This window comes from Vibrio gallicus (genome assembly GCF_024346875.1).
Classification (GTDB): Bacteria; Pseudomonadota; Gammaproteobacteria; order Enterobacterales; family Vibrionaceae; genus Vibrio; species Vibrio gallicus.
In genome coordinates this window covers 230,685-346,027 of the sequence record NZ_AP024872.1, presented here as the reverse complement: position 1 = coordinate 346,027, position 115,343 = coordinate 230,685, and the positions used below count along the sequence as shown (strand labels likewise).

Sequence of the window (115,343 nt, the reverse complement as noted above, 5' to 3'; positions counted from 1 at the left end):
TTAGCTTTCATCATCAACACAGAGCGATAGTCGGTCACTTCAAAAATCACAGGGTATGGGTTGCTATGCTCATTGGCGGCATCAATTTCTCGCTGTTTGTGAACCTATATTCTGTCATGGGGTTTCGCCTAGTTGGCGCCCCGCACAATGTTCCTGTTGGTTTGGCCTCACTGATTTTCGTCTGCTATCTGGCTGGCACCTTTAGTTCCAAATGTGCAGGTCATTTGACACGCCACTTCTCCCCGATTCAAGGCATGTTTTTAGGCTCGCTACTAAGCATGCTTGGAATGTGGGTTGCCCTATTGGAGCACCTTGCCGCCATGATGATAGGGCTTCTTCTGATCAGCTTTGGCGCTTTTTTCACCCATACCCTTGCCTATGGGTGGGTAGGCCGAAACGCCAAACACGCAAAAGCGACAGCAACGGCGTTATACCTTGTTCATTACTACATTGGCGGCAGTCTAGGTGGGTTCTTGCTACTGTATTGCTGGCAGCATGGCGGTTGGTCTGCTGTGGTGTTTGGCGGTACAACGCTCTTTATCGCGATGTTTGTTGCTATAGGGCTACTCAAACGTATCGACAAGCGAGACTCATCCGCTGAGAACTGTATTTTCGTTTCCAAGAAGGCGTAAATTCGCCCATATAACGTTCAACTAACGTGAGCGCTGTTACGGCCTGTTGCAAAATTGACAAACAAACAGTGAACTAATGCTTATAATGGCGCCTTATCGCTTTGTTTTTATTAATTTTAACTGGGTGTACTCACAATCAAGCTAAGCACCTCAATGCCAACAAGTCTGCGGTCAACCTCTACCCTCAGTACATGTCCAATATCCAGCTTTGCGATACCTTGTACTACGGCCGTCGCACTAATCAAACCCAAGCGGCGATCGGTAGCGAATTCAATCGAAGAGGCCTTTCTAGAAGTTGGTGTCAGCGAGAAACCAATAAGCTCTACCTAGTCCATGCTTATGAGTATCTCTCTAAGAAGCTAGATAGCAGCTCTAGCGACGAAGCCTCGGCAGTTGTGTTGCCAGCCAATTGAGTTAAAACTCAAAATACCTTCAATCTAAAAACCACCGTTTATTATATAAAACATTATCATTAGTACAGATTATAAAAGTGATAACCTCACCTAATTGCTATAAGAGTGAGTGATATTTAAACTTCTAGCCAGTTAATTACTATTCTATTAAAAGGCTTGAATATGAAGAAATCTCTTCTCTCTATCGCAGTAGCTGCTGTTTCATTTAGTTCTTTATCTGTGTCTGCACAAGTAGCAGAACTTCCTACTGGCCAAGTGGGCAACGTTGCTTCTGTAATGAAAGTTCAACCTGTTCTTCGAATGGGATACGGTCTTGAACATGAGAGCCCATTGAACAACGTTCACATGCTTTCTGGTGCACCGTATGCTCCAGTAGTGATTGAATTAGACAGAGGCTTAATTGTATTCAGTACTGGTGATGATGCAGATGAAGGCGCGCAATACCGCGAGTACATTCGCGAGAATATCAGTAACAAGCCGATCATTGCCGTTTTCTATGATCACAACCACTACACTAAAGGCACTAAAACCCTTATTGATGGTGATGATGCTGAGATCTATGCTCATCCAGATCTACACAGCATTGTTAGCGCACGTACTGGCGATAGTCAGTCGAACACAGACATTCCTGAAATGGCGCCACACCTGCTAGCTCGTGCCGCTATTCATTATGGAAATCACGCTGAAAAATCAGGTAAAGATGCCTCTATCATCCCGAGCAACATTAAGTTTGGTGCACCAAACGCATACTTAGAACCCACTCAAACCATCGCTCACGGTGAATCTGTAACTGTTGCAGGTTTAGAAATTCAAGCATTTATTCATGATACTGACACGAAAGATACACTGACTTTCTGGATCCCAGAATATGAATTGGTGATTGATAACGTAGTATGGCCTTTCCATAACATGTATACATTACGTGGTGATGCATATCGTGCACCTCACACATGGATGGGTGGTCTACGTGATATTCGAGATCTAGAACCAGAAATCGTTTTAACAGTAGGTGGCGGTTCTAAATCTCTAGAAGGTAAAGAGAACATTAAGCAAACAATCAATGCTGTTCTTGACTCTCAAAGCTATGTATTTGACCAAGCTATCCGTCTGACTAATCTAGGCGTGGCACCAGATCAGATCCATCACCACATTGAGATGCCAACGTCGTTTAACGATCACGCCTACGTGAACAACATGTACGGTCAATTCGATACCTTTTTTGCATCTTTCCCAGTGCGTAACCACGGTAACTTCTCTGGTAACCCTGATGACTTACACTCTATGGAAAAAGTTGAAAAAGCACAGCGTATGATGAAACTATCAGGCGGTGTAGAGAAAGTGTTTGAGGCTTGGCAAGTAGCAATGGAAGACGGTGACACTTTATGGGCTAAAGAGCTATCTGCAATGCTTTATTACAACTCACCAAACAACAATGCAGCAAGACAAGCTCATGCAGACTCGTTACGTAAACTGGGGCAAGAATCAGAAGGCCTTATTGCTCGTAACTTCTATCTGGCAGGTGCTAAATCGCTTGAGTCTGACGATACAGAAGTAAGCCTAATGGCTTCACCTTCAGCATCTTGGGTAGCAAGCGATCCAGAAACGGCAGTCGACTACCTACGTACACGTCTGAATCCAGCAAAAGCAGCAAACACTGAAGGCAAGCTGGGCTTTATTGTAGATGGCAAAGAGATGCAGCTAGAAATCCGCAACCGCGTAGCAGAGTTCTCCACTAGCATTTCTGATGACGCTGAGGTGATCAAAGTCTCTGGTGAAAAATTTGGACAATACTACGATGGCACTATTTCAGCCTCTGATATTGCATCTGGAAAAGCACTGACACTGTTGAATCACTTTGATGAGTTTAAGCAAGTGACTATGTACCCTCGTAGCTTTACACACTTAAAGTAAGTCATACAAGCAAAGTGATTTTATCAACCAAGGGCAGACTATCTGCCCTTTTTTCAATAAAAGAGAACTGATATGCGAGTTAAATTGTTTGCACACCTAATGCACCAAACCGTCAAAATGGCTGAAAAAGCCCCTTTTCTGATCCCTTTAATACACAAGGGCAACGATGTCGTTGTTAGTCTTGCTTATAATGGCTATAAAAAAAATGGGGTGAAGTCATTTGAGAAATTTTGGATACCAGCGTTCTACGAGTATGGACAGGTTAGAGCTCAACATATCGTCAAGAAAATGAATATCGATACCAATAGTGCTGCTTCCATCGGTACCTATCATGATTATGAAGATCCCATTTTTGGCGTTAAAGGGCATTGGGAACAAGATAGTGAAGGTAATCCTGTTCGAGTAGAAACTGAGTGCGTTGTTTGTGACCAACTCAATAAAGTGAGCAAAGGTGCGGGTTGTCCAGATTTTTGTCGTCACGTGGTAAACGCGATGGAGATGGGAACGGGCACAGCGATGAATGACACTTATGTCGTAGAAATTGGCTCTCTACTTAGTGAAGGTGATGAAACCTGTCGTTTCACTCACAAAATACAATAAATCACACTTGTTCTTTGAGCGTAATATTTCTTGCGCTCATTGCACAAATTATTGAGAAAATTATGTTTATACGTGCATCAGTTATATTAATGTTGCTTGCCTCTCAGTCAGCATTCGCCTGCTTATTTCATGCAGCGGTATCAAATAGTGACACGAATATACCAATAGGAGCAGACTGGACCGTTTTGAGAGCTTTGCATCACGAGAATAGTCAAATGCTAACTCCTATTACCAAGCTTGAGGGTATAGCTGGTTTTCAACGCGCGACATGGTGGTTAACATTACTGATTAAGGATTTAGAAAGTAGAGGCATTGCTGAAACTTATATTTATTTAGCCGATGTAGGTATGTGGTCTTATTATCAAGGATCTAACTCGACCAGGTTATCGTTTGAAGTTGAGCCTAAAGGCGATTTTCCTTACTTAGTACTCACTCAAGTCACACTCTCAAATATCGTCTCTGGAAATATCACGTTTAACCAAGCGATGGACTCGCGACTCATGTTTTCTAACTAGAAAGAGTTAGCCACTAAGAGCATATCTCAATCAATTTTTCTTTGACGATCTCTCGCATCTCTGCGTGATCGCCATGATGCTTGAACCTTTGGTGGTAAATCAGGTTCAATGGAAATTCGACTTCAGAGCCTTTAGGTAAATCCATCACCCTCAACTCCAACTTATCAGCCCAGCGTTTCGTCACTGATTCTCGCACCACCCCAACATAGTCCGTTTGCGCCACTATCATGCAAATAGAGTGTGATGATGATACTTCCATGATTACATCCCTCTCAAGATCTGCATCATCTTTCCTATCCACTTGAGACTGAAAAATCGACATGCCATTGAACTTTCGTTTATAACCAATATGGGATTCAGAAGAAAACTCGCTCTTGGTTATAATGCTTCCTGAGAGTCTAGGATGGTTGTTTCTACAAATAACTTTAAACTGTTCTGTACAGACAGGTTCACTAATAAACGACTTATCATGATTGCTAATAAAGTCGATCGCCAAATCTACTTTCTGCAACCGTAAATCAGTGAGAAGCGTATCTTGTAAAGTGGGAGGGAGTTTAAACGTGGTGCTAGGCATTTCTCTGGTGATCTGAATAAGATCTTCAGGGCAGTACACAATGAAATGCTGAGTTGTAGATATGGCATTGTGAATAATATCCATTCCTCTACTGCACTCTATGGCTAACTGGTCTGCTGCGCGAGTGCAGGTCATAGTGCGACCTGATTTAATGAACAACTTCTTTTGTAGTGACACTTCTAGCTTTTTGATAGCCTGACTTACTGCGGGCTGGCTCACCCCCAACACCTCAGCTGCTTCAGTAAAAGATTGATACTTGTGTACCGTCAGAAATACATGAATAAGCTTTAAGTCCATAACCTATCTATAAAAAATGCGTTTAATGTAACTAACATAGCTCGAATACTCTTCGCTATCTAGAAAAATAGGTATTGCACCGGATAAGTTTAGCAGTCGACCTTTTTAATCAGTCGACCATCTTCTCGCATTTGGTGCCAAGTCATTACTGAAATGTTTTTTGTTTTTTTTTCTATTTCACAGTGGGGTTGGAACTGTGCTAAACCGCTTCTTTCATCTCGAAATTGACGAAATTCATACAGAGTAAAATCAGGTGCTCTACCTGCCGCTTTTTCTCTTAAAGGAAACAATTGTTGTAGTCTTTGTGTAATCACAGAGTTCGGTGCAACTTCAACAACAGGTGTTTCATTCAAATAGCTAACACTACTTTCAGCACGAAGAGAGGCCTTACTTCCAAGAGGAAGCAAGCATGTCATTAAGCCAATGGAAATCTTATTGCGCATTGCTAAACTCGCTGTAAGTGCTTTAAGGTTACCTGGACAAAAAAGCCGACATAAAAATGTCGGCTATAGAAGTGTTTGGTTTAGAACTTGTAACTCACACCAAAGCCTGCGCCAAATTTAAATTTAGCGTCACGATGAAACTGCAGCTCAGGGTTCACATGACCGTAAAGGTTCCAGTTTGATGCAAAGCTCCAATCTAGGCCGACAGGAACGCGTATACCAAAGTCATCATCCCACTCGTAGTAACCACCAACGCCAACAAAATAAGAAAGTGGAGTACTCGCTGACAAATTTCCGCGTAGGACATGATAATCAAACGCCATACCGTTGTTACCCGCAAAGATGTTGAAGGTATCATCAAGCTTAAGGTTCATACCTAAACCTTGGTCAACACCCATACCAAGCTTTACAGAAGCATTGGCAGAAACAGCAACACTAGAAAGAAGTACAGTAAGTAGCGAAAGAGAAAATTTGTTGTTCATTAAGAAAACCTTATTTGTCATGCGTCGTAGCGCAATGTTCACAAAATAATGCTTTTAGTCTTCAACTTAACAACACTCTACTCATCCTATTTAGAGTTAAGCTCTTGACCATCAGCAGGGAAATTTATCGTCTATCCAAAACGGTTTAAGAAGCTCAATCCCTGCGCCTCTGTCTAAGTTGCGTGTAATATAACCAGTGAATTAAATTAAGGGAATTCATATAAATTTAATGAATAATTAAGTTTTACTTAACTTATATCTTATTGCGGACATCAAAGGTTTGAGAGCTTCCAATCTCACTTTGGAAGCTCATACAACGAAGGTTTATTTTACCTTTTGGAAGTTAGGTACAATGGTATGAGGTTGCTGCTCTACAAACGCTTTACTTGGTGAATATGCTCTGAAATAAACAAACCAGTTTTCATCTGGACGCGTCTCTACCCAGTTTGCAGCGTTAACTCCATCAGGTTTCGTCGGTGAGAAGTGGAACGTATAATTGCCTTCTTCATCTTTGACGGTTCCTGGAATGTTAGAACCAACATCAGCGCGTTGGATTGAGTTATCAATAATCGCTCGGTTTTCTACGTTATAAACCGTAATTGTCCAAAACAGATCCGCAAAGTTCACATCACCATCAAGTGTTAAAGTATAGTGCTCGCTACCATTTAAACCATTACCGTCATTGTCTCTGTAGTTATCAAGGTAGATCTGGCCCCACCCACCATTTTCAAATCCGTGCATTGCGATATCGTTAGTCACGGCTTCATAGAACCATGCTGCACGACCATCTAGGTCCATGCCATAGTCACGATTTTGATCGGGTGTCGATGCCGTTGCAATCTCCCACGTATTGCCTTTTGGACCATAGACAGATTGTGGGAGACGCTCTGTTTTGTTGAAGTCAATGTTCTTAACCATCGCTTCACCTGTGACAACTGCGCTGTTTAAAATACCAGTCTGTCTTGCATTTGGTGAGAGCGCCTCTCCCTTCTCAATTCCTAGAGGACGTAACATGTCATGCATCATACGGTCTCTTTCTGCTACAGGTTCTGCTTGTATTGCTTCGTTTAATACGTCCCAGAAAGCCATGCCACGAGGGTGTTTCGCATCGATACCGACTTCAGGAAAGTTAACGGGGTTATCACTTAGAACTGAACCATCAAGGCGAGTAATACGCAGTGCTTCAAGATCTTGCATGCGTTGCTGTTCAGTCTTCGCCATTAAGCGAACACCAAAGAATACATAGTTGGTGTCCGACTCTAACACGACCGCATCTTTCGGAAGGTTTTCCGGGGTTTCGCTACCTGCAGCCTTGATTACATAGGTGCCTGGCTTAGTCATTTGTGAAATACCAATCTGCCACATGGTATGTACCGCACCACGTAATTCATCCGTTGGTACTTCAATTACTACAGGCTCTTTTTCAACATTGAACCAGGTAATCGCGTAGGGTGTTGAAGTGTTATAAGTCAAGCCACCCAATTTAGATTTATGTGATTCAACATAAGTGATCTGCCCATCCTCTGCGCCCATTTCAGCGTATGCCGCTTTCCACGCATAGTTTGATACCAGTGGCACCGCCCAGATATAGGCTTGCGATGCACGTTGATAATCAATCTCATCAAACAAGGCCTTGGAGCTTGCTTCGGTTGGCAAGCCATGCTCAAAGCTATTGTCGAATGTGAATTCTCCTGATGGGGTAACGACGGTATGCTCGTTAGAGTTGTTGCCAATGGCAGCACAACCTGACATCACGGCGATCATCATCGCTGATAAGATAGATTTATTAAGAGTTTTCATAGGCCACCTAAAAAATTATGTGTCGTTGACGCCGAATTGCATTAGCAAGTCGGCATCTAAGAAATAGGAACAAAAATAAGCAAGATTAGAATTGGTAGTTGAACTCGATGCGATGGTCGCCATCGGTGAAGTCTGTATTTTCAGTCCAGTTCGCAAAGTAACGAACGTTAGCGCGTGGGGTAATTTGATAGCTGGCTGCAAACTCGTGTGCGAATACAGAGTCGTCGCCCTCAAATCCAAAGTCTTTAAAGGTGCTTGAACCAGAAATAGAGCCTAAATACATAGGGTTATAGTTCAGCCAAAATTTGTCTGTAATCTGCATCTTACTGTACATACCCGCCACATAGAATGTGCCGTGCATGTTGTAGCGATCCGTCAGTTCTGGAGCATCTAAATCTCCACCAGTTCCAGGAACAAGCTCTTCACCCGCTGCAACACCTAGACCGGCTAATGGGTAGAAGTTGAACATGCCCATCTTAGGAAGTGCCTGAATAAAACTGTATGACGCTGAACCTTGGTTTGAGTCAAAGTCCCAAGAGATATCTACCTGCGCACCACGACCATTGGTTAGATCCACGGTAAAGTTTCGAAAACGAATAGAATCAATTGAGTCATCTACGTTGGCAAACTGCGGATCATCGCTATCGCGAAAACCAATGGCATCGCCAGCAATACCTTTGATCTCAAGGACATTCATACCCATAGTGATGTCACTACCTGTGTCATAGGTTTGACCGATTTTTAGATTCAGACCTTTATCGGTGTAGCCAAAGCCAGCTTGCGTATAGACCGCTAATGGATCTGACATGTCTTGAACGTCTGATTCTGTTTCTTCTGCTACAGAAACGAAAGAAAGTGAAGAAGAAATTAGAGCACATAAAGCTAGGGAGATACGGTTCTTTTTCATATTAACCTCAATACGGTTTAAGAAGTCCGATCCCTGAACTTCAAGCTAATTTGCAGCTACTATAACGAGAAGTGTTGATTAAAAATATTTATATTTAGTTAACCATAAGTTAAGCTATGCTTAATCAATGGAATATTGGAAAGTTCTAGAATAACCTTATGAATTTAAACAAGATTGATTTCAACCTACTAAAGATTTTCGTCACCGTTTACCAAGAGAAAAGCCTAAAAAGAGCAGCCGAGAGGCTGTTTGTAACCACTCCTGCAGTTAGCCAAAATATCAAGAAATTAAGAGAAACATTGGATGAAGAGTTGTTTGTTTTATCTCATCGCCAGTTCGTGCCAACACCATATTCAGATGAGCTCTATACAAAAGTATTCCCCTTGTTAGAAGGGATTTCTCTCGCGATAGAAGAAACGAAACAGTTTGATCCTAGCACTCTAGAACAGAGCTTTAATTTGGATATTAATCCGCATCTTCAAGTGTGGCTGGGCACCGGTTTGTTCAAGGCTTTTCATGAACAAAGCCCTAAATCGACACTGATTCTGCACACCATTTCCCCTAATACATTAACTGGCTTATGCAATGGCTCTATTGATGCAGCGATTCATTTTGAGGCTGAAAACTTGCCACCTGAGATTGTGGCCATACCCATAACACAATTAGAATTTATGATTGCCATGCGTCGCGATCACCCATTTAAAAAGTCGGAAGCCTATATCGATGAGTTGCTTGAGTACTCCTTTGGGCACATAGATCTAGCTTATTTAGACCCAAATAAGCACTCTCGACTGGAAGACAGACTAAAAGAGGCAGGCAAAAACATTCATATGGCAATGAGAACCACCTCTGTCGCAGGGCTAATCTCTACCATTATCAATAGCGACATTATTGGCCCATGCTTTCCGCCAACAATTGAAGCCGTTAGCAAACAGGTTCGCTTAGTAAGGGTTCTGGATATGAGAGAAATAGGTACCATGCAAATCTATCTCTTCATACACCAAAAGAACTTAAATTCCCCTAAATACAAATGGCTGACGGAAATCATCTCAGATGCAGTGAAGGTCGACAGCAAATAACGCAGCCAATGCACTTGATCTGACTAAGAGGGTTATAGACTAACGCCTTGTTTAATAAGCTCTCTTAGCCTTTGGTGGTTCAGATCATTAATAAACCGACGGTGATAAGTAATGTGATAATTCACACTCTTAAATTGCTATTAAGTATCATCAAAAAAGTATTGAATCCTGTCGGTTAAGCAGATACAAAAAAGCAGTGAAGATGAACTCCACTGCCTTTTCTTTTTTACGACGCTTTTTTGATTACTGAGTAACAACGGTCGCTGTAGGTAAATTCATGAACGCTTCGATTTCAGGCTCGTACGCTCTCAAGACAATATTCCAAGGCTTCGCAGCGTAAAGATAGTTTTCAGCACCTTCCTTACACTCTTTCGGGCCAACCGTCACTTCAATCTGACCCGTTTCATCACCTTTGATGGTGTTGCTTTCATCGGCCATTAAGAACATATCTTTGCCGTAAATAGTCAGGCTGTAAAAACCGTTAGCGTTAGTATCAACAACAGGACCTTCAAACGTCACTGTGCTGCACTCTAGATCTTTAGGGCCAGGGATCAATTTATATGATGCACGTTCTTCGGCACTCAACCCCCAACCTGCAGCACTAATTAGCGTGTATTTTTCCCAATCAGCGATTTTGTCGGTTGTTTCAACCATGCCACCTGAGCTATCCATCGGACTTTTTGCAAACTCTTGCTTTAATGCAGTACGCGTAGCAAGCAATTTATCTAAGTCGTACGAAGGTAGAGGGTTCGCATTAGTAGCGGTGATTGAGAGCTCATTTGAAATAACATCAATTTGCTCTTCAGCATCAGTGTTATCTTCAACACCAATTCGCACTAATATACCAACATGGTTATCAAATTTTTCAGAAGAGAAAGTGTATTCACCACCTTTAGTAAGATGAACTGGTGTGGTGTGCGTATCAAGGTTGATAATTTGCGCAGTGACTAGACGACTGTTATCAACTGGCAAGTTAAGCGTAAACCCACCTGTCGTATCGACGATAGCCGCTGTGTATAACACATTCACGTTTGGAGTCGTTAGGATTTGGTTGTTCACACTTGCAATACTAGGCGTATTGAATGTGTTAAGACCATTTGCTTTTACTAGGTTGGTTGCAAAATCCATCCCTTCAGACCAAATGAATTCTTCTGCTGTCAAACCTGTAGCTTTAGGGCGTGTACCCCAATCAGACGTATCCACAAGAGTCTCGGGAGCGACAAAACCCACAGTGTTACTCGAGTCGTCAGAAGACGAGCAACCGAACAGAAATACCGAAGCGACAGATAAAGCAATCATTGATTTTTTCATTATTAAGACCCTATTTTCAATAAAAGATGCAACGTCCTGTCGCTGGAAGTGCCGTCATAATATAAAGTCACTTGTTAATTGGATATTCATTAGATTTGCATTTAGTCTTAAGCTGTACTTAACACATAAGCAGAGCATGAGATGACAAAAGATAAATTGAAGAACCTAGATTTAAACTTACTCAAGTTATTCTCTATCGTTTATCAACAAAGAAACTTAAAGCGTTCATCCGAATTGCTATTTATATCTCCACCAGCCGTCAGTCAAAACATTAGTAAACTAAGAGATCATTTTGACGACGAACTGTTTATAAAAACCACAAAAGGCTTTGATGTGACTCCTTTTGCAGACAGTTTGTTCAAGGCACTAACGCCCATCATGGAGCAATTATCAGTTACATTGAATGAACATCATCAATTTGATCCAGGCAATCTAGAAGGCACTATTACCATTGAAATGGGACAGCAAATCCTGCCCTGGTTACCCTCTATACTGTTTTCACAGATCGCGAACATGTCTCCTAATGTCGCCTTTGCCGCTCACAACATCACTCAAGACACGCCTAGAATGATTCTAAGCGAGCAAGTCGATATGGCGATTCAGTTTCAATTTGCCAACATGAGCAAAGATATCTATGAGATGCCCTTGGTCGATGTCGAAGTGTTTGCAATGGTAAGGGAAGACCATCCTTTGAAAGAAAAGGCCGTTGATGTTGAAGCGCTACTCGATTACAACTTTGCTTTAATTGAAATGCCGTTATTTAACCAGTTCCATTCTTCACTCATTGAAGCCTCAATGGAAAAACGTGGCACACCTATAAAAGTCATGTATCGGAGCACTTCAGCCAGTAGTGTGAAACAGGCAGCACTGAACTCCGATCTTATTTTCCCTGCACTTGGCAACTACGCTAAGCATTGCGGTGAGGGATTACGCGCTATCCAAGTCACCAACATACCCGAAGTAAACAAATTAACATTGTGCGCCTACATCCACAGAAAAAACCGCAAAAGCAAAAAGCATCTTTGGTTGTATGAAATGGTCAAGTCAAAATTACAGAGCGATTAGGCGAGGACATGAATAATGGTATAGCGAACATGTCAGGGGGAGAAGTACTGGACACCCATCACTTTGTTAGCACGTTTTTTACTACTGTTTTTAGCCATATCAATAGAAACCAAAGGATAATATTAGGGTCAGGTATTGAATTGTGCACCGTTAATGGGGGCAAAATACAAGACCCTCTTTGTGTTACTTAAGATATGGGTGTCCATAGTTGTATTCGACAAACTGGACTAGAAGCTTGGACATTCAAGACTCCTATCGGGTTAAAGACTATAAAAGTCCAGCCCCATATTCAAATAGACCAAGGTGAAGCGATACGAGATGCCGCTATAGATAGCCTAGGGATAGCAATGTGCTCAGAATCGCTGGTGTACAAGCAAATACAAAGTGGTTCGTTAATTGAAGTTCTACCCGACTTCCCACTTCATGATGATGCATCAATTTGGGCGGTTTATCCTAGCTCTCGTCTGCTTGCTTCAAAAGTAAGAGCGTTTGTTGACTATTTTTCTGAATACTATGGTGTTCCTCCCTATTGGGAGAAATAGGGATAATTAAGATTACTGCTCACCCCAATTTATACCCTACGCCGTAAACAGAGTGAATGGGATTGGCAATAGAAGAAATTGCCGTGATCTTCTTGCGGATATTTTTGATATGAGTATCAATATTACGGTCAGACACATCCGCAAAGTCTTTATAGATGGCATTCAAGATATCTTCTCGGCTATATACACGCCTGGGATTCTCGACAAATAATTGCAAAATTTTAAATTCTTTAGGCGTTAGGTCAAGAAATCGACCTTCGAACAATACTTCATATTCATCTGGCTTAAGTATAAAACCAGCACACTTTATCTGTTCGACTTTTTTAGGTTCAGTATGAACGCGACGCAAAACTGTCTTAATTCTAGCGATCACTTCTCTTGGGCTAAACGGCTTGCAGATATAGTCATCAGCCCCAAGCTCTAGCCCGAGTAATCGGTCTATCTCGTCACATTTTGCCGTTACCATAATGATAGGCAACATTGAGAATTGACGAACCTGCTTGCAGATCTCTATTCCATCAATATCAGGTAGCATAAGGTCAAGTAGCATTAGATCAAACTGATTATCGCGTATATTTTGTGCTACTTGCCCTCCATTAGCTAGGTGAGTGACTCGAAAGCCACTTTGCTGACAATAGGCGACAAGAACCTCGGCAATATATTCTTCATCTTCCACAATCAAGATATGCTTTGTTGTTATCTGCTGCATTGTTAAATCTCACCTCTATAAATGGGAAAAGATACGACCATCTTCACTCCTCCCAAGTTCGATGACTCCACATGAATAGTTCCTTGGTGAGCATCGACAATTTGCTGACACAGTGCCAATCCAATACCTGAGCCGCCATATTCCCGATTGCGTGATTGTTCAACTCGATAAAAACGGTCAAACACACGAGAAAAATCTTGTTTCGGAATACTTGGAGAGCTGTCTTCAATCATAATTATTACCTTACGAGCGCTACTGTTCACCTCAGCAGACAACCTAATACAACCTGGCGCATCGGTATATCGAAAGCTATTTTCAAAAAGATTATTGAATAGTTGAATCATGCGGTCTTTATCTGCCAAGACAGTACATGGATTCAATAAAGATGAACTATTGATCTGCGAGCTTTCTATTACTAATCCTCGCAGTTTTGCTTTTGCTTCAAAGCCATGCGCAATATCCACGAATATTTCAATTGGATTAAGCAGGCTTTTTCGATAAGACAAACCACCGATATCCGTTATTGAGAGTTGATAGATATCGCCGACTAAGTAACTCATTGAATCAATTTGATCCATCATCACCTGTAAGCGTTGCTCGTCTGGTTGAAAGATCCCATCTTGAATCGCAGTCAACTGACCGCGAACGACGGTCAGTGGCGTTTTGAGTTCATGTGCCACATCCGACATCCATTTTGAGCGTTCAGTCTTGTTTTTTTGCAATGTTTCAGCCAATACATTCATACTCTCTGAAAGCTGTGACAATTCATCATGAGTAGAGCTTTTAATTCGAGCACTATAATCACCTCGAATCAGGCGTGTGGTTTCTTGGTTTATTGTCGTTATCGGTGCAACTAGAAGGCGTGAGAACAACCATGCGGTCATAAACGCAATAAAAATTACAGCTATCATGATTAGGGAATAACTAAAATATTGTTGCGTAAGAAAGTCGTTAGCTGGGCTCTGTTCGGCCAATTGAGACGGGATAAAGCTTAGCCACCCTACAACGACTCCATCAACCTGGATAGTCTGACTAAACGCGTTGTCTGACATTTTTTCTAACCCGACAACTACGTTTTGGTTTACATCATACAGGCTCAAACGGCGCTGAGTTTGCAAGAGTTTACTTAGCCCTGTTGGGTCACTCGGCTGAGATAAAGACCGACTATCTGGCTTATCATTAACCTCTCCCTCTACACCCACCAACCGTCGCCATCTTTGCTCATCATTTTTTAGGATGCTCCAATCACCATGTTGCTGATAGAAAATCTCTAACTTTTGATTTATTTCAGACACATAGCTCATTTCAGCTTCATTAATGAAATCATGAAACCCCGAAGATAAGTTCTGCATGATCAAGGCCAACATAATGCTCACCGCAACAAAACTAGTGATACAAAATGCCAAAAAAAACTTATAAACCAACTTCAATTAAAAGCTCCTACCCTCTGGTCAAGGCATCAACGGGACTGAGTCTAGCGGCATTACGAGCGGGCAAGAATCCAAACAAGATACCAATAACAGTTGAGCAGAGAAAGGCTGATGCCATTGCACTAAATGAATAGATCATCGTCAATTCACTGCCGCTTACCTGTATTACGAATCCAATAAGATAAGCTAAAGCAATACCAAATATACCGCCACCAAGACACACTAAAATCGCCTCAATTAAAAACTGCTTTAATATATCTGCTTGCCTTGCCCCTACAGCCATTCTAATCCCAATTTCACGAGTACGTTCAGTCACAGACACCAGCATAATATTCATCACGCCAATCCCACCAACCAACAATGAAATAAAAGCGATAGCCGAAATCAATAGCGTCATGGTAGAGGACGTTCTTTCAATATTTTCTCTTACCGTATCTGTATTTACGGTAAAGAAATCCTCTACGCCGTGTCGCATTTTAATTAAGTTAACAATAGCTTGCTCAGCAGCACTGCTCGATACATCATCACCGGTACGTACTGTAATATCATTCACATAGTTTTGGCTATAAATACGGGTGTTAACGGTACTATATGGCAACCAAACATTAAGAGCATCGCTATTACCAAACGCCATCTTACGAGGTTTTGTCACCCCAATAATTCGCACTGGCAATCGCCCCAAAAAGATCACCTGCCCCAAAGCGTCCCCTTCAGGAAAAAGCACATTAACGGTATTGCTATCAATCACAGCCACTTGCTCTAGAGCATCAATGCTATCGTCATCAAACAATTGCCCCTGTCCCAAGTCAAAGCCACGAACCCGAAAGTAATCAGGCCCAACACCTTGTACTTCCGCAGTTATTGCTTCGCTGCCGTAACGAACAGCTACGTTGACTCGTACCGTTGGTGTGACACTATCAACGAACGACAAGCTACTTAATGCCTTAACATCACCAACGGTTAAGGTTCTTACACGCCCTGCACGTCTATCACCAAATCCCGATCCGGGTTTAATTTCAATGGTATTAGTCCCCATAGACGCCATATTCTTTAAAACTTCTTGCTGTGAACCATTTCCGATAGCAACCACGGACACAACCGAGGCAATGCCGATAATAATCCCTAACATGGTCAGAAACGTTCTTAACCTATGGCTCATCATGGCTATCAACGCCATCCTAAAGGTTTCAGTAAAACTAAACCATGCGCTAAACTGAGATTGAGATCCTAACTCTTCAGTCGGATTTTTTAAGGAAGGCTGTTGTTCAGGGACCAATACAGGCGACAACATTGTCGATTTTTCATCGCTAATGATATTTCCATCTTCAATTTCAATCACTCGATCGGCAGCAGCGGCAACTTTAGGGTCATGTGTCACTATTATAATGGTATGACCTTGCTGGTGTAGCTCCCGCAACAGGATCATCATTTCTTTACTGCTATGACTGTCCAATGCACCCGTAGGTTCATCGGCTAGAATCACCTGTCCCCCATTGATCAGAGCTCGCGCAACACTCACACGCTGTTGCTGCCCACCACTGAGTTCGCTTGGCTTATGATCTATTCGATCACCCAAGCCTAAGCGAACGAGTAATGCTTTGGCACGAGCTTGGCGAGTTGTTTTGTTCTCTGCGCAATACAATGCTGGGATCTCAACATTACTCAACGCAGTCAGATCATCAAGTAAATGATAGCGCTGAAAGATAAAACCAAAATAACTGCGGCGCAGCTCAGCAAGCTGCTCTGAATCCATCTGAGCAGTATCTTGCCCATTTACCTTATAGCTCCCTTCACTAGGTATATCTAAGCACCCTAGGATATTCATTAACGTTGACTTACCTGAGCCTGAGGCTCCAACAATCGCAACCATTTCACCACGATGAATGGCTAAATCCACGTTATTAAGTACAGTTAACGGTTGATCACTTGCGGGAAAATGTCGGCTTAAGCCGGAGACTTGTAGTAGAACATCACTCATCTTTCACGTCCTCGACTCGGACGATTATCAAGCCCAAAAGCCTTTTTGGTACCAGATTGATGGTTAGGGTTAGCTTGGCCAACAATTACCTTCTCACCCAAGCTCAAACCACTGAGCACCTGCGCCTGAACTCTGTTATTAATACCTATTTCAATATCACGTGATTCTACCTCACCATTGACTAACAACGAGACTCGATATCGGTTGTCACCACTGAGTTTTTTAGTCAATACCTGAGATGGAATCAATAACGCATCATCTGTAGACTCAAGCACGATTGATACTTGTGCTGTCATTCCTATTCTTAGTAGTTGATCGCTATTATCAACATCAAATAACACGTTATAGTAAATGGCATCGTTGTCACCGATATTGAGCTCACTGTCGTCTCCAGTCATTAAAGTCGGGCCCGGCTCTATTGCTCGCACAACCCCATTAAATCTATGCTTTGATGAGCCCAATATGGAAAAGTACACTTTCTGCCCTTTTTGAACATGAATAATATCAGCTTCAGAGACCTGGGCTTTTACGGTCATGGTGTTAAGTTGCGCTACTTCGACTATAGATGGCGTTGATTGATTGGTATTAACGGTCTGGCCTTCTTCAACAGAAACGTAGACTACAGTGCCGCTAATAGGTGAATCTATGGTGGTATAGCTAAGGTCAAGTTCCGCATCGTTGACGCTGATCGCAGCTTTCTGCTTTTCAGCCATTAACTGATCTAACTCTGATTTATATATTAATAAGTCCGTTTTAGCGGCGTCATAGGCTGACTGAGAACTGACACTTTTTGCTCGCATCTTAGTTTGACGATCAAAAGCGAGTTGCGCTTGAGAGATCTGCGCTTGTTTGGCACGATACTGCGCATCGATACTATTTAATGAAGCCCTAGCCGCACTCAATACGTTCTTTTGAGATAAGTTGTCAATTTGCGCAATCACATCACCTTGGTTCAGTTTATCACCCACCTCTACCTTTATAGTTTGTAATTTACCTGAAACCTGAGCACCCACATTAACTAACTTATATGGATACAGCACACCATTAGTCAGTACCACATTTTCTATCGCGCCTGCGGTTACCGGTTGAGTAGAATACACTCTTTGTTGCTGTGAGCTAGGTACAAAGAAATAAAGTACAGCTGCCGCCAATAAGCCAATAAATACCGTGATACCTAAATATCGTTTAAGATTATGCATTGAGATATGATTCCTGATATTTTAACTGCATACAGGATATCAATAGAACGTAGGGTAAATTTGTAGTCGCACCAATCATTTAAGTAACTGATTTAATGCTATTTTTTTATTGAAAACATGAAATGTGTGCTAAATGTGTAGCCAAAGGAAAGTGGTAGGTAACTCTTGCGACAATTTGCAGTGATTAAGTATACGTCCCTAAAAACAAAAAAAGCAGAGCTCATTTGAGCTCTGCTTATTCATTGTGTCATCAATGTAGTGCTAATAGCTAGCGCTAAGGCAATTAGATACCTAGAGCTTGACCACCACCGATTTGTAGCGTTTCAGCAGTGATGAAAGACGCATCTTTGCTAACTAGGAAAGAGATTGCAGAAGCAACTTCTTCTGGTTGACCAAGGCGACCAAGCATGATGCTGTTAGCCCATGAAGCAAATACTTCTGGCTTAGTAGATTTGATTTGTGCGTGGAATGGAGTATCGATAGTACCAGGAGATACTGCATTAACACGGATGTTAGCTGGAGCAAGTTCTTTTGCAAGAGCGCGAGTTAGAGTGTGCACTGCTGCTTTAGAAGTACCGTAGATACCCGCACCTGGGCCACCTGCGTTCCAAGCTGCATTCGAAGTGAAGTTAATGATTGATGCATTATCAGACTTCTTAAGGAATGGGATAGCAGCACGAGATACGAAGAATGCGCTGTCTAGGTTAAGAGCCATTACTTTACGGAAGAAATCAGTTTCCATACCTTCGATTGGGCTACGACCGCCAAGGCCACCAGCGTTATTAACGATAACGTCAATATGACCAAATTTTTCACCGATTGCATTGATGTTTGCTGTAACAGCGTGCTCATCAGTTACATCAAAACCGTAGTATTCTGCATTGATGCCAGCTTCTTTAAGCTCTGCAAGACGCTCTGCGCCTTTTTCATCTTCGATACCATTAAGTACAACAGTGTAACCATCTTCGCCTAGACGTTTAGCTACTTGAAAACCGATGCCGCCAGTTGCGCCTGAGATAAATGCTACTTTATTAGACATATTAATGCTCTCTTTGAGTTAAGTACGGGTTCTAATCACAGCCATCATTTTGAATTCTGTGCCACAACCTTAATTGTATTACAATAAGGCTATTGTTAAGCATCTTTTAGAAAGAATCAAGAGTATACAGCGCATTTACTTACATTCTTCCCTCTACCTAATGCCATTTTTGTGATTTAACGCACATTACACTTTAGTCGCTAAACTAAATCTCACAACTAATTAACTTGATTGTATGAGTAATACAGAAACTTTGAATTCAGGTTAGGCCACTCAAAAAAAAGAGTCTCCATTATTTAGGAGACTCTTTCGATTGTTTTACAATTAGTTACGCTATCTTTCCAGCCGCTTTGATCTTCACATGCACCATATTGCCCTGCAGATAACTCAAAGGAATTTCGCTACGTTCGATAATCGAAACGCTATCAGGACAGGCACCAGATTGAATAGCGGCAGTTTTAGCCTGCGCTTGAAGCTTGTCGAGAACCTGTTGTCGCTCACTTGGCTCAATTGGAACAATTTTGTCTAACTGACCGGAGATCTCACCTAAAGCGACACCAATAGCATTAGCGACTTCAAAATGTTGTGGACGCACAACCTCACTAACCCCAGAAAACTCGTCTGGCAATAGTGCACTACCGCCACCTACAAGTATTACTGGCACCTTATCTGCTGAGGTTTTCATCTTATCGATCCCCTCTTCTACAACATCAATCATCTGCTGATAGATAAGCTCGGCTTTAGACAGCTCTAACGATAATGGCGTTAAGGAAGTATTGGCATCCCACTGCAGTTTATTCAGTTTCAGTGCCACATCGGTTAAGGTTAACACCTCTCCACCAAAGCTTTGTGCTTGCTCAAGAAGCTGATGCCCTACACTATCTGGCCCTAAACGAACACCTTGCTCAGTTTGGCGGACAATCGTTCCACCTCCAATCGCAAGCGCTAGAATATCAGGCATACGAAAGTTGGTTCTTACCTCACCAAGCTCAACTGCAATACTCGACTCTCGCGGATAACCGTGGACTAAAGCCCCAATATCTGCGGTAGTACCACCTACATCAACCACAATGGCTTGTTTAAGCTTGGATAGATGGCTGGCACCACGAATCGAGTTAGTTGGACCACAAGCTACGGTCAAAATCGGGTACTTTAAGGCAAAGTCTTGAGACATCAAAGTGCCATCGTTTTGTCCAAAATAGGGCTGAGCTTTTATATTATGTGCCTGAAGTGCAGTACAAAACCCGTCCACAAATCGCTTAGCGGTACCTTGCAGTGCCGCGTTAAGGATAGTGGCGTTTTCACGCTCAAGAACCCCAAGACTGCCAACCTTGTGAGAAACGGAGATATTCACCTCAGGCAACTCTTCTAAAACCCATTGCGCAACTTGCAGCTCTTGAGAGCCATTAACTGGCGAGAACACACCACAAATAGCGATAGAATCCACTTTTCCTTGCATCTTGCGACACAATTGGCGGATCTCCTGCTGCTGGATCTCAGCAATGAGTTGACCATCATATTCATAGCCACCATGGGCTTGATAAAAGTGTTCACCCAATAAACTCTGCCAAGACTCACTCCAACCACAAAGCGGTGGCACGCTACTACCACTTGGTAAAGCAAGGCGAATCATGCCCACACGGTCCAGGCCTTTTTTCTCCACAATAGCGTTAGTACACTGAGTTGTACCTAGCATTGCGTGTTGGATCTGAGCGCCGGTTGCACCACTTTGTTCAAGTAACGCGTGTATAGCAGCATCGATACCGGTAAAAATGTCATGGGAAGTGGGTACTTTAATCTTGGCCACACACTGTAACCTTGCATCAAGTAACACCCCATCAGTGTTAGTGCCACCAACATCTATGCCTAAACGAAATTTCTGCATTAGGCTACGCCTCCCATTAATAATTGCTCTATGGTTTTATATTCTACGTCGTAACCAAAGTAGGCAGGTCCCGCCACCTCAATCCCCTTAGGGGTGCGCCATTTAGGGTCACAAGGGTATGCGATAAGGTCAATACGTTGACCATAACGAAGTTGCTCCGTTGTTATAGGCTGCCCAGTTTCATGGTCGAGAATAGAGATCAAATCCGGGGTAGTTGCTAATAAGGAGTCGGCACTTAGGTCGCTTGCTTTATTACCTTCATGAGCAAGTAAAAGCTCATTCTGGAAATGAACATATACCTCTTTTGGTTGATGTGCAGTCTCGCCTTTATTGAGGCGTTCAATGATGACGCCACCTGTCACAAAGCCTCCGGCTGTGGTGCGCTCAATATCTACTATTTTGCCACTGACAATGCGGCTACCACCGACAATATTAAGTATTGCATCTACCGCATTCTCGCCCTGCTTATTGGCAGCTCGAATTGCCTGACCAATCTGCATAGCTTGCGTAAGAGTCCCCTTGAGCGCACTGCGTTTTAAATTATGCCCTTTCATTGGGTAATCACACATCGCCGCAGAGCCGCCCATCTCTTCAGTGATGGGACGTGCAAAACGCTCTGACCAAACACCATCTAAAGGATATAAAGTAACCACGTTGCCTTTTTCATCGGCAAGTGTATTTGGTGCAGACGGCAGACCATCTAAGTAAAAGGTCACCATCTGGGATTCTGGAAAAGCACGCCCCATAGCGTCACAGTCAACTACAGGGATCCCTTTTTGAGCCGCAACTAAGATCGGGATCAACGAGTTAAATCCACCAACCTCAATCGGAAAGGTCGCTTGCACTTTTTCTCCTAGAGCCTGCTCCATCGCCTCAAAAGCCACCAGCATTTGCGATTCTGAATTGATTTTTTCGATAGAAACCGTTGGCGCGCCAATCATAGATGAAGGGACCGTCATCCAATCATCTTGTACTTGGTCAAGAGCAATAATCTCGACAGGCTGTTTTGCATTTCGGATAGCAACCTTCGCCATAAGCGCACCGCTATAAGGATCGCCGCCACCGCCCGTACCTAAAACCGTCGCACCCAACGCAATATCATCAATCATCTGCTCACTAATAATCACTTGCTGCTTCCTTATTCTTGCCACGCGCACCCAATTTGCTCAGAATGAGGTATGCCAGCAAAGAAGCCACAATACCGTCAATTGCTGAAATCGTTGTTAAGGTAAATAGATTTAAAAACTCACCTGCTGTACAAGCACTTACTGCACTACCAAATACCCATGACAGTAAACCTTTTCCCATCCAGTCTTGCGCTTTTTCAATACTTTCAAAATTAAATTCGTTCTTATCGATAAAGTAATATTGTGCGAGATACACACCGGCAGATGGCGCTATGGTTACCCCTAATAAGGTCAAGAATGCTGTAAATTTATCAACCATACCCAACTGTGCAATGGCCAAGCCTACGATAGTCATCAGCACTACCCATACCGGACGCGGCACTTTTGGCAATGCGACAGCCATCCCAAGTGCCCCTGATACCAAGTTGCTACTGTTGGTGGTCCATTGTGCAAAAACCAAAATAATGATGGCCATCAAGCCAAGACCCAGACCAAAGAACACCTCGACTAGGTTATCAGTACCAGTTAGGTGGGTAAGTAATAACGCAACTACTATAGTGGCGCTGTTTCCAAGTAGGAAACCAAAGCCAGCCCCAAGAATTGCGTCACGGCGCGTTTTGGCATAGCGAGCGATATCTGGCGCGGCAACAGCCGCTAAAATCCAAATAGACATCACAAACGAGATCGCCTCGCCCATAGACATAGGAGCAACGATCTCCTTTGCCGGCGTTGATGGCATTCCTGATGCCATATATAGACCCACAGTTATCAAGGTAACCATCAATGGAACCGACCACGTCGATAGTTTACCTAATGCGCGAACCCCATAAATAGCAGTAACCATCATCAACAAACCGCCACCAACCAATGCGCTAAAATGACTGATCTCGATACCTGTTTTACCAAGGGCTTCAACTAATATAAGAGCAAAGAAATCAGCTTGGAAAGCAAACCAACCTACCAAAGAGATACCATTAATAGCCCCAAGTAATTTCCCGCCGTTACGCCCAAATACAGCAGTACTCACTAGTGGCGTAGACACACCCGCTTGAAACCCAATATTGGCACATAGCATCGCCAATATCGCTAAAATTGAAGACCCAATAAAGGTGGCAATTAACGCATCATGAATCGCCATCCCTTCACTGAGGATCGCACCTAAAAATAGTCCTGATATATCTATCCCGATGGCAAGCCAGATAAGGCTAATCACCCACCAAGAACGCTTGGCTGAATCAGGAACAGGCACTAACTCAAAATCATCCATTTTTGATTTCTTTAAATCTGACATCCGCTCTCTCACATAAATAGTCACTTATTCGACATAATTTAAACTAACAGCTTGTTACATATGATTAAATGAATATTATAGAATCCAAACATTCGTAAATTGGTATGTATTAATGATTACCTTAGATAAGCGCAACCTCCGACGCCTAGAGTTATTTAGCGAAATTGTCAGTAGTGGTGGAATTAGCAATGCGACACTCAGTACTGGCTTAAGTCAGCCGGTATTGAGTAAAGAGCTAAAAAGCCTAGAAGAAAGCTTAGGTGTATCACTGTGTAATCGAGGCAGAAGTGGCTTTGAGCTGACCAATGAGGGGCAAGAGGTTTATAACTATGCTAACGAAATATCAACAATGCTGCATGATTACGCAGCCAAGCTTCGCGGTGTTCAATCAAAATTAAGCGGTCACGTGCGTGTGGGATGCCTTGATAATACGGTATCTTTAGCTTCTAACCCGCTACCTAAGGCAATAGAAAGTTTTTATCAACTAAGTGATGATGTTGATCTGTCATTGGAGATCGGTGATTACACACAACTTAATGATAAGTTGGGGAAAAACCAATTGGATATGGTCATTGTCGTGCTAGATGGTCTGCAGACACATGCTTACATGCATATTCAGCCCTTGTTTCAGGAAAAAAGCTACCTGTATGCCCGAAAAGATGTTGCTGAACGGTTTCGTCAAAAACAGTATTCACTAGAGGGCGCAAGAATTAATGTTGGTGGCTACGCAGCGGATACAATGTACAAATTACTCGAAGTACAAAAATACCAACACCTAAAGCTGCTCGATGGCTGGCATGTCGAATCTGGGCTTATGCTCACCTTAGCTGGGACCCACATTAGTTTTCTTCCAACCCATTTGATTGAGAATAATCACTACAAAGAGCAAATCGTCGCTCTACAACCTGAAAAGTGGCACTTTGTTAGCCAATTCTCGGTAGCGTTGAAAAATAACCTGCGCTCGCTATCACCAGCCTCAAGTGCATTCTATAACTGCTTGATTGCCGCTAGCCAAGATGGTGACAACAACTAAGGCGTTTTAAACTACAACGCTGTATTAATTAACGCTGTGATTATAGCTCTGCTGCTTGTGCTTCAGTATCTGGCTTAGATTCGGTGTTTTCTGATCCGTCACTAGTTAGAGCTTGTTCTTGCGCCAATTTTTCACGCTCTGCTTTGGAGATATAGCGAGGCTTACTGCTTTTATGCAGCTTAGCGTTCTTTCTCTTTTGGCGCGATTTTAAGGTTTCATTAATACGCTTTTTGCGATTCATATTGTTTACTCATTAGGTCAACGACCCTAAAACTAAAGGCGAGAATACTATCAAAGTTCACTCAATACACCTAGATCTAACTGCCTTATTCAACCTGCTCGGCGATCATTATTGCCACTCCATATCTTTTTAATCAACGAGACCACCATTTCACCTTCTTGTGGAGCAAGATCCTGCCCCTCACCCACAATTGTGATACGGTTTTGGGTAGATACCACAAATAAGGTCTGCACCAGCGAATCCTTATACTGCTCAAGATAGTCATGATAGGTGAAGCTATCGCTCAACCGAGTATGCTTTATCTCCGCCCCTTGATTAATGAGGCTCGCCAACTTTTTAAAACTGTGTTTCCCATCAAACAGCACTTGACCAAAACCGCTGTTACCTACCATATGCTTGTTGCCATTACTGTTTTTGTCTTTTAAACAAAATACCCGCAAAGAACCGTAGTCAGATAAGTACTGCATACACGACATAATATTAAAGTGTTTATCTGGTGTAACCGCCGCGACATGCCCCACGCCGATCAAATTAAGGTATTCTTCTGCATGAGAAGAAGTCGGATTGCCATAATAGAACTCAAGCCCTGCCATCTTGGCCTGGCTTATGTAATCCCAGTTAGAATCAGTAACTATCACTCGGCAGTCATATTTTTTAAGGGCTAGAGCTAAACTTCGAGCAACATCGTTAGCGCCGATGATCAAAAAACCGCTTGGTGCAGGCTCAGCAACACCAAGTATCCTAGCTAAAGGACGTGCCGTACCGCTTTGAAGTACAACGGTGCCAATAATCACCATAAAGATCAAAGGTACTAACAGCTTCGCCTCTTCAACGCCAATTTGATGCAACTTGATAGCAAACAGCGCCGAAACCGAAGCGGCCACAATCCCTCTCGGTGCTACCCACGATAGGAACAGCTTCTCCTTAAAGCTCAAACTGCTACCTAAAGTGGAAATAAAGATCGACAACGGGCGCGACACTAACTGTATCACCACAAACAACACCACAGCGCTGATGCCAAGAGTGCTAAAATCGTCTAATTCAATGCGCGCTGCCAGTAAAATAAACAGCCCCGTAATAAACATGATGGTCAGGTTTTCTTTAAAGTGGAGAATATTTCTAATATCAACCTCTTTCGCGTTAGCCAGCCACATCCCCATAACGGTAACCGTTAACAGACCAGACTCGGACTCTATGTGGTTTGAGATCGCAAACACCCCTAAGACCAGCACTAATACCGCAAATGGCTGTAGATACTCAGGTAACAATCTATGACGAATGGCATACGCAGTTGCAACACCCGCAGCAATTCCAAGCCCAAAGCCTACAGCCAAGATCAACGCAAATACATGCAAGCTGTGTAGTGAACTGCTACTTACAATAAATTCATAGACCATCACCACAAACAGCGCGCCAAGAGGGTCAATTAAGATCCCTTCCCAGCGTAAAATATTGGCTAACTTTGCTTTAGGGCGTACGGTGCGTAGCAAGGGCACTATCACTGTGGGCCCAGTAACAACGGTTAAGCTGCCAAACAACAGCGCCATAGACCAATCAAACCCCAACAGATAATGCGTAGCGCAGCTGGTTATCACCCATGACACTAACGCGCCGATAGAGACTATGCTCCATACCGTCTTATTTACCCCCTTTATCTCAGAAAAATTTAAGGTAAGACTGCCCTCAAATAGGATCACCGCCACAGCCAAAGAAACTAACGCGAAGAACTGCTCCCCCAGGATCTGTTGCGGATTAAGGAAACCAGTCACAGGGCCTGCCAAAATCCCCACGATCAATAGAAATAAAATCGCAGGTAACTTCATCCGCCATGCCAGCCACTGACATGCTAGGCCCAACAATCCCACTAGGGCAATCCCTAACGCTGCCATTTCTTCCAAATGAGCCTCGACACTATGCTAAGTTCAAACCTACCTTATAAGTTAGACCATTCAAGAGCTTATACCAGCAACAACCATTGTTACCCAAACACAACCAAGCAATGACCTCTCTTGCAAAAACGTTCAGGTAAAAAAAATGCGAGCCCGAAGGCTCGCATTTTAAAGATGAGTTAAAGAAGTATTTACGCTTTAGCCTCTTCAACTGGTGTTTCTGTTTCGTCTTCTACAGAGGCATCTACTGCTCTCATTAGAAGTACACCAACACCACCTACAATCACACCACAAAGTACGAAGATTAGGCTTGGACCAAAGTCATTTGGTAAGAAGAACATTGCCATGATACCTAGACCCGCAGTCGCGATTAGTTTGCCTAGCATTTGACGTTGTTTGTTATCCAGTTTCTTCTGCGCTGTAGATTCAGAAACCAGTGGCGTCTCTAGGTTACCAAAGAACTTGTCTACGTCTGCTTGACGATGTGCTGGAAGTGGCTTGTAGAACAATGTAGATAGGATGAAGAAACCGCCCGTAAATACAATGTGACCAATTAGACCAATTGCGACTTTGATATCAGACCACTCACGGCCAGTTAGTTGCTCAAGGCCGAACCAGTTCTGAACCATGTCTGCGGTGATTACAAAACCAACGTAGTAAGAAACGATAGCGCCGACCACTAGCGTACCCCAACCTGCCCAGTCTGGAGTCTTCTTGATAAAGAAGCCGCAGAATGCTGGAATTGTCATTGGGAAGCCAATTAGGGCACCAACGTACATCATGGTATCGAAAAGGCTTAGACCTTTTAGAGAGTTGATGAACAGTGCCACAAGGATAATCGCAATACCGAAGAAGGTAGAAGTCAGCTTAGACACAACTACTAGCTCTTTCTCTGTCGCATTTGGACGTAGAATTGGTTCGTAGAAGTTCTTAACAAAGATACCTGAGTTACGGTTTAGACCTGAATCCATAGAAGACATGGTAGCGGCAAACATTGCGGCAATCAGTAGACCCACCATACCTGCTGGCATGAACTCACGTACAAAGTATAGGTAAGCAAAGTCACCAGCTTTAGAGCCTGCTTCAGGGTAGATAGAGGCAAGATCAACACCTTGACCTGCGATAAACCACGAAGGCATGAACCAAATTAGTGGACCCATAGTCATAAGAATGCAAGCAAGTAGTGCTGCTTTTTTAGCATTCTTTGAATCTTTAGCCGCTAGGTAACGATAAGAGTTAAGCATGTTGTTGGTAATGCTGAACTGTTTAACGAAGATGAAGAACGCCCAGATACCGAAGATGCTTAGATAATTAAGGTTGTTACCAGAAACAAACGATGCGCCTTCATCGGTTGGGAAGTTAGTGATAATTTCACCAACGCCGCCACCTTGCATGATAGCAACAACAGCACAAGTAATGGTTACTGCCATGATGATAACCATCTGCATAAAGTCAGATGCGATTACCGCCCATGAGCCACCTGTTACTGACATAACCAGAACCACAAGACCCGTTGCGATAATGGTGGTGTTCATATCAAAACCGAAGATACCTGAAGCAATGATTGCCAGAGCGTTCAACCAAACACCTGCTGATACCACTGAGTTAGGCATGCCAGACCAAGTAAATACTTGCTCGTTCACCTTACCAAAACGCATACGAATTGCTTCAATAACCGTAACAACACGTAGCTGACGGAACTTAGGCGCAAAATAAGCGTAGTTCATGAAGTAACCGAATGCGTTAGCAAGGAAGATTACTGCAACGGCAAAGCCATCGCTGTATGCTTTACCAGCAGCACCGGTAAATGTCCAAGCACTAAACTGAGTCATAAACGCAGTCGCACCAACCATCCACCATAGCATGCTACCGCCCCCACGGAAGTAGTCACTAGTGGTACTTGTAAACGTTCTAAACATCCATCCTATTGCAATCAAGAATAGGAAATAGATACCGACAATTATTATATTGAGATCCATCGTTAAACCTTTGTTTGTAAGATTGAGGCCTTGTGTATATGCAAAAAAGTTTAACCACAACCGCCACTAACTTGTACTACCATAAGGTTTAAATGTGACAAGTAGCACGCATGATATTCATGAAAAAATCATACAAGTGATCTAGGTCTAACATTAGCTGAGGTGAGTAGACTCGCACTCTCGCCTAGTAGAAATATCTATTTACATAACGAAACAAAGCTTTACCTGCTCGTTAATTTATTAGACAAACCACAAAGGTGCAGCGAGGTATTTATTGGCTACTAAAGCGCGATTCAAGGCTTAACTATTGTATTACTTAAGCCTAAAAAGATTCAAAGAAAGGAAATAAGACATTAACGATTGAGTAAGCAAAGCGCCTTACATCTTTGATGGGATGGCGAGTAAGGTTTATCAAACCCCAAACATACAAAAAGCGGGCTCAAGGCCCGCTCTATATAGAATTGTTTAATTTAACAATTACTTAGCTACTGCGCTCTCTTGAAGATTCTCAACTGAATCATCAACAGCTTTAACTAACAGCATACCAACCCCGCCGACGATAAGGCCGCACAAGATGAACACACCGCGTCCCCACATTGGGTTAGGTAGGAACGACATCAACATTACGCCAACACCTGCTACCGCGATTAGTTTACCCAGCATTTCACGTTGTTTGTTGTCCAGTTTTTGCTGTGCAACAGACTCTGCAACTAGAGGCGTTGATAGGTTACCGAAGAACTTGTCTACGTCTGCTTGACGCTCTGCAGTTAGAGGCTTGTAGAACAGAGTAGAAGCGATGAAGAAACCACCTGTGAATACGATGTGACCGATAAGACCGATAGCAACCTTAACATCAGACCATTCACGTTTAGTTAGCTCTTCTAGACCAAATGCGTGAGATACCATGTCAGCATTGATAACGAAACCTACTACGTAAGAAACGATACCACCAACGATTAGTGTACCCCAACCTGCCCAGTCTGGAGTCTTCTTGATGAAGAAGCCAAGGAATGCAGGGATAGTCATTGGGAAGCCGATTAGGGCACCAACGTACATCATTGTATCGAACAAGCTCAGACCCTTAAGTGAGTTGATGAACTGTGCGATAAGGATAATCAAGATACCGAATACAGTAGAAGTGATCTTCGATACGGTTACTAGCTCTTTCTCTGAAGCTTTACCTTTACGAACAACTGTTTCGTAGAAGTTCTTAACAAAGATACCTGAGTTACGGTTTAGACCAGAGTCCATAGAAGACATTGTTGCTGCGAACATTGCCGCTACAAGTAGACCAACCATACCTGCTGGCATGTATTCTTGTACAAAGTATAGGTAAGCGAAGTCACCTGCTTTAGAACCTGCATCTGGGTAAGCCGCTGATAGGTCTACACCTTGACCTGCGATGTACCAAGAAGGCATGAACCAGATGAATACACCACCAAACATAAGTACACATGCAAGAAGTGCCGCTTTCTTAGCGTTCTTAGAATCTTTTGCCGCTAGGTAACGGTAAGAGTTAAGCATGTTGTTCGTAATAGAGAACTGCTTAACAAAGATGAAGAATGCCCAGATGCTGAAGATGCTTAGGTAGTTAAGGTTGTTACCCGCTACGAAAGAACCCGTGTCGCCTACAGGGAAGTTATTGATGATTTCACCAACACCGCCACCTTGAACAACAGCAACTACCGCACAAGTAACCGTTACTGCCATGATGATAACCATCTGCATGAAGTCAGATGCGATTACCGCCCATGAGCCGCCGGTTACAGACATACCTAATACAACCAAACCTGTAATCCAGATGGTCATCGTCATGTCGAAACCGAAGATACCTGAAGCGATGATTGCTAGTGCGTTAAGCCAAACACCTGCAGATACAACACTGTTAGGCATTGAAGACCAAGTAAATACTTGCTCGTTCGCTGCACCAAAGCGCATACGAATAGCTTCAATTACAGTTACAACGCGTAGTTGGCGGAACTTAGGCGCAAAGTACGCAAAGTTCATGAAGTAGCCAAATGCGTTTGCCAGGAAGATGATTGCTACTGCAAAACCATCGTTATATGCCTTACCAGCAGCACCAGTAAATGTCCAAGCTGAGAACTGAGTCATAAACGCAGTTGCACCAACCATCCACCAAAGCATATTACCGCCGCCACGGAAGTAATCACTAGTAGTGCTTGTAAACGTTCTAAACATCCAACCTATCGCAATCAAGAATAGGAAGTAGATGCCAACAATTATAGTATTGAGATCCATTGCATTACCTTAAACTGTAAAAAATTATTTCAAATCCAGCTCAGTCTAAACAGGAACCCTAGGCTTTTGTATTACAATAACTCATAAATGTGACCCATGGCTCAAGAGTTGCCAAACATTAACTCAGACAAGTGATCAACAGCAAAAAGCGCCATAAATTGCCATAAATAGTTATAAAACATTGATAGGTGTAAGTAAGTGTTTATATAGGCTTATGGAATAAGGGAGCAAACACAATGTCAGCCCATATCTGTGCTAATAAATGTACAACACGCATTAGCTAGATATCTGTTTAGATACGTTACAAAAGACACATTTCAAAGCAATAATACTACTTAATTACTTAACGGTTTTGTTGACTTTCACAGCGCGCCCTACAATCAAGTCCACTGATATTTGATAAACCACTTAGGATTAAAGGCTTTGATTTGAGTTTGGATCACCGAATCCCAAGCAAAAAAAATCCCTATGCACGTGCAATATGCATAGGGACAAGACCGGTGTTATTCCGACCTGAGTAAAAAAGAAGGGGCTTACTCAGGTGTAGATTTATAATTATGGAGCAATAATTCTATTAAATGCTTTGCGCTACAAACACGAAACGTGACTCATATCCGCAAAACATGACTAAGTATATTGTATTACAAGCAAAAGTAAAACATAAATTTACGCACCTTACTTTAAAGTCACTGATAAGTGCGTTCTTAGGCGACAAAATACGCCAACATCACCAAAATAGCACTAACCTACAAGCCAAAAAAAACGACGACACAGCTCTATCGATTCTGGATTATTGCCATACAATTGAACGTAACATCACAAGTAAAACAAGTAACGACTGCAAATATGCATATAACATTCAACTTAAGTTACCATTTACGTCACTACCGATTAAATACTTGATATGCCATAGTTCTCCCATCATCCAACTAGGGATAAATACTATGAAAAACACCAAACTAAAACTTGCCATGATGGCTACTGGCGCACTTATTCTTTCTGGTTGTGCCGCTGTACTACCAAGCCCAAAAACTGTTGAAACAAACTCTGGTGCTACCGTACAACTTACCTATCAAGCCCCTAGTGATGCACAGCAATGTACTGAAGTTTCTAAAGTGTCGTTCAACCCGAACTATAAAACTTACTTCGGTTTCATTCACACTGGCCCTTCAGCTTATGACGCAATTAAGCTGTCTGATGATTACTTTGTTGCTCAAGCTGAAAAAGCGGGTGCAAACTACATCAATCGTGACACTGTAAGTGAATCAGGCTTTATGGGTATGTACAACTCATCTAACGATATTGATGCTGTACTATTCAACTGTGCAAACCTAGAAGCTCAAGCTTCTGAGTAATCGCGTTATCTTATAGAGAGCGACTGACGGTAATATTGAGCCTTTCATAAAATTGCTCAGTTGCTCCTCCTCCTGATTGGAGGAATCAAGATCCAAGTGTAATTAATGCACTTGGATTTTTTTATGGGTGTGTCTCAAAGCGCTAAACTGTACATTGATACCTTATCTTAGGCCCATCCACCGCTATTTTAGCTAGTAATGCACCTGCCTCCTGCTACTTGTTCATCTACCATGCTCCATTCAAGACATTGAGCTGTGACCAACACAAAAACCATAACAGCTGCAACAACAAACCCGCCTTCGACTTATCTTGCTTGTATTACAACTGCATATCAGATCACACCACAAGCATTCATATATTGTATTGTTTTATAGCTTGGTACTGAGTGTTTTCTTCCCTTTACTTAAACAAAAGTACCTACCTAAATCAAATAGGCGGCGCAATAATAGGTTACAAATTAGGGTTGAAATACAAATTTAACCCCAAATCCCCTTCGTAAAAAGACCAAGAAACATAAAAAAGGACAAAGTTAAGTACTAAAATCCTAAAACAGCAAATCTAATATTGCAATCTTGTGGGAGCTAGCTCACTTTTTTTATGCTCTCGGCCGCTTAACGCCAAATTGTACCTGCATCACACTTTGTAACGAATCGTTAACATAAACTATTTGTCATACATCATGTCAATTACCCAAATGGATAAGGGTAAGTTGGCGGTTGACCATGGTTCATCGGCAAGTAAGAGCCTAATAGTTTAAGCAATGACTACCGTAGTAAATTCGGTGTCATACAAGTAAACCAAACGTGAGAGAGTAATATGGAAGTTTCTAAGACAGCGTTAGCAGTAGCCCTATCTTGTGGTTTTTTATTTGGTTGTGATTTTGATGTCGGTCCCGACGCTGATGGCGGCACAACAAACACTTCAACACCGGCATCTCCCCTATCTGGCGCATATTGGGATATTGGGGACGCATCATCTGCATCTGCGGCATCAACGCGATCAGTTGATCTACCCAATGTGTATGTATTTGATGGCACCAATCAAAGGTATTACGACGATGATGCAACACGTGGTATCTATGAAATTAAAACAACTCCATATACAGACAATATAGAAGCGGGCACCGTAACCTTTACTTACTACGATGCAAGTGGTGCTGAGACTGAAGTTACTGGTACCTATACGGTCGTAGAGGGTGTGTTGACTATTGATGAAACCTCGTTTGGCACTTTAACCGGTACAGATAAAACCACCAATGCAAGTATAAAAGCTGCGGTTGAAGCGGCAAATTCAGCTGCAGGCTTTAATAACCTCGTTCAGATCCTAGATACTAAGGACGATGACACCGGTGAACTGCGCTTGAAACTGGCTGATTCTTCAACCGGTGTAGCCGTAGATCAGATTGCTAGCGGTAAGGTCACGGTGGATTTAATCTATCAAAAACATGCCGACACCCAACAAGCTGAAGATGACAATGGCAACAATGCTTATATCACTCTTTACGCATCAGGCACCGGTAATGCTCAACTATATGGTGAAGCTGTATTTAACAATGGTGAAATTTTTTATCGCTCAAACACGATAGTAGATGGGAAACCACAATTATCTGCTGCAATTGGTACCTATACATTGGGTGAAGACCTAGCCGTTGAAATTGAATGGGGTAATGATGAGTATTCATTTTCTGTCAACAGCACAGCATATGGTCCTTTCAAATACGCAGCAGACAACACCCCGATACAAGTTATCGCATTAAAGATGGGTGATAACAGCAATACAACACACTTTGAGTTACTCGCAGACAACTTCAAGGTTTATAACATTGACGGAGCAAATGAAGAACTCGTATTTGATGACAACTTTGATGGCTATGCTATCGGTCAAAGCCTTTCGGGTGATCCATATAATAGCAATAGCTCAGAAGCGGTTGTTGTGAATGCAACCGGTGAAGCGGCACCTGAGGAGTCCGATGAAGCAGAAGATGATACTCCGGTAGATCCGAGTGACTTCCCTGCACCTATTAATCAATACCAATTCTCAGCTGCAAGCCTTTCTGATTCAGGTTCGGCCGCAAACGATATTTCTATTAATGGTACTGATGCCCAATTCACTAGCGCTGCGGGTGCTGACGGAACAAGCGATACTGCAGGTTATCTAGACCAAGATGCGGCTTTCTCTTACTTAAAAGTGTCTTCTCCGAGCGGAGCACAATCTATCACAGGTTCGTTCTCTGTTGAGGCTGTAATAAAACAGACCCAACGTCTAGACAGCACATATTACGGCGATGATGTGTCACTGTTTGAATACTATGACAAAGACTCTGACAACGCTGATTGGGAAACAGGTTTCAAATTCTATATCGAAGGCGATGACGCCACCGCTGCTAACCTAAATGCAATCAAGATGAAGATGTATTGTGGGGACTCTAACAGTGAAGCGAAAACCAGTGGTCTTGCTATGGCAAATGATCAGTGGCAGCATTTGATGGCTGTTTACGATAGTTCAGCCAGCCAAGTTAAGCTTTACATTAATGGTGAGGAACTAACAACCAAAGACCTTGGCTGTACTCCTCTGGTTAATGGCAATGCCGAAGATTATGTTTCCATGTTAGGTGGTTCAACATCTTCAGATAAAAACTTCAACGGTTTTGCAGATAACATTGCACTTTGGGATGTAGCGCTAACTGCTGATCAAGTTGCTGAGCGAGCTGCAGAATTTGGTTTAGAGACCATTAACTAACTTATATACAACCCCACCAATAAACATCTGCTAACTCTAAAGCCATAGCTCTCGCTATGGCTTTTTAACGATTTACTCCAAACACACTCATAGATTTGCACTAACTTAAGCTGGCACTGCATAAATAGCATATAAATTATACGCCCTCTTTATATATGAACTTGTATGATTACTCATTGATAATTCATAACTGTTATTTGCAAATACATCATACATAATGATGCATATAATCAAATCTGACATTACTATGTTATATCGTCGCACAAACAAAGTGCGGTTCGAATCAACATATCAAAACATGCAATTAAATATGCCACCAGCATTTGATTATAAAGTAGTTCTCACATTAGCCAATACAGCCCCATACCCTTGAAACCTGCGGCCATTAAAGGTCAATGCGGCGAGCAAACATCTAAATATTAATCACAAACAACCTATGTTTTTCTAAAAAAACATAATTAATGCATAGTATTCCCTTTAAACCAGCACGTAATTCAGCGATCTCGCTCTCATTTCTTTTTATAAAACCCACATCTAAATTGTAATTTTTACCTTCGTCACAGTTTCTAACAACTCATTCCCATAGACTATTTGTCATACATTAAGGCAAACATCCCGACCACCTAAAGAGAAACTAAATCCCATGAAAAATAATAAAATCGCATTATTAGTGGCCGCCTCCCTTTTCGCAGGCTCAGTTAGCGCTGGTTCTCTAAACTACCGCGCAGAATACAAACACAGTGAAGAAACTTATGCACAACGCGTGAAAGTTGGTGAGTCAGTAAACATTGCAGACAAAACAAAACTGTCCTTTAGCGTTGAGCAAAAATTCCAAAGCAGCAACACACAAGACTTTTGGAAACAAACAACTCGCGGAGATTCTGAATTTGATTGGGGTATTCGCTACGAACTAAACAAACAGTGGTATATCCAACCAGGTATGCCAATTACATTTGGTCATGAAAGAACGACATATAAACCACAATTACGTGTTGGTTATAAAGCGAGCTTTGGTCTAACTACTGCCCTTCGTTACCGTCACGAATTTAGAGAGTACTCAAATAGCGATGACAACGGTACCCGTACTCTTGTAGACGGAACCAGTGTTGCTTCACAAGGTAAAACCTTCCAAGAAGGCAAATGGACACTTACAGGTTCGTACAAATTCTCAAACCCTGCTTTGAAGAACGTGTATTTAGCATATGAAGGAAACTACATCACCAACTACGATGACGTTCGCCTTTATAACAACACCAACCAAAACTGGGATCTAGGTGTATTTTTCGGTTACAAGTTTGGCGATATCCGTCCATACGTAGAGCTATGGAACGTTAAAGACTCAGGTTCAACCAGTGATGACCGCCAGCTAAGAACACGTATTGGCGTATCTTACTCATTCTAAGTTACCAAATTCTAATAGATAAAAATGGTCAGACTTTAGGCCCTACAGTTCCAACGTCTGGCCTTAGCAACAAATTATAAGAGAGAATATTATGAAAATTTCTAAAACAGCTATCGCTGTAGCGATTTCATCAGCTTTTTTGTTCGGCTGTGACTTTGATGTGGGCAGTGAGAACAATGCCACTGGTGGTACTGGTGGCGGTACTGGCGGTGGCGGTGGTTTACCTCCAGTAGAAAATGCAGAAAACTATGTTCAGATTCAAGACAGCACAGATGCAGATACAGGTTTTTTAAGTTTCATCCTATCTGATCCTAAATCTGAGACGGACGTTGATGGCATTTCAGTTGGTTATCTAACAGTAGACCTAACTTTCCAAGATAACTCTGCTATTAATGATGGTGATGATAAAGCAGGGTACATCCAAGTTCATGCCGGTGGCCCTAACAATGCAGATCTTCGTGGTGACTTAATTTTTCTTACTGATGGCAGAATTAATTATAGGGACTCAAGCGGTAGCCAAACTGGCCCTATAGGTTCATTTACACCAGGTAAAGAGTTTAAAGCTCTAGTAAGCTGGACTGAGAACGACGTCAGCTTTTCTATCGATGGCCAAGATTTAGGTACTTACGAAGCTAGACAGCAAGGTACAGCCGTTGACCGCATTTCATTGAAGGTTGGCGATCAAAGTACCCGTTCAAACTTCGAACTATTAGCTGATAACTTGATGATCTTTAAAGGTGACGAATCAAACAACGAATTGATATTTGAAGATGATTTCAACCAATATGGCGTTGGTGATGACCTAACAAGTTCTCTGTATAGTACCGTGAACGACGTTATGATCTTAGGTACTGGTGGCGGCGAAGGCGACAACCTTGACACACCATCAGGAAAATATGTTGCTCTGCATGACCATGATGCACAGGTAGATGATGCAGCTGAAGTCCGTTACTCTTTAGGAAACAGTCAGCGTATTCACGAACAAGGTAAAGCATCGGTTTATATTAGAAATGATTCCGACCAAAGTGCGGTATTCACTGTCTTCGGTGTCGATAGCCAATTAAGCGATGTAGGGCAAATTATTTCTGTTCGTTTAAGAGAAGATGGCAGAGTTTATCATCGACCAGAAACAACAAACACATGGACGGAAATCAACGGGACAACAATTGATACTGACCAATGGAATAAGCTTACTGTAGATTGGAATACTAACTCAGGTGACAATTACAATCTCTACCTTAATGGTAATTTGGTAGGCGAATATGAGCGAAGAATCACGCAGACAAACGTTTCTACACGATATGTTGCAGTTCAAGTTGGTACAGGTAATTCAGATACAGTAACCAATGGTGGTACTGTTGATGTTGATAATCTAGCTCTATATTCTGATACAGCAGGTACAACAGAGCTTCACAAAGACGATTTTGAAGGCTTCGCTGTAGGTACTGACTTAGGTGCTGATCCAAGCACTACTGATTACGATAAAAGCGGTTACAACGCAATTGTTCAAGAATAAGACCCAAGTCATTTTCTAAGCAACGTTTAACACTGCTATCGGTTAGTTTATTAAATAATTACCGATGAGTTAATCCGAATTAAAGCCATAACACTGTGTTATGGCTTTTTCTACTCTAGCTTTCGCCCCATTAATATTCGAACCGTTAAACTCAATTTAGAATACACATTCAATACAACTTTTATTCAAATCTGGTATCAGCCTCTAGATTCAGACTAGAGCAAAATTTGCACAACAAATATTCACCTTTATCTAGAGTGAATAGAATATGAGAATAATTAATCATGAAGAAAAGTATTATTACTACAGTTTTGCTATCAATCATGCTGACTGGATGCAATTCAGGTGGAGATAGTGCAACGCCCTCTCCTCCAAGCAATGAAACTCCTGAGCCAGGAAATGGTTGGAACATCAATCAGTGGAAAATAACCCTTCCTATCAGTGAGTCCTATTACAAAACATACTACGGCGTTAGCTCAGATCTCAAAACCCGCGACAGCGCCACCGAGCTGCTTCCTAGCAAATGCGATGGCAAAGATGTTTTCTCACTGCAGACCTCTCTTCCTTATTTCTATGTTGCCGATAACGATGACGTGCATTTCATTGTCGACTTAGGCGATAAGGGTATTTCTACCACGACCAATACCAAGTATGCACGCTCAGAGCTTAGAGAGCTGTACAACTACAATGCATCAGATATCTGCTCTGCGTCAGCTCAAAACTGGAGGGTTACAGACAACGCAAACCACCAACTGCAAGCTCAATTGCAGATTGAAGATTACCCAAATATCTCAGGTAAAGACCCTAAAGTAATTGTAGGTCAGGTTCACGGTCATCAAATCAAACAAGCACTTATTAAATTGCAGTGGGAAGGTGCAAATAAGCCAATCCGAGCCATCTTGAATGATACCTTCCTACCTAACGATCAAATATGTGATGACTGTAAGTCGTTTAGCGTCGATCTTGGTACAGCCGCGGCACATACCGACTGGCGATACAACATTGAGGTAAACTCGCAAGGGATTGTTCTAGAGGCCGCTGGGGTGAAAAAATCATTCGCTTGGGGTGAAAAAATCGAGAATAGTGGTTATGCACTCGACCCAAATTGGGCCGCGAGCTCAAATGGTTTCTATTTCAAGGCTGGTATTTACCCACAAATAGAACCAAGCACTTCCCTATCTGGACAAATCTTCGATGTTAGCTTTAGCGAAATTGAAATTGACCATCAATAACCTTCATTTTTTATAGCAATTTAAAGGCGATCTTCGGTCGCCTTTAAATTTATTGCATATCCAGCAGTCTTTTATATTACATTAATACATATAAAATCAGGCGACCTATATCACGCATCTATATAAAGTCGTAATTTATTCAAAACTCTCCGCAACACGCTAAGCCACTGATTTAAAGCGCATAAAACACACCCTGCCTAAATATTTATCTAAAAAAACCTATAAACCCCTTATTTTGAGAGATCTAGGTCACATACCTGCCCTCTAAATTTCCTTAGTATTATTGTCATACATTACAAAACATTTCCAAATGTAAGCAAAGGTTGCTGACCATGAAAACAATAAATAAGATCACACTCGCTCTCCTTACTACCGTTGCCGCAGCTTCAGTTAGCGCCGCTTCTGTAGATGTCCGTCAAGAATATAAAAGTGGTCAAGAAAAGTATGCTAACCACATTAAGATTGGCAGCAGTGTAGGCAATCATTACTTTAACTTAGAGGCTAAACAACAAGGTAAACCAACTGAAAACTGGGCTCGCGCAGACAATGAATTTGAATATGGATACAACTTCAAATTAACTGATAAAGTGACGTTAACTCCATCGATGCCACTTACCTTTGGTAGCGATAGCATTACCTATAAACCACAGCTTCGTATCCGCTATAAATTTACCAATAACTTATCAACCAAACTTCGCTATCGTCATGAGTTCCGCGATTATGCTAAAACCAGCGGCAAAGACGATCAAAACAGAAGTAAGATAACCGGTAACGTAGATTATAATATCAGCAACTTCCAATTTGGTTTTGAAGCAAACTATGCACAAGACTTCTTTAACAAGTCTTGGTCAATGGGAACCAATGGCGACTATGAGTGGGATTACAACTTGAAAATCGGTTACAAACAATCTGACTGGGCATGGCGTCCATATGTTGAGTTCGGTAACGTACAAGACACCACCCATCACCAACGTCAACTTCGCTCTCGCGTAGGTGTTAAATACAGCTTTTAATTTGATAATCAAATCTCTCTATCAAGGGTCACTTAGTGACCCTTTTTTCATTCCACCTATCACTGCCCTTGCGATCAATCACATTAATAGTGATTTAGGTCACCATTTTACTGGGTCGTTCTAACGCCCTATTGTTAATAAATCTAAAGCCTCTCTAACCTTATTCTCACTTTCCTACCTTGATGGATTTTTATATTCAATCGATTTCAATAGCTATTTCGTAACTAAAACAATCACTTATATAAATCAAATAGCATATGAATAATTATCTAAATCTAAACCTCTAGCCTTCAGTGAACTGCCTCACGTTTTTATATGCAATGAATCCCCTAATATATTTGTCATACATTAATACCTGCAACGATTTATAAGGGTTATCCATGAAAGCTTTAAACAAAGTTACTCTTGCTCTACTTACTACTGTAGCTGCCACTTCAGTAAGCGCCGCTTCTCTTAACGTGCGTCACGAATACAAGAGCCATACTGAAGCCCACTCTACTCGCGTTAAAATGGGCGACAGTATCGGTAACTTCTACTTTAGCGGCGAGCTTAAATTCAAAGGTCAAGATCAAACAAAATTCATGCAAGATCTTAAGAACAACGGTTGGGAACTGGACCTAGGCTACCGCTACAAGATTGATGGCACTAACTGGACTATCCAGCCTGGCATGCCAATCGAAGGCCGTGAAAGCGGCATGACATATAAGCCTCAACTGCGCGCTACTTACGCTCTAGAAAGTGTCGATGGGCTTAGCTTAAGTGCTCGTTATCGTTACGATATTAAGACCTATAGCAATGGCGACAGCACACAAAACCGTCACCGTATTACGGGTAACGTAAACTACTCTGTTGCAGATTGGAAATTTGGTTTTGAAGCGAACTATTACAACGCGGATGGTTATAACATTTACAACAACACAGAAGAAAACTATGAGCTAAACCTAACGGCTGGCCGTAAGTTTGGTGATTGGTATCCATACGTTGAGTTCGGTGATGTAAGCACTGGTGATGATAAAGCGACTCGCGAACTGCGTAGCCGTGTAGGTCTAACCTACAGCTTCTAAAGCGCCTACTCCCTACAACACCAAAGGTCTATAAAAATAGACCTTTGGTGATTTCGACTATGTTCTAACGGCTCAGTTTATAGATATAACCAAATTGAACGTCGTGTTTAGGCTCAAGACGCATACATTGCGCCATCAGTAACTCTGCGGTTGCCACGGCATCGATAAGGGCGTTATGGCATGAGTATTCTGGTAGTCCATACCTCGCTCTTGAACTAGCCAGCGTTACATCAATATCTTGCTGCTGACGCGCTTTCGCCATATTCTTTTCAATGCACATAGTATCAACCCACCACAGAGGCAACTCAGGCATGTGATAGTGCTCTTTTAGATACTGTAATATGAAGCGCGTTTCTACAATACAACCATGCGCTACAACTATTTTACCTCGCGCCGCTTCAAAGAACGCCATCATTGCCTCATGAATAGAAATCCCATCGTCTAGCATCTGTGGCGTAATGTGATTAATGACCGCGGTTTCTGGCTTAACTAATGACTCTTGGTTTATGTAATAGTGCTCCGCACTTGCAAGATCAATCTTACGGTCCGATAGAATGACCCAGCCGATAGATAAAATTCGGTCTTGTTTACTATCTAAGCCTGTCGTTTCAAAATCTAAAACAATGTAGTCCAATTCCCATGCTGTAGTTGCAATTTCAGGTGTAATACCCGTAACCAAATCACCAAACAACTGAGGGATCATGCCTTTTTCTTTCCAAGCTTTCTGTTCGCGCTTTAAGTGCTCCACTGGATGAAAATAAGAGAACATAATTTATCTTGCTCCGAATTTTAACTTAACCGACTCTTGTAACTCAGCAATAATACGGAAGGCATCTTTTAGATGACCACGCTCAAAGCTACCAAAGCTATTAGGATCAATATGATTGTTCGGCTCTTCACCACGCTTTAATGCTTCAAGTTGATGACTAAAGCGGAATGAGAGAATAAAGTCATAAGCGCCGATAATGTTTTTATAGGCGTCTTCTGTCAGTTGCCCTTTCTCGTAGGCATCTCTAAAGCGTTGATCGGTGGCAGACACGTCGCTTTCCACTGCCAGCCCGTAGATGCGAGCCAAATCGATAATCAAGGTGATTGCATATTTCTTGATATTCAACGTTTTGGTATTTTGTCCCGATTTTTCAAGAACTAGACTATTAAATATCCCAAGAGGCGGGTGAGTAGTCACCGCATCTCTCACCAATGATGGCAGGAATTGTCGGTTACTTTGAATATTAGCGTGCAGAGCATCTCTGAGAGTAGTCTCAAACTCATTATTGCCATACACCGAGCGGATCTCTAAGAAAACACTGATGTTTAATAGTCGCTCATACTCTGGAGTTGCCACCCATTTTTTATAGTATTCTTTCCATACTGCCACAGGTTGCAACCATTTAGGGTTAGTGGCCATGAAATTACCCGAACACAGCGGGTAATCACAGCTAGCTAAACCATTACACACAATGTTAGCTAGGTGTTTAAAGTAAATTTTATCGCTATCGGTCGCATCATCAGCCAACACTATCGCATTATCTTGGTCTGATAGCATATGCACTTCATTACGCGCATGTGAACCTGCAACAATCCATGAAAACTCACAAGGCGGTGGCCCAAGTTTATCGATAGCTATCTGAATCAATCGTCTGGTGTAGGAGTCCATAATTAAGGTCATAACCTGACCTGTAATTTCGGGAGCAACTTTACCTTCGACTAAGGCTTCGAATATTGCTTGTCGCTCTGCGGTAAACTCAGATAGCGCGTTTACGCTATTGGCATATTTTATTTTCTCGATTAGGAAAATAGCTTGTACGCGGTGGTTTTGAACCAGATGAGAAGTTGTTAATAAGCCAATGACTTTATTGTCTTCCACTATCGGTAGATTTCGAATATTAAACTGCATCATTACTGAAGCGGCATGCAGTACTAAATCGTCGGGCGATATAGTCAATGGCGAATACGTCATTACCGTAGAAACGGGTTGATCTATAGAAGCACCTAATGCAATAACGCGCTTGGTCATATCACGGTCTGTAATCAAACCAACCAATTTGTCCCCATCATAAATAACAGCACAAGAGGTACGCTGAACAATGCGCATCTCATGGGCAACCGCTTGGATGCTTTGGTTTGCTTGAACCACAGCTACTCGCCCACTACCGACTTCTTTGACCCGTTTAATAAACAGGCCTTTCTCTTTGTCCGACCAAACAACATCTAACGCTGACTTTAGGCGCACCTGAGCTTTGGACGCAAAATACTCAGCACTTTCTGGAGACGATTTGAAGAGTTGTTGCAGCGCAGAATGTGGGATCAGGTACAGCAATGAAGGCTCTATGGCTATTGCTTTATATCCGTCATCAGTATTTATCTCTGTCTCTAGAAAGGTAAAACCAAACAAGTCTTCTTGGCCAAGACGAGCACGAAGTACGCCATCGGCTTTACGCTGCTCCATAGACCCGGTGCGGACGATATAGAGAAATTTCTCTTCCCCCTCCACAAACAACGCAATTTCTTCACCCTTACTTAAATAGGTAATTTGAACTTGTGAAGCAAGCTCACGTAACGCCGGTTTTGGCACCTTGTCAAAAGGGTCAATTTGACTAATGAATTGAATAATATTCGGTAATAGAGATTCTGACATTTTTAAGCTCACCAGTTATTTATGTATTATTATATACCCAATAAATACATTAGTGACAGAGATGTGATTATTGTTATCAAACTAAACGCAATTAAATTGAATTTTTTAATAAAAAAGCATGCCGAAGCATGCTTTTTTATTAAATTTATACGGTTTTACTAGCTTGCAACTGGCAAACGGTGTTTAGTCTCTTGCAGATGAGATGCTGACGCTTGGCGCGCTTTATCAGCATTACCAGCCATAATTGCTTCATAGATTTCACGGTGTTCATTAATACAGGTACTACCCTCTTCAGAAGAGTATGCGATAAAGTTAATAAACATCGTGGTTAAAATATTACCGAACGGAAGATAAAAATCGTTACCGGTTGCATTAAAAATCAAGCTATGGAAACGCATATCAACATCAAGCCATTTACCAACGTCCAGTTCAGGCTCAGACGCAACATCAACCATTTCTTGAAATGTTTCTGACAGTTCGATGCGCTGTTCAGCCGATGCAAAAGTGGCAGCAAGTGCACACGCTTCTGGTTCAATAGCACGTCGCAGCCCTAAAAATTGCGCACAAAACTCATCGGTATCAGCTAATCCATCCATCCACTCAATAAGTTGAGGATCTAGGAAGTTCCAATACGCTCTGTCTACCACACGTGTCCCCACTTTAGGTCTAGACTCAAGCAACCCTTTTGACGTAAGCAGCTTTACTGCTTCTCGTAGCGCCGTACGGCTAATACCAAATTGCTCACATAGTGACATCTCACCTGGTAAAATGGACCCCTGAGCCAAATCACCAGATAACACGCCGCGAGCAATTTCTCGTGCGACCTGTACATGCAAGCTGCGTTTAGAACCTGCAATTGAGTTAAAAGAACCTAACATAGTATGTCTTCTTATATATTGTAGTTATTAATATTATCTAATAACTAATATAGCATTCCTTACTAATTAAGGACATGTCATCTCAAGGTAAACGTGACTTTCAGCTCTGTTTGTACGTTACAATTATTTTTAGTTTATTTCACAGCAATTCTACATGTTAAACCGACCAAAAACGCAGTGGATAGGATTAACGCAATCGAGTGTGACAATGCTCAAAATTATAAGCATTACACTGGACAAACCCTTAAATTACATTGTTAAAATATAATCTTATTGTATTATGTAACGACTATAACAAATGACAGTCTTTCTCTAATTAAGTCTACTATTTACTGTCATTAACTTAGTTATTATTAATATACAATAAGCATTTCTACACACTTAGAGCACGCCTTCAGTTGGCACTACTTGCAGAGCTACTTGTATACGTACTCAAAAAAACCCAACTATTAGGTGGTTACAATGTCGTTGTTCTCATTAGTCGAAGATTCTAGTCGTCGAATTCACGTTCAAGTTGCTAGACAAATCGCTCGCAAAATATTATCTGGCGAACTCGATGAAGGACAAAAGCTTCCTTGCGAAACAGATTTGTGCGAAGTATTTGGTGTGAGTCGTACAGCCCTTAGAGAATCAACTAAGTTACTGTCTGCGAAAGGGCTTATTGTATCAAAACCAAAGGTTGGAACCCGCATTTGTCCTCGTACTCAATGGCATTTTCTTGATCCACAACTATTAGAGTGGATTGAAGATTTAGAAGACAATCAGCCTTTCCTTTCTCAATTTTTGGGTCTGCGAAAAGCAATCGAGCCTGAAGCTTGTGCATTAGCTGCTATCAACGCAACCGTTGAGCAACGCAAGGAGTTATCTAAACACTTCCAGAAGATGTCCGATGCAGCACACGCTATCAATTATGACGAGTGGACAATTAACGACCACGAATTTCATAAAACGATATTTTTGGCCACTGGCAACCAATTTTATATCCCATTTAGTAATATCCTTTCGGCAATATTTAAGCGCTTCCTTGGCGATTCTGTGGTCGGTGGTAATTTCTGTCTCGAAGAACATCAGGCAATTTACAATGGCATAATGTCAGGCAATGCTGCTCAAGCTAGAGCTGCTTCAATGAAGCTATTAGCCGATGATAATCAACGCTTGTCACAATTAGATTAATTTACCGCACCTTATACTGATGTTTAAATATGACAAATAGAACTTTTGGGATAAAATTTCATTACTCCTGAATAAAACCCAAACTTCATTTAAGGTTCTTTGTGTCAAACCCGTCCTTTCTACGCAAAAATATCTCGGTTGCATGGCCACTGGCGTTAAACGCTTTGCTCATGCAATCCATGTTGATGATAGACACATTTTTGATCTCCCCGCTTGGCGAAATTTCTCTAGCCGCAATGGGGATTGCAAGCACCATCGTTGCCTTTATTATGGGTATTCAGATGGCATTAGCGAACGGCAGTCAGTTAGTATTAAGCCGCGCAGTTGGTTCCGGCGTGAAGGCCTCATTAGCTCGCGGGTATTGGGCCGGTATGATAATCAATCTTACTGTAGCCCTGTTTTTCCTGATTCTGCTACAACTGTTTAATCATCAAATTATTGAAGCACTTACCGACGATACCTCCCTTTACGCCGAGATATTAAGCTACCTATCGGTCTCTCAATATTTGGTATTATATACCGCAGTTACTCAAATTAGCATTGCTCTATTCAATGCATCAGGACAGACCAAAGTACCGTTTAAAGGCTATTTGATTGAGATGCCAATCAATGCCCTGTTGTCTTATCTTTTCATACATGGCTGGGGGGGATTTGAAGGGCATGGTGTAAAAGGAGCCGCTCTTGGTAGTGTTGTTGCTATAACTATTCGGGCAATCTATTTATATGCTTGCATGCATCGCTGGAAAGACCTTGATTTAGCACTAAAGCCGCACCTTTCCAGCTTAGGTAAAAGTATTAAAAACCACTTTCTTGAGATATTTCCGATCGCGGCCAACGTCACTATCCTTTCGATTGGTGCAACCTTGTATCAACTTATTTATTCTCAGTTATCCCTTAATGCCTATGTAGCCATCACCTTAATATTCCCCTGGATTCGCTCTGGCTCCCAGTTTATTACCGCTTGGTCTATTTCATCCGCCATTGCCGTCAGTCAAGCAATCGGCTCAAACAAGATGGATGACTTGGTGGATAATGTAGATAAAAGTATCGATGTCGCAATTGGCATATCTTTTATAACCGCGCTTTTGTTTGGTGTATTGAGTCTTTTTATTGGTCACTTTTATCCAGACCTAGACCCTGTTACCTATGCAGCGCTTGCCGCTATAGCACCACTTTATGTCTTCTTGCCAATAGCACGGGGCTATAACACCGTACATGGCAATGTTCTTAGAGCATTAGGGAAAACTACCGCTGTATTTAAAATAAATTTTACTGGGCAGTGGATAATTTCGATTCCTCTTTGCGCTCTTATCGTACTCTATTTTGATGGTTCAGTATTTTGGGCTTTTGCAATCCAGCCCTTTGAAGAGCTGATTAAGATGCTTCCATTTAGACACCTTGCACGCAAGTCTCTTAGAGAGTTTGACCATGAGCAAGCTAAAAAACTAATGTACGACTAAGGCTTATATAAGCAAATTACAACGCCTTACTAGATAAGCACTCTTTTGGTTAATCCATAAAAAAACCGGATAAGGCTTATGCCCTATCCGGTTTGTGTTTCTATTTCGATGAGCTAATTACAGCTGAGCGAAAGAACCAGTCCAAGTGAACTCGCCTACCGTGTGCTCAGATTGTTGAGCCTCTTCTGCACGGTTAGAGATACCTAAGTGGTAAGTGTTACCCGTAGTCGTTTGAATACGAACCACTGTACCGTCTGCTGTATCAGCCACTACGTTTACAGACTCAACCAGACCACGAGCATTTACAGATTGCTCGAACTCTTCGTTGAAGTAACCGTGAGTTTCAAGAACAGAAGCAAACACATGATCTTTACCCGATTGGCGCATGATCATTGCAGGTTCGCTACGCAGGTTAAAGTCATGGTCGTTCGCACCTAGGCGAGCAAAAATTACTTCGCTGTCAGCGGCTTGTGCGCTAGTCACTAGTGAGTAGTAGCTGTTGTTTACAAGCCAGCTAACAAGAGAGCTACCTTCAACTTTACCAGAACCTAGGTTCCAAAGGTGTTGGTAACCGTCAGACTCACCCACAGGCTTAAGCGTGCTTTGGGTTTGGTATTCAAAATCAGTACGGATGATCTGGCCTGTGTAGTGTACAGGTAGGTCGTACTGGTGATCGATTTCTGATTGGATGCGGTAAACATCAATCACTAGAGGCTTTTCGAACTCTTCAAGGTCAGCAAGGATGATGCTGCGCTGCATATCGATGCCTTCGTAGTAGCCAGAGATGCGACCACTCATGCCTTGAAGCTTGTCATTCTCAATGTTGAAGAAGTGCTTCTCACCAAACTTAGACTCAGCTAGCGCTGTGTTGAAGTTGTTCTGAGTTTTCTGATCAACAGTCACAGTGTTGTGAGCAACAGTTTGCTTACAGTAAGACTTGTTCTCAGGAATGTAGCGACCACCGAACTTAGGCTCAACGTTTACCCAACGGCCGTAACCGTAGTCGTGAAGCACTTCGATACCACGGTTGAATACACTTAGGTGCAGGCCATCGTAGTGACCGTGATCCAGTGCAGAGTGGTACTGGTGATCAGAGCCGTGCTGACCAAACCAGATAAGCGCCATAGTGTCGTCATCTTGCGCGTCACGGTGACGTAGGATGCCTAGGCCGCCTTTCTCACCTTGAGGGCCATCTGTGATGTATAGGCTACCCCAGTTAAATGGCTTGATTTCATCTGCCGCTTCAACTGCATTCGATAGAGTAAGACCAGAAGTATGTACCCATACGTTTTGCTGGTGGTTAGCCATTGCTAGTAGTGTTTCAGCTTGCTCGTAACGCTGGAAACATACAGATGTTGCCATCACAACGCCTTCATCATTGATAGAGATAGTCTTAGATGAATCGTTACATGCTGGTAGAGAACCGTCTGGGAACGCTGTTTTGAATACTGCGTAAGACGTTGTCTTGATCACTGAGTCATTAAACTCGTAGATACCAATTTCAGGCTGGCGACGCTCGATAGATTCTGCGAACAGGTAGATCGGACGTAGAGAGAAACGGTGGTAGTAAGGACCTTCCATGTAGTAGCCATCTGGCGAGAACAGTTGGTCAAGCTGAGCTAGGAAACCGCCGCTTACTTTGTCCATTTTCAGGCCGTAAAGCGCTTTGTCTACTGACTCTTGATCGTTGATAGCGTAACCACAGATACCTACTGCTGCTACAGCCCAAAGGCCGTGGTTATGAACGATGTCGAAGTCGTGACCGTAAGTCACAACAAACAGGTCGATCATTTGCTTGAAAAGGTCGTTTTCAATCAGTGCTTTTTGCTCGTCAGAAAGCGTGTGGAAGATGCAAGAGTACGCACAAGAAGCGTAAAGCATCCACATGTTTTCGTTTAGCGTTTGGTGGAAGATCTTACCTGGAGGGTTAGTATCTTTACTCACGTTACTTTCAAGCGTTGGGTATACCTTCGCGTATGCAGTAAGCATATCGGCGATGTAATCACGGTATTTTGCTTCTTCAGTGATCAGGAACAAACGACCCGCTAGATCCATGTGGATGTAGTTTTGCTTGTGACGGTTGTGCTCGTAGCCACCACCTTCACCGTGTCCTGGTACTTCAATGCCTACTTCAGCCATGTACGCGTCAGTTTGTTTAATGTCGCGCGCTAATGCTTTACCTAATAGGCTATCCTTGCCAAGTTCTTTACGTAATTGTGCTGCTTCGTCAAAGTTCAGCAGTAGGGGTTGGTAGCTCATTAAAGTGTCTCCTGAGGGATAGCTTGGACTTCCATTGAATAGAAGCCTTTCCAATTGTAAATTTTGTCATTAATAACTAGTTGATTGTCACTCTCTTTGGTGACGCTCGCTTGATTGCTGAGTAACAAGATAACCACAGAATTTTCTGTTTCAATTTGCACTGCAGACGCAGTATCGGTATGACCCAATACTTTGATATTCTTAACCTTTCCACGAGCGTTTACAGATTGCTCAAACTCTTCATTAAAGTAACCGTGAGTCTCGACTACTGACGCAAACAAACTGCTTTCGCCCTTACTGCGTAACAAAAATCCTGGTTCACTGCGCAGGTTAAAGCTAGGGTCATTAGCCCCGGTGCGAGTAAATATAACCTCACCATTATCATTCGAGCTTGTACCTAGCCAAGTGTAATAGGTGTTATTTTGTAGCCAGCTAACTAGAGCTGTATCGCTTACTTCACCAGACGCTACCTTCCACAAGTGTTGATAGCCGGCATCAGAGCCCAATGTATTAAGCTCCGTATAGCTTTCATACTCAAAGTTAGTACGGATAATCTGACCTTGGTATTGATGTGAGTAATCATATTGATGCTCACCCTCACCCTTTATTCTGTAAAGATCAATTAACAGTGGAGCTTCAAGCTCTGCAAGTGTAAGTAGGAACACGCTGCGCTGCAAATCAAAGCCATCATAGTGCTGATTAGCAAATGCGCTCATGCCCTTCAATGCATCATCATCTACTTGGAAGAAATGCGGTGTACCACTTACTGAATCAGCACGCTCTACATCAAAGTAATTCTGGCAGGTTTCATCAATAGTAATACTGTTATGGGCGATAGTTTGGCGCGCATAGGATGGGTTTTCCGCAAGATAACGTCCACCAAACTTGGGCTCAACATTTACCCAACGAGCAAAACCATATTCACGCAACACCTCTTGGCCACGGTTGAAATAGCTAATACCTAAGGTATCAAAGTGGCCGTGTCCCATACCATGCATACCATAGTTCATGACCAGTTGGGATACATCACCACTGTTATCTTGTACTCTGATAAAGCCTTGCGCGCCTTGGTCGCCATCTGGCCCTTCATTTAGCTCCATGCTTGGCCAATTTGGAAGACCAATCTTACGCTCTTGAGATGCCTTTTCATATGCTTGAGATAATTTAAGACCACATGGATGCATCCAAACACTATCTTGGATTTTTGCCATACCAAGAATATTGTCGTCAAGTTCATAGTGAGCACCGTAAATACTTACTGCAACCTGTACCCCCATATCCGCGATACTCATGCTTTGAGAGGCATCATTCATCGCAGGGAAGACGCCGTTTGGATAGGCTGACGCAAGCAATGCTTGAACCGTATTTCCTACTACGCCCTCTTTGTAGCTGTAGATATCGACCTCTGGCATGTGGCGATGGATAATCTCAGCCAGTAGAACCAGTGGGCGAATAGTAAAGCGCGAGTAATAAGGGCCTTCTAAATAGTAGCCCGACGGTGCAAATAGGTTAGATACTTGGTCTAAAAAGCCACTTGAAGCGTCGCGGTCTTTACCGTAAACCGCCATCTCTAAATATTCTGGCTTGCCGATTGCGACAGCACACGCACCTACGGCGGCAACCGCCCATACACCGTGGTTATGGATGTGGTCAAAGCGATGCGAGTATTTTTCGATGCTCATCTCTATCATAGGCATGAAAATGCGATCAATAATGCGTTGGCGCTGTTGCTCAGACATAGCTGAAGCAACACATGAGTAAGCAATACTGGTGAACAACAACCAGCCATGCTCGTTGAGGATCTGATGGAAAATGCGACCGGTTGGATTAGTATTCTTCTGAACTTGGAAGCCTAGCTCTAGGTATTTATCGGCGTATTCTTCGAGTAATGCGATGACAAAATCAGCGTATTTTTGCTGTTGGGTGATAAGGAAAAGACGACCTGCAATGTTCATGTAAGTGTAATTTTCTTTATGACGGTTGTGCTCGTAGCTACCACCATCACCGTGCCCTGGAACCTCAAGAGGCAGGTTCATAAAGCCTTCTAGTTCAGCTACATTCTTCGCAATGGATTTTCCCATCAACGTTGAACGCCCAACTTCATTACGCAATAATTCAATTTCTTGTTTAGATAGTAGAACTGGTTGTGTCGTCATCTCGTTTCACCCTAATCTGGCGCAGAATTTGTTCATAACAGGCATAAAGTAATACAATACGAGTAATAATCCTACTTTAACAGAACAAAACAATGAGAAAAATCACAAAATTTTATAGCTATAATAAGTCTATAGTATAAAACAAGCTTTGATTGGCGTTGAGCCGCTAATAAATGTAAGTTTTCATTGGTGACAATTGACCTATGTCACACATTTTTAAACTTATGGTATGACAAATAGGCTGTTTCAACTATTCTTAGGATAGAAACAATTTTTAATTTGGCAATTTTAGTTGAGGAAAACACAATGAATCCATTCTTTGTTGCAGACGATAATCCATGGGAAGATCTCGGTGAAGGCGTATCACGAAAAATCGTCGGTTATACTGAAGACCTAATGGCCGTTCACGTTCGTTTTGAAAAAGGTGCGATTGGTGCGGTCCACAGCCATGAAATTCATGACCAAATCGGCTACGTTGTTTGCGGTAGTTTCGAAGCGGAAATTGAAGGTGAGAAGAAAATTCTCAAAGCGGGTGATGCTTACATTGCTCCAAAACATTTCAAACACGGCGCAGTTGCATTAGAAGAAGGTAGTGTTCTACTTGATTGCTTCTCACCTGCTCGTGAAGATTTTCTCAAATAATTATTCAGCCATAAGGCTTTGGAAAGAATATGACATCATTAAACATTGCCATCATTGGCGAATGCATGGTTGAACTTCAGCAGAAAGGTGAATTGCTTAAACAAGCATTTGGTGGCGACACATTAAACACAGCTTTGTACCTTTCTCGACTAACAAATAGTCATGGAATCAAAACAAGTTATGTGACCGCATTAGGCCAAGACCCATTTAGCGCCGATATGTTGAATAAATGGTCTGCAGAGAAGATTGACACTAGTCTAATCAGCCTCCGTGATGATAAGCAGCCTGGCCTTTATTACATTGAAACAGATGATACAGGTGAGCGTAGCTTCCATTACTGGAGAAACGACGCCGCTGCTAAATTTATGTTTGACCATGCTGAGTCAGCTGCGTTGCTTGAAAAGCTAAATGGCTATGATGCGATATATTTAACAGGCATCACCCTTGCAATCCTTACAGAAAACGGTCGCAACGAACTGTTCAAGTTACTTGAAAGCTTCTCTGGTAAAGTGTTCTTTGATAACAATTACCGTCCAAAACTTTGGGAAAGCCAAGAAGTTGCTCAGAAGTGGTATCTAAAAATGTTATCTTACACAGATACTGCCCTTCTTACATTTGACGATGAGCAAGACCTATACGGTGATGAGCACGTCGAGCAGTGTATTGAACGTACCACTGGTGCTGGCGTTAAAGAGCTTATTATTAAGCGTGGCGGCAAAGAGTGCTTGGTTGTAGATGGCGACAATGCGAACTATGTTTCTGCAAACGTTATCAACAACGTTGTTGATACAACTGCAGCTGGCGATTCTTTCAGTGCTGGATTCCTAGCTAAACGTCTATGTGGCGGAACAGCTCAAGAAGCTGCTGCGGCTGGGCATGCTGTAGCAGGTACTGTGATTCAATATTCTGGTGCAATTATTCCAGCTGAAGCTATGCCGGAACTTTCTTTATAAATATTATGAATCAGCCAATACTATGGCTGATTTTCAACAATGATGAGATAAAACATGACAACTCTAAACGATAAACTAGCCAGCCTTAAGGTTATTCCAGTAATCGCTATCAATCGCGTTGAAGATGCAATTCCTCTAGGTCGTGCGCTAGTTGAGAATGGCATGCCTTGTGCAGAAATTACACTACGTACTGAGTGTGCTATCGAAGCGATTCGCGTTATGCGTAAAGAATTCCCAGAAATGCTAATTGGTTCTGGTACTGTTCTTACTAACGAGCAAGTTGATGCTTCTATCGATGCTGGCGTTGACTTCATCGTAAGCCCTGGTTTCAACCCACGTACTGTTCAGTACTGCCAAGACAAAGGCGTTGCTATCGTACCTGGCGTTAACAGCCCAAGCCTAGTTGAACAAGCAATGGAAATGGGTCTACGTACTCTTAAATTCTTCCCTGCTGAACCATCAGGTGGCGTTCCAATGCTTAAAGCCCTAACTGCAGTTTACCCTGTAAACTTCATGCCTACTGGCGGCGTTAGCTTGAAAAATGTTGACGAATATCTAAGCATCCCAGCAGTACTTGCGTGTGGTGGTACTTGGATGGTTCCAACTAAGCTAATGGACGAAGGCAAGTGGGAAGAGCTTGGTGCTCTTGTACGTGATGCGGTAAGCCACGTTGCATAATTAGCAATTCTAACCTAATTTAAAAGCGAGCCTTGTGCTCGCTTTTTTTATTGGTGTAAAAAATATCGTGTTTCAGATCGGATGCAGATACCCCCATTTATAGTGTTGTATTACAAAAAAATCATCACTTGAAACTATAAAAACACCAAAACTAGACATAAAAACATAAAAATGCCCACTAACTTATTGATTTTCAAAGATTAAGTTACCGATTTAGGGTTGTTTTTCATAATGTGCGCCAGATCACTAAAATTCCATATTGTAGTACAATTAAAGTGGAAAACAGGCTAATCTTGTCGGCAGTATTAGTTAATCTATTAAAGGCTATAAAATGACTATTGATACCTTTGTTGTTCTCGCCTACTTCTTTTTCTTGATGGCCATAGGCTGGATGTTTAGGAAGTTTACGACCTCTACCAGTGATTACTTTAGAGGGGGCGGTAAAATGCTGTGGTGGATGGTAGGTGCAACCGCCTTCATGACGCAGTTTTCAGCATGGACGTTTACGGGAGCTGCAGGACGCGCATTCAGCGACGGTTTTGTTGTTGTAATCCTATTCTTAGCTAACGCATTTGGTTACTTCTGTAACTACATGTATTTCGCACCTAAGTTCCGTCAGTTACGTGTAATCACAGGCATCGAAGTTATTCGCCAGCGCTTTGGTAAAACCTCCGAGCAGTTTTTCACATGGGCAAGTATGCCTGATAGCATCATCTCTGCTGGTATTTGGCTAAATGGTCTGGCTATCTTTGTAGCAGCAGTGTTCAACATCCCAATGGAACAAACTATCATCATTACTGGTTTAGTATTGATGCTAATGTCTGTTACTGGTGGTTCTTGGGCGGTTGTTGCTTCTGACTTTGTGCAAATGTTAGTTATCATGGCGGTAACTATTACTTGTGCAATCGCGGCCTACTTCCAAGGCGGTGGTGTTGGCAATATCGTGTCAAACTTCCACGGCGACTTTATGCTAGGTAATAACCTAAACTACGTAAGTATTTTCGTACTATGGGTTGTGTTTATCTTCGTTAAGCAATTTGGCGTGATGAACAACAGTATCAATGCATATCGCTATCTTTGTGCAAAAGACAGTGCCAATGCTCGCAAAGCTGCTGGCTTAGCTTGTATCCTAATGGTAGTTGGCCCACTAATCTGGTTCCTACCACCATGGTATGTAGCTGCATTTATGCCTGACTTTGCTGGACAATTCGCTTCTATGGGTGATAAAGCGGGTGATGCTGCTTACTTAGCCTTCGTACAAAAAGTCATGCCTGCTGGTATGGTAGGTCTTCTAATGTCAGCGATGTTCGCTGCAACTATGTCTTCTATGGATTCAGGCTTGAACCGTAATGCAGGTGTATTTGTAATGAACTTCTACTCACCTATCCTACGACCTCAAGCATCACAAAAAGAACTGATGATTGTAAGTAAGATCACCACGGTTGTTTTAGCGCTTATCATTATCGGCATCGGTTTGTTTATCAACTCACTACGCCATCTAAGCCTATTTGATATCGTACTTAACGTAGGCGCACTAATCGGCTTCCCTATGCTTATCCCTATCCTACTTGGCATGTGGATTCGTAAGACTCCAGACTGGGCTGGTTGGGTAACACTGATTGTTGGTGGTGTAGTTTCATACATATTCGGTCTTGCTATCACAGCACACGATATCGAGCACCTATTTGGCTTAGACCAAGCTCTTACATCACGTGAGTGGAGCGACCTTAAAGTTGGCTTGATTCTTGGTGCACACGTTATCTTTACGGGTGGCTTCTTTGTTGCAACAACATTGTTCTACAAAGGACTTACTCAAGAACGTGAAGCTGAAGTCAACCGCCTATTCAAGAACTGGAATACACCTGTTATTTCAGAAGGCGAAGAGCAACAAAACTTGGATACAGCACAGCGTTCAATGCTTGGCCGTCTGATCTGTATTGCTGGCTTCGGTATCCTTGCAATGGCATTGATTCCAAATGAACCAACAGGTCGCTTGTTGTTCCTACTTTGTGGTTCAATCGTACTTTCAGTAGGTATTCTACTTGTAAATGCGTCAAAAAGTGGTCAAAAACAAATCGCATAATTAAATATTGTATTTAATTACTCTAAGCCCCAGCTATATGCTGGGGCTTTTTTATTGGTGGGGATCTTGTAGACACTTGAGGGGCGGTTCTGTGGCGCTTTGGTTCTATGGCCCTATGGATTACATCATCGACACATCGATTCATCGGTACGCCCTTCCACCACCGTCGTCCCCGCGTAGGCGGGGATCTGTAGACACTCGACGAGCAATTCAGTGTGTTGTTTTTATTAAACCCGAGAGATCACAGATGCCGGCTTAAAAGACTACAGGCATGGAGGTGCGGTTCTGCGGCGCTTTGGTTCTATTATCCTATGGATTGATTCATCGATACGCCCTTCCTCCACCGTCGTCCCCGCGCAGGCGGGGATCTGTAGACACTCGACGCGCAATTCAGTGTGTTGTTTTTATTAAACCCGAGAGATCACAGATGCCGGCTTAAAAGACTACAGGCATGGAGGTGCGGTTCTGTGGCGCTTTGGTTCTATGACCCTGTGGATTGCATCATCGACACATCGATTCACCGACACGCCTTTGTATCGTCGTCCCCGCGTAGGCGGGGATCTGTAGACGCTCGACGCGCAATTCAGTGTGTGTTTTTATTGAACCTGAGAGATCACAGATGCCGGCTTAAAAGACTACCGGCATGGAGGTGCGGTTCTGTGGCGCTTTGGTTCTATGATCCTATGGATTGCATCATCGACACATCGATACATCGCTACCTAGCTACATCGCCACTACACCAATTCACCAAAAAAAAGGCCCCATTCAAAGAATGGGGCCTTTTACAGTCGATTTTATTAAAGCTTATAGCTCAATAGTTACTGTCTCACCATCAACGGTCAGTTCTAGAGTGTTACCCACTTGCTTGTGAGAAACCTCAACTTGTTGACCTTCGTTCTTGTTTGGAACAAGAAGCGTTAGGATGTTGTGTTGTTTTGAAGCTGCAAATTCAGCTTCTACATGGCGATGAATTTCTAGACCTTCATATTCGTAAGGGTCTACTTCACCAAAGCCTTCAACGTTTACAATAGACTGGATGCTATCAGCACTGTCGTTGATGAACTTAACATCTAGATGTGCGTTCTCACCACGAATAGTGAATGACTTAGCTTCTGGTTCAGTTGCAAATGTAGTATGCATCAACCAAGTTAGGTCTTTCTCTTCAGTGAAGCTTGCTTTGTCTTGCATTACAAAGACTTTACCTTTCACAAACCATACCTTACGTTTGTAAGATTCGATTTCTGGAGTAAAGAACTTATAAGAAGATGTTGCGTCACCTTCAACAAATTTAACGTCTGATTCAGTATCATAATCAGTGATGTTACCACCAGCTTCGATACAGTAACGGTCTTGGTGACCTTCAAACTTAGTATTCTTGTTCTCACCATATTGACCCTTGCCACCGAATAGAGGCAGGTTCTTAGAGAAGGTGTGACGACGCCATTTAGTGTGCATATCCACACCGAAACCACCGTAGTAACCCGTTACTGAAGCTAGGGTTTCACCAAATGCATGCAGTGTGAATGCGTTTTGGTCACCATGAGAGTGGCTGATTGAACCAAATGGAGAACACTTGAACACCATATGGATATGCTCATCACGCTCAGTCATCTTGTTGTGGAATGCAGCCCAACCTGTGATTGGGAATACTTTCAACAATGGATCGTTTGATGGCGCTTTCTCTTCTGGTGCATCCCAAAGAACGTTAAAGCGAAGATCATCATAACCGAAGTCCCACCAACCGAAGTTGTAGAATTTAGTATGAGCTTCAGTATCACGACCTTTAAGTTGGTTGTAGTACCAAACGTACTCAGGTTTTTGGTTAACACCCGCATAGTGCTTGATGTTGTAAGCCAGTTTTAGACCTGGGAAATCACCGATTGACGACTGGTCACAGAAGCTTGCGCGCTTAGAGTGAACAGGCATGCAGTATAGTGGGAAGTCACCGGTGTTTTCGTAGAATGTTTTGTTAAACATATCTACGCCACAGTACGCTTTCAATAGGTCAAATGCTTCACCTAGGAATGCTGTTTGTGTGTTCCAGTAGTCAGGACCTTCAGCCCAACCACCGTCTTCACCGCCCCATGGTGGGTAGTGTACTGCGTAGTATTCTAGTGCGTATGCAATGTACTCGCCTGCTTTCGGGTGATCGTGGTAAAGCGCGATACACGTTGGGATGATAGCAGAAGAAATAGAACGAACACCGTGGCTGTTTAGTGGGTTGTTCAGTAGATCAACGGTCACTTTCAGGTGGTGCATGATTTCGTCTAGACGAGTCACAAGAGCTTCACGAACAATTGCTAGTTCTTCTTCAGAGAAGTAAGAATTTAGCCAGTCATAACCCCATGCCATAGCTGCAACTACACGGAAAGCCGCTTCATCGTTATAACCACGAGAAGTTACGCCGTCTGGATCGTAGGTAGCAAGTTTTAGAGTCCAATCTTTCGCTTTTTGGATTAACTCTTGGTCTTCTTTCACTACGCCTGCGATTGACAGGTTACGAGTTGCGTTCATTGCCATCTGGCAATCAACATACATCTGACGCCAGTAAGGACGCCACAAAGACGCTTTACCTACAGTTTCTTCAGGGTATGCTTGAGGCTCTTCGTACGGTGCTGTATCTATAAATTTCTTCGTAGAGTTGTTGAAGAAATCATCAAACATGCAGTAAGACGCATCGGCTTGAACTTTAGAACGAAAATCAGCTAGATCTTTACCTTGAACGAGAAGGCGTGGACGCTCTTCACTAAGGGTATCTAGGAATGATAGGTCGAAGTCACGTTTTTGAACTTCGATAGGAAGTAGGTCTACTAGGTTACCAGCTGAAGTATCGTTCTCCAGCTTCATCTTCCTGATCGCATCAAGTGCTTTATCACTGCTCATGTCTACTCTCTTATCAAAAATTTGATGTTAGGGGTAATGATTAAAATTAATTAAACTTATTGTAATACAATTAGTCGATTCCGAGAAAAGATTCCTTTTATTTTATTTCAATTTCGTGACCTGAATCAGAACTCTGAGCATAGAGTTTCACTGGATGTATGCACCTTTACACTGATGTCAGCTTAAAATCTTAAGGCCAATTATAGTTATAATGAGAATATTCACTTGCCATACTAATGGCCTAATAACGCGCGTACCTCTCTGACATATCTCACCTGCTCCAGTTAAACCTGGCTACCCAAGTTAGAAAAACCACTTATAAGCCATTGAACTTATTGGAATTTAACCAATAACTAACTAAAGTTACTTTAACTTTGGATAATTAGGCTTAACTATAAGCAATACTTGAGTAGAGAGTGATAAATGCCACAAAAAACCAAGCATATCCCTGTAATCCAAACTCAATACGCACGAATCTTCGTCGAATTGTTTGCAAAGCATGGATTTGACCTGCACCAACTACTACGAGATTCCGAACTGCCCGCAGATCTTATGCAACAAAATAGCGATTTTGTTCCAGCTCAAAGTTTAAAACGCCTTATCTATCTAGTTTCTGCGCAACTTGGAGTAACCAATCTTGCCGACCTACTAACATTAGCATTTCGACACAATATTATTCCTAAATTGGTAGGCCGTCTAAATGAGTATGATACCGTAGGTGATGTGCTCAAAGAGGCCGATACTATCTTTAGTGCGGACTCACCTGGCTCTACGGTATATTGCGATGACGAGCATGGGCAATTGTGGTTTAGTCGTAAAACGAATATTGACGCCGACCAGCCATTCCAATGGAACGAACTGTTCTCTATTTTGTATATTCAAGAGTTTATCAGTGCCCTTACCAACCAGCAGTGGCACGCGAACAAAGTTCGATTGCAAGGTAGTGAATACGATATTGTTAAATCTGTGCTAGATGATCAGTGTCAGATTTTTATCAGCCAAGACTCGACAGCGGTTTATATTCCACCGGAGATAGCCTCTCATCCGTTGTCGTTGCATCAAACCAGCCCACAGCCGATAACCTGGCATACCAGTTTTACCGATAGTGTATTTGAAGCGCTTCACCCATATTGTAATGAACAGAGCCTCAATATTAACGAGGCGGCAGGCATACTGGGGTTTTCGGTTCGTACTCTGCAACGAAAGTTAAAAGAAGAGCACACCAGCTTTCGCAAACTTAAAGAGAGCATAATATTGTCGATTGCATGTGATCTCATGGAACAAGATAAAAGCCTCACCTTTATATCTAGGCAGCTGGGCTATCAGAATATCTCGCACTTCTCCCGAGCATTTAAACGTATTTCAGGGCTAACCCCAAAGCTATACAAGAAGTCGTTATTGAACATTGACTCACTACCATAAAAAATCCCGCCTCAAATGGGCGGGATAGATTATCAAACTACAGTGGGCAACTTATTTGGACTTAACTTCACTCATAAGCTGTTTTACTGCTGTCTCTAGCTGTACATCTCGGTTACGAGCAATGCTATTCGGGTAGTTGTGTACCGTGACATCTGGCACGATATCTTGATTTTCTAACCAACGACCTTTGGCATCTTTCATTCCCAATTGTGGAACACCGTAAATCAACAGCGGATTTTGCTGTTTCTGCCAGTTAACAAAGGTGCCAGTGCCTGGAACCGAGTCCCCTACAACCTTACCTAATTTATTATCTTGATAAAGCTTAGCCACAACCGAAGCATCCGAGTAACAGGATGCATTTACCAGTAATATCGTCGGTTTAGTCCAGCGTTTTAGCGGGAAGCTCGCCGCTTTATAGCCATCGCGACTTACCGCTGAGCCATACTCTACACCAGACAAAAGATCGACAATTTGGTCATGCAGATTACCACCACCGTTATATCGAATGTCGATAACAACCGCATCTTTATCGCTATTTTCACCAAACAGTTTATCAACTAGGTTCTTGTAGCTTTCCGAGTTCATCGCGGGAATATGCACGTAGCCTATCTTCCCTTTAGACAATGACTTAGTAAGTTGTTTGTTGTTTTCAACCCAATAATGATAAGAGAGACGATATTCATCGCGATACCCTACAGGGAATACTTGAACATCGGTTGCTTTATCTTCATTCGGTTTAACCACGGACAATGTGGTCGGCTTATCAACTAAATTTCGTAGATAAGGATAGATATCATCGGACTTGCTAATTGCCTTGCCGTTAACCGCCTTAATAATAGTGCCCGCGACAATTGGGGCATTTGGTAAGTCAGATGGTCCGTTTGGTAGAACTTGATCAACTCGCACCCCATCGCCTTCATAGCGATCATCATAGAACAAACCTAGGCTTGCTACCTTCTCCCAGTCCTGACCTTGACCGAAGTAATATGCTCCGGTGTGAGATGCATTTAACTCTCCTACCATTTCGCTTAGTAGTATAGAGAAGTCTTGATAGGTATGAATCGATGGTAAGTGACGTGCATAGCTCTCTTTCAATCCGGCCCAATCTACACCGTGTAATTTGGCATCATAAAAGTGCTTCTGAGTGAGTCTCCATACATGACTGAAGATATAGTCTCGCTCTTTGGCAAAATCAAACTCCGCTTGAAGATCAAAGGCTTGCACTTTTGATTGATGAGTAGCTAAGTTGTATTTCTCAACCGTTCCATTTCCAAGTATGGCAATAGATGCGCCATCTTCTGCTAATGTAATTTGCTTAACACTGGCTTCAGGACGAGTAAATAGTGGCTTAAACTCTCCAGTAGCAACGTTAAAGCTTGCAAACACCAAGTTCTCTTTTTGAGAATAAGCAACTAATAAATCTTTATTGTCGGAAGATAAAGCGGCAAATTCAATCTCTAACGAGAATGGCGTTAAGCGATGCAAACGCTGATCAAGGCCCTTCAGGTCAACCTGAGTTGGTTGCGGCTTAGCCTTACCTTCTTTGTGTTTTTGTTTACCTTGTTTAGCTTCCGTGTTGGCTTTTATCTCATGAGCATCTTGATGCTTGAACCAGTTGTATTCAGTGAACTTATTTAATGCTACTCCATAGACATCGATCTGTGTCGGAGATCCATCCAACTGAGTCACACCGTCTTTGGTTGTAAGCCAATATGCTATTTGACCATCTTTAGAAAAGATCGGAGCATATTTCATAAATCCGCTATTACTGATCACTTCCCTACTGTCAGGCTTTGAGGTATCCAACATAACAATCTTGTTGGTACCTAAGATGCTGCCGTTGCGAGAAATCAGATAGCGACTATCTGGTGACCAGTTGTAATCCCAATCTCCACGAGCGTAAGAATACAATTCATCGGCTTTGATCAGCGGCATAATTGACTGATCTTTTAGGGTCTCTACAACTAAGCTATAAGTATCGACTCGATACGCCAGTTTTAGGTTGTCAGGAGAGAGTGACGGCTGGGTTTCATCCTTAGGAGTATTGGTGATAGCGGTTTCAGTGATTTTAGTTGCACCAATAAAGCCTTCTTGTGAAGCATCTATCTCGCTTTTGAATATATCCCAATTACCATTTCGCTCAGAGCTGTAATAGAGCGATTTGCCATCTGCAGAGAACGATACATCTCGCTCTTGCGCCGCAGTATGAGTGACACGCACTACACTGCCAGATGACATAGAAACCACAAAGATGTCGCCACGAGCGACAATCGCAGCTTCAGAGCCAGATGGCGATACGGCAAACTGTGATGCTTGATAGCTCAGATTTACGTTACGTTCACCATTTTGCATACCCTGCTTGCGAATACGTATATCAATTCGATGTGGTTTTGCATCCGCAGAGGGTTTAATCCACACATCACCATCGTAACTAAATGCCAAGTCGTTATTATTGCTCACCGACAATGTACGTATTGGGTGTTTATCAAAGAAGGTTTGCTGCTCTGGTTTTGCCGATAAATTGCTGAGATCTTTACGCCAAACGTTGAATGAACCTGAGCGCTCTGAGAGATAATACATTGCATTATCATCAGCAGACCAATGAGCATCGCGGTCCTCACCTTTGAACTTAGTCAACTGCAAGTGTTTACCATCTTGATAGAGCCAAATATCACGCGCCGCTGAAGAAGTATGATGTTTTCTCCATGGCTGCTCATTGAACGATGGTCTATCTGTATATAAGAAGCTCTGCTTATTATGCGCACTGGCAAAGCTACTAATACCGTTGCCTAACACTAGGTGCTCACGGCCTCCCTTCGCGGCCACAGAATACAGATAATAAGCCGCGCCTGAATAACCGTTGTTTACATTGACATCGGTGCGTCCAATACGACGAGATTCAAAATACACCGTGTTACCATCAGAGCTAAATGCATAGGGAACGTCGCCACTTGGGTGATAGGTCAAACGCTGTAATTCACCAGAATCGACGTTCATAGTAAATACGTCACCCGAACCATAGCGGTTCGACATAAAAGCGATCGTTTGATTATTTGGAGACCAGATAGGGTGACTACTATAAACAGACTCACTGGTTAAAGGGATAGCATCCCCCCCTTTACTTGGAACTAACCAAAGTTGACCTGCATATCGAAATACGACCTGAGATCCATCGGGAGACACAGCGACATCACGATACCAATTTGTAGAATTCGGAGTCGTTACCTGATCTGCTGGTGCGGCAACACTTACCGCTGTTGAGACCACAAATAGACCGAATGCTTGAGCTAAGCGGTTTAACACGGAGAAATCCCTTGTAGATAAAAGGCAAAGATTAACAAACTGATGCTCCTAATTGCGCAACATTAACGATAAGTAAGGTTGCAATAAAAACACCAATTCCAACCGAACTATTGGCTACATAAGTAATACTGCATTTCGCTTAATAATTGACCTATATACCAAAATTAACTCTAGTTTACTTTTTAACCAGCTGCGACATTTCGCAACACCTTGCTGGTAAACCTTGATATTCACCTATTGTCATAAAAATTTCTTATTTCATGAGCTGCGAGACAATTGACAAATCATTCTAATACTTTAGTATCAAACGCATCTGGTGTCAGAGTTGTTGATGCAAGCACTACCAAGTAAAAGCAAGATTGTAAAAATCTGCCTTTGCTTATATGTAACATGAGTAATTCAAATGCCCAGTAAAACCAAATCAAAACATATTTATTTAAGGGGCAGTTATGTCTAAAGCAACAGGCACAGTAAAGTGGTTCAACGAAACTAAAGGCTTCGGTTTTATCTCTCAAGATGATGGTGGCGCAGATGTATTCGTACACTTCCGTGCAATCGCAACTGACGGTTTCAAAACACTAGCAGAAGGTCAAAAGGTTTCTTTTGACGTTGAGCAAGGTCAAAAAGGCCCTCAAGCTGCAAACGTAGTTGTTCTATAATTTTATAACTACCTGAAAATTCTAGAATGCCACTTTTTAAGTGGCATTTTTTTTACTTCAAAATCGTATAAGCCATAAAAAATACCTAACAATTCGGTAATTTAGTTTTAATTTCTGTCCAACAAATCATCTTGCATATGCCAATCTGGCAAAGATAAAATCCATCCCTGTTTGTTACTATCGGTCCCAATATGTTATCGAACCAACTTATGATGCTATTAGCCATGGTGGAACGCGCATCTTTATTATTGATGGCGCTTTATTTCGTCACACATATGAAAATTTTTCAGACCATCATAACCAAACAGAGTCGTAGCACATTAGAGCTCACCGTATTAGCCCTTTTCTTTACCGTCTTTGCCATCTTTAGTACCTATACAGGGGTACATGTTGAAGGCTCCTTGGTGAACGTACGGATTATATCTATCGTATCTGGCGGTGTATTGTTTGGGCCTTGGATCGGTATCCCGGTGGGATTGATTTCTGGAGTTCATCGATATCTGATTGACCTTAATGGCCCCTCTTCCATCCCATGTTTGATTACTAGCATATTGGCCGGGATACTCGCTTCAGTGGTGCATATTCGCGCCAATTATTCCAACTATGCAAAATACGGCTTTTTAGTTGCCGCCAGTTGTGAAGTATTAACAATGACGCTGATCATTGGCTTAGACCAAGATACCGTACTGTCCCATTCTATCGTGAATGCGATTGCGCTACCGATGATCTTAGGTTCTTTGTGCGTCATCCTTATCATTAAATGGCTTCAGGATATGGAAAGCGAGAAAGACAAAATTGCGGCCTATCAAGCAAAGCAAGCCCTTAAGGTTGCCAACCAAACCCTGCCTCATATTCGAAAAAATTCCAATGATGCGCTTAAACAAGTTTGTGCCATTATTAAAAATGAATGTAACGCCGATGCTGTTGCCATTACCGACACCCGTGATGTGCAGGTTTATGTGGGATACAGAGAAGAGCAGTTTTCTAACCACCATACCCAAATTAGCCGTATGACCCAAACTGCGATAAAAAGCGGCACCATTATTGAAAGTAATAACCTGCAAGAGCATACCTTTCGTTCGTTAATGATCATCCCGTTATCCGACAACAGCAATGTAACTGGCACATTAAAGATCTTCTTTAACAAACCTCATCAAATCACTCTGGCTCTGCATGAAATGGCCATTGGTTTATCGCAGCTTATTTCGACACAACTAGAGGTTGCTAAGGTTGAAAAACTTAAGACGATGGCAAATGAGGCTGAGTTCGGTGCACTACAAAACAAGATTAACCCACATTTTCTATTTAACACGCTAAATGCCATATCAACCTTGATCCGTATCGAACCTGACAAAGCCAGAGATCTTGTGGGAAAATTGGCCGGATTTATGCGCTTCAATCTAGAAAATGTTGATGAGATGATCCCCCTTGAAAGCGAGCTACAGCAAGTAAAAGATTATGTAGCCATTGAAACAGCGCGCTTTGGAAACAAACTCAACATTGAGTTTGATGTCGATACTGTCAATACTTCTCTACCACCACTACTTATTCAACCGCTGGTTGAAAACGCTATCGGCCACGGCATCATCCCTACTGGGCGTGGTGGCACTGTATTAATTCGGGTTAAACAAAACCCCCACGATATTAAAGTAACTGTTCGTGATGATGGTGTGGGTATCCCGCAATCAGTTATTAAGCAGATTTATTCTGGTACTATCGAGTCGAAAAGGATTGGACTTAACAATGTTCACCAAAGAATTAAATTGCTATATGGTGAGGGGCTAATGATTGAACGCCTCGATTCAGGTACTTGTATCTCATTTGTAATTCCGACAGGGCAAGCATGATGACAACCGCAATCTTAGTGGAAGACGAATATTTGGCTCGAGAGGAGCTCAAATATCTGATCAATAAATACAGCTCAATCGAAATCGTTGCGGAATTTGATGATGGGTTACAAGCTCTTGAGTATCTGCAAGATGCAGAAATCGATATCGCATTTTTAGATATTAACCTGCCATCGGTTAACGGCATGTTGTTAGCAAAAAGCCTGTATAACTCTAAATGCCCTCCGAAAATCATATTCACTACCGCCTATCGTGAACATGCCGCCGAAGCATTTGAAATTGAAGCTTTTGACTATATTCTTAAGCCATTTAGCGAAGTTAGGGTACAAAAGACCCTTGAAAAGCTCACCCAACAACAGGTCGAGACCTCTTGTGCGCCGGAATTAACTCCATCTAATAGTGATGTGAAAGAAAGCCTTAACCTATATCAAAATAACCGCATCCGAATCATGCCCGTCACCGACATTATCCTTGCATGTGCAAACGGTAAGATCACAGATGTCGAAACGATACACGGGCTATTCACTTCACCTATGATGCTCAGTGATTTTGTTGAGCAAACCAACAACCCACGCTTCTTTCGAGCCCATCGCTCATACTGGATAAACCTCGATAAGATTGAGGAGATTATTCCATGGGCTAGCAGTACCTATCGCATTAAACTTAATAGGTCAGATACCTTGGTTCCCGTCAGCCGGTCTAATATAAAACCATTTAGGGAGTTAATGGGATTGTAATTCATTCCCTATTCTTGCAGTTCATTCCGCTGCAATTACAGTTGATTTTTTATCGTCTGTTGTGCCTTGAAGCGTGATCAATTGTTGCTTAAGTTAGCCCCAACTTAACTGATTCAACAATTATCAAAGGTACTCAACAATGAGCAATCCTATTCGTCCACGTGACAAATGGTTTACCCTAATCGGCACTGTACTGATCGAATTTGCCCTAGGTTCGGTTTATACCTGGAGCCTATTTAACGCCCACTTGGCAGACAAACTTGATGAACCAGTGAAGCAAGTTGCTTTTGCATTCGGTCTATTGAGCCTTGCATTAGCCGTTGCCTCTTCGCTTTCCGGTAAACTGCAAGAGCGTTTTGGCGCTAAGAAAGTGTTAGTTTTCTCAGGACTGTTACTTGGAGCAAGCCTCTATCTAACCTCAATCTCATCTAGCCTAACAGCTCTGTATCTTTGTGCTGGCTTCTTGGTTGGATTCGCAGACGGTACTGGTTACCTACTTGCCCTTACTAACTGCATTAAGTTCTTCCCAAATAACAAAGGCATTGCTTCTGCATGTGCGATCGGTGCATACGGCTTGGGTAGCTTAGGCTTCAAATACATCAACATGTACACCTTAACTCACTTTGGCCTTGACCATGCGTTTGATGTTTGGGGCGTAATTGCAATGGTGCTGGTTTTGATTGGTGCATTACTTGTTGTTGAAGCACCAAAGACAACAGCGCAGCCATCAAACAACGCACAGACACCAACCCATGGTAGCTTTACTCTAAAACAAGCCATGAGCAAACCTCAGTTTTACATGTTGGCTCTAATGTTCACCACTGTATGCATGTCAGGTCTGTATGCTATCGGTATTGCTAAAGACATCGGCCAAAACTACGTTCACTTATCAGCAGGCATCGCCGCTACAGCGGTTTCAGTTATTGCGGTTGCAAACCTAGGCGGTCGTATCGTACTTGGTGTACTTTCGGACAAAATTACACGCGTATACGTTATTACTATTGCACTTGTAATATGTCTTGCGGGTGTGAGCACCTTGATCTTCATCGCGCCAACACTGCATACCTTCTATCTATCACTAGCATGTATTGCGTTTAGCTTTGGCGGCACAATCACCGTTTACCCTTCTTTGGTAAGTGACTTCTTTGGCCTAGAAAATGTAGCGAAAAACTACGGCATTATTTATCTAGGGTTTGGTATCGGTAGCTTTGCAGGTTCTCTAATTGCCTCGTTATTTGGCGGATTCCTAGCAACCTTCCACGTAATGTTAGCGCTGATTGTTATTTCAATTGTCCTGTCGCTAATAATCAAAAAACCAAACTACTCATTCGCTATCAACTAAACGCCCTATCACATTTATAGACGCTGATTTAGCATACAAATGAATAAAGCCAATGCAGTAAACTGCATTGGCTTTTTATTTTTAAATGTAGAGGTTTATTACGCCTCAGCCGAAAAAATACGCGATCAGCATAATGATGACAAAAACCCCAAGCGTACCCTTAAACAAAGGCGTCAAACTCGCAGTTCCACCCTTTGGCGCTTTATTGCAACATCCCATGACTTTCCTTCCTGTTAACGTTGACCGCAGATAAACATAGCACTTATGCCCTACACCCAAGTCAAACAACAATCCTAGTCTTCATCCAGTTATCAATATTAGTATCCCCTTTTATATATGGACACCCAATAATTTTAGCTATCAAAGCGATACTTAACCGCTACATGGTAAAGCTTAAAAAATGCGTTCAAATCGGATGAATGTTGATTAATGCCGTGAAATTGACATTAAAATACGTAAATTAGGGAATTTAAGGCGTGCCGTATCGTTAGCTAAGCTAATTAATATGGAGATGTGATGAATATGAGTAAATAGAGCGAGTGGTCAGTGCAAACATCGTCGCAGTTGGTTCTTTTTGGCTATCCATCGCCTGCCTGTGTGCTCAGCAAATAACGCCAACTCATCCAGTGTTCCGACCGCTCCTTGATAATCTTTGCCAAAATTACTGGCTAAGCTCATCCAAGTCTCTGTATCTAAGCCAAGTGAGTACAGTAGTTTCGGGTGTGAAGCGACAATTGCACCGGGTTTGTCATTTCGAATAGTACGGCCACTCCAATCCACTAGTTCAATATAATCGAGTAATGAATACGGAATGCCTCGCTGCTCGGACTCACTGGTATCGCCAACAAAACCAAATAATCCCTTCTGGTTACAAGGGGGCTCGCTTTGCTGTTCATCTTGATGTGACACTCCGTGAACACGCTCATAAACGGAGGTGTATTCAGACGCTTCGATACTGTCGTTGATGCCTGCGCGTATGGGGTTCAAATCGACATAAGCCATGCACGTTAATAAGGCTTCTTCATCAAGTAACGCTTGAGACTTAAAGCGCCCCTCCCAAAACCTTCCGGAGCAGTCATCTTCTGCGTTGGCTTTGCGCGCAATAAACTCATTTAGGCTGCGCATGAACCATGAAATATCAATCAGGCGCTCTCGCCAATCATTGATGATACTAAGAGCCGCTTTACTTTCAACTTCAGCGCAGGTTTGCTTTCTTAGCCAGCGCTGAACTAATACGGGAAGTGAGTACAACTGCCCCCATCTCCAACAGACCTCTTCATCACTAAGCTGTTGATTTAATTTCTCATCGACATGCAGCACAATGTGGTAATGATTTGACATCACCGCATAGGCGCAGATATCCATACTAAATACCGTCGACAAATAATGCATCCGCTCAACCACCCATGCTCGGCGGTGCTCAAATGATTGCCCTGTATATTTATCGTCGCCACACAGATAGGCTCGACGAACACAACGCGAGATACAATGGTAATAAGGGGTATCAGAAAGGGAGACTTGAGACTGTCGAGATTGGGTCATAGCAACTACCTCCAGATGCACTGTATATCAATTAAAGCTAGTTGTAGAGTTAAGAGGCGTCAATATTAATGGGTGTCCGCTAATTTCTCGATGGGTGTCAGCTAATTTCTTGCTCTAATTTCTTGTGCGAAAAATAAAATAATGCGTATAAAAAAAGACGCCAAGGCGCCTTTAATCTGTTTTGTCATTAGCCTATGTGACTATGATCTCCATAGCACCTTCACGATATGCCAGCCAAATTTGGTCTTCACCAAATGTGGGGTTATGGTCTCTTCTTTGAACACCACTCGGTCAAATTGCGGAACCATCTGACCTTGCTTGAACTCACCCAGATCACCGCCTTTTTTACCAGATGGACAGTTTGAGTATTTTCGAGCCAAGGTCTGGAATTTGGCACCTTTCTTAAGTTGTTTAACTATGTCTTCTGCTTGGTCTTTGTGTTTAACCAAAATATGTAAGGCGTGTGCGGTACGTGCCATGATGAGTTCTCTGTTTGTTAGCTTTGAGTGGACTTTATCATAACCTGCATCAGATCGAAATTGAGCGGCCTTCTGTTATCAATACTGTTAGTTAATCGCAACAAGTACCCTTTGATTTTCACATTGCATTGACATTTAAGTGCCTGTTACGTCATTAAAAAATTTTGTCACGAAACAATGCTTTTTTTACTAGATGCAGATCCAATTGCTCGGTACACTGACATAAATCAAGTAAAGGAGAAAATCATGTCTCAAACATATAAAGAACCAGAAGTCTGTGAAGCATGTGGTGTTGCAGGTGAGATGGGATTTGTCATTAAAGAAGGCCAAGAAGTTTCAGAGGTTTCTCTTTATGCGGCTTCAAAGGAAGCAGTAGAAGCTGAATTTGATAAGTATTTGGCTCTTGCTTTGCAAGTAAACCAAGCCACTGAACACAAAATTGAAATTATTGAAGGTGAGCAGTTCGAACTTAACGCTCAATTCAAATTTGAAGTAAGTGCTGAAAAACTGATTTTTGATCTTAAGTGCCGTTCATTAGCACGCTAATTTATTGCTTTAGATATTAAAAGAGTCGGTTAATACCGACTCTTTTTTTTAACTAACCAAAATTACGCTGCATGCTGCTTATCAACCGACAAGTTACGCACTGGATTAGCATATCCATCAAGCAGATACTGATGCGCACCGTCATCAAGCTGTGCTAATTTTTGCTGAAGATTGTCACGAGTCTTGTCATCAATTGAAGCATTCTCAACATCCGCAGCTAACAAGTTAATTGGGAACAACTTGTAGTTGGCATGGATTTGTCGATCGATTTCAGCGGCCAATGCATCGGGCGTATCAATATCACCCTCTATCACATCACCAAAGCTCACCTGGATACGACCTTTGTAGCCAGTAATCCCCTTTACAATACTTTCGATATCTTCAAATTCAGACTTCTCATAGCTACCTTGGGTTGCTTTTTGATGCAGCTCTTTCGCTTTAGCCAAATCACACGGATCATATTCATATGAAATTGCGACTGGGACTATCTTTAACGACTTAACGTACTCAGCAAACGGCAGCTTACGCTTGCGTCCTTCAAGCTGAATCATCTTAATTATCGCGGGATCGGTAAAATCATTACCATCTTTAGCTCGCCCTTCTTTTTGAGCGATCCAAATTGAATTACGGGTTTCTAGTGAGTGCTTAATATATGAAGACAATAGGCCGAGCGTCTTCAACATTTCACGAGGCCCTTTTGCTGAACGCTTAACAATGAAGCTCTTGTTGATCTTCATAAGCTCCGTTGCACAAGGTTTGCGTAATAGGTTATCCCCTATCGCAATACGTACCGTTTGGTGTTGTGAGTTGTGCAGACCGTAATTGACGAGCGCCGGATCCATTGCAATATCGCGATGATTTGAAATGAACAAGTAGGATGACTCTTTGTTCAGCTTATCCAAGCCCTCAAAGGTAACGCTATCGGCAGTACTATCTAGTGCTTTGTTTAGATATTTTTCAACCTCAACTTGAACAGACTTAACCGAATTTAGTTTACCCCAACGACGCTTAAGATACGTCTTAACTAACGGAGATATAATCCCGCGTAACCATTTAGGAATATGCGCAAATTTATAGCTTAACACCGCAGAAATAAACTCTTCATCATCAATCAAACGTTGAATCGCAGGAGCTATCTCCTCATCATTGTATGGACGAATCTCTTGGTAAATATCGTTCTCAGTAGACATATTTTCTTTCAACAACTTAGAATTAAGCCGATTCTACGATGTATCGCGCCAATATACAGCCTCTAATGTCCATTATTAATTATGGTCTGACCACAAAATCAGAATAATCCCATCAATATCTGATTTGGCTTATTCATCAATACGCGATACCCTTAGCCAAACCATTATTTTTTAATATTGTTATGCACTACGCTATCGCCTTTAACTGCGCACACTTTGACTTCCTTAAGCTTACATCCCGTAAACCTACATTAAAGCATCAACTGATCCACGTAACCGAAGGATTGGTCATGGTTCGATTGGGTAAACAAGAATATGCATTTGGAAAGGGTGATACCTTCTGGTTACCAGCAGGTTGCTTAGCAGCACTTAGCTACTTCCCTAGCACCCAAGTTCAAACCATTGAAGTTTCGCAACGAGTAAGCGATGTATTCCCGCATCAAGCAGGCTATATTCAGCTCACTACGCTTCTACAGGGGCTCATTAGTAAGCTATCTAAAGTACCCGCGGACTCAGAGCAAGCAAAAGCCTTACTCGCTGTAATTCAATACGAGCTCACTGAATTAAAACCTAAGCTCAATCTAACGCCGCTCAGTAACAAGCTTGCCAACTGGCAATTAGACAGCAGTAAAATCAAAGCAGAAACAGTATTGGTATTGAAGGTACGGGAAGCAGAAAAGATGCGTCTATCGGGTAAAAAAGTAGAGCAGATTGCGCAGAAATGGTTCGATAACAACGATGAGGCGTATAGGGCTATATCCGTTGCTGTTCTAGGTAACAAAGAGAAGTAATTAAAACGGCAATTCAACCTGAATATGGACCACGTCTTCGAATTCATCATGCCACTGATAATCAAGGCGTAATCTAGGCTCGTTCTTCTTTTTTGTGCCTATGCCCACACTTAGCAATACCCCATGAGTTCGGATCCACTCTTCGTAGGAAAGATCACTGTCGTTTCCTTCAAATTCATGAGGGCGATAAAACCCGAGCCCAAAATAACCTTGCTTGACATGCTGAGTTAAGATCGGGTCTTCAACACTCTTTAGCATCCAATCAGACCAGTAATTAAGGTCTGTTTTTTCGTTTTGCTGCTTAATGTGAGTGGCTACTAGAAATTTGTCGACTAACATATCTACTGAATCCACAATATCTTCACAAAGTTGCAAAGTAGACTCAACCATAACCAATGATTCAGACGGATCGCGATCATCAATGCATGCCAAAGTGCCTGCTGAAAAACAGGTACACCCAGACAAGGCGAGGATACTATGATAGCGATTCATTAAAGTTCGATCCTTAAACGTAAAAATCAGTTAGATAACAACACTAAAGCTTGAGGTATAATCCCTTTTTTTGCAACATGCTAACAACATTAGTGCTAGTTAAATTGTTGATTTCTTGACTGTGTTCAACTTTCTTACGTATATCAGTGCTGCGAATGTCATGGGTTTGCGGGCAGGCTAAAACACTCCAGCGTCGTAATATTTCATCAGACTTATCAAACTTAGAAAAACTAAATAGGTTGTCAGGCCCCATAACGAAGGTAAATTCGTCCGTGGGAGAATCCAATTGCAATGCTTCGAGTACCTGAAATGTGGTTACCCTATCTATGCCATTGTATAACGCTTGCTCGACCCTACTCAGCGCAACGTTGCGGCATCTAATATCCCCAATAAAAGCCTCAACTAGCTCACAGCGCACGGCATAATCAAGCATCTCTTTGCCCCATGCATGGGCGATACTCGGCACCAATAAAACCTTGTCAAAATGCGATAGGCGCTCGACAACACTTAGATGACCATAGTGTGGTGGGTTAAAAGCACTGCCAAAAACAGCAATATTTGCCATAGGATAAGTCCTTTGGGTATAGCATCAGAGGGAGAATTGGGTATATCATAACAAAAACTTTCATTTTATATCTAAGCACTAGCCCTCAATAATTACGATATTTATGCAGTCGGGGCTCTGCCATCTTCAGGAATTTTTATCATGGAACAACAAATCCGTCAGCTGATGCATGTTTTACCAGAAATTGATGCCGACCTAGAAATACAGCGCCGCATTGCCTTCATTAAGAGCAAGCTAACAGAATCCGGTTGTAAGGCCTTGGTATTAGGTATCAGTGGCGGCGTAGATTCCACTACATGTGGTCGTCTCGCTCAACTTGCGGTTGAAGAGCTATCTAAAGAAACTGGGCAAAACTATCAATTTATTGCCGTGCGCCTTCCATATGGTATTCAAAAAGATGAGGATGAAGCGCAACTGGCCCTCTCTTTCATCAAGCCTACTCATTCTATTTCTGTCAATATCGCCGAGGGTGTGGATGGACTGCACAAAGCGAGCCATATAGCACTGGAAGGCACCGGTTTACTGCCTACAGAAAATGAAAAAATTGACTTCATCAAAGGCAATGTTAAAGCGCGTGCGCGCATGGTTGCTCAATACGAGGTTGCAGGATACGTTGGTGGCTTGGTTTTAGGAACCGATCACTCAGCTGAAAATATCACCGGTTTCTATACCAAATTTGGTGATGGTGCGTGTGATTTGGCACCACTATTTGGCCTGAGCAAACGTCAAGTGCGTCAAGTGGCGGCAAAACTGGGCGCTCCACAACTGTTAGTACACAAGGTGCCTACCGCTGACCTTGAAGAGCTTGACCCACAAAAAGCAGATGAAAACGCGCTAGGCGTAACCTACGACGACATTGATAATTTCTTAGAAGGTAAGCCTCTGCCAGAGTCCGCTAAGCAGAAGATCATTGCTATTTACAAGCGTACCCAACACAAGCGCGAGCCCATCCCGACTATTTATGATTAATAGCTAGATAATAACTAACACAGACCCCTAAAATCTCGGAGCTTACTAGGTAATCCTCCGAGTTTTTTTGCCTAGCTACTTGAGTTTAAGAACCTACTCTACCTCAACATACTCGACAGGCTGTTGCGTCTCTAGGATTTCTATTTTATCACCTGCTTTAATCACCCCTTCGTTTAGCGCGACGATATTCATTCCGAAATAAACCGCACCTTTTTGGTCTGCTCGAAACTTAGCCAAGGTGATAGTTGGTTCTTTGTTTAGCATACGCTCGCCATCCTCAGGGTTTACCGTCGTCATCACGCAACGCTGACAAGGTTTCTTAACCTCAAATTCCACCTCTCCTATACGCAGGCGTTTCCAACTGTCCTCGGCGAAGGGTGCAACACCATCTACGACTAGATTGGTTCTAAATTGAGACATGGTTTGCGGCGCAGAGGCGCGGCGATTCAACTCATCCAGTGAACCTTGAGAAATCACAAGCAGTGGATAGCCATCAGCAAAACTGACATTGGTTTCTATTTTCTCTCGGTAGCGATTGGATTCTTTACCACAGTAAAGCAGCACTGCCTCACAACCGATAACTGCACTAAACCATTGATTGGCTTTCTCTGTGGTTGTGTAAGCATCAAAACGGTCACTCCATATTTTGCATTCAAATTCTTGCATCGCAAAATCTTGATAACACAACTTGAGGCTAGGATGATTTGGAGCACTCAATAACAAGCCATCGGCCAATAAACAGGCTTCGATGGTGACCATTTTAGGATGCTTACGCGCAGTAAGCATACGTCCTTGTAAGTCGGTTACAACAAAGCGACGGTCGAAGCTAATCCCCTGTTTTTCAACAAACACTCTAGATTGAGAGATACCAGCGGTAGATTTAATTGGATAGATATTTATTTCACTTAATTGAGCTTGATACTTCACTTTTAGTCCTTACTACCTGTCATTTTCTTTGCTTTTTCGGTATTATGCGCGCGCATTCACGAAATCGATTGCGTCAGACATAATATAAGCTGAATTAGTCGATCGACTCAAACAATTTGGACCTTAGGCGGGAGCACACAATGACCAGTTTAACCATTACACGCCCAGATGATTGGCACGTACATTTACGCGATGGCGAAGTATTAAAAGATACGGTTCGAGATATCAGTCGCTACAATGGTCGTGCGTTGATCATGCCTAATACGGTCCCGCCGATCACGGATACAGAACAAGCCCTTGCCTACCAAGCGCGCATCAACCAGCATAATCATTCAACCACATTTAAGCCGTTGATGGCGTTATATTTGACTGATAACACAACCAAACAAGATATCCAACAAGCGAAAGCGTCTGGTCAAGTTTTTGCGTGCAAATTATACCCAGCTGGGGCAACCACTAACTCTGATTCTGGTGTTACCGACGCTAAGAAGATATATCCAGTTCTTGAAGAGATGGAAAAACAAGGCCTGCTGCTTCTTATTCATGGCGAAGTGACCGCTCATGATGTCGATATTTTTGACCGAGAGAAAGCATTTCTAGATACCGTATTGGCACCAATTGTAAATGACTTCCCGAACCTAAAAATTGTACTTGAGCATATTACTACAGCCGATGCTGCAAATTTTGTTAGCAAAGCCGGTGACAACGTAGCGGCAACCATTACTGCCCATCACCTAATGTATAACCGCAACCATATGTTAGCAGGCGGTATCCGTCCGCATTTCTATTGCCTGCCTATCCTTAAGCGCAATACACACCAACAAGCACTAGTGGCTGCGGCAACCAGTGGCAGCAAGAAGTTCTTTATTGGTACAGACTCTGCACCACATGCGAAAGGCCGTAAAGAAACAGCCTGTGGCTGTGCGGGCTCTTATACAGCCCATGCCGCGCTAGAGCTGTATGCTGAAGTATTCGAAGCCGAAGGAAAGCTGGAAAACCTAGAAGCATTTGCAAGCCTAAATGGCCCTGACTTTTATGGCCAACCACGCAACCAAGATACTGTTACCCTTACTAAAAAAGAGTGGCCGGTACCTGAAACCATGCCATTTGGTAGCGACATTGTTGTGCCAATTAAAGCGGGTGAGAATATGACTTGGAGCGTTGAGTAACACACTCATTGTCTATCAAAATATATAAGGGTTGCATTGGCAACCCTTTTTAATTGTAGCGTGTGAACGTTTCGTATATATCATCAGACATCCATTCTACGCCCTAAAACAGTGCGCACTACCTCACCAATATAGTGCGCCATTACAAAGCTGTGTGTCCTCATATTCAGTCAGCCCTAGCCACCACCTACGATTAATGACATATTCCATTGTGGAACAGATATTGCTAAGTTTTAGTTAGCACTCATCTCTATCTCTACAAGGACGTTCATCATGCAAGAAGCACTTACGGTTATTTTAGCTGGGGGAATGGGCTCACGCCTTGCGCCTCTGACTCAAGATAGAGCCAAACCCGCCGTTCCATTTGGTGGCAAGTATCGCATCATCGATTTTACATTGAGCAACTGTCTACACTCTGGTCTAAGGCGCATCTTGGTACTCACCCAGTACAAATCCCATTCACTACAAAAACACCTGCGTGATGGATGGTCTATCTTCAATCCCGAATTGGGTGAATACATTACCGCTGTCCCCCCACAAATGCGCACCGGTGACAACTGGTATGAAGGCACAGCTGATGCCATCTATCAAAACCTATGGCTACTCAGCCGCAGTGAAGCCAAGTACGTTGTGGTGTTGTCTGGGGACCATATTTACCGTATGGACTATAAACCGATGCTAGAGCAACACAAATCTACAGGCGCAGACCTTACTATTGCCTGTATGAAAGTTCCGGTCGCTGATGCGTCTTCATTTGGTGTAATGAATACTGATTCAGATAAAAAGATTACTTCGTTTTTAGAAAAGCCTTCCTCTCCACCCACCCTAAAAGATGACCCTCAGCACAGCCTTGCCTCAATGGGGATCTATATTTTCAGCATTGAAGCACTCACCCAAGCACTCGAATCCGATGCAGCCCAAGTGGATTCATCACACGATTTTGGGCATAACATCATTCCAAAACTCATTGATGGTCAAAAGGTGTACGCTTACCACTTTGGCGAACAAGAAGGCCGAGTCAGTCAAGATGTATACTGGCGTGATGTGGGCACGATTGACTCGTTATACCAAGCCAATATGGACTTACTAAGCCCAGTACCTCCCATAGATTTATATCAAGATAACTGGGGAATTCGCACCTATGAACGCCAAAGACCCGCATCTAGAACCGTGCCTTCTGCCACCGGCAATCAGGGAATATCGATTAACTCTATTGTTGCCAATGGGGTTGTGATTAGTGGTGGTTCGGTACAGCACTCTATTCTTTCGTCCAACGTAAAGGTGGGTGATGGAGCTACAATTCAAGATGCTATCTTATTTGACCAGGTTAAGGTGGGTGAGCACTGTCAGATAAAAAATTGCATTATCGACAAGCATGTTACCATCCCTGATGGCACCCTCATTGGGTTTGATCCCAAACAGGATAGAGAGCGTTTTACTATCTCAGAGCAAGGGATTGTCGTGGTACCCGAAGGCTATTCCTTTAATCAATAACCGTCACCAAATCAGACCTTTAGGATCAAGCTCTACTTCTTTCATGAGTAAGTGGAGCTGATTAGATAGCGTATCAGGATAGCTATACCAGCGCTCAAACACCTGATGTTGATCTCGCTGAGCCAACAACAAACGCCATTGACCATCTTGGCGTACAACCTTAGCCACTAATAAACGGTAATCACACTGGGTTGAATCTAGCTTAAAGCAAGCCTCTAAGAACTCCACTCCGTTTTCAATCGCCACAAAATCGACCTTTGCTATCTCCACCGGCACATTATGATTGCGGGAATCACACACCTGCAGTGCTAGCTTATTTATTTGATGTTGCTCAAGTTCTGATAGCACCATTCAACCCTCTTTAACTAATAGTCACAATTTCGTAAAAAACGAGTGATATGCTGTTAAAATCTATAAACCAAACTAGGAAACAACACATGCTCAAAGTGGCTCTAACGGCTCTGCTTACCGTTTTATGTGGCGTCGCACACGCCGCCCAAATCAATATCAGTGGTTCAACATCCGTTGCCCGCATAATGGATATTTTAGCTGAAGATTACAATAATCAACATTCCGATACCTATATCGCGGTACAAGGAGTGGGCTCTACCGCTGGGATCACCTTGGTAAAAAACGGTGTCTCTGCAATGGGTATGAGCTCGCGCTATCTGACCGAGCAAGAGTATAAAGACAATCTAATTGTTAAGCAGATCGCCTACGACGGCCTAACCGTTGTCGTCAACCATCAGAATCCAATTGCTAACCTTACTCGTGAGCAGTTATTTAAGATCTATCAAGGAACAATAACTAATTGGAAAGATGTTGGTGGTCAAGATCGCGCAATTGCCGTGGTAACAAGAGAGGTATCATCTGGTACACGTTACGCATTTGAAAACCAACTTGGCCTAACGCGAGTGCTAAATGATAGAAGAGTGTCTACCATCAGCCCTAATAACCTAGTAGTTAGTAGTAATAGCATGGTAAAAACGCTAGTGAGTGATAACGCACAAGCAATTGGATTTATCAGCATGGGATCAATTGATGCATCGATAAAACCGGTTCAGTTCAACGGTATTGCACCAAACTCCGAAAACTTACTCAGCGGGAAATATACCCTAGCACGTCCTTTTATTGTCTTTTATCACCAAGAGCTTACCGATAAAGATGCGCTGCAGTTTGTTAAGTTTGTCACCTCTGACAAAGCCAAAAACTTGATCGTTAACCACGGTTATACGCCTTACCACAATAAGTAAATACAAAAAATAAACACAAAAAAGCGGAGCTAAAATTAGCTCCGCTTTTTTATAATTTTGTCTAGAAATACAATCGAATCACCGATTCGGCTACACAGCCTGGGCGTCGTATCCCTTCAATCTCAACCTTTACCTCTTTGGTAATTTCGAGCCCTTTTTGAATAGGGGTAACCTTAATAAGCTTACACTTAGCTCTAATATTACTGCCTACCTTAATTGGGTAAGGGAAACGAACACGGTTCATTCCAAGGTTTACCGTCACCTTAGCAGTTGGGTATTGAGGCTTATCTGGATCCACTGCATCTGTCAATTTAGGAAGCAGTGCCAAGGTTAAGAAGCCATGCGCTATCGTTGATTTAAACGGTGACTCTTCACTGGCACGCTCAGGATCGGTATGGATCCATTGCATGTCTTGAGTAACCTTAGCGAAGGCATCGACACGTTGCTGATCAATGCTAAACCATTCACCAAGATAAACCTGCTCTCCAATCTCTGCACAAAGCTTATTATACAAAGCTTCGGCTTCTGGCTTCATCTCAATGGTATCATGAACCGGATTTACAACTTCTTCATTAACCGCAGACGTAGGAAAGTCTTTTCCCCAAGACTTAAATAAATGCTGAGATTGAGCACGAGTAACTAGCTCACTCCAGTAGTCTTTTAGAGAGGGTGACATCCTATCCACAAACTGCGAACGATGTCTCGACAGCGATTCACCCTTATGTTTAAGAATATCAACAACTTTCATGTTTGCTCCAATAAGGAAGTATGACCACTAATTTTGAACCAAATCACAATATTTCTCAATGCTTCATGCATATAGAATATAGTTTATTACAAAATTATGGCGGATTGGCTCGAATTATCGACATCTAGCACCCAATATCAAGGAAAAAATAGCAATAACAGCAAGTAATTAAGATTGTTGACTATTTCCTTAACGAATTTAGCTTAGCTTGAGCAATGCCAAAGATAGTGTCTATAGGATAGCTTCCCTCATCACTTGGCACACCCGCTTGCTTGCCGGTAAATAGCTCTATGGCTTCTGTTACATGTCCAATAGCCCAAATATTGAATTCTCCACGCTCAACAGCGGCAACGATATCCTTGCGTAACATGAGATTCTGCACATTCGATTGCGGAATAATCACCCCCTGTGACGCGTGACGGCCCTTAATAGCACATACATCAAAGAAGCCTTCGATTTTTTCATTAACCCCACCGATAGGCTGAGCCTCACCAAATTGATTCATTGAGCCGGTAATGGCGATATCTTGTCGATTGGGTTGCTTAGAGAATGCAGATACAACGGCGCAGAACTCCGCCATACTGGCGCTATCACCATCAACACCGCCATAGGACTGCTCAAAAGTAATATTAGTAGTTAAGGGAATTTTAGCCGTCTTACCAAATACCGAAGAAAGATAAGCAGTAAGTATCATCACACCTTTTGAATGAATGCTACCCCCCAAATCCACATTGCGCTCAATATCGATAACCTCGCCCGAACCATAAGCGGTGGTTGCAGTAATTCGATTTGGCGCACCAAACATATGATCGGAGGTGCTTAACACCGATAGCGCATTCACCTGCCCCACAGCCTCACCTTGAGTGTGAATAAGCGTCGTGCCATTAACGAAGCTTTCCATAACCGTTTGTTGCAGGCGATTTACGCGACACAGTTGGTTGCTTAACGCCTTATCAACGTGAGAGCTGCGGATAATATTCGCCTTGGCGGCACGTGCAATATAATTGGTTTCACGGAGTAAATTCGCAATATGCGCGGAATGTAAAGACAGCTTATTTTGGTCCCCGGCTCGGCGCGCACTGTGTTCAATAATTCGCGCCATTGCTTTTTTATCACAATGCAGCATTTTGTTATCGTGCACTATGCTCGATATAAAGCGGGTATAGTGGAGTTCAGTATTGGAATTTCGAGGCATCTCATCTTCAAAATCAGCGGTAACACGAAACAGCTCTGTAAACTCTGGATCATAATGTTGCAACAGCTGATAGGTATGATAATCCCCAAATAAAATGATCTTCACATCTAAGGGAATCGGCTCAGGATCAAGGGATACTGCACCGGTCATTGTCACCTGCTTTTCCAATGCTGTGAGGCTTAATTCACGAGAACGAAGGGCTCGTTTTAATCCTTCCCAAACAAATGGTTGCTCTAATACCTTCACTGCATCCATAAGCAATACACCACCATTGGCCTTATGTAACGCTCCAGCTCGAATCAAAGAAAAGTCGGTAAATACAGTTCCTTTAAAGGTTGCAGTCTCCACATAACCAAATAAAGAGTGATAGTTTGGGCTTTCTTCAACCACTATCGGTGGCTCATCCTTTGGCATGGACACCAGAACATTTACCTTATAGCGACGCGGTAGCTTTTTATCCAGAGAAGCGGTCGCAATCTCTCCTTGCTCAGCCCCCTCTTCTAAAAAGATATCGACATTCTCAACAATATCGTCCTTTAACTCGCTCAGATACTGTTTCACCTGAGAGTAAGGCCTATAGCGTACTTTTAGCTCTTGAATAAAGTGCGCTATCACCTCCAACGTCACTTCAGTATTAAGCTTTTGTATCTTATCGCTGTATTCCTCTTCCCATTCAGTAAGGCTTCGAATCAATCCACGTAGCGAGATTTCTAGAGCATCAATAGTCTTTTCAAGGCGTTCACGTTGCTTCTTCTCAAGTAGATCAAAGCTCTCATCAGTATGAGGCTCTTCACCATTCAATGCGATGAACTGGTAATCCCCTTGATTGGTAATCGTAAGGCTAATATTTTGAGACTTGGCCTCTTTAGTTAGTTTTTCTAACGCGCTATTTTGCTTGGTAGTAAGCTGATTCTTGAGCTTATCAGCGCGAGAGAAGTAGAGCTCATTGTCAAAGGCTAGTGGGATCGCCTTGAGCAGTTTGGACATTAATTTCTCAATATCTGTACGCAGATCAATGCCTATACCGCGTGGCAACTTTAGCACCTTAGGCACTCGAATATCTTCAAAGTTGGCCACGTAACACCAATCATAAAGCTCGTCCATCTCAAAGGTATGTCGCTTTAGATAGCGAATCATCATGGTGCGCTTACCAAGTCCATTACGGCCTACGGCATAGATGTTATAGCCTTTCTCTTTGATAGACATCGCAAACTCAACCGCAGTACGAGCGCGTTCTTGCCCCACTATTTCATCAATAGGTGCAATATCTTTTGTGGACTTGCTGCTTAAAATATCTAAGTCAGATTCTCGGTACAGCTGAGTAGAAGAAAGAGTCACAATAGCCATAATCACCTCCATGTGAAAACAGATAAAAGCGGTGGCTACGCTACATTAACCACACATATTAAATGCTGTTGTAAGTGTAATACGCAATCTAACCCTTAAACGTATTAGATAAACAATTTGGCCGCTAAGCGGCCAAATTTTAAGCACCTTATCAAAATTAGCTGCCATCATACTTAAACACGCTATTTTCAAACATGACCGTGAGCAGATCTTTGCTTGGGTCACTCGCCGTATCAAGTTGACTATAAAGCCCTTTTACTACAATTGACTGTTGCTGCGTATCAAGTGTGATATCGACCTTAATATCATCGGTATTATCTATGTGACTCACAACTAACTGCTGTGAATCTGCGAAATCATCCAGTAGTGAATCAAGGTCAAGATTGGTTTCTAGTTCATCAAAGATACTCACTAAATCAATGCTATCGCCGTCTGTCACGTTGAAATCAGTAATAATATCTTCAACAGTGTCATCGATGACTTGCCAAATAAAGCTATCGGCTCCGCCCCCTCCGGTTAAGATATCTGCGCCTAATCCACCATCGAGTATATCATCCCCTTCACCGCCAATAAGCTCATCATCATTGCTCGAACCAATGATCACGCTGGCATCGTCACCACTCACTACAGTCGTAGAGTCCAACTCAGCCGAAGCATCGAGTTGTGCATCATCGGCAACCACAGTTACAGTATAAGGAACGGCTATAGAATCTGCTGAATCTAACTCTGTTACGCCATCAAACTCTTTAGAAACGGCCACCACCTCAAAGTCGAGATCCAATGGTGTAATCGGATTTGGATACTTCACCACCGCACTCGACAATGCCGTTTCATCCAATACCCATACTCCATTGTCTACAACAACACTTCCGCTGTTAGCTTCAACAATAGCGTTGGCATCTAGACCGCGAATCTCAATCGATAGAGCCTCACCAATATCGGTTAGTGCCGCTATCAAACCAATAACAGGAATGCCTCGGCTTTGGATTGCGCTTTCAGTAATTAAGGTATTTAGACTGCGCTTTGCGCTTGGGTCTAGGGCTAGCGTTGGCGCGTTGGCTACAGGGTTTATGGTAATAGTGACGCTATCACTATCGGATTCAACCGTCCCATTATCATCAAACACTCCGTTGTCGCGAGTTGTGACCGTCAATTGAGCGGCATCGCTACCTTGTTGGTTGCGATAAAATATACCATCACTTGCAGCAACCTCTGCCAGTACGGCATTCACATCATCTATCGGGCCGTTTAACACAACACGGCTAGTCGCATTACTCGTAATCACAACATTGCTGTTACTCGTCACCACATCAATAAGGCCGATATCAACGCTCAAGATGACCTCAATGGCACTGCTTGAGAACATCCCCGTATAGTCCACATCGCTCACTTGGATGCCAGTCACCTTAATCTCACTGCCTTCATCGACAATAATATCGGTCGGTAATTGGTTAAGCGGAGCGTCATTTTCCGCGATAACCTCAATATCAAAGGTGACTTGGTTCGTATTGGGTTCACCTACCACTCCAAGGTTTCCGTTGTCATCAACCTCGACCGTCACCGTTGTGGTACCGTTATAATCTGCTGCCGGAGAAAAAATTACCCCCATACTAAGCAACGCATTTATCTGTAAAACCGTACCATCGATGGCGACATTATCGGAATCTAGCCCGCTAACAATGACGGAAAAGTCATCGGGATCACCCACAAAACCAAAACTACCTTGGCCACTTGGGACAGATAAGGTCACTGTATACTGAGTATCTGGATTATCCAGTGCATCCACATCGCTAATGGCGATATCGGTAAGGGTTACAGAGCCATCCTCTAGCACTGTACTATCGGCTATTGAACTAATAATTGGTTGGTCATTCTTTGGCTCGACATCAATAATAAAGCTTCCAGCATTCGTGTTGGGTTCACCCACGACCCCGATATTTCCGCCGTCATCTATGCTGATATCAACGCTGACCTGACCATAAAAATCCGCATCTGGGTTAAATCGAACCCCATCGGCTAGTGCGGCGTTGATTTGTGCCACGGTCCCCGTTAGCTGTAAGGAATCGGTGGCGATATCAGGCGTAATCGAGATACCAAACTGCTGCTCAGCATCATCTGCAAAGGCGAGTAAGCCGCTATCAACACTGATAGTAAAGGTGTAAACCGCGAGCGGGTCATCCGCTGTATCTGGGTCTGAAATAGAAAGATTGGTTATGTTGTATTCATCATCTTCAACACTGGTAAGATCAGCTACACCGCCGAACATGGGCTGGTCATTGACCGCTTCTATGGAGATATCGACCACTTGCTCTGTTGCGCTACCTAAGCTTTGGAAATCATTTAAACCGGTATCCACCGATTGCACCTTGACGGTGATCTGCGCGGGATCCCAGTTTGATGAGTTGTTGTCACCGGAGTTAAATACAATTTTGTCCAACTGCTGCGCTTCAACATCAAGCACCCAACTGCCATCGCCATTGTCAGTAAATACAGTGCCGTCTTCTAGCTTGATAACACCACCCTGCGGTACATTCTCAACGGTGATTCGCAGCGTCTCAGGTGCCGATTCTAGGTAATTACCGCCGCTACCATTGCCCGGTAATGCGTAATCGTTATCAACGATATAGGCATTAAGTAAGATCTCAATATCCTGATTTTCAACACCAATTACTGAGGTTGATATATCGCTATCAACTGTATCCCCTTGCGGTAACACCACCAAGGTAAACTCTGCGTTATGCTCGGTAGGTACAGCTAAGTCTTGCTCTTGGGTAAACACCAGAATGCCGATATCAACGGTGCCGCTAAAGTTCTCAGCTGGAGTAATAACGATATCATCAAAAGATACGCTGGTTGCCTCAGTGTCATTAAGTTGAATAGTCCAGAACCCATTACCATTATTTTTTACACTAAAGCCATCATCACCGGTTTCATTTCGAGAGCGAACCAAAAAGCCATCTGGTACATCCGTCAGACGAATCGATACAAACTCTTCCGAACCGTCTGTATCAGTCAGTGACACCACAAATGGGTCACCATTAACCTGATCAAGGGTAATATCGGTATCTTCTTGACCGGTAATTACGATCTTACTCGAGCGGTCTCCCCCTGCGACGATAATTGGATCTAGTACTGGAACAATTTCAAACGATACCTCACCGCTAAAGCCTACAACTGAGTCTTGATCTGTACCCTTGGTATAGCCATCGGTTTCATCGAAATCGGTGGTATCGGTAATAGAACCAGAAATAGTAAGCGATACCGTATTATCACTGTCTCCCTCAGGAAAGTGCTGCGCCGGTTTAAAGCGTACATTCTGCAAGAAATCATTCACAGCATTGGGGTTTTGCGGATCATAATTAAGGGTAATTGACTCCACTAGATTGCCATCAGTATCAACTAACCAGCCCTCACTAGGGTCACTAACTGCAATCGTAATCGATTGGATCTCCTCTACACCTCGCGTCAGATCCACATCAAGATCAGTAGATGACACATCAATATTGAGGTGTATCAGCCCATCTTCATAAGCAATGCCAGGTTGGAATACTTCAACATCAGAAGTAACAGAGCTATTTACGGGTAACAGTTCATCATTGAGTCCGCTAGTCCCGACAATTTCAACCGATAAGCTTTGATCCGCCTCGACTTCAGGTGAGATAGCAATTGGTAACGATAAGCTGAAGCTTTTTTCATGCCCTGACAAGGTATCCGTTGTAACGGCCAAGAAATTTAGAATCAAATCTCCAGCATAATCGTTGGGTGTACTTAGCGTCAGCCCACCCGTGCCTGAAATCGTGCCGTCAGGGTTTATCTGCGCAAGGTAGATATACTCATCATTCACATAGTCGTAATCTGCACCATTGATAGAAAAACCAGCGGGTAGAGCTTGGCCTTTGAACACAATAGACAGTTGATCGCTTACGTTATCGGCGTTTACTACCTCAAATATATTTTTATCACTGATCTGTTGTCCAAGATCGATAGCCCCACCGTCTTCAATACCGAGGATAATATCGTCTGCATCAGTGTTAACCCCTATATCAGCGGCAATACTGTCATTGCCCGAGATGATTTCAGGGAAACGAAGTGTAATGTCGGTTTCTTTACGTGCTCTTTCCCCACCGCCTTCATTCTCATCACCTCGGTCATAAGCCAGCGCCACAAAGGTAATGTTAAGTTCCGAGAAGCTCGAATCTTGATCATCCGCGATAACTAAGCCGTTAGGCGCGAGTATTTCAAAGCTATTTTCATCGGTTATTACCCAGGTGCCATCGCCATTATTAACAGCACCCAATACGATCAGTTGGTCAAGAATAGTGGGATCTGTTGTATTAAAATCAACCACCAACTGGTCAACTAACTCATATGGCGGATTAGCAACACCCTCATTATCGGACGAGTCTAAATCATCAATATTGATACTATAACGGCCGGCTTCGTTATCATTATTATTGATAGTAAAGCGCACCTTGCCTTCTGCATCCGCTTCAATAGCAGTTAGCGCGGTATCTGGATCATCTTGATCAAACACGCTTAACATTGCGCCGTCTTCAACAACGGGTTTTACAACAACATCAATCGTGCCTGTGATCTCCTTAAATGCTCGCCCTTCGTTAGGGTCAATGCCTTGTTGTAACTCGTAATCGCTCTCGGTTACAACCAACACAGCGGTTAATTCAAAGTCGGTACTGTCATCTTGTGGGGGGCGGATCTCAATGCGGCTGCTGCCATCGAGTAAACCAAGCCAGCCCTCAACCAAGCCACCTTCTTCATCTCGAAATGGGATAAGTATTTCACCATCAATGATTTGAAGCTCACTCGCTTCTATTTCATTACCATCAATTCGTATCGCGGACCCTTCGGGGATCCCTTCTAGACGTAAAAATGAGATTTTTTCATCAACATCCGGAAAATTAGAGCCTGTTGGCAGCCAGTCGATAACAATAAACTCATCCTCGTCACCAACTGCCCTAGCCGAATAGGCCACCTGAGCATCAATGACCGGCTGAACCTTAATAACAACGTTGCCCTCAAAAACCTCTGAGGCACCATCATTTTCCGTCACAACAATCGTCACCTTTAACTCTATATTTTGAGTTGAAGAGTTTGCAGGACGTACAATGATGCCTGAATCAACCCCAGCTTCAGTCAAGTTCGCCTGATAAACGGGTTGCCCATCATCATCGTAATCAACAAACACCAAATCAATGGAGTTATTGTCTTCATCGATAAGCTCAACACCTTCAGGAATATTTGAAAGAAGAACTGCGATCGACTCTGAGTTATCCATTGGCGAATCAATCAATTCCCCCGAGATAATACTAAAGGTCAAAGGTAGGTCTTGGTTCTCATCAATCGTGGTTTGAATGCCAGTGGTAAAGCCTTGGTCGTTAGTTATCGCTTCCCATATATCGCCAATGCCATCGATATCTACAATCGGGGCATCGGCCACCCCTTTCAAATCCACCACAATTTGACGAGCATCGAGTCGTCGATCATCACTAGCAACCCCTGCGGTTCCACCACCAGCAAGCTCATTCGCAGGGTCAAGCACGTGCGCTTGGTCGCGAATGATACCTGTCACAGTAAACTCAAAATCTAGGTTGCTATGAATAAATGGCACAAATTCAACCTGAGATAACTGGGAGTAAGCCACTTCAAACACGCCGCTGGATACTTCCACAATAGGATTATCGGCTGGGTCACCTAACCAATTCAAGGTTGCAGGATTACCATTGCTATCTAACAGATTGGAGATCTCCACAAACAATGACTCTGACCCATCCATATCTTGAGGCGAGGCCATTTGAATATGCTGATCTAGCGTAGTGGTTGTATCTTCATCAATGACGATACGAGTGACCGTCAGTGCGCCTTCATCTGCGATTGGATTCACATTAATAGTAAAGTAACGCACTTCTGAACGGGCTTCGGCAAGTGCGGCATTTGGGTCGGTTTCGCTGGTAATAGCAACAACTTTCAGCTGAATTGCCCCACTCCAGTCATCAGCAGGATTAACGCTCACCTTACCGATATCATCTGCGGTGATGATGTATAGTCCATTGCTATCTGGTGTTTGAGCCACACCATCGACTAAAAGTTGCTGTCCATAATCGGCCACAAAACTGACTTCATAAGAGAGGCTTTCTGAGCCATCCGCATCTTGTGTTTTTGCCAAAATACTCAGCTGGGCATCACTGTCATCTTCATCCACAGTAACCACATAGCTATTGTCGAGTGGATCCCAGGTTGCGCTATCGGCCACCGCTACCACCTCGACAGTCAGCTCTCCAGACAAGGTTTCACTGTCCACTCCTGCACGCTGTACGTTAATCTCTATCGAATAGCGATAATCCACGCCCTCGCTGCCTTGATGACGAGCAGGAACAAAGTATAGATTCTCTACGCTCCAGTTTTGATTATCCAAGGTGGAGGTTTGCAGTTGCGCTTGAGTTAACGTCACCGCTCCATTCACCACCGCAAGTGCAACGTAATTACTGCCATCATAGAAATAGAACGCCCCCTCGCCAGGGTCCACATCCTTAATAGTGATATCACCGAGTTGTTCGCTATTATCAAAATCGCCAGTATTAACGCTAATGTTGACCTTAATTGGCGCATCCGCTACGAGAATATTATCTTGAGGGTTGGTATCACCTAAAGTCACACTGCGTCCAGCATCCTCACTGCCGCTGGCCTGTGATAAGGTGATCTGCGAGCTAATATCATCAACAGTAATCGTTATCGGCGTGGTATCGGTATCACCGTCGCTGTCTGTGGCAGTTACTGCCACGCTTATATCCACCAAATCCCCACTTTGTAGGACATCCGATTCAGCGGTAAATCGAACTCGGCCATCAGGGTGCACCTCAAGTACTCCCATCAACAACAGAGGGTCACTTGGATTTAGAGGTGAGCTGCCATCACTATAAAGATTAAAGCTCTGAAACCCCTGAGTTGGGTCAACACTTAAGGTGGTATCTCCAATAGTAATTGCGGTCAATACGCCGTCATCTGCACCATCGGTATCTAGGCCATCTTGCCTTAAAAGGTTAACACTGACTCTGTCATCCCCTTCAACTACCGAGATAGACTTACTCACCACTTCTGGCACATCATCGGTCACATTGACAATCAAATCCTGAGAAGGTGAGGTATCACCGTCCATATCTTGCACAAAGACAGGAAGACGAATACTTACGGTGTCTGCAACATCAGCAATTGGGTGATCGATAGCGCGAATTATCTCAAAGTCAAAGCGTCCGAAATCACTACTACCCACAGTATTATTCAGTTGGATTGAAAGGATATCTAGTGGCGCACCGTCAACCGTCGCAATACCCATGTATCCACCCGCTACTGCGATAAAGGTAATGGCAACGCCTTGATAGGTAAGTGGCAGCGGTTGTGTTTGGCCATTACTGTCTATGTAACTGGCACTGATGCTATCAGTATCAACATAGAAAGCCTCAACATCATCACTCCCCTGTATATAGGTAACGACAGAGCTTCCAACCTCTAAAGAGCCATCTGGGTTGCTACCGCCTTGGATTGGCGTTGAACTGCTATCTCCTTGGTCAATATGACTTTCATCTACCGTAAGAGGTGGGGTCAGATCTACTTGCGGGTCTGTACCATCAGCTATTTCAATAGTGATGCGTGATGGACTCACATCCCCATCGCTATCAATCGCATTCACTACCAGATTAAGAATATTACTATCAGAGCCATTGTTGTCTTGCTCAAGGGCTTGTAGTAACTCGATATTGTATCTGCCATCTATATCAACACCGGCAATGAGCACCACATCACTGCTGTTACCTGCCACATGTAAGGTAAGTATTGTGCCATCTGCATTCAACTCTAACTCAAGTGCTTGGTTATTGCTGATTAGACTCGTCCACGCTGGATCAGTTAATACACCTGCATCAAATCTCACCTGCGCAATGGCATCAATCCCTTTGCTTAGCTCAATCGTTCCCTCAATTTGCTCACTGTCTTGGTCAAGGGTCACATCCTCATTTACCGCTTCCGTTTGGTCGACGGAATCTGGGTCTTCCCCGTCCTCAATGACTAATGAAATATCCTTAGTCACCACATCGCTATCGCTGTCGGTTACCTCGACAGTTACATCCAGACGGTTGGTATCGTCAGTGGCAAATTGGTCAAGGGGCAATCTCTGCTCAAAACTAAAGTTACCATTGATATCAATGATACCGATTAACACCACATCTTGGTTGGTATCACCGGTGACTAAGGTCAAGGTTTGGCCGTCACTGCTTATAATAAGCTGGGTATCAGAGCCATTTGAGGTCAATGCATCCCATGTTGTTTGTTGGGTCGACGTTAACGCAAAACCAACTGAGCTAATCGCATCGACTCCAGCGGCTAAACCTATGTCCCCTGTTATTGGGAAATCAATGCCACCCACAATATTGTTCTCATTCCACACCAGCTCAATAACATCATCGATAACCGTGGGATCTGTACCATCATTAATTCGAACTCGAGCATTTGCCCTAGTTATATCCCCATCTGTATCTTGCAGCTCTACCCGCAATGCTAAGTCCAGTCGGTCACGATTATTGGTCTGATCAATCGCTTCGAATTGCTCAACACTAAAGGTGCCATCAAATTGTCCATTGGCATCGGTGTTTAGTCTTATGCTCAGAACCGAGCTATCGGGGGAAGAATCAAGAAATACCGTAATTAAGGTATTATCTTCTGTCACCAAAAATGACGTTTGCTCACCATTACTGGTAATACTGTTTAAGGTATTGGTCTGACCGTTAGTGAGGTTAAAACCAAAGCTTGCTAGGTCATCGCTGCCTTCCAGTAATCGCAAATCACCGGTTATCGGTAACGAGTCACTGCCAATATCATCGTCACTAAATGTAACGCGGCGATTTCTTAACCCGATATTTGTGCCATCTTCAATATTGAGATTGATACTACTGCGCGTTTCATCTCCATCTTTATCTAGGGCAAGAATGCCAACCTCAAGCGCGCTGATGTCCGTGCTCGGCTGGTCAATCGCATCAAACTGTTCAATGGTATAAACGCCATTTATATCCATAGAGATAGAGAGTATCAGTGTACCATCGGCCAGTTGCAGCTCTAGAGAGCGTTCCCCTTCCACTAGGTTGGTACTCTGGCCATTACTCGTGATAGCATTCCACGCACTGCGCTGATCCGCACTTAACTCAAAGCTAAGTTGATCTAAACCATCTGGCCCGAGGCTAAGCTCAATATTGCCAACAATAGGTTGATCCGTTGTGCCTATATCATCTTCGTTCCATTGCTCAGTCTTATCGCTTAATGATACGTTTTGTCCATCATCTATAGTGACCGAAATACTTGAGTTAGTTACATCCCCATCGCTATCGGTGAAGATAACCCCTGCGCTTAACAAGGTTTGATCGCTGGTGCTGTTGTCTTGGTCAATAGCCAGAAATTGTTCTAACTCAAAACTGCCATCGTTGTTTAAACTCAATTGCAGAGCAATCACGCCATTGCTACGCACCACAAGGCTTTGCGCATTTTGTTCAAGCGTGGTCGCCTCACCATCAATGGTAATCGTATTCCATGCCGCCGTTTGCACTGTAGTCAGGTCGAGTACCGCACTCTCAATCCCATCACTGCCCTGATAATTGAGATCGCCACTAAAGCTATAACCACTATCTGTTATCTGGTCTTCACTCCAGCGCACCTGTGCTGGATCTGTGGTGATGGTTTGGCCATCGGCAATCGTAAAATCAATCGTTGCCGTATCACCATCACCATCGCTATCTTCGACCTCAACGCCAAGGCTTAGCTTAGTAATGCCTGAAGCATCCTGATCTAACCCTTGCAGCTGTTCAATATCATAGCTGCCATCAAGGTTTAAACTAACAACCAACACCACACTGCCATCGGCTAGGCTGGCGCGAACCTCAGAGTCGGTCACCGTTAATACGATTGACTGATTGTTACTGGTCAATGCACTCCAATCATCGGTCTGCTGCTCACTTAACACAAAGCGCATCAACGCGATATCATCACTGCCGGTGACCAAGTCAACATTGGTAAAAATCGGGAAGATATCGCCGATATCGTCCTCACTCCAGCTTTGACTATCATCACTAATGGTAGGGGCATCACCATCACTAATCGTCACGGCAATATTACCGCTCGCTTGAGTCCCATCGGAATCGGTCGCCGTGACGGGTATATTAAGTAGCAGATCTTCTAGCGCCGTATGATCCACGGCTTGAAATTGGGTTACTGTGTAGTTACCCAGCAGGTCATTGAGTTGCACCTCAAGAACCTTATTATTCACATCACCAGTGATAAACACCGTCAATAGACGCCCATCCGCCGACAATAACACGTCAGTAGATTGGTCATTCGAGACCAAATTAATCCAGTTCGTATCTGAGGTAATGCTGCTATCAATGCGAAACTCGGTAATCGCATCTGTACCCGCAATCACCTCAATCTTTTCACTAAAGCTCTGCTGCCCTTCAATCTCAGTGATATCTACCACAGCGTCATTAACAATAGGCGCATCACCGTCGTAAATACTGATGTTAATCGTACCGCTATCAAAGTCATTATCGGTGTCCGTCACAATGACATTAACAGATAGCCGTACCGGGTCAGTCTCATTCGGTTGGTCAATCGCATCACTTTCAACCAAGGTGTAACTGCCATCTTCATTCAGGGTGATTTTAAGCACTTCATTACTGACATCTCCCCCTTTAAAGACAATAATTTGGTTTTTATCGCCATTCAGTTGTACCTGAGTCGCTTGTCCATCACTGGTAATATTTCCCCAAGCCGGATCATCAATAACCGCTTCATCAAACTGAACACTGGCAATATCATCGATGCCCTTAGTAATAGTTAAAAAGCCATTAGTTACAGTGCCATCAACCCCCTCAATAAGACTCAATGTGCCATCTGTTATCTTGGGATCTGCGCCATCGGTAATGTTGATGATGATATCTGCACTCGCACTATCACCATCAAAATCTGTAGCGATAACTCCAGCTACCAGCTGGTTAATATTGCTTATCACATCTTGATCTAAAGGCAGGTTTTGGGTCAGGGTAAAACCCCCATTCGCGTCCAGCGCTAGTTCGAGAACAACCACGTTCGAATCACTATGTAGTGAGAGCGTAATTAGGGCATCGGTAACGTTAAGGGTTGTGGCTTGTCCGTTACTGGTTAGCGCTGTCCATATAGGGTCACTGGCAATATCCTCATCAAATCGATAGCTTTCAATTGAATCGCTATTCACGCTAAAAACAATCTCACCACTGCTAATCGTTGGCAGGCCTTGTTCTTGCACGTTGAGATTGGCATCCTCACCACTCGGTGCCAGCGCATCATTAATCGTGATATTGATTGCAGCGCTACCCGAATCACCATCGGAGTCTTTGGCCAATACCGGCAGCACTAAGTTATTACTATTGGTTGCACCATTTTGCTCAATAGGTCGATGCTGGGTGATATCATAGTTGCCATCGTTATCTATGCTCACACTCAAAATAAGCGCATCAGAATCAGCCCCTGTCACGGTTAAGGTCTTATTGCCATTGGTTAGCGCAACCGATACCGACTCTCCTTCGCTAAGTAGCCCAATCCAATCTGCCGCGAGCAGCAGTGCGGGATCAAACTCAATACTTTGGATATCCTCACTGCCGGCACTAAAATCGATAGTGCCACTCATGGCTTGCTCTGTGGTTGTTTCTGTCCATGACACATCACTATCAATGCCGCTAGGGTCATCACCGTCAGTAACTTGTACGGTAATGGTTGCCAAGGCGCTATCCAGATCACTGTCAGTGACCTGTACTGGGATCAGCAAGCGAGTGAGGTTACTGACATCCTGATCCAAGGGCTGACGCAGATCGACAGTGTAACTGCCATCAATATTCACGATCACCTGCATGACTAACGTGCCATCATCGAGGCGAAGAGATAAGGTATCATTGATATTGGTTTGCAGGCTGGACGACAAAGAAGCGGTTACCGACAAGCCATTGCTGGTCAAGTTTTGCCATGGACTTTGACTATCTATAACCGCATCACTGATCTCTATAGAGGTGACAGCATCGCTTCCCGCTGTCAGCGTCAGATCCCCTGTAAATGGTTGCGTTGTCAAATCTCCAATATCGCTTTCAAAGAGATCCGCAATATCATCGACAATAACCGGGTCACTGCCATCTTGGATGGTAAAGCTTAGATTGGTAGAGGTTTGGTCGCCGTCGGTATCCGTAATAACTGCATCGATAGCCAACTTGAGTTGGTTGGGGTTTATAAGTGCATCATCATCTTGGTCGATAGCTTGCAGCTGTTCAATACTGTAACTGCCATCTCCATTTAATTGCAGCTGTAAAACAGTCTCCCCTGATAGCGTCTTCACTACGATCGAGCTGTCCGTTACGGTTAACGTCGTTGCTTCGCCATTACTGGTGATAGTCTCCCAAATCGCGCGTTGACTGTCAGAAAGATTCAATGATGCATCGGCTATCGCATCACTCCCCTGATACAAAAGATCACCCGTAATAGGCTGCGTATCATCACCTATGCTGTCTTCATTCCAGCTATTATCTCCCGCAACAATTGCAAATTCATCGCCATCATTAATAGTAATGTCGATGACAGTTGATACTGTATCGCCATCGCTATCGATGACATCAACCCCGAGCTGAAGTGACGTTATGTCATCAATCTGATCCAATGCTTGCAGTTGGGTTACTGTATAGTTTCCCGCAATATCGATAGCTAGAGTTAATACTGGCGTGCCGTCAGTTAACTGAACAGTAATGGAATTGGCCGTAGTCACTACCTGAGTCGCTTGACCGTTGCTTGTCAACGACTCCCATCCCCCTTTTTGCACCTCAGACAAGGTAAAGCTGACACTGGCAGTGGTATCGCTACCAAGTATCAAGTTGATAGAGCCTGAATTAGACGCTGTGCCATCGATGACGTCATCTTCGTCTATAGCAACACTGCTTGCTGTTACCCTTGCCTCATCGCCATCGGTTATCTGAATATTGATGTTGGCAGAGCTTTGGTCACCATCAAAATCGGTCCCAATAACCGGTATAATCAAGTCATTTAGATCCGCTGCAACGCGCTGATCTAAGGCTGCATTTTGCACCACGCTGTAGCTGCCATCATCACTTATATTGACCACTAATACCGGGTCTGCGCCCACACTCAGGGTCAAGGTTTTAGCGGCAGTATCTAATGCCAGTGTTGTCGCTTGCCCGTTACTGGTTAAGGCGCCCCACGCTGGGTCATCTAATACCGCAGAGTCCAAAATAATACTTTGGACTGCATCAGAGCCCGGTACAAATACAATCGCGCCGCTGTTTGTTTGCCCGCTCTGACCTGTCTCTGTGTACTGCAAGGTACTGGTTTGCGCCACTGGCGCTAGGTTGTCTTGGATATTGATAACAATATCCACCGTTCCAGTATCGCCTTCTGAATCACTGGCGATAACCGGTAAAATCAATTGAGTGACATCGGATAAATCTTGTTCGATAGGTAACGACTGGGTTAGCTGATAATTACCTTCATTATCAATAGTGACCTTCAGGACCTCTTTTCCAGAGTCAGAAGTCACAATAAGGGTTTTAGAGTCACTAAGGGCCACGCTCACGCCTTCGCCATTCGTTATCAGCCCCAACCAACTGGCATCATTAACTACTTGCGGGTCGAATGAGATATCAGCGATATCCTCACTGCCAGGGGTAAATAGTACTTGTCCACCGCCGAACACCACCTCCGTGGCCTCCTTTATTGTGACAACGTCACCAACACCAATAGGGTCATCGCCATCATTTACGGTAATTAATACATCAGCGTGACTGTTATCCCCGTCAGAATCATTGGCAACCACAGGTAAAGAGAGATCTAAGCTATTTCCAGAGAGCTGATCAAGCGGAGCCTGTTGAGATATTTCAAAACTGCCATCCAGTTTTACCACAATCTCAAGGACTAAAGATTTATCATCAGCGCGGCGAACAAATAAGGTGTCCGTTTCCCCTGTTTGCAGCGTTGAATCTAACTCAAGCTCCACCGCCTGACCGTTACTTGTCAGGCCAAGCCAGTCGCTATTGAGCAATATGCTGCTATCAATCACTACCGACTCAACCAAGTCGCTGCCCTTTACTAGAGTGATATTTCCGATAATAGCTTGGTAATCTGGGGTGCCAATATCATTTTCATCTAATACTGCATTAGTCGCAGTTGTCGTCGGATCGTCGCCATCGGTTATGGATACCAATACGCTGGTTGAAGTAATATCACCATCGGTATCAGTGGCATCTACAATCAGATCTAACTCATTGATATTACTTACGCTGTCTTGCTCTATCGCCTGTAACTGCTCAATACTGTAACTGCCATCAATATTAACTGTTGCTCTTAGCACCACATCGTCTTCATTATCGACAATGTGTACCGTTAGTACTGAGCCATCCTGTGAAAGGTTAAGCTGCGTCGCTCGGTTATCTGAAAGCAAGCCCAACCAATCTGCATCACTCAGTACACTGGCATTAAATCGGACGCTAGCTATCGCATCCACGCCTGCAATAAGTGCGATATCACCTGTTTCCAGTGATGATATGTCATTCTCATCTATAGCTAACACTGTACTGTCAGCACTACTTGGATCGACTCCATCTTGAATAGTGATATCAATCAGCGCAGTATCTGTGTCTCCATCGGCATCGGTTGCAATAACGGTAGCGGACAACAGACTTTGATTATCTAGGGGTTGGTCTAAGGGCAAGAACTGAGTGATAACATAGTGGCCATCAAGGCCGATATCAAATCGTAATACCTCACTATCATCATCTAATGTCAGCACTAAGCTGCCACCGACAACCGTGAGAGTGGTCGATTGACCATTGCTGGTCACTGCATCCCATTGCGCGGTTTGTTGATCGCTAAGATCAATATTAATCGACTCCACCACATCACTGCCCACCACCAGATCGACCGATCCCATTTCGGAGGCCAGATTTTCGGTGGTATCGTCAGATAACGTCACTGAACTGTTACTAATTACTGGGTCAGTTCCATCAATAATATTGACAGTGATGGTATCTCGGGCAACGTCATTATCGGTATCAGTCACCACAATGGGTAAGGTTAAACTTAGGCTGTCACTGCTATTATGTTCTAACGCCTGAAACTGAGTAACCGTATAACTGCCGTCTGCGTTTATCTGCGCTTGAAGCACAATATTGTTTGGGTCTGGGGAAATATAAACCACCAGCACATTACCGGTGACTGACACCTCAGTAGCGCGGTTATTACTCAGCAGTTCTGTCCACGTGTCGTCCGCCACCAGCGTTGTTTCATCAAACACCACGCTATCAACGTTGTCGCTCCCCATCACCACCGCAACCGAGCCTGTAACAGAAACTTCGGCTCCGGTTTCATTGATATCAGGCGCCGTACTTTGCTGTAAGCTAGGATCATCGCCATCGCTGATATTGATTCCGATCTCTGTCGAGATAACATCGCCGTCGGTATCGGTTAAATCAACTTGTAGGGTAAGTAAGATCTGCTCAAGTTGTGAATGATCCAACGCCTGAAATTGAGTGACTCTAAAGTTGCCTTCCACATCTAAAAGTTCAACTTCCAGAACCACACTGGAAAGGTCGTCACCTAAAGCGACCGTGAGTAAGGTTCCGTCTGAGCTAAGAGACAACTGCACCGCGCTGTCATTAGTTAACAATCCAGTCCAATTATCATTGGTTAGTACTGCCTCATTGAACACAATACTTTGGATGGCATCCACTCCAGCTTCTATCTCAAACTGATCAATAAAGGTTTGCTCGGTGGCCTTTTCTTCAAACTCGACCAGTGCATCTCCAGCACTTGGGTTCGCCCCATCAAGTATGGTTAAGGTGATTTGCGCGGTGGCTACATCATCATCGCTATCTGTGACGACTACAGGTAATGTCAGCACTATATCTAATGAATCATCATCTTGATCGATAGAGTCAAATTGCTCAATAACATAGCGGCCATCGAGTCCAATTGTCGCCCTTAGAACCACAACTTCTTGTACTGGAATAGAGTCCGGCACTTGGTAATATAAAGTAACGACGTTGTCTTCAATTCTCAGCTCAGTTGCAACGCCATTTGAGGTAATATCTAACCAGTTAGAATCATCAGCGATTACTGGAGAAAACACCACACTCGCGATGTCATCTGAGCCTTTATTTATTTGTACCGTACCTACTGCACTGCGCACCGCATCATCGAGTTCGGTATAGGTAATACTCGAATTTTGCGCACTAGGATTGATGCCATCGCTGACCTTAATCGTAATTTGAGCGTTGGCGCTATCACCATCAAAATCAGTGGCAATTACTGTGATTGGCAATTGTAAAAGGTTGTCGATTGGATGGTCTAGAGCCGCGTTTTGCACTAGGGTGTAAGAGCCATCGCGGTTAATCGAAATCGACATCACAACATCATTGGGGCTCTCAACAGTAGATAAACTTAAAATGGTGTTATTTGCCAATAAAGACACGGTTAGCGGTGAACCGTTCGAGGTAAGCTCAGTCCATGAGGGGTCAACCTCCATTGACGAGGCAAACTGCACCACATCAATCGCATCACTAAACACAGTAAAGTCAATTTGACCGTTAATGGTCTGCCCTTGTGTGCCCGTTTCAATGTAATCAACCTCACTTGGCTCGCCTTGTGGGCTGATATTATCTCGAATAACCAGATTAATATTTTCGGTAACCGAGTCACCATCGGTATCGGTTGCCGTGGTCGGAATAGTGAGCCGCAATATGTCATTGTCTTGCTCGATAGCGCGATATTGAGTCAGGGTGTAATCACCACTGTTATCGATCACCACCTTAAGAACAAGCTCACCACTCAAGGTTTGAACGGTGAGAGTCTTAGCGTCATCAGACAGCAAAACTTCGGTTGCTACACCGTTACTTTGTATACTTGTCCAAGCAGGGTCATCGACGACGCTTACTTCAAACGAGATATCATCTAGGTTATCACTGCCCTTTGTAAATTCTATATGACGAGTTTGACTTTGCTCCCCCACAGTCTCTATATAATCAAGTAGGCTCGATTCACCCGTTGGATCCTGACCATCTTCTATGACCACCTGAATCACAGACGGGGTTAAGTCACCATCATAATCCACGACCTTGACCGGAATCTGCAACTGAGTAAGGTTATCAGCCCCTTGATCTAGTGGTTGCATCAAGGTCGCAATATAGGTGCCATCCACTTTTACCACGATCTCAAGCACCACAATATTCGGTGCATCGGCTAGGGTGACAATGACCTTATCAAGGATTGGATTTGCATCAACATCAACTTGAGAATCCGAGCTCAAACTTAGGCTCGTTTGCATACCATTGGACGTCAGGGCTAACCAGCTTGGATCGGAAAGAATAGCGGTATCAATGGTAAAAAATTCAGCGCTATCACTGCCTAAAGATAATCCGGTATCACCATCAGCTGGCCTATTGGTACTTATCCCATCGCCCTCATTTAGGGTGGTGGTTCCCGTTGCAGAGACGGAACCAAATACAGGGTTAATGCCATCGGCGATAGTGGTACTAAATGAAATCGGTTCAACTAGGTCAAATCCACTTGAATCTTGCCCAGTAATATCAAAGTTTATGTTCAGCTTGTCATCATTAATAGCGACATACTGTCCGTTGAAATCGATGTGGTCAATTGGGGAAGAGATAGCGGTTGTTACCACTAAATCTATACCAGTATCCAACTGATTAGTGGTAATCGTGATTGAAAGTACTTCATCATTAGATACGGTACCGACAATCGCGTTGGCTGCCTGATCATAGACAAAAATAACCGCTTCACCTGCAGAGGTAATATGTGCATTCAGCTCAGCAAGCACTTGATCGATATCGAGCGGAGCCACTACAAATGTCTCGGCATCAAGCTCGAAGGTAGCTTGCTCAATAAAAACAGAACCGACCGTTGTTTGAGGGTATGAGTTTTGCGAAAGAGAGCCTTCAACTAAACCGGTGGTGATACTCCCACCTCCTTCGGCAAAAGATATGGTCAGCCCATCATCTTCAACTAATTCGAATGGTAACAATGAATCATCGGTTTCAAAATCGGTACTGGCTAGCACCTGCGGATAATTAAAAGCAACGCTGACAAACCCACCATTCGCCGAGTTCTCAGCATCGGTTTCACGCACTAGCGCGTCGGTCTCAAGGGCTTGTCTGAGGTCTTGCCCCTCACTGATCAGCTTTTGAATAACCGCTATATCTTGTTCAGTATACGCTGGCTCAGTGGGACTTAATTGTAGACCAAACTCCCCTCCAATAGTTGTCGATGCAATTGCGGTTTTACTATCATCAAACACCGACAAACAAGCGACACAATTTTGCGAGAGATGCAATATTCCATCAGCCGTGCGAACTAAAACATCGGCATCATCGCCCAGTAAAAGTACAGATTGCGGGGTTAATGTTTCTCCTCTCTCAATCCCTCTCGCACCCTGACTGGCACTAACAACAACCGCACTACCCGAGACCTCTACAACTTGCGCTGTAGCCGATAATATACGCTCTTCCATAGCCATAATCCTTTTCTCTACGCCCAAATGTGGGCGCAGTACAACTCATTACATCAACAACGTTAATCACATATTACCAACTTAATATTAAAACAAAAATAACAAAAATCGTTATTCAATCATGTCTAGCATAATTAGAATCACAACATGAATACTTAACTAAAATCAGATAATAAATATCTATATATCAATACGTGCAAATATCAAAAACGACCCAAAATGAACGTAATACAGCCAATAAACGGCTTTGATTGTATGATCTAGCTCATAAAATAACCACAATTATCCCCTACTACTAAAGGGTTATGAGATAATTATTCCGTCTATTCAATTGGAGGATTAGACATGAATAAAGACTCATTTGGCATCTGCTTAAGTCGTACGATGTTAAAAGGAAATGAGCACACAACATTTACCCATGTTCGAGCTTATCAAGCTAGCGATTCAGAGATAGGCCCTAAGGTGTTACTTGCCATCCCTCAAATGTCAGGGAAAGAATTACTCGATACCATGCAACACTCTTGTAATCTTATATGGCGAGCGTCTTATTTCTGCAGAGCAGAGCATGAATAACTGTTACTAGCCGCTCATAGATACAAAAATACAATAAAGATGCTAGCTTCCCCAGCTAGCATCTTTGTTATTATTACTACCAATTAGACTCGATCACGCTACACAAGCACACAAACAGCCCTTCATCTCATCAACATTTCATTAAAATGTCGTTATATTTTTACAAAAAACTTGCAGTGTAGATTTTAATCGCTGAAAATTAGAACAGAATCACGATTACACTATAAGGAAATACCACTGTGCTGAAAAAACGATTTTTCAAAACAAAAGATGAAGTTGAAGTAACCTTTGAATGGCCGAAGAGTGACGAGCAGTCAATATCGATTGCAGGTGACTTTACCGATTGGCAACCCGTTGCCATGAAATACAGCAAAGCCAAAAAAGCATTTAACTTTAAAACCCGCTTCCCTAAAGAAGAACAGTTTCAATTCCGTTATCTGATTAACGGTGAAGTGTGGGAAAACGACCCTAAAGCTGATGGTTATGCTCCAAATAGCTTGGGTAGTGACAATAGCGTGCTATCTACCAGCAACGCCTAGTATCCGCAGCTATAGCAACACATAATGGGGAAGGTATAAAAATAAGCCTTCCCCATCTTCATTAATGACAGCTACTGTGCGACATAACTTGCCGCCAAGTGATAGATCCTAAGGCTGGCTAACTCCTCTAACTCTCCACTATAGGAAACGGTTTTCTTCCCTATCAAAGTAAAACTCGAGTCACTAAAGCGCCCATTACCATCACATTCTAAATGCACAAAAAATGCCGGTTTGTCTGCGGTTATAACAATCTGATTATTCACTATCTGCCACTTAAGCTGGGTATCCTGTATTGGAAGCTGTTTAAACTTCGTCGATGCGAACCAAGTATTTTCAATGCGTTGTCCAAATGCCTGCACCTGTAAATGTATAAAGCCAATATGCGTAAGGCTGCGTTTATCTATATCTAGTGCACAGTTGTTACTATCGGCATCCACCTCAATGGCAAACTCCCAGCCATTTAACTCCTCACCATGGTAGTCAAAATACGTGGCAACGCCTGTCACTACACCCGTATTTCGACTGTCATTAATAAGCTGCACTTTCAGGCTATTCTCTGTATCTAAAAATGCCCCATAAGTAGGACTGAAGAATCGCTTAGCGTGATAATGGAGCTGCTTCCAACGACCACTGTATTCGAGACTCGACCACGAACTTACCGGCCAATTATCATTAAGTTGCCAATAGAGAAGCCCGCGACATACAGGGCTCATCGCCCGCCAGTATTCACAACCGGTTTTAATGGCTATTGCTTGCTGAACTTGACTCAGATACAGCATCTGTTCAAAGCCGTTAGGAAAGCGAAAGTAGCGGGTGAACATCTCGGTAATAATGCTATTGCCACGGCTGTTTTTCTGGTGAGATTCAAAGGTTGGCGAGGTAATATTCCAGTCTTGCTCAGGAACAAAGCGCTTTATCTCAGCAAATGAAGGCCATGACTGAAAACCAAACTCCGAACAAAATCGCGGTTTGATACCTAGATACGCATCAAATGAGGCATTCGAATGCCATACATCCCAAAAGTGCATGTCACCCTTGCTATCATCGTGCCAGGCATCCCCATAATCTAAATCACCGTTACACGGTGAGCTTGGCCAAAACACCCGGCTAGGATCTTCTTGCATCACAATCTGAGCAAGGGTGCGGCTCAAACGGTCATAGTTAACCACATATCTGTCACGGTTGGCCTTAGATTCGTCATACCAATTCAGCGCGCCAATCACCTCATTGTCACCACACCATAATGCAACACAGGCATGATCTCGCAAGCGACGAATTTGATAGCGCAGCTCATGTTCAACCTCATCGACGAACCCTGGATTAGATGGATACAGTGCGCATGCAAACATCATATCTTGCCACACCATGATCCCAAGCTCATCACACAGCTGATAAAACTCATCGCACTCATACTGCCCACCTCCCCACACCCGAATCATATTCATATTGGCATCGACCGCACTCTGTAATAAAGCGCGATATCGTGTCGAGGTGGCAAGTGATGGCATAGCATCTACCGGTATCCAATTGGCACCTTTGGCAGAGATAGGAAAACCATTTATCTGAAACTCCATCGCCGAGCCCAGCGCATCTGCCTTTGTATTGAGCTGCAATTGTCTCAATCCAATGCGCTTTGATAGCTGATTGTTACCCAAGGTGATAGTAAGATCGTATAGATAGGCTGCGCCATACCCAACCGGCCACCACAGCTTTGGCGCTTCAATCTGAAAACTAAAATGCCCATTTCCCGAACTCGAAACCTGCTGCACTTTATTGTGTTGATCAAAAGCGACCTGTAGCTGGCAGGGGTGCTGGCAGCGATACTCTACTTCAACACAAAATAACACCGAACCATCATCTTGCCACTGTTGAGAGGTTCTAATTTGCCCTAAATGAGATTGCGAAATAGGCTCTATCTTTATGCTGTCATAGATACCGCTAACCATCAGGCAAATGCCCCAATCCCAACCCGAATGACACTGCACTTTGCGCACTAGGTTCATATACGGAATTTGATTATTGCCCTTCGCCCATGGAATATAAAACGGCTGCTGCGTGGCCAATTGTTGCCCCACTACATCTGCGCGTGAAAACCGGATCTGAATATGGTTATTCCCTTGGCGCAGATACGGCTTAATATCCACTTGATACTGACGAAACATATTGCCGCAATTAAGCACCAATCGCTGGTTAACCCATATCTGGGCAAAGGTATCTACCCGGCTCAATGTGAGTTGCAATACCTCATGGGCTAGATCGGTATCGCTTATCAGAAATTGGCGTTCGATATACCAGTCACTCTCACCAACCCACTGTACTTGTGACTCATTGGTTGCGTAATAAGGATCAGGTATAAGCTTGGCTTGATACAGTGCCCAGTGATTATCTCCGGGCATAACAATTGGAACTTTCAGCTCCGGGTGCTGAGGTGAGAGCAGTTGCCAAGTACCATCTAAGCTTATGCAGGACATAGACATTTAACCTTTGAGTCACGTATTGACTCAAAATATTAAGCAACTTATTGAATAGTTACTGTGACGACATACACAGCTAGGGTTCTAGATCCTTGAACCTGCCTGATCAAACGAGATGACCACCTTACCCACCGTACGCTGCTGTCGAATTTTAGTTAATACTTCGGCGGCGCTTTCAAGGTTAATTACCTCCAGTTGAGGTACGATCACCTCTCCTTGTTCAAGTAACAAGTTAAACGCATTGCCAGCACTGACAATCGAGTTGCGCCCCTTACGGTGGTTCACATGCCCAGAGCCTAAGCTCAGCTGATGAAAGCTTAATCCACGCAAGAAAACATCATCATAGGCTTGCGGGCGAACGTTTTGTACAAGCTCGACCATATGACCTTGATAACCTAAGACTTTACTACAAAGGATATCGTTATCCCCTCCCACACAATCTAGCGCAACATCAACCCCGTTACCCTTGGTTATATCTGTAACTAACTGGGCAACGTCGGCGCTACGGTAATCGATACAGTGTGTGGCACCTAATTTTGTCACAAAATCATGATTTTTTTCAGAGCAGGTGGTAATAATTGTCGGCACCTTGTAGTGCTTGGCTAATTGAATAGCAAAACTACCAACCCCGCCTGAGCCACCAGCTATAAAGATCGACTCACGATTGATGATATCCAGTTTATCCACCAACGCATTCCATGCCGTCCAACCTGCACAAGGCGTCGCGGCAGCAACAATTGAGCTCACGTCAGGATGTTCGATAAGGGTGCGCGAATCATGGACTGCGTATTGCGCAAACCCGCCTTGCGAGCGGCGCATATTGCCATGATAGAGCACACGATCGCCCACGCTCCATTCAATCACTTTCTCACCAACCGCAACAATCTCACCCGCTACATCTAAACCACCCACAAAATTGTCGTCCATCTCGGTAACCATTGATTTCCAGAGGTGGATTTTAGCGTCAACTGGGTTTAACGCCGCTGCATCTACCTTTACAATCACATCCCACTCCGTTTCAATACGCGGCATAGGTAACTGTTTCAAAATAAACTGATCGTCACTTGCACGATAGGTCAGAGCTTTCATAGGGATATTCTCCAATTGATACTGAGTCGATAAATTAGCCTTTTTGACTGTAGTTTGTGGCTAATTACCACAAGCTACAGATTTCAGGCTAAATTTAACCGCTAAGGCTAATACATAATAAATAAAGTATAATGCTATCAAACATATACTGACACCCAATTCTAATGCTCAATCCAAACTGGCTAAAAACATTCAAGACCTTGGTTGAAGTAAATCACTTTACTAAAACAGCTCAAGCCCTGTTTATGACTCAACCGGGTGTCACACAGCATATCCAAAAATTGGAGCAAGCCTGCGGGGTACAGCTGCTTATAAAACAAGGCAAGGGATTTGAGTTAACCGAACAGGGGCTGCGTATATATCAATATGCCAACCAGCTTATCGAGCAGCAACAGCTATTACTCAATGAACTGCAAGTGGACGATGAAAACCAAGGTATCGTTTCCTTGTCTTGTTCGGGTTCACTAGCGCAATGGCTCTATCCAATGTTTATAGGCATTCAACAGCAACATCCCAAACTCAGTGTAGAGTTTGAGGCCGCCCCAAACTCCAAGATAATTGACAATGTATTAAATGGCATAACCTCCCTAGGATTAGTGACTCAACAACCAAGTAGCGCAGAGCTCGAGGTTATCCATATTGGGGATGAAGAATTATTGTTGGTACTACCGAATTCCATACACTCTAATAAGGTAACCCAACAGTCTCTTGTTGAGCTTGGGCTGATCAAGCACCCCGATGCCGAGCACTATGTTTCTCGCTATTTAAGGGAAAGTGGTGAGCCGCATCTGTCTTCAATTCAGGTCTCAAAAATCCCAAGGGTAAGCTACATCAACCAACTCAACCAAATCTTGTATCCGATTGTGCACGGTATTGGTTTTACTGTACTTCCCAAGAGCGCCGTCGTATCTTCACCTTGGTTCAATGAACTCAATATTTATCAGCCAAAACAACCGGTTAAAGATCAACTCTTTTTGATCTATAAAGCGAATCGCCCCCTTGCTGCCCGCTATCAAAGGTTCATACACCTCATCTCAGAGAGCCTCAGATAATCATATGCATTATTGTTATATCTGATATAGAAAATATAAACTTGATTGCATAGTAATAACACCCCACACTTGAATGGTATTCCATACAGAGACCATTTCGATGCGCTGTCATAAATCTTACCTTACTTATGTTATTGCCTTAATTGTTCCCGGTATATCCAATGCCAGCGGTATATTTTTGGGCGAAGCAGGATACGCAAACCTCGGTACTGCCGGTGCAGGAGATGGGGTTTATACCAATAGCCCCGCCGCTATCTGGACAAACCCTGCAACAGCAAGTTTCATGGATGAAGAAAAGCATACTATTAGTGGTACTGTGCTGAACCTCAACATGGCGTATGAGGACGACAGATCGATTGCTGGATCAGATGCTGAATCTAACAAGACTATGCCAATCGTAAGCTATTTTAGTAATCATCATTTAAGTGATAGCTGGAGCTTAGGTTTAGCGTTTTCATCACGCGGTGGAGCGGCGCTTGACTATGGTTATGATTGGCAAGGCGCAAACCAATTGACCGATGTGGCTCTGGTTACGTATCAATTCAACCCCTCGGTTAGCTATAGAATTGACGATAGAGCCGCTATCGCGTTCGGAGTGCAGTTAGATTATGCCCTTATCAATGCCAACACCCAATCTATAGAGCTTGCAACCAGTGACAGCTTTGCGGCGGGCTTTAACCTAGGCATGATGTTTGACGTCACCGAACGGGTAAACCTAGGTATTGCATATCGCTCAAAACTTGAGCATGACTTTGAAGGGGACTCAAAAGTAATCTCTGGAAGCAACGTTATTGCATCTGGTAGCTACGGAGCTCCTTTAATAACTCCGGCTATGCTAGATATCAGTGCTAGCTATAAACTCAGTCCACAAACAAGCCTATTTACCTCGGTACAATGGCATGACTGGAGTAAATGGCAACAAACCGTTGTTGACCTCTCTTTTACCCAAAATCCATATGTAATTAATCGCGAATTTGACGATGTTTGGCATTTTGGATTTGGCGCACAGCATCGACTTAACAACAGCAGTTGGACATTAAAAGCGGGTTATTCATATGAGACTTCACCTTTAGATGACAGCGCAAATCAATCTCCTGATTTACCCGTAGGAGAGCAGCATCGATACTCAATTGGGCTATCTAAAGACTTCAAAACTAGCACCTTAGATCTTTACTACCAATACGCAGATTTCGGAGAGATGGATGTCGACCAGCAGAGCATTCGAGCGGATGCCGGACTACAAGGCAGCTTTATTGGGCAGGTTCACTTTGTTGGAGCAAGCTACACTTTCTAATCCACCGACCTAATATTCAGTATGATCGAAAAAGCGATCCCTAGTGGTTCGCTTTTTTTGTGACTCCTGTCTACATTATTAATTAACCAAATAATATTTTGTTTCATTATTACTAAAGTAGATACCATGAAGACATTGGAACAACAGCTTTCTCGATTAGATTTAAACCTTTTGGTTTCCCTTAGTGTACTGCTAAAAGAAAAAAACGTATCACGCGCTGCTGAAACTCTCTATCTTTCACAGCCCGCGATGAGTCGCACCTTAAAGCGCCTTAGAGACGTATTTGATGACCCCTTGTTTTATCGCGAATCGGCAGGCTTACAACCTACCGACAAGGCAATTAGCCTGCAAGAACCCCTTGCCGAAATCTTAATGTCGGTGAACAAGCTAATAGACAGCACCAAGTTCTCACCTGAATTATGCGATCAAACCTTTAAGATCTCTTTGCCGCCTTTAATGAGTCGCCAACTTTCAGTACCACTGGTAAAACAGTTGATGCAAACTGCACCCAATGCCAGTTTGTTAGAGTACCCAGCAGCTAAAGATCCCGAGAAACTGCTCAAGCAACGAGAAGTGGATTTCTCCATCCATGTAACGACTCCCACCAACAGCGATGAGTTTCCAAGTGAGCTTATTGGTACAACTTACGGTGTCATTTATGGAATGAAGAATCACCCTTTAGCTGATAAAGATAATGTCACTATTGAACACTGTATGGATTATCCGTTCATGGATTTAAATCTCGACCTGCGCTCAGATGCAGATTCGCAAAACCCTATTGACGATTACCTCAAACCTCTGGGATTAAGTCGTAATATCAGCTTTAAAAGCGGTCAAGTGAATACCCTAATTGATGCAATGGAGGGCTCCAATAGCTTACTGGTTTCTACTCATACCTTAGGCTCAGTGGACAATTTTCAACATCAACTGGTGCCTATCTTAAGCATGCAAGGTCAATTGGATATTGGTGTATACCTATTAGAGCACAGACGTACGTCCAACAGTGCACCTCACCAATGGTTAAAAAATCTGATACTGAGCACCCTGCGAGGTCGTGCTTTTATCTATGATAAATAGCTGATTTAAAGAGAAATATTCTCACGTAGTCACTATTAAAAGACTAGATACGAGTTTCGCCCATGCCTTTGTAAGAGATCGCTTACAAGAAGCGTGAGAGTCGATAACTTTTTTTTAACATAAAATCCATCATCTATAATTAAGTCATTGTTTTATAACGAATAGATATTTAGTGAATAATATTCCAGCGGGTAAAATCTACTATTGTCATTGTACGCAAGCGGCAAAATAGTACTATGAGTGTGTCGACAGGGAGTTGGCAAAGTCTTTAAAGGGTGGCCAGTTGGCCCCGTTATTTGGAAATAACACCATTAAAGGCAAAGTTTCTGGATGAAACGACGTTTAACAAGGACAGTTGAACGCAGGACACCGTCGGGATGACGATGTGACAGGATAAGGTTAACGGATTTAACCATATCAGGGATAGTATTAGGGAATGTGTTTGTAGCAGGATTGCTGCGTTATAAGTTCGCCCCTTCCAGCCAGTCTGGTAGGGGTATTTTTTTGTTTATAATTTATAGGGTTAGAAGCACATTTTCAATCACCAGCTGGGATTAGCTCTTTGCACTAGACACTGCAATTGTTAAGCTAAAACAAAACAGACTAAGGCAACTATCCCAATGACTCCTACTATCGAAACCCTATTAAATCATCGCTCTATTCGCGCATTCACCAAGCAAGCGATCTCTGATACACAACTACAAACCATTTTAGATTGCGGCATCGCAGCCTCTAGCTCCAGCTTTATACAATGTGTTTCTATCGTTCGAGTTACCGATAGCAACAAGCGTGAACAACTTGCCACATGCGCTGGCGGACAATCCTATGTTGCAAGTTGCGCAGAGTTTCTGGTTTTCTGTATCGATTACCAAAGACACCAACAGATCCATCCACAAGCTCAATTAGGCTTTACAGAACAGACCCTCATTGGCGCAATTGATGCTGGATTAATGGCACAAAACTGCTTAACTGCGGCGGAGTCTTTAGATTTAGGTGGTGTCTATATTGGCGGATTACGTAATAATCCAGACCAAGTCGTTGATTGCTTAGAGCTACCACAAAATGTTCTGCCACTGTTCGGTTTATGCTTAGGCTACCCAGATCAATCACCAGAGGTTAAACCTCGACTTCCAAAGAGCATATTGGTACACGAAAATAGCTATCAACCCCTTAACACACAAGCCTTAGCAGAATATGACCAACAGATTTCAGACTACTACGCAACCCGTAGTAGCAATAATAAAGTTGGAAGCTGGTCACAACAGATCACTACAAATTTAAGTAAAGAAACCCGCCCATTTATGCAAGAATTCATAAAAAGTCAGGGCTTTAGTACCAAATGAATGACATACACCAACAAACACAGGCGTGGCTTGAGCAGGTCGTTATCGGGCTAAATTTGTGCCCTTTTGCACACAAGCCAAATAAGAAAAATCAGATAAAAATAGCCATTTCCGATGCAACAACAGAAGAAGCCCTATTAGAATTTATCTTATTGGAACTTAAACAGCTCGATAGCACGCCTCCCCAACAATTAGAAACTACTTTAGTTGTTGCAGCTAATATGCTCGATGACTTTATGGACTATAACTTCTTTCTAGATTGGGTAGATGCTCTATTGAAGCAAGAGGACTATGAAGGCATATATCAGGTCGCGAGCTTCCACCCTGATTATTGCTTTGGTGGGACAGAACCAGATGATGCAGAGAACCTAACCAACCGTTCCCCTTACCCTACTATTCATTTGATCAGAGAAGAAAGTATGGAACGAGTTTTAAAGCACTACCCTAACCCTGAAGCTATCCCTGATAATAACATCGAGCGCGTACAAGCCTTGAGCGACAAGCAAAAAGCCAAGCTGTTTCCGTATTTGTAGATAGAACGGGGCTAGAGCCTGGATTATCGGTGATCTCACCGATACATCGAACCACCGCTACGCCCCACAACCACTCCAATATCGTCATCCCCGCGCAGGCGGGGGTGAAGCGGTTCTGTGGTCCTGTGGTTCTGTGGTTCTTTGGCCCTGTGAGGCAGATCATCGAAACATCGATTCATCGCTACGCTCCACAACCACCACACCTTAAAACCGTCATCCCCGCGCAGGCGGGGATCTGTAGATACTCAGACCTCAATCATGGTCTCGATTTCAAACCTAAACCCGAGCAACAGGGAGAAGCGGTTCTGTGGTCCTGTGGTTCTTTGGCCCTGTGGGACACGTCATCGATACATCGATTCATCGCTACGCTCCACAACCACCACACCTTAAAATCGTCATATAAAAGAAGTAGTCCCAAATAAAGTAAATTATCTGGGACTAAGCTAGGGTGAGAAGAAGAGACTAACGCGTCAAAGGCTTCGAGCTTCTGGGGATGCCAAAGTCTCTTCTCGCTCTAGCGATTCTGAGCTTCTATAACAGGTAATCGCACAAGATCTTTAACCGATATGAAAAAGCCATGAATCGCTCTTACCTTTCAATGTAAGGATAGTAGATTTATGAAAACTCTCTCTATTTCGCAGTTAAAAAACTGTACCGCTATTGGCATTGATGTCTCTAAAAAGACGCTAGATTTTGCTGGATTAACGGCAGGAAAAACCATTCTGTATCAACTTAACAACACCGTAGAGTCGATAGAAAAGTTGGCTGAAAAGCTCGTAGAATCGCAGTACAAAGGTAAAATAATCTGTGAATCAACCGGCCACTATCATCTCAAGTTAGTCTCTGTATTTTCAAAGCATAATCTTAATCTCTACGTCATTAATCCATTGCAATCGAGCAAGCATAGCAAAGCTAACATTCGCAAGACTAAAACAGATCCCGTCGATGCTGAGACACTAGCCACAATGTGTCTTACTGAGAGAAACCTGCCTAAACCGACTAAACTAAGTGACCGTAATCTATTGATTACATTGAAAGTAGGCCAAATAAAGGCAATAGAGAAGCTAATACAGAAAATGGGGAGTAGCCTTCGTTTGTTCGAGGAAACTTATCAAGGTTTAGGGTTTGAGTTAGATGAAGTTCAACAAGAGCTCGCTACGAAACTGGCGGAATTAAAGTCGCTTCACAAGCGTATGCTTCGAGAGCTTGAGGCCTTGATTGTTGAAACTAACGAAAGCGCAAGAGACACCGATATCTTAGCCAGTATTCCAGGCATCTCTTCGACCACTGCAGCTCTTTTAAGCCAACTGGATAGAAGGGTTAAGAGTTGTCATTCATGGGTAGCGTTTGTTGGGTTGGACACCAGCATTCGACAAAGCGGAACGTGGAGAGGGAAAGGCAAACTGAGTAAACGAGGAAACACCTATTTGAGGAAAAGAATCTTCTGCTCTGCTTGGGGAGCGACAATGCATGATGAACATTTTAAAGCTTACTACGACAAACTGAGGGCAGAAGGAAGGAGTTATAAAGAAGCCTTGTGTATCTTAGCTAAGAAGCAAATTAGGATCGCTTATCACTTGTTGAGCAGTGGTGAAAAATACGATCCTATTAAGGCTTTTGGGGCCTAATAATTTGACAACGTCGTTTAACAGGCATCCCCGCGAAGGCGGGGATCTGTAGACACGCACAACTCAACCATAAACAAATCTGCAATAACAACGTCACTGCACTGCAACCTGTTCTTCATTAGACCTTCACATAAAAAATCTAAATTACTCCCATACCAAACGGGCACGGCCCGAAACAATAATAAATCCCGAGTACTTACTCACTTTTAATTAAATAGGACTTTGAAATGAACAAGGCAGCATTAACTACTGCAATTTTAGCGATTATGGCATCAGGTTACGCATCAGCAGCAACTGTGTACAAAGATGACACCTCTGAATTGAAGATTGGTGGTCGTGCAGAAGCGCGTTTCAACATCTCAGACAACAACGAATCAGCTAGTGACAGCTCTTTTAATGACAAATCTCGTGCACGCCTAAACGTTGTTGGAAAATCCCAAATTTCAGATAGCCTATATGGATTTGGTAAATATGAAGCTGAGTTCGACACCGATTCAAGCATCAGCAACCGCTATGCCTTTGCAGGTTTAGGTACTCAGTTTGGTGAGTTCTCTTACGGTAAACAAGATTCTGCTCAAGTAATGCTAACGGACATTACTGATACCATGGCAACCTTTGGCGCTGATGCCGCTGATATCGTTGCAGGAAACAAAGACAAGCGTAACAATAACTTCCTTTATGCTGGAAAGTTTGACGCTTTCACCGTTGAAGCAAACTACCTTGCTAACGATGAAAAAGATGCAGACAGCTACGGCATCGCAGGTATGTACTCTTTTGATTTCGGTCTAGACCTAGGCTTGGGCTATGTTGCGCAAACCAACGGCAACGATGATGATAGCCAAATCAACATTGCAGCTCAGTATTCAATTGCAGACTTCACGGTTGGCGGTCTATATGCACTAGGCAGTGTTGCAGATGAAGATGTGAACGCTTTTGAAGTATCAGCAAAATATAAGCTAGATAAGCTAACTTTTATTGCTGTATACAACTATCAAGAGTTTGAAAAAGCTGACGATGCAAATGTAGACAACTTTGCCGTTGAAGCGGTTTACAAGTTTAACGGTAACCTGCGCACTTATGCAGGCTACAAGTTTGAACAAGTTGACAATAAAGACGACCAAATCCAAGCGGGTATTCGCTACGATTTCTAATTTGATATCGATTCGTTCGATAACGGATATAACCGAGCCATGGCGCTCGGTTTTTTTATTTATACAATGAAATTTTCTTTGTGCTAACAAGTTCTTATAATTAAGGAAAGCATAAGGAAACGCATCATGAACAAGCCAATAAAAATCACACTCTACCGCTGGGGCGGGCAATGGGGTCCATTTAAGGTCAACATCCCTTGTGGTGAATGTACCCTCACCAAAGACATCTTAAGTGACACCTTTGCCAACGAACTCAAGGACGTGGAAGTAGAGCTTGAAATCAAAGATTGGCTGTCTCATTGGTGGGAACCACTTAAAAAAGGCGCATGGCACGCACCAATCCTCATCGTTGAAGGTAAAGTCATTAGCCAAGGCGAAGCATTGAATAGAGGCCTATTAGTACAATCTGTAATTGCACAGTGGTCGAAGCGGCATCAACTACAAGGCAATATTGTGTACGGTAAAGCAACCTGCCCTTATTGTGTCAAAGCCAAAAAGCGCCTCGACCAAGCTGGGATTGATTACATCTATCATGATGTAGTTAAAGAAAGCGCAGCCCTATATCGCATGATACCTGAAGTAAAAGCGCATATTGGTTTAAAGACCCCAGTTACGGTTCCACAAATTTGGATGGATAGTGAATATATCGGTGGTGCCGATGCTCTAGAAAAATGGCTCACCTCAGACAAAAACCATCATGTGCCGAATAATGTATTAGACCTGTCCCAAGCTAATAGTGATTCCCATACCTCAATCATGAGTAACTAACAGATACAAAAAAGCCTCGAATATATCCGAGGCTTTTTTGATAGTTAATGACTACTTGGTCAATTTCGTCCATAACTTTTTAAATATTGAAGGCTTTTCGCGAACAATTTTATTATCAAATTTCGCTTCAATTGCCTTACGAGCGATATGTGAGCAGATAAGCATGCCACCTAAATCATTGTTCATGTTAAGCCTCGGATGTAATTTAATTTCTAATTCTGGCGTAATTCACACTGTAAACCCGACACAAACAAGATATAGATCACACTTTAATGTAACTTAATTACATTCAGCACTTGCTACACATGACCAATTCCGTATATTTTGAGCATAAAAAAGCCCGAGACTCATTGCTCGGGCTTGGTTATTGATTTTGAACTAGCTTCGTTTTGGCTGACGATAGGTTTTACCTGCCGCCTTATAAGTGTCGCTTTGTTTAACCTCAA

83 protein-coding genes (2 of these 83 cut by a window edge) are annotated in these 115,343 nt (G+C 43.1%); 44 read left to right on the top strand and 39 right to left on the bottom strand.

Going from position 1 to position 115,343, the window contains the following annotated elements:
- From OCU28_RS13145 to OCU28_RS13125, 5 genes are all read left to right on the top strand, one after another.
- A protein-coding gene (locus tag OCU28_RS13145) for an MFS transporter (RefSeq protein WP_261818135.1) crosses the window boundary here: on the top strand, window positions 1-632 show its 3' portion. 589 nt of this gene lie to the left of the window's left edge; 632 of the gene's 1,221 nt are visible here — the last part of the coding sequence; its start codon lies off the left edge, out of view; its stop codon occupies window positions 630-632.
- A gap of 95 nt (window positions 633-727) precedes the next feature.
- Window positions 728-1,045 carry a hypothetical protein gene (locus OCU28_RS13140; RefSeq protein ID WP_261818309.1) on the top strand — a complete coding sequence of 106 codons (318 nt, stop codon included), beginning with the start codon at window positions 728-730 and terminating at the stop codon, window positions 1,043-1,045.
- 162 nt (window positions 1,046-1,207) lie between these two features.
- Window positions 1,208-2,956 carry an alkyl sulfatase dimerization domain-containing protein gene (locus tag OCU28_RS13135; protein WP_261818134.1) on the top strand — a complete coding sequence of 583 codons (1,749 nt, stop codon included), beginning with the start codon at window positions 1,208-1,210 and terminating at the stop codon, window positions 2,954-2,956.
- A gap of 72 nt (window positions 2,957-3,028) precedes the next feature.
- Window positions 3,029-3,556, top strand: a complete 528-nt coding sequence (locus OCU28_RS13130; RefSeq protein ID WP_261818133.1) for a hypothetical protein — start codon at window positions 3,029-3,031, stop codon at window positions 3,554-3,556.
- A 62-nt stretch (window positions 3,557-3,618) separates the two neighbouring features.
- A complete protein-coding gene (locus tag OCU28_RS13125) occupies window positions 3,619-4,071 on the top strand; it encodes a hypothetical protein (RefSeq protein ID WP_261818132.1) in 453 nt (150 codons plus the stop codon).
- A 13-nt stretch (window positions 4,072-4,084) separates the two neighbouring features.
- Here OCU28_RS13125 and OCU28_RS13120 read toward each other — a convergent pair whose 3' ends face one another.
- The 5 genes from OCU28_RS13120 to OCU28_RS13100 form a co-directional block, all read right to left on the bottom strand.
- A complete protein-coding gene (locus OCU28_RS13120) occupies window positions 4,085-4,942 on the bottom strand; it encodes a LysR family transcriptional regulator (protein WP_261818131.1) in 858 nt (285 codons plus the stop codon).
- A gap of 89 nt (window positions 4,943-5,031) precedes the next feature.
- Entirely contained in the window at window positions 5,032-5,385 is a 354-nt protein-coding gene (locus tag OCU28_RS13115) for a hypothetical protein (RefSeq protein WP_261818130.1), read from the bottom strand.
- Window positions 5,386-5,465: 80 nt separating this feature from the next.
- On the bottom strand, window positions 5,466-5,867 hold the full coding sequence (locus OCU28_RS13110; protein ID WP_261818129.1) for a hypothetical protein: 402 nt from the start codon (window positions 5,865-5,867) through the stop codon (window positions 5,466-5,468).
- Window positions 5,868-6,191: 324 nt separating this feature from the next.
- Window positions 6,192-7,667: a DUF1214 domain-containing protein gene (locus OCU28_RS13105; RefSeq protein ID WP_390623829.1), complete on the bottom strand. Its 1,476-nt coding sequence runs from the start codon at window positions 7,665-7,667 to the stop codon at window positions 6,192-6,194.
- Between the two features lie 85 nt (window positions 7,668-7,752).
- The gene (locus OCU28_RS13100; protein ID WP_102443749.1) at window positions 7,753-8,574 is read right to left on the bottom strand and encodes a hypothetical protein; all 822 of its coding nucleotides are present in this window, start codon (window positions 8,572-8,574) and stop codon (window positions 7,753-7,755) included.
- A 158-nt stretch (window positions 8,575-8,732) separates the two neighbouring features.
- Between OCU28_RS13100 and OCU28_RS13095 the strand changes: the two genes are divergently transcribed.
- The gene (locus tag OCU28_RS13095) at window positions 8,733-9,653 is read left to right on the top strand and encodes a LysR family transcriptional regulator (RefSeq protein ID WP_261818128.1); all 921 of its coding nucleotides are present in this window, start codon (window positions 8,733-8,735) and stop codon (window positions 9,651-9,653) included.
- Between the two features lie 243 nt (window positions 9,654-9,896).
- Here the strand turns inward: OCU28_RS13095 and OCU28_RS13090 are convergent, their stop codons facing one another.
- Entirely contained in the window at window positions 9,897-10,964 is a 1,068-nt protein-coding gene (locus OCU28_RS13090; protein WP_261818127.1) for a DUF1214 domain-containing protein, read from the bottom strand.
- 141 nt (window positions 10,965-11,105) lie between these two features.
- Between OCU28_RS13090 and OCU28_RS13085 the strand changes: the two genes are divergently transcribed.
- On the top strand, window positions 11,106-12,029 hold the full coding sequence (locus OCU28_RS13085; RefSeq protein ID WP_261818126.1) for a LysR family transcriptional regulator: 924 nt from the start codon (window positions 11,106-11,108) through the stop codon (window positions 12,027-12,029).
- Between the two features lie 194 nt (window positions 12,030-12,223).
- Window positions 12,224-12,571, top strand: a complete 348-nt coding sequence (locus tag OCU28_RS13080) for a LysR substrate-binding domain-containing protein (RefSeq protein ID WP_261818125.1) — start codon at window positions 12,224-12,226, stop codon at window positions 12,569-12,571.
- A 19-nt stretch (window positions 12,572-12,590) separates the two neighbouring features.
- On the opposite strand, the gene OCU28_RS13075 is transcribed toward OCU28_RS13080, so the two are convergent.
- The 8 genes from OCU28_RS13075 to OCU28_RS13040 all read right to left on the bottom strand — a co-directional run bounded on the left by OCU28_RS13075 (window position 12,591) and on the right by OCU28_RS13040 (window position 23,229).
- Entirely contained in the window at window positions 12,591-13,280 is a 690-nt protein-coding gene (locus OCU28_RS13075) for a response regulator (protein WP_261818124.1), read from the bottom strand.
- A 2-nt stretch (window positions 13,281-13,282) separates the two neighbouring features.
- Window positions 13,283-14,632, bottom strand: a complete 1,350-nt coding sequence (locus tag OCU28_RS13070; RefSeq protein ID WP_261818123.1) for an ATP-binding protein — start codon at window positions 14,630-14,632, stop codon at window positions 13,283-13,285.
- An 88-nt stretch (window positions 14,633-14,720) separates the two neighbouring features.
- On the bottom strand, window positions 14,721-16,688 hold the full coding sequence (locus OCU28_RS13065) for a MacB family efflux pump subunit (RefSeq protein WP_261818122.1): 1,968 nt from the start codon (window positions 16,686-16,688) through the stop codon (window positions 14,721-14,723).
- Complete coding sequence (locus OCU28_RS13060; protein ID WP_261818121.1) at window positions 16,685-17,887, bottom strand: efflux RND transporter periplasmic adaptor subunit; 1,203 nt, start codon at window positions 17,885-17,887, stop codon at window positions 16,685-16,687. Before OCU28_RS13060 ends, OCU28_RS13065 begins: the two co-directional genes overlap by 4 nt.
- Window positions 17,888-18,170: 283 nt before the next feature.
- Complete coding sequence (locus tag OCU28_RS13055) at window positions 18,171-18,926, bottom strand: SDR family NAD(P)-dependent oxidoreductase (RefSeq protein WP_261818120.1); 756 nt, start codon at window positions 18,924-18,926, stop codon at window positions 18,171-18,173.
- 328 nt (window positions 18,927-19,254) lie between these two features.
- Window positions 19,255-20,811, bottom strand: coding sequence for a hydantoinase/oxoprolinase family protein (locus OCU28_RS13050; RefSeq protein ID WP_261818119.1), 1,557 nt, complete (start codon window positions 20,809-20,811; stop codon window positions 19,255-19,257).
- Window positions 20,811-21,938: a DUF917 domain-containing protein gene (locus OCU28_RS13045; RefSeq protein WP_261818118.1), complete on the bottom strand. Its 1,128-nt coding sequence runs from the start codon at window positions 21,936-21,938 to the stop codon at window positions 20,811-20,813. Before OCU28_RS13045 ends, OCU28_RS13050 begins: the two co-directional genes overlap by 1 nt.
- Entirely contained in the window at window positions 21,928-23,229 is a 1,302-nt protein-coding gene (locus OCU28_RS13040) for a cytosine permease (RefSeq protein WP_261818117.1), read from the bottom strand. The genes OCU28_RS13045 and OCU28_RS13040 overlap by 11 nt, the downstream gene beginning before the upstream one ends.
- A gap of 112 nt (window positions 23,230-23,341) precedes the next feature.
- On the opposite strand from OCU28_RS13040, the gene OCU28_RS13035 reads away from it, so the two are divergent.
- Window positions 23,342-24,262, top strand: coding sequence for a LysR family transcriptional regulator (locus tag OCU28_RS13035; RefSeq protein WP_261818116.1), 921 nt, complete (start codon window positions 23,342-23,344; stop codon window positions 24,260-24,262).
- Window positions 24,263-24,302: 40 nt separating this feature from the next.
- On the opposite strand, the gene OCU28_RS13030 is transcribed toward OCU28_RS13035, so the two are convergent.
- The 4 genes from OCU28_RS13030 to OCU28_RS13015 form a co-directional block, all read right to left on the bottom strand.
- Window positions 24,303-24,503, bottom strand: coding sequence for a DUF2986 domain-containing protein (locus OCU28_RS13030; protein ID WP_261818115.1), 201 nt, complete (start codon window positions 24,501-24,503; stop codon window positions 24,303-24,305).
- An 89-nt stretch (window positions 24,504-24,592) separates the two neighbouring features.
- Window positions 24,593-26,392, bottom strand: a complete 1,800-nt coding sequence (locus tag OCU28_RS13025) for a cation:proton antiporter (protein ID WP_261818307.1) — start codon at window positions 26,390-26,392, stop codon at window positions 24,593-24,595.
- Between the two features lie 191 nt (window positions 26,393-26,583).
- The gene (locus tag OCU28_RS13020) at window positions 26,584-28,371 is read right to left on the bottom strand and encodes a sodium:solute symporter family protein (protein WP_261818114.1); all 1,788 of its coding nucleotides are present in this window, start codon (window positions 28,369-28,371) and stop codon (window positions 26,584-26,586) included.
- A gap of 477 nt (window positions 28,372-28,848) precedes the next feature.
- A complete protein-coding gene (locus OCU28_RS13015; RefSeq protein WP_261818113.1) occupies window positions 28,849-30,630 on the bottom strand; it encodes a sodium:solute symporter family transporter in 1,782 nt (593 codons plus the stop codon).
- Between the two features lie 944 nt (window positions 30,631-31,574).
- Between OCU28_RS13015 and OCU28_RS13010 the strand changes: the two genes are divergently transcribed.
- The 7 genes from OCU28_RS13010 to OCU28_RS12980 all read left to right on the top strand — a co-directional run bounded on the left by OCU28_RS13010 (window position 31,575) and on the right by OCU28_RS12980 (window position 40,952).
- Complete coding sequence (locus OCU28_RS13010) at window positions 31,575-31,985, top strand: hypothetical protein (protein WP_261818112.1); 411 nt, start codon at window positions 31,575-31,577, stop codon at window positions 31,983-31,985.
- An 817-nt stretch (window positions 31,986-32,802) separates the two neighbouring features.
- A complete protein-coding gene (locus tag OCU28_RS13005; protein WP_261818111.1) occupies window positions 32,803-34,725 on the top strand; it encodes a LamG domain-containing protein in 1,923 nt (640 codons plus the stop codon).
- 643 nt (window positions 34,726-35,368) lie between these two features.
- Window positions 35,369-36,127, top strand: a complete 759-nt coding sequence (locus OCU28_RS13000; protein WP_261818110.1) for an oligogalacturonate-specific porin KdgM family protein — start codon at window positions 35,369-35,371, stop codon at window positions 36,125-36,127.
- Between the two features lie 91 nt (window positions 36,128-36,218).
- Complete coding sequence (locus OCU28_RS12995) at window positions 36,219-37,643, top strand: polysaccharide lyase (RefSeq protein ID WP_261818109.1); 1,425 nt, start codon at window positions 36,219-36,221, stop codon at window positions 37,641-37,643.
- 284 nt (window positions 37,644-37,927) lie between these two features.
- Complete coding sequence (locus OCU28_RS12990; RefSeq protein WP_261818108.1) at window positions 37,928-38,875, top strand: polysaccharide lyase family 7 protein; 948 nt, start codon at window positions 37,928-37,930, stop codon at window positions 38,873-38,875.
- Between the two features lie 332 nt (window positions 38,876-39,207).
- On the top strand, window positions 39,208-39,888 hold the full coding sequence (locus tag OCU28_RS12985) for an oligogalacturonate-specific porin KdgM family protein (RefSeq protein ID WP_261818107.1): 681 nt from the start codon (window positions 39,208-39,210) through the stop codon (window positions 39,886-39,888).
- 380 nt (window positions 39,889-40,268) lie between these two features.
- Window positions 40,269-40,952, top strand: coding sequence for an oligogalacturonate-specific porin KdgM family protein (locus OCU28_RS12980; RefSeq protein WP_261818106.1), 684 nt, complete (start codon window positions 40,269-40,271; stop codon window positions 40,950-40,952).
- 64 nt (window positions 40,953-41,016) lie between these two features.
- On the opposite strand, the gene OCU28_RS12975 is transcribed toward OCU28_RS12980, so the two are convergent.
- From OCU28_RS12975 to OCU28_RS12965, 3 genes are all read right to left on the bottom strand, one after another.
- A complete protein-coding gene (locus OCU28_RS12975; protein ID WP_261818105.1) occupies window positions 41,017-41,721 on the bottom strand; it encodes a 3'-5' exonuclease in 705 nt (234 codons plus the stop codon).
- A gap of 3 nt (window positions 41,722-41,724) precedes the next feature.
- Window positions 41,725-43,590, bottom strand: coding sequence for a DUF294 nucleotidyltransferase-like domain-containing protein (locus tag OCU28_RS12970; RefSeq protein WP_261818104.1), 1,866 nt, complete (start codon window positions 43,588-43,590; stop codon window positions 41,725-41,727).
- A gap of 158 nt (window positions 43,591-43,748) precedes the next feature.
- Window positions 43,749-44,468: a FadR/GntR family transcriptional regulator gene (locus OCU28_RS12965; RefSeq protein ID WP_261818103.1), complete on the bottom strand. Its 720-nt coding sequence runs from the start codon at window positions 44,466-44,468 to the stop codon at window positions 43,749-43,751.
- A gap of 462 nt (window positions 44,469-44,930) precedes the next feature.
- On the opposite strand from OCU28_RS12965, the gene OCU28_RS12960 reads away from it, so the two are divergent.
- Window positions 44,931-45,641 carry a FadR/GntR family transcriptional regulator gene (locus OCU28_RS12960; protein WP_261818102.1) on the top strand — a complete coding sequence of 237 codons (711 nt, stop codon included), beginning with the start codon at window positions 44,931-44,933 and terminating at the stop codon, window positions 45,639-45,641.
- Window positions 45,642-45,811: 170 nt separating this feature from the next.
- Window positions 45,812-47,101, top strand: a complete 1,290-nt coding sequence (locus OCU28_RS12955; protein WP_261818306.1) for an MATE family efflux transporter — start codon at window positions 45,812-45,814, stop codon at window positions 47,099-47,101.
- 117 nt (window positions 47,102-47,218) lie between these two features.
- On the opposite strand, the gene OCU28_RS12950 is transcribed toward OCU28_RS12955, so the two are convergent.
- A complete protein-coding gene (locus tag OCU28_RS12950) occupies window positions 47,219-49,360 on the bottom strand; it encodes a heparinase II/III domain-containing protein (protein WP_261818101.1) in 2,142 nt (713 codons plus the stop codon).
- Window positions 49,360-51,516, bottom strand: coding sequence for a heparinase II/III-family protein (locus OCU28_RS12945; RefSeq protein ID WP_261818100.1), 2,157 nt, complete (start codon window positions 51,514-51,516; stop codon window positions 49,360-49,362). Before OCU28_RS12945 ends, OCU28_RS12950 begins: the two co-directional genes overlap by 1 nt.
- Window positions 51,517-51,822: 306 nt before the next feature.
- On the opposite strand from OCU28_RS12945, the gene OCU28_RS12940 reads away from it, so the two are divergent.
- The 4 genes from OCU28_RS12940 to OCU28_RS12925 all read left to right on the top strand — a co-directional run bounded on the left by OCU28_RS12940 (window position 51,823) and on the right by OCU28_RS12925 (window position 55,872).
- Complete coding sequence (locus tag OCU28_RS12940) at window positions 51,823-52,158, top strand: cupin domain-containing protein (protein WP_261818099.1); 336 nt, start codon at window positions 51,823-51,825, stop codon at window positions 52,156-52,158.
- A gap of 29 nt (window positions 52,159-52,187) precedes the next feature.
- Window positions 52,188-53,111 carry a 2-dehydro-3-deoxygluconokinase gene (locus OCU28_RS12935; RefSeq protein WP_261818098.1) on the top strand — a complete coding sequence of 308 codons (924 nt, stop codon included), beginning with the start codon at window positions 52,188-52,190 and terminating at the stop codon, window positions 53,109-53,111.
- 54 nt (window positions 53,112-53,165) lie between these two features.
- Window positions 53,166-53,789, top strand: a complete 624-nt coding sequence (locus tag OCU28_RS12930; RefSeq protein ID WP_261818097.1) for a bifunctional 4-hydroxy-2-oxoglutarate aldolase/2-dehydro-3-deoxy-phosphogluconate aldolase — start codon at window positions 53,166-53,168, stop codon at window positions 53,787-53,789.
- A 331-nt stretch (window positions 53,790-54,120) separates the two neighbouring features.
- On the top strand, window positions 54,121-55,872 hold the full coding sequence (locus OCU28_RS12925; RefSeq protein WP_261818096.1) for a sodium:solute symporter family transporter: 1,752 nt from the start codon (window positions 54,121-54,123) through the stop codon (window positions 55,870-55,872).
- A gap of 804 nt (window positions 55,873-56,676) precedes the next feature.
- Here OCU28_RS12925 and OCU28_RS12920 read toward each other — a convergent pair.
- Entirely contained in the window at window positions 56,677-58,755 is a 2,079-nt protein-coding gene (locus OCU28_RS12920; protein ID WP_261818095.1) for a DUF4962 domain-containing protein, read from the bottom strand.
- Window positions 58,756-59,178: 423 nt separating this feature from the next.
- Between OCU28_RS12920 and OCU28_RS12915 the strand changes: the two genes are divergently transcribed.
- Window positions 59,179-60,177 (top strand): helix-turn-helix domain-containing protein, encoded by a 999-nt coding sequence (locus OCU28_RS12915; protein WP_261818094.1) that lies wholly within the window; start codon window positions 59,179-59,181, stop codon window positions 60,175-60,177.
- Between the two features lie 51 nt (window positions 60,178-60,228).
- On the opposite strand, the gene OCU28_RS12910 is transcribed toward OCU28_RS12915, so the two are convergent.
- Complete coding sequence (locus tag OCU28_RS12910; RefSeq protein WP_261818093.1) at window positions 60,229-63,480, bottom strand: S41 family peptidase; 3,252 nt, start codon at window positions 63,478-63,480, stop codon at window positions 60,229-60,231.
- Window positions 63,481-63,929: 449 nt separating this feature from the next.
- Between OCU28_RS12910 and cspE the strand changes: the two genes are divergently transcribed.
- From cspE to OCU28_RS12885, 5 genes are all read left to right on the top strand, one after another.
- Window positions 63,930-64,139 (top strand): transcription antiterminator/RNA stability regulator CspE, encoded by a 210-nt coding sequence (gene cspE, locus OCU28_RS12905; RefSeq protein WP_261818092.1) that lies wholly within the window; start codon window positions 63,930-63,932, stop codon window positions 64,137-64,139.
- A gap of 209 nt (window positions 64,140-64,348) precedes the next feature.
- The gene (locus tag OCU28_RS12900) at window positions 64,349-65,986 is read left to right on the top strand and encodes a LytS/YhcK type 5TM receptor domain-containing protein (RefSeq protein WP_261818091.1); all 1,638 of its coding nucleotides are present in this window, start codon (window positions 64,349-64,351) and stop codon (window positions 65,984-65,986) included.
- A complete protein-coding gene (locus OCU28_RS12895; RefSeq protein WP_315972406.1) occupies window positions 65,983-66,723 on the top strand; it encodes a LytR/AlgR family response regulator transcription factor in 741 nt (246 codons plus the stop codon). The genes OCU28_RS12900 and OCU28_RS12895 overlap by 4 nt, the downstream gene beginning before the upstream one ends.
- 139 nt (window positions 66,724-66,862) lie before the next feature.
- A complete protein-coding gene (locus tag OCU28_RS12890; protein WP_261818090.1) occupies window positions 66,863-68,065 on the top strand; it encodes an OFA family MFS transporter in 1,203 nt (400 codons plus the stop codon).
- 39 nt (window positions 68,066-68,104) lie between these two features.
- Window positions 68,105-68,302, top strand: coding sequence for a hypothetical protein (locus tag OCU28_RS12885; protein WP_261818310.1), 198 nt, complete (start codon window positions 68,105-68,107; stop codon window positions 68,300-68,302).
- Between the two features lie 306 nt (window positions 68,303-68,608).
- Here the strand turns inward: OCU28_RS12885 and OCU28_RS12880 are convergent, their stop codons facing one another.
- Complete coding sequence (locus tag OCU28_RS12880) at window positions 68,609-69,607, bottom strand: transposase (RefSeq protein WP_261818089.1); 999 nt, start codon at window positions 69,605-69,607, stop codon at window positions 68,609-68,611.
- Between the two features lie 200 nt (window positions 69,608-69,807).
- Window positions 69,808-70,086: a peptidylprolyl isomerase gene (locus tag OCU28_RS12875; protein ID WP_261818088.1), complete on the bottom strand. Its 279-nt coding sequence runs from the start codon at window positions 70,084-70,086 to the stop codon at window positions 69,808-69,810.
- A gap of 246 nt (window positions 70,087-70,332) precedes the next feature.
- Here OCU28_RS12875 and OCU28_RS12870 point away from each other — a divergent pair, with 246 nt between their 5' ends.
- A complete protein-coding gene (locus OCU28_RS12870) occupies window positions 70,333-70,632 on the top strand; it encodes a YfcZ/YiiS family protein (RefSeq protein WP_261818087.1) in 300 nt (99 codons plus the stop codon).
- Between the two features lie 62 nt (window positions 70,633-70,694).
- Here the strand turns inward: OCU28_RS12870 and OCU28_RS12865 are convergent, their stop codons facing one another.
- Entirely contained in the window at window positions 70,695-71,822 is a 1,128-nt protein-coding gene (locus tag OCU28_RS12865; protein ID WP_261818086.1) for a 1-acyl-sn-glycerol-3-phosphate acyltransferase, read from the bottom strand.
- A 182-nt stretch (window positions 71,823-72,004) separates the two neighbouring features.
- Between OCU28_RS12865 and OCU28_RS12860 the strand changes: the two genes are divergently transcribed.
- Window positions 72,005-72,613, top strand: coding sequence for an AraC family ligand binding domain-containing protein (locus OCU28_RS12860; protein ID WP_261818085.1), 609 nt, complete (start codon window positions 72,005-72,007; stop codon window positions 72,611-72,613).
- On the opposite strand, the gene OCU28_RS12855 is transcribed toward OCU28_RS12860, so the two are convergent.
- Window positions 72,614-73,105 (bottom strand): hypothetical protein, encoded by a 492-nt coding sequence (locus tag OCU28_RS12855; protein ID WP_261818084.1) that lies wholly within the window; start codon window positions 73,103-73,105, stop codon window positions 72,614-72,616.
- Between the two features lie 43 nt (window positions 73,106-73,148).
- Entirely contained in the window at window positions 73,149-73,670 is a 522-nt protein-coding gene (locus OCU28_RS12850) for a nicotinate-nicotinamide nucleotide adenylyltransferase (protein WP_261818083.1), read from the bottom strand.
- A 141-nt stretch (window positions 73,671-73,811) separates the two neighbouring features.
- Between OCU28_RS12850 and nadE the strand changes: the two genes are divergently transcribed.
- On the top strand, window positions 73,812-74,639 hold the full coding sequence (gene nadE, locus OCU28_RS12845; protein WP_261818082.1) for an ammonia-dependent NAD(+) synthetase: 828 nt from the start codon (window positions 73,812-73,814) through the stop codon (window positions 74,637-74,639).
- A gap of 93 nt (window positions 74,640-74,732) precedes the next feature.
- Here the strand turns inward: nadE and OCU28_RS12840 are convergent, their stop codons facing one another.
- Window positions 74,733-75,566, bottom strand: a complete 834-nt coding sequence (locus OCU28_RS12840) for an MOSC domain-containing protein (RefSeq protein ID WP_261818081.1) — start codon at window positions 75,564-75,566, stop codon at window positions 74,733-74,735.
- A gap of 140 nt (window positions 75,567-75,706) precedes the next feature.
- On the opposite strand from OCU28_RS12840, the gene pyrC reads away from it, so the two are divergent.
- Window positions 75,707-76,735: a dihydroorotase gene (pyrC, locus tag OCU28_RS12835; protein WP_261818080.1), complete on the top strand. Its 1,029-nt coding sequence runs from the start codon at window positions 75,707-75,709 to the stop codon at window positions 76,733-76,735.
- Window positions 76,736-77,008: 273 nt separating this feature from the next.
- Window positions 77,009-78,229, top strand: a complete 1,221-nt coding sequence (gene glgC / locus OCU28_RS12830) for a glucose-1-phosphate adenylyltransferase (protein WP_261818079.1) — start codon at window positions 77,009-77,011, stop codon at window positions 78,227-78,229.
- A gap of 3 nt (window positions 78,230-78,232) precedes the next feature.
- Here the strand turns inward: glgC and OCU28_RS12825 are convergent, their stop codons facing one another.
- A complete protein-coding gene (locus tag OCU28_RS12825; RefSeq protein ID WP_261818078.1) occupies window positions 78,233-78,580 on the bottom strand; it encodes a DUF3024 domain-containing protein in 348 nt (115 codons plus the stop codon).
- 86 nt (window positions 78,581-78,666) lie between these two features.
- Here OCU28_RS12825 and OCU28_RS12820 point away from each other — a divergent pair, with 86 nt between their 5' ends.
- A complete protein-coding gene (locus tag OCU28_RS12820) occupies window positions 78,667-79,482 on the top strand; it encodes a phosphate ABC transporter substrate-binding protein (protein ID WP_261818077.1) in 816 nt (271 codons plus the stop codon).
- Window positions 79,483-79,543: 61 nt separating this feature from the next.
- Here the strand turns inward: OCU28_RS12820 and OCU28_RS12815 are convergent, their stop codons facing one another.
- The 3 genes from OCU28_RS12815 to OCU28_RS12805 all read right to left on the bottom strand — a co-directional run bounded on the left by OCU28_RS12815 (window position 79,544) and on the right by OCU28_RS12805 (window position 101,376).
- A complete protein-coding gene (locus tag OCU28_RS12815; protein WP_261818076.1) occupies window positions 79,544-80,230 on the bottom strand; it encodes a MaoC family dehydratase in 687 nt (228 codons plus the stop codon).
- A 181-nt stretch (window positions 80,231-80,411) separates the two neighbouring features.
- Complete coding sequence (locus OCU28_RS12810; RefSeq protein ID WP_261818075.1) at window positions 80,412-82,772, bottom strand: Lon protease family protein; 2,361 nt, start codon at window positions 82,770-82,772, stop codon at window positions 80,412-80,414.
- A gap of 157 nt (window positions 82,773-82,929) precedes the next feature.
- Complete coding sequence (locus OCU28_RS12805) at window positions 82,930-101,376, bottom strand: retention module-containing protein (RefSeq protein ID WP_261818074.1); 18,447 nt, start codon at window positions 101,374-101,376, stop codon at window positions 82,930-82,932.
- Window positions 101,377-101,721: 345 nt separating this feature from the next.
- Between OCU28_RS12805 and OCU28_RS12800 the strand changes: the two genes are divergently transcribed.
- Together OCU28_RS12800 and OCU28_RS12795 are read left to right on the top strand one after the other, a co-directional pair.
- On the top strand, window positions 101,722-101,949 hold the full coding sequence (locus OCU28_RS12800; protein WP_261818073.1) for a cation transporter: 228 nt from the start codon (window positions 101,722-101,724) through the stop codon (window positions 101,947-101,949).
- 239 nt (window positions 101,950-102,188) lie between these two features.
- Window positions 102,189-102,488, top strand: a complete 300-nt coding sequence (locus tag OCU28_RS12795) for an isoamylase early set domain-containing protein (RefSeq protein ID WP_261818072.1) — start codon at window positions 102,189-102,191, stop codon at window positions 102,486-102,488.
- 71 nt (window positions 102,489-102,559) lie between these two features.
- Here OCU28_RS12795 and OCU28_RS12790 read toward each other — a convergent pair whose 3' ends face one another.
- Together OCU28_RS12790 and OCU28_RS12785 are read right to left on the bottom strand one after the other, a co-directional pair.
- Window positions 102,560-104,959, bottom strand: coding sequence for a glycoside hydrolase family 2 protein (locus OCU28_RS12790; RefSeq protein ID WP_261818071.1), 2,400 nt, complete (start codon window positions 104,957-104,959; stop codon window positions 102,560-102,562).
- 87 nt (window positions 104,960-105,046) lie between these two features.
- Window positions 105,047-106,051, bottom strand: coding sequence for a zinc-binding dehydrogenase (locus tag OCU28_RS12785; protein ID WP_261818070.1), 1,005 nt, complete (start codon window positions 106,049-106,051; stop codon window positions 105,047-105,049).
- A gap of 164 nt (window positions 106,052-106,215) precedes the next feature.
- Here OCU28_RS12785 and OCU28_RS12780 point away from each other — a divergent pair, with 164 nt between their 5' ends.
- From OCU28_RS12780 to OCU28_RS12745, 8 genes are all read left to right on the top strand, one after another.
- The gene (locus OCU28_RS12780; protein WP_261818069.1) at window positions 106,216-107,103 is read left to right on the top strand and encodes a LysR family transcriptional regulator; all 888 of its coding nucleotides are present in this window, start codon (window positions 106,216-106,218) and stop codon (window positions 107,101-107,103) included.
- A 100-nt stretch (window positions 107,104-107,203) separates the two neighbouring features.
- The gene (locus OCU28_RS12775; RefSeq protein ID WP_261818068.1) at window positions 107,204-108,397 is read left to right on the top strand and encodes an OmpP1/FadL family transporter; all 1,194 of its coding nucleotides are present in this window, start codon (window positions 107,204-107,206) and stop codon (window positions 108,395-108,397) included.
- Window positions 108,398-108,523: 126 nt separating this feature from the next.
- Window positions 108,524-109,474 (top strand): LysR family transcriptional regulator, encoded by a 951-nt coding sequence (locus OCU28_RS12770; protein ID WP_261818067.1) that lies wholly within the window; start codon window positions 108,524-108,526, stop codon window positions 109,472-109,474.
- 620 nt (window positions 109,475-110,094) lie between these two features.
- Window positions 110,095-110,817, top strand: coding sequence for an oxygen-insensitive NADPH nitroreductase (gene nfsA / locus OCU28_RS12765; RefSeq protein WP_261818066.1), 723 nt, complete (start codon window positions 110,095-110,097; stop codon window positions 110,815-110,817).
- A complete protein-coding gene (locus OCU28_RS12760; RefSeq protein WP_261818065.1) occupies window positions 110,814-111,350 on the top strand; it encodes a DUF1415 domain-containing protein in 537 nt (178 codons plus the stop codon). Before nfsA ends, OCU28_RS12760 begins: the two co-directional genes overlap by 4 nt.
- A 617-nt stretch (window positions 111,351-111,967) precedes the next feature.
- Window positions 111,968-112,978 carry an IS110 family RNA-guided transposase gene (locus OCU28_RS12755; protein ID WP_065209619.1) on the top strand — a complete coding sequence of 337 codons (1,011 nt, stop codon included), beginning with the start codon at window positions 111,968-111,970 and terminating at the stop codon, window positions 112,976-112,978.
- A gap of 227 nt (window positions 112,979-113,205) precedes the next feature.
- Entirely contained in the window at window positions 113,206-114,129 is a 924-nt protein-coding gene (locus tag OCU28_RS12750; protein ID WP_261818064.1) for a porin, read from the top strand.
- 126 nt (window positions 114,130-114,255) lie between these two features.
- Window positions 114,256-114,897 (top strand): glutaredoxin, encoded by a 642-nt coding sequence (locus OCU28_RS12745; protein WP_261818063.1) that lies wholly within the window; start codon window positions 114,256-114,258, stop codon window positions 114,895-114,897.
- Between the two features lie 51 nt (window positions 114,898-114,948).
- On the opposite strand, the gene OCU28_RS12740 is transcribed toward OCU28_RS12745, so the two are convergent.
- Together OCU28_RS12740 and OCU28_RS12735 are read right to left on the bottom strand one after the other, a co-directional pair.
- Window positions 114,949-115,083, bottom strand: a complete 135-nt coding sequence (locus OCU28_RS12740) for a hypothetical protein (RefSeq protein WP_261818062.1) — start codon at window positions 115,081-115,083, stop codon at window positions 114,949-114,951.
- 192 nt (window positions 115,084-115,275) lie between these two features.
- A protein-coding gene (locus OCU28_RS12735) for a hypothetical protein (RefSeq protein ID WP_261818061.1) crosses the window boundary here: on the bottom strand, window positions 115,276-115,343 show its final stretch. The gene runs 280 nt beyond the window's last position; the window shows 68 of its 348 coding nt (coding positions 281-348); its start codon lies off the right edge, out of view; its stop codon occupies window positions 115,276-115,278.

Bases quoted from the DNA above. Each gene is read 5' to 3' on its own strand.
- OCU28_RS12820 (WP_261818077.1), top strand. From the start codon at position 78,667: ATGCTCAAAGTGGCTCTAACGGCTCTGCTTACCGTTTTATGTGGCGTC.
- OCU28_RS13000 (WP_261818110.1), top strand. From the start codon at position 35,369: ATGAAAAATAATAAAATCGCATTATTAGTGGCCGCCTCCCTTTTCGCA.
- OCU28_RS13040 (WP_261818117.1), bottom strand. From the start codon at position 23,229: ATGTCAGATTTAAAGAAATCAAAAATGGATGATTTTGAGTTAGTGCCT.
- OCU28_RS13125 (WP_261818132.1), top strand. From the start codon at position 3,619: ATGTTTATACGTGCATCAGTTATATTAATGTTGCTTGCCTCTCAGTCA.
- OCU28_RS13115 (WP_261818130.1), bottom strand. From the start codon at position 5,385: ATGCGCAATAAGATTTCCATTGGCTTAATGACATGCTTGCTTCCTCTT.
- OCU28_RS13035 (WP_261818116.1), top strand. From the start codon at position 23,342: ATGATTACCTTAGATAAGCGCAACCTCCGACGCCTAGAGTTATTTAGC.
- OCU28_RS12945 (WP_261818100.1), bottom strand. From the start codon at position 51,516: ATGACGACACAACCAGTTCTACTATCTAAACAAGAAATTGAATTATTG.
- OCU28_RS12940 (WP_261818099.1), top strand. From the start codon at position 51,823: ATGAATCCATTCTTTGTTGCAGACGATAATCCATGGGAAGATCTCGGT.
- OCU28_RS13120 (WP_261818131.1), bottom strand. From the start codon at position 4,942: ATGGACTTAAAGCTTATTCATGTATTTCTGACGGTACACAAGTATCAA.
- OCU28_RS13085 (WP_261818126.1), top strand. From the start codon at position 11,106: ATGACAAAAGATAAATTGAAGAACCTAGATTTAAACTTACTCAAGTTA.
- OCU28_RS12995 (WP_261818109.1), top strand. From the start codon at position 36,219: ATGAAAATTTCTAAAACAGCTATCGCTGTAGCGATTTCATCAGCTTTT.
- OCU28_RS12890 (WP_261818090.1), top strand. From the start codon at position 66,863: ATGAGCAATCCTATTCGTCCACGTGACAAATGGTTTACCCTAATCGGC.
- OCU28_RS12980 (WP_261818106.1), top strand. From the start codon at position 40,269: ATGAAAGCTTTAAACAAAGTTACTCTTGCTCTACTTACTACTGTAGCT.
- OCU28_RS12755 (WP_065209619.1), top strand. From the start codon at position 111,968: ATGAAAACTCTCTCTATTTCGCAGTTAAAAAACTGTACCGCTATTGGC.
- OCU28_RS12785 (WP_261818070.1), bottom strand. From the start codon at position 106,051: ATGAAAGCTCTGACCTATCGTGCAAGTGACGATCAGTTTATTTTGAAA.
- OCU28_RS13075 (WP_261818124.1), bottom strand. From the start codon at position 13,280: ATGCAGCAGATAACAACAAAGCATATCTTGATTGTGGAAGATGAAGAA.
- OCU28_RS12810 (WP_261818075.1), bottom strand. From the start codon at position 82,772: ATGGCTATTGTGACTCTTTCTTCTACTCAGCTGTACCGAGAATCTGAC.
- OCU28_RS12745 (WP_261818063.1), top strand. From the start codon at position 114,256: ATGAACAAGCCAATAAAAATCACACTCTACCGCTGGGGCGGGCAATGG.
- OCU28_RS13050 (WP_261818119.1), bottom strand. From the start codon at position 20,811: ATGCAGAAATTTCGTTTAGGCATAGATGTTGGTGGCACTAACACTGAT.
- OCU28_RS13025 (WP_261818307.1), bottom strand. From the start codon at position 26,392: ATGGCAGCGTTAGGGATTGCCCTAGTGGGATTGTTGGGCCTAGCATGT.
- OCU28_RS13080 (WP_261818125.1), top strand. From the start codon at position 12,224: ATGGGTGTCCATAGTTGTATTCGACAAACTGGACTAGAAGCTTGGACA.
- OCU28_RS12985 (WP_261818107.1), top strand. From the start codon at position 39,208: ATGAAAACAATAAATAAGATCACACTCGCTCTCCTTACTACCGTTGCC.
- OCU28_RS12970 (WP_261818104.1), bottom strand. From the start codon at position 43,590: ATGTCAGAATCTCTATTACCGAATATTATTCAATTCATTAGTCAAATT.
- OCU28_RS12950 (WP_261818101.1), bottom strand. From the start codon at position 49,360: ATGAGCTACCAACCCCTACTGCTGAACTTTGACGAAGCAGCACAATTA.
- cspE (WP_261818092.1), top strand. From the start codon at position 63,930: ATGTCTAAAGCAACAGGCACAGTAAAGTGGTTCAACGAAACTAAAGGC.
- OCU28_RS12805 (WP_261818074.1), bottom strand. From the start codon at position 101,376: ATGGAAGAGCGTATATTATCGGCTACAGCGCAAGTTGTAGAGGTCTCG.
- OCU28_RS12900 (WP_261818091.1), top strand. From the start codon at position 64,349: ATGATGCTATTAGCCATGGTGGAACGCGCATCTTTATTATTGATGGCG.
- OCU28_RS12920 (WP_261818095.1), bottom strand. From the start codon at position 58,755: ATGAGCAGTGATAAAGCACTTGATGCGATCAGGAAGATGAAGCTGGAG.
- OCU28_RS12865 (WP_261818086.1), bottom strand. From the start codon at position 71,822: ATGTCTACTGAGAACGATATTTACCAAGAGATTCGTCCATACAATGAT.
- OCU28_RS12850 (WP_261818083.1), bottom strand. From the start codon at position 73,670: ATGGCAAATATTGCTGTTTTTGGCAGTGCTTTTAACCCACCACACTAT.
- OCU28_RS13020 (WP_261818114.1), bottom strand. From the start codon at position 28,371: ATGGATCTCAATATAATAATTGTCGGTATCTATTTCCTATTCTTGATT.
- OCU28_RS13090 (WP_261818127.1), bottom strand. From the start codon at position 10,964: ATGAAAAAATCAATGATTGCTTTATCTGTCGCTTCGGTATTTCTGTTC.
- OCU28_RS12750 (WP_261818064.1), top strand. From the start codon at position 113,206: ATGAACAAGGCAGCATTAACTACTGCAATTTTAGCGATTATGGCATCA.
- OCU28_RS12965 (WP_261818103.1), bottom strand. From the start codon at position 44,468: ATGTTAGGTTCTTTTAACTCAATTGCAGGTTCTAAACGCAGCTTGCAT.
- nfsA (WP_261818066.1), top strand. From the start codon at position 110,095: ATGACTCCTACTATCGAAACCCTATTAAATCATCGCTCTATTCGCGCA.
- OCU28_RS12740 (WP_261818062.1), bottom strand. From the start codon at position 115,083: ATGAACAATGATTTAGGTGGCATGCTTATCTGCTCACATATCGCTCGT.
- OCU28_RS13070 (WP_261818123.1), bottom strand. From the start codon at position 14,632: ATGCAGAACTTATCTTCGGGGTTTCATGATTTCATTAATGAAGCTGAA.
- glgC (WP_261818079.1), top strand. From the start codon at position 77,009: ATGCAAGAAGCACTTACGGTTATTTTAGCTGGGGGAATGGGCTCACGC.
- pyrC (WP_261818080.1), top strand. From the start codon at position 75,707: ATGACCAGTTTAACCATTACACGCCCAGATGATTGGCACGTACATTTA.
- OCU28_RS12960 (WP_261818102.1), top strand. From the start codon at position 44,931: ATGTCGTTGTTCTCATTAGTCGAAGATTCTAGTCGTCGAATTCACGTT.
- OCU28_RS13030 (WP_261818115.1), bottom strand. From the start codon at position 24,503: ATGAATCGCAAAAAGCGTATTAATGAAACCTTAAAATCGCGCCAAAAG.
- OCU28_RS12780 (WP_261818069.1), top strand. From the start codon at position 106,216: ATGCTCAATCCAAACTGGCTAAAAACATTCAAGACCTTGGTTGAAGTA.
- OCU28_RS13110 (WP_261818129.1), bottom strand. From the start codon at position 5,867: ATGAACAACAAATTTTCTCTTTCGCTACTTACTGTACTTCTTTCTAGT.
- OCU28_RS12790 (WP_261818071.1), bottom strand. From the start codon at position 104,959: ATGTCCTGCATAAGCTTAGATGGTACTTGGCAACTGCTCTCACCTCAG.
- OCU28_RS13105 (WP_390623829.1), bottom strand. From the start codon at position 7,667: ATGAAAACTCTTAATAAATCTATCTTATCAGCGATGATGATCGCCGTG.
- OCU28_RS12815 (WP_261818076.1), bottom strand. From the start codon at position 80,230: ATGAAAGTTGTTGATATTCTTAAACATAAGGGTGAATCGCTGTCGAGA.
- OCU28_RS12800 (WP_261818073.1), top strand. From the start codon at position 101,722: ATGAATAAAGACTCATTTGGCATCTGCTTAAGTCGTACGATGTTAAAA.
- OCU28_RS13010 (WP_261818112.1), top strand. From the start codon at position 31,575: ATGAAAAACACCAAACTAAAACTTGCCATGATGGCTACTGGCGCACTT.
- OCU28_RS13100 (WP_102443749.1), bottom strand. From the start codon at position 8,574: ATGAAAAAGAACCGTATCTCCCTAGCTTTATGTGCTCTAATTTCTTCT.
- OCU28_RS12955 (WP_261818306.1), top strand. From the start codon at position 45,812: ATGCAATCCATGTTGATGATAGACACATTTTTGATCTCCCCGCTTGGC.
- OCU28_RS13065 (WP_261818122.1), bottom strand. From the start codon at position 16,688: ATGAGTGATGTTCTACTACAAGTCTCCGGCTTAAGCCGACATTTTCCC.
- OCU28_RS13095 (WP_261818128.1), top strand. From the start codon at position 8,733: ATGAATTTAAACAAGATTGATTTCAACCTACTAAAGATTTTCGTCACC.
- OCU28_RS12930 (WP_261818097.1), top strand. From the start codon at position 53,166: ATGACAACTCTAAACGATAAACTAGCCAGCCTTAAGGTTATTCCAGTA.
- OCU28_RS12875 (WP_261818088.1), bottom strand. From the start codon at position 70,086: ATGGCACGTACCGCACACGCCTTACATATTTTGGTTAAACACAAAGAC.
- OCU28_RS12855 (WP_261818084.1), bottom strand. From the start codon at position 73,105: ATGAATCGCTATCATAGTATCCTCGCCTTGTCTGGGTGTACCTGTTTT.
- OCU28_RS12975 (WP_261818105.1), bottom strand. From the start codon at position 41,721: ATGTTCTCTTATTTTCATCCAGTGGAGCACTTAAAGCGCGAACAGAAA.
- OCU28_RS13060 (WP_261818121.1), bottom strand. From the start codon at position 17,887: ATGCATAATCTTAAACGATATTTAGGTATCACGGTATTTATTGGCTTA.
- OCU28_RS12925 (WP_261818096.1), top strand. From the start codon at position 54,121: ATGACTATTGATACCTTTGTTGTTCTCGCCTACTTCTTTTTCTTGATG.
- OCU28_RS12760 (WP_261818065.1), top strand. From the start codon at position 110,814: ATGAATGACATACACCAACAAACACAGGCGTGGCTTGAGCAGGTCGTT.
- OCU28_RS12895 (WP_315972406.1), top strand. From the start codon at position 65,983: ATGATGACAACCGCAATCTTAGTGGAAGACGAATATTTGGCTCGAGAG.
- nadE (WP_261818082.1), top strand. From the start codon at position 73,812: ATGGAACAACAAATCCGTCAGCTGATGCATGTTTTACCAGAAATTGAT.
- OCU28_RS12775 (WP_261818068.1), top strand. From the start codon at position 107,204: ATGCGCTGTCATAAATCTTACCTTACTTATGTTATTGCCTTAATTGTT.
- OCU28_RS13015 (WP_261818113.1), bottom strand. From the start codon at position 30,630: ATGGATCTCAATACTATAATTGTTGGCATCTACTTCCTATTCTTGATT.
- OCU28_RS12885 (WP_261818310.1), top strand. From the start codon at position 68,105: ATGAATAAAGCCAATGCAGTAAACTGCATTGGCTTTTTATTTTTAAAT.
- OCU28_RS12770 (WP_261818067.1), top strand. From the start codon at position 108,524: ATGAAGACATTGGAACAACAGCTTTCTCGATTAGATTTAAACCTTTTG.
- OCU28_RS12915 (WP_261818094.1), top strand. From the start codon at position 59,179: ATGCCACAAAAAACCAAGCATATCCCTGTAATCCAAACTCAATACGCA.
- OCU28_RS12880 (WP_261818089.1), bottom strand. From the start codon at position 69,607: ATGACCCAATCTCGACAGTCTCAAGTCTCCCTTTCTGATACCCCTTAT.
- OCU28_RS12935 (WP_261818098.1), top strand. From the start codon at position 52,188: ATGACATCATTAAACATTGCCATCATTGGCGAATGCATGGTTGAACTT.
- OCU28_RS12825 (WP_261818078.1), bottom strand. From the start codon at position 78,580: ATGGTGCTATCAGAACTTGAGCAACATCAAATAAATAAGCTAGCACTG.
- OCU28_RS12860 (WP_261818085.1), top strand. From the start codon at position 72,005: ATGCACTACGCTATCGCCTTTAACTGCGCACACTTTGACTTCCTTAAG.
- OCU28_RS13135 (WP_261818134.1), top strand. From the start codon at position 1,208: ATGAAGAAATCTCTTCTCTCTATCGCAGTAGCTGCTGTTTCATTTAGT.
- OCU28_RS13130 (WP_261818133.1), top strand. From the start codon at position 3,029: ATGCGAGTTAAATTGTTTGCACACCTAATGCACCAAACCGTCAAAATG.
- OCU28_RS12870 (WP_261818087.1), top strand. From the start codon at position 70,333: ATGTCTCAAACATATAAAGAACCAGAAGTCTGTGAAGCATGTGGTGTT.
- OCU28_RS13055 (WP_261818120.1), bottom strand. From the start codon at position 18,926: ATGTCTAATAAAGTAGCATTTATCTCAGGCGCAACTGGCGGCATCGGT.
- OCU28_RS12990 (WP_261818108.1), top strand. From the start codon at position 37,928: ATGAAGAAAAGTATTATTACTACAGTTTTGCTATCAATCATGCTGACT.
- OCU28_RS13005 (WP_261818111.1), top strand. From the start codon at position 32,803: ATGGAAGTTTCTAAGACAGCGTTAGCAGTAGCCCTATCTTGTGGTTTT.